Origin of the sequence: Cellulomonas wangsupingiae (assembly GCF_024508275.1) — a bacterium.
Taxonomy (GTDB): Bacteria; Actinomycetota; Actinomycetes; order Actinomycetales; family Cellulomonadaceae; genus Cellulomonas; species Cellulomonas wangsupingiae.
The window spans coordinates 3,901,013-4,013,312 of sequence record NZ_CP101989.1 but is presented as its reverse complement, the minus strand read 5'-3'; the positions used below and the strand labels follow the sequence as shown (position 1 = coordinate 4,013,312).

Here is a 112,300-nt window from a genome sequence, read left to right as displayed (position 1 = left end):
TCGGCGACGGTGTCACGCTCGGCGTCGGTGAGGTGGTTGGTGACGGGGACCCACCGGGCTGCCCGGTGCACGCGACGCCGTTGAGGGTGAACGCGGTCGGCGGAGCGTTGCTGCCGGTCCAGGAGCCGTTGAACCCGAACGAGACCGTCGCGCTCGTCGCCAGGGCGGCGTTGTAGCTCGCGGCCGTCGCGACGACCCGGTCGCCTGACGTGGTGGTCGTCGCGTTCCACGCCTGCGTCACCCGCTGGCCCGACGGGAACGTCCAGGCCACCTGCCAGCCGTTGATCGGGTCGCCGAGGTTGGTGACCTTGACGTCGGCGGTGAAGCCGCCCGGCCACTGCGCCGGCGTCGTGTAGTCGACGCGGCACCCCGCGGCGGCGGCCGCGCCGACTGCGGTCATGGCACCACCGAGCAGGATCGCGGCCAGGAGGCCGACGATCACGGTCACGCGCGTCCGTGCTCGTCCCGGGTGTCGAGCAGTGGTCACGGGGTCCCCCTCGCCGCCTCTGGCGCCCGACCTGTCGTGGCGAACGTTCACAAGCGCCTGACGCCCGAGACTGGCACGCCGTCCGCCGAGCGGCACGGCGCAAAACGATTCGTCGGGCCGGCCCTCTCACGTCGGATGGCACGCCGGAGCCGACGGCCGACGGGTCCTGCCCGAGGACCAGGCGTGCGTGGACCCCTCAGGCGGGTGGCACGTTCTGGTTGAGACGGAAGACGTTGTCCGGGTCCCAGGCCGACTTGACCTGCCGGAGGCGCGCGTACGTGGCGGCGCCGTACGCCCGGCGCACGCCGTCGGCCCCCTCGGCGCCGAGCGCGTTGACGTACACGCCGACGCTCCACGGCTCGATCGTCGCGGCCAGTCGACGGCACGTCGCGACGTTCCGCTCGTCCTCGGCCGGGTCCTGCCACCTGGCGCCCACGTCGTACTCGAACCACGCGTCGCGGTGCGCGAAGGCCGTGGTCCCGGGGTCGACGTCCGCGACGGCGCCGCCGTACGCGACGAGGCTGGCCCGGCCCACGTCGGCCCCGGCGTGGGCGAGGAACGCCTCGAGCCCGGCGTCGGGCAGCTCACGGACGAAGTGGCTCTTGGCGTAGCGCCGGTAGCCGTGCGCCGTCGGGACGTCGGACTGTGCCTGCAGGTCGAGGTAGCTCAGCGGCGTGACGCGTCGGGCCAGCTGGGGGCCGAGCGCGTCGAGCCGCCCGAGCCACGGTGCCGCGTCGGCGGGTGGGCCCACCCAGACGAAGCCGAGCGTGAGCGGGCCGTGGGCGGACACGTCCGCGACGTGGGTGGCGCGGCGTGGGGACTCCTGCGCGAGGGCCAGCCAGGTCCCCAGCGCGTCGAGCCCGTCCGCCGGGTCGAGGTCGATCCCGGCCGTGAGCGCCTGCGTGCCCACGTCGTGCAGCCGGAGGTCGAAGCGCGTGACGATGCCGAAGTTGCCGCCGCCGCCGCGCAGCGCCCAGAAGAGGTCGGGGTGCTCCTCGGCCGTCGCACGGACGAGGTCGCCGTCAGCGGTCACCACCTCGTACCCGAGTGCGTTGTCGCAGGTCAGGCCGATCTGGCGGGAGAGCCAGCCGACTCCGCCCCCGAGCGCCAACCCGCCGATGCCGGTGTGCGACACGATCCCGGCGGGCGTCCCGAGCCCGTACGGCTGCGTCGCCGCGTCGAGCGCCCCGAGCAGCGCCCCGCCCTGCACGTGCGCGGTGCGGGCCCCCGGGTCCACGACGACACCCTGCATCCGGGACAGGTCGACCATGAGCCCGCCCTCCGGCACCCCCCACCCCGCGGCGCTGTGGCCACCGCCCCGCACCCCCAGGGGAAGCCCCAGCTCGCGGGCCGCGCGCACGGCGGCGCGCACGTCGTCGGTGCCGGCGCACCGGACGATGTACGCCGGCCGGCGGTCGACGGCGCCGTTCCACACCGCGCGGGCGGCGTCGTACCCGGGGGAGTCGGGGGTGAGGACCTCGCCCTCGAAGGTGGGCAACTGCCCGATCATGGACATACCACCACTCTGCCGACGGGCCGCAGTCCTGCCAAGGGATTACGGAAGAGTCCCGGCAGCATGACCTCCGGGGGACTTTCCGGCCGCCCGAGGTCGGCCGGCGAGGCGCGACCCGGGGTCACCGCCCAGCGCGCCGGGGCGCCGGCGTCCACGGCCGTGCCGAGACCACGGGAGGATCGATGACGGAGGAGTCCAGGTCAGCAGCGCGCAGGGCGCGAGGCATGCCGCCTCCGGACGGCGTGCCGCCGACCGCCGGCGGGCGCGTCCTGCGGCTCCTGACCGGCGGTCGGCTGCGCCCCCAGAAGCGGCAGCGCGCACGTCGACGCCTGAATCCCACAGAGCTCCGCCTCAGGTCGTTCGTCCTGTGGGGCGTCGCCGGTAGCTTCGGCTTCCCCCTGGCCGCCCTGGCTGTCGGATGGATGGCGTACACGCGGCCTGGCGCGGTCTCGGAACAGAGGTGGGACCTGTTCTGGGACTGGGCCGCGTCGCACCGGTGGGCAGCGGGGCAGATCGACGTCCTGACCCTCCTGGCCACGACCGCCCTCACCCTGTTCCTCGCGACGCAGGTCGGCTCGGCCGTCTCCGGTACCCGGGACGACTCCTCGGCAGCCCAGACCGTGGGGCTGGAGGTCCTGACGAGCCTGGTCTGTGCAGGCGCCGCGATCATGGCGTGGATGGCGTTCCCCGGCCTTGCCGCTGATTCGGGCAGTCACCCGCTGGGCGTGGCGGTGGGCGTGTCCGTGCCTCTCCTCTGCACGTGGTTGTCGGCGTTCATCCGACCGTCGCCAGAGAGCATCGACCTCGTCCGAGCGCGCGCGACCAGCCAGTTCGACGATCTCGATCGTCTGCTGATGGGGTTCCGGTCCGAGCTCCCGGCCCATCCGGACGGGCGCCCGATCGGCAGCGGGGCGCGAGACGGGCGGTGGATCCGGCGCAGCCTCTCGGTCGAGGCTCTGCTCGTCGGGGTCGTGGCGGTGTGCGGGATCCACCTCGTGGCGTTCCTCACCGACGGATGGAACGCCTCGGTCACGAACGTCGCGCTCGCATCGGCCGGCCTCGGAGCGATGAGCGCGCTGGTCTACGTCGGGTGCGCCGTGCAGCTGTCGGAGCTGTACGTGTCACGGCTTCTCGACAGCCGTTGGGTCACGGGGTTGTTCCTCGTCTTCGTCATGGCCGAGCTCATGCTGCTGGCACTCGTCGCCGTCGGCATGTGGCGGGGTGCGGGAGCCGTCGGAGGCGTCCTGTTCGCGATCGTCTTCGCGATGCCCGGGTGCCTCGCGGTGCTCCGTCGGCTGTCGCCCGTGATGCAGGCACGTGCGTACCGCGAGGTGCGTCGACGCGCGGTGAACGTGTGGAGGCTGCGTCGCAGAGGTGGCACTTCCCTGGTCACACTAGGGGGCACGTCTCTCTGACGAGCCGCTGGCCACCTGCGCGGCAAGCGGCAGCTCGCGCACGCTCCGGAACTCCCGCCGGCGCCCGTCGACCGGGTCGGTGAACGCGAGCTCGGCGGCGAGCAGCTGCAGCGGGTCGCGGAAGTCGTCCACCGCGACGTCGCGCACCACCGGGTACAGCGGGTCGCCGACGATCGGGATGCCCAGGCCGGCGAGGTGCAGGCGCAGCTGGTGCGTGCGGCCCGTGCGCGGCGTCAGGCGGTAGACCCCCCGTCCGTCGACCTCGCGCTCGAGCTCGACGCGGGTCTCGGCGTTCGGTGGGGCACCGGGCACGACCTGCGCGCACGGCGTGCCGCGCTCCTTGTGGAGGTGGTTGCGCACCGTCGTCGGCAGCTCGAGGTCCGCACGCAGCGGTGCGAGCGCCCGGTACGTCTTGTCGACGGCCCGACGCTCGAACGCCGTCTGGTACGCGCCCCGCCACCGCTGCTCGGTCGCCAGCAGGAGCAGCCCCGACGTGATCCGGTCGAGGCGGTGCAGCGGCGAGAGCTCCGGCAGGCCGAGCTCGGCGCGCAGCCGCACCACGACGCTCTGCACGACGTGCCGACCCCGGGGGATCGTCGAGAGGAACGGCGGCTTGTCGACCACGACGAGACGCTCGTCGCGGTGCACGACGTGGATCGCGCCCGGCACCACGGGCTCGTCGCGCAGGTCGCGGTGGAACCACACGTGCCGCGCGGGCGTGTACGGGTCGTCGTCCCGCAGCGCGCGGCCGTCCTCGTCGACGAAGCGCCGTTCGGCGAGCATCGCGGTCACGTCGACGTCCGCGCGGAGGCGGTCGCGCAGCCACGCGCCCATGGTCGGCCACGCGTCGGGGACCGTCCGGTCCCGCGGCGGGGTGCACAGGCGGGCCGGCGCCAGGCCGTGGCGTGCCGGGAGCGGGGAGCGGGGTGGCACGCGTCGATGCTACGAGGCGCCACCCCGACCGACGACGACGGCGCCGCACCGGGAAGGTGCGGCGCCGTCGTCATGCCTGGTCGGGACGAGCCCGGCCGGGACCGGTCAGGCGGAGCAGGTCAGCCGCAGCTGAGCGTGGCTGCGCCGGGCGCGCTGCCCTGACCGATGAACCCGAAGGTCGTCGACTGCCCGGCTCCGACGGAGCCGTTGTACGGCGCGTTCGTCACGGTGCTGCCCGAGAGGACGCCGTTCCACAGGTTGTTCGTCGTGACGCCGCTCGGCAGGGTGACCCGCCATCCGTTGAGCGAGGACGAGCCCGCGGACACCGTGACCGTGGCCTGGTAGCCACCGTTCCAGCTGTTCGCGATGGTCAGCGCTGCGGAGCAGGCGCCCGTCGGCGGCGGGGTGGGCGTCGGGCTCGTCGGCGGCGGGGTCGTCGGCGTCGGGCTCGTGGGCGGCGGCGTCGTCGGCGTGGGGCTGGTCGGCGGCGGCGTCGTCGGGTTCGGGGTGGCGGCGTTCAGCGTGTTGAGCACCGAGGTGTAGGCGGCCTTCTTGTTGCCGTTGCCGTCGAACAGCAGCGGGGTGCCCGAGGCGCGCCACGAGTCCGTGTCACGCACGCCCCACACCGTGATGCCGGTGCAGCGGGCGACGTTGAGGCAGGCCTGGGTCACCTTGCGGTAGCTCTCGGCCTGCGCCGAGCCGGAGCCCTCGATGTCGAGCTCGGTGATCTGCACGTCCACGCCGAGCGCGGCGAAGCTCTCGATCGTGGTCTGGTAGTTGCCCGGCACCGGGCTCTGCGGGTTGAAGTGCGACTGCAGGCCGACGCAGTCGATCGGGACGCCGCGCTGCTTGAAGTCGCGGACCATGCGGTAGACGCCCTGGGTCTTCGCGTGCGACCAGTCGTCGATGTTGTAGTCGTTGTAGCAGAGCTTGGCTGCCGGGTCGGCGGCCCGCGCGGTGCGGAAGGCGACCTCGATCCAGTCGCTGCCGCTGCGCTCCAGGTTGGAGTCGCGGCGACCGCCGGAGCTGCCGTCCGCGAACGCCTCGTTCACGACGTCCCAGGCGTAGATCTTGCCCTTGTAGTGCGTCGCGACCTGCGTGACGTGGTTGATCATCGCGCTGCGCAGGGTCGACCCCTCCATGCGCTGCATCCAGCCGGGCTGCTGCGAGTACCACGCGAGGGCGTGGCCGCGCACCTGCTTGCCGTTCTGCAGCGCCCAGTTGAGGATCCGGTCGCCGTTGGTGAAGTTGAACTGGTTCTGGTTCGGCTCCGTCGCGTCCATCTTCATCTCGTTCTCGGCCGTGATCATGTTGAACTCACGGTTGGCGATGGTCGCGTACGTCGAGTCGCTGAGTCGGTTGGCGGCGATCGCGGTACCGAAGTACCGCCCGCTCTGTGCGGCGGCTTCTTGGAGCGTCGAGCCGGCTGCCTGGGCGGGGATCGCCACGGCGGCCGACACCGCCAGCGTCAGGACCGCGACCGCGGCCGCGCACGCGCCGCGCGCGCGGGTGCCGTGTCGGAGCATCGGTGGGGGGGTCATCGTTCCTCCTTGATCAGCCGAGCACCGGGTCACCAGTGAGCCGGTCGGCGGAGGTCCACTGTCCGGCGGGGGGGTAGCTCCGTCAACGGACGTAAACGTTCAATGTTTCGGTCGGAGCTCCGACATCCCGCGCGCGGCGGCCGGTCCGCTCAGAAGGCGTACGGCCCGAAGCGTCCCCAGGCGACGAACGCCGCGAGCAGCAGCAGGACCACGTTGACGCCGATGCTCGAGTACTCCCGGCGGCGCGCGTGGACCACGGCCGCGAGGACCATCGTCACGGCGAGGGCGGTGGCGGCGACGGGGGTGAGGACCGGCGCGATGCCGGTGGCGGCGGGCAGGACGAGACCCAGGCCGCCGAGGACCTCGGCGACCCCGATGAACCGCACGACGGGCGTCGAGAAGTCGGCGACCCACGGCAGGAAGCCCTCCAGCTTCTCGCGCGGTTGGCCGGCCTTCATCGCGCCGGCGCCGACGAACGCGACGGCGAGCAGGATCTGGACGATCCACAGGGCGGTGTTCACGGGGCTCCTCGGGAGGGGGGTGGTCCGGCCGGGCGGGTCCGCCCGGCCGGCGTCGTGCGGCTCAGAAGGTGACGACGACCTTGCCGCGGGTGTGCCCGCCCTGGACGTGGGCGTGCGCGTCGGCGGCCCGGTCGGCCGGGTACGTCGCCTCCACGCGCGGGGTGTAGGCGCCGGCGGTCCCGAGCTCGGCGGCGCGGGGCAGGTCCACCGCGGCGTTCGCACCGCCCTGGACCAGGGCGACGCCGAGCGCCGCGGCGCCGAAGTCGGCGACGGTCGCCACCCGGGACGGGTCGCCCGCGATCGTCACGAGGTCGGCCAGCGACCCGGAGCCGGCGGTGTCGAGCACCGCGTCGACACCCTGCGGGGCCACGGCCGCGACGCGGTCCGCCAGTCCCGGCCCGTACGTGACGGGGACGGCGCCGAGCTCGCGCAGGTACTCGTGGTTGGCCTCGCTCGCGGTGCCGACGACCGTGGCGCCACGGGCGACGGCGATCTCGACGGCGGCCGACCCGACGCCCCCGGCCGCGCCCTCGATCAGGACGGTGCGACCGGACAGGTCCCCGAGCGCGTCCAGTCCGGCCGTCGCGGTCGCGGCGACGAGGCCCGCCGCGGCGGCCTGCGTCATCGACCAGGTGCGCGGCACGGGCGCCCACGCGGTGAGCACCGCGAGCTCGGCGGCGCCACCCTGCGCCAGCCCGAACACCGCGTCGCCGACGGACACGCCCGTCACGCCCTCGCCCACCTCGTCGACCACGCCGGCGGCGTCGCTGCCGGGCGTCGCGGGGAAGGTGACGGGCATCATCTCGTGCAGGTAGCCGGCGCGGACCTTCCAGTCGACGGGGTTGACGCTGGACCCGTGGACGCGGATGCGGACCTGCCCCGGCCCGGCGTGGGGCTCGGGTGCCTCCTCGAGGGTGAGGACCTGCGGGTCGCCGTACCTGTGGAACCGGACCGCGCGCATGACTGCCTCCTGGGCGCCCGGCCGACCCGGGCTATTACTTGACGTGGAAACCAACAGTGGCGGTGATCGCTTGCTGTGTCAAGTAACAGGCGCCGACTGCCTCCGGACCGTCAGAGCCAGCCGTTGCGGCGGAACAGGCGGTGCAGGCCCACGCACGCCGCCGTGATGACGCCGAGCACGAGGAAGTACCCGTACCGCCACCGCAGCTCGGGGATGAACTCGAAGTTCATGCCGTACACACCGGCGATCGCCGTGGGGACCAGCGCGATCGCCGCCCAGGCGGAGATCTTGCGCATGTCGCCGTTCTGGCGCAGCGCGACCTCGCTCTGCGCCACCGTCACGCGGGCGGTGTTGGCCTGCAGCACGTCGCCGAGCTGGCGCTCCACCGCCTCCACCGCGTCCGCGGCCCGCAGCAGGTGGTCCTGCACGTCGCGGAAGTAGGGGGCGGACGTCGGCGGCACGTGCGGGACGTCGCCGTCGACGAGCCGCTGCAGCGGACGGCCGAGCGGCAGCACCGCCCGGCGCACCTCCGCCGCCTCCTGCTTGAGCTTGTAGATGCGCTCCGCGTGGTTGACCTGCCCCGGCCCGAACACCCGCGCCTCGATGTCGTCCACGTCCACGTCGATCTCGCCCAGCGCCGACTCGTAGCCGTCGACGACGAGGTCCGCCGCCCGGTACAGCACCCCGGCCGGCCCGAACCCGGCCGCGGGGCCCTCGCTGCGGTCCAGCTCCTCGCGCACGCGGCGCAGCACGTCGCCCTGGCCGTGCCGCACGGTGACGACGAAGTGCTTGCCCAGGAACAGCGCGATCTCCCCGACGTCCACCACCTCGTCGTGGTCGACGTAGCGCACGGGCTTGAGCACGACGAACACCACGTCGCCGTACACCTCGAGCTTCGGGCGCTGGTGGGCCTTGACCGCGTCCTCGACCGCGAGCGCGGGCAGCCCGAACTCGCCCGCCACCTCGGCGACGTCGGCGACCGTCGGCCCTTCGAGCCCCAGCCAGACGAAGCCGCCGCTCTCGCGCGCCACGTCGCCGGCGCGCCCCAGCGGCAGGCGTCCCGGCGCGCGCCGGCCGTCGACGTAGAGCCCGCAGTCGACGACGACGCGGTCCGCGTGCCGCACGTCGTCGGCGCCTTCCACATCCACGTGCTCTCCCCTCGTCGCCGTGACCGTACCCGCACGGCAGGGCGTCCGCGTGCAGGCCGGCCCTGCCCCGCGTCGCCGACCTCGTGGTGCCAGGGCACGGGAGGCCGAGGGCGAGGTCAGACGAAGAACGCCGATGCGCCCGGTCGATGGAGGAAGAAGTCGGAGGTCAGCGCGAGCTCGGCGGTGCGGCTGCCCGTCCGGGCCCACGTCAGTGCGAGGGAGCCGCCGAGGCGCTCGATGCGCGGACCGCCGGCCAGTGTCGCGACGAGCACTCCCGACACGTCCCGCGGCATCGCCGACCGTGGCAGGACGGCGTGCTCCGCCACCTGGGCGTGGTCCACGAGCTTCTTGCCGTCCTGGCCGCTCGTGACCAGGCGGCAGCCTCCGCCCAGCCGGCGTGCTGCCGCCTGCACGGCTGCGGGGGTCAGACTCGGCGCCTTGGCCCGGCGTGGGCGGGACCGATGGAGCAGATCGAGCACCGCTGCCGTCTCGTCGCGTGCGGTGTCACGGCCGAACCGCAGGGCCGTGTCGCGGAGCGAGTCGCGGTCCGACGTGGCGCCGTGGGCGAGGTCGAGACCGTGCGTGGCCCGGTAGCGGAGGGCCCGGTCGGTGACGTCGACGGTCAGCTGCCGCAGCGTCGCGCGGCCGGCTTTCCGAGCCGGGCCCCATCCGGTGGTGACGCGGTAGGGGGTGCCGGCGCTCGGGATCGAGACGTCGACGACCGTGTCGATCCGGTGGTCCGCGGACGCGGCGAGGCCCGCCGTGACGCCGGCCTCGATGTCCTCCCACATGGTGTCCATGAAGCTCTCGAGCTCGTCAGGCATGCCCGCTCCTCCCTGTCCCCGCGGTGAGGGCCTGCCGGATCCGCACGAAACCGGGCTCGCTGCGCAGGGAGACGAGATCGGGGTCGGCGGCCAGCCAGCCTCCCGCCATCTGCTCGCTGCCGCGCCGGCTGAGCGCGGTCTCGAGGTAGGCGAGGGCCTTGCCGGAGTCGCCGCGCCGGGCGTAGTAGCACGCCAGGTTGTAGCTGGTCTGCCACCAGGACCGGTGGTCGTCCGCCTCGTGGGCGACACGTCGCAGCTCCGGGCCGCTCGGAGCAGACGCAGCCGCTCGGGCCCTCGTCCGTGCCGAGGGCGCGGGTCCGGCGGTGAGCAGACGACCGGCCCGCGTGACCCATCGCGCGCGACGCAGCCGCTCCGTCCGGCTGACCCCGTCGGCACCTCTCGCCCACAGCGTCGGGCGCTCGCTGCGCCGCAGCAGCCGGACACCTGCTGCCCACCAGGCCTGACGTCGGCCCAGCCGGGCGTAGAGGGCCTGCGACAGCGCCCAGAAGCAGCCGTACCACGTGGCAGGGGCGGTGCGGGGTGCCGTGAGGAACGCGCTCGTCCCGTCCGGTACGCCGAGCTGCCGGCAGGCGGCGCGGACCTGGCGGCCGATGCGCAGGCGGTCACGTGGAGCGAGCGTCGACCACGTGGCCTGGTCCTCCCGCTCGAGTGCGAGCATCGTGACGGCGACGGTCAGCCGGTAGACCGCGGCGAGGTAGGTGGGGTGGGCGGCCACCGCCCGCGCGTACAGCTCGAGGGCGTCGGTGCGTCGTCCGGCGAGCTCGTAGGCGTTGGCGAGCTGGACCAGCAGCACCCCGCTGGACGGCGCACGGGCGACCGCCCTCTCGAGGGCCTCGATCGTGTCGCCCGAGCCCTGCATCCACGCGGCCAGCGCCTCGGCTGTGGTCTCGGTGAACCTGTTCCACGACGGGACCCGGCTGCTCTGCCCGATGAGGCTCGCGGCTGCCCAGTAGCCCGCGATGCAGCACGCCGAGACGGCGTCGTCGGCGAAGATGGCCTTGACCCCCAGCTGGGCGCCGTTGGTGGCGTCGACGACGCGCGCCATCGCCGTCCACTGCGGCGGGGTGGGCCCGAGCGGCGCGACGTCGACCAGCGCCCGGTACCCCGTCGGGGCGTTGAGGCTGCGTTGCAGCAGCGTCAGCACGGCCTGGAGCCAGGGGATCCCCGTGGCGACGGTCTCGCTCAGGTCCGCCACCGGCCCCTTGCTGCTGCCGGGGACCGCGCGTGGCTCGCTGATGTTGCGCAGGACGGAGACGCGGAACGCCTCGCGCTGCCGGGCGTGCTCCTCGGAGTCGGACGGCGACGTCGACGTGAGCTCGATCGTCACGGGCCCCAGGTCCTGGCTCGTGCTCACACGCTCGATCCGCGTCCACGCCAGGACGGCAGCCGCCGCGAGGAGGATCCAGGCGGCGGTGCCGAACGCCACCGGAGGCCCGTCCTCGCCGGGCAGCGCGTCGTTGAGGACGGCGTCGGCGCCGGCGGCGACCGCCGTGGCGACCGGCACCTCGTCCGGTGTCGAGAACTCCGCCGCCCGTGCGTCGGCGAGGGCCTCCCGCGCGGCCGTGACCGCAGCGTCGTCGTCGTCGCGGGTCAGGACCGCCTGGCGGTGCTCCGCCAGTCGCAGCTGGACCATCGCCAGCTGGGACGCGAGACCCTCCCCGGTCGGCTCGGCGTCGCACGTCGGTCCTGCGGCGCCCGGAGCGGTCGCGCGGGCGGTCGCACACGCTGCGGCGACGGCGTCCTCCACGAGGTCCGCCGTCGACGGCTCCGGCTCCTGCTCCGGGAGGCTCTTCATCGCGGTCTCGACCTGGGTCAGGGTCGTCAGCGCGTCCGTGGCTTCCTGCAGCCGCAGGGAGGCGCGGCCGACGTCGACCAGCAGGAGGCCGACGGCGAGCAGCCCGACGACCCCGAGCAGCCGCAACGGTCCGCGGCTCCACTCGACGGCGACACCCACGAGCATGAGGGCGAGCAGGCCGACGGCGAGGAGGAACCGGTGCGCGTCGGCCAGTGGGGGCGGTGTGCCGACGGCGAGCCACACGACCAGCGGCACGGTGAGCACGGCCAGCGTCAGCGCCGTGGCCCCGGCCACGGCCTCGACGCCGTGCGCCGCGGCGAGCAGCAGTCCGCAGGCGACCGGGGCGACCAGCAGGACGACGAACGCACCGTCCGTGACCTCGGGCGACGGGGACCACAGGACGAGGACGGCGACGGCCCCGAGCGCGACGACGAGCAGCACGACGAAGAGCACGGTCGCGGTTCTCGGCGTCATCGGCGTGCCCCCTGCCCCCAGGTCTCACGCTAGCGCGCGAGGCCGCGCCCGTCAGCGGCCGCGGACGGGTGACGATGTGGCCGCCCCGAGCAGCTCGTGGACGACGACCGCGGTCCACCACTCCTCGACCTCGTCCGGCGTCCAGCCGCGCGGCCCGGTCAGGTCGGCCCAGGCCTCGAGCGTGCAGATGGCGGCGTAGCGGTCGACCGCGCGCTGCGGGTCCAGGCCGGCGCGCAGGGCACCGGGCGGCCAGGACCCGATGACCGCCAGGCGTGCGCGGTCGCCACGCCGGGCGCCCTCCCCGGCGAGCGCGCCGAGCTCCGGCTCCGCGGCTGCGGCCTCGCGCAGCGCGCGCAGGAGGTCGCCGGACCGCTCGTACAGCCGCCGGTCGAACGCCACGGCGACGGCCAGCTGGCGCGCGTGGTCGCCTTCCGCCGCCGCGAGGTCCGACGCGACCCCGTGGGGGTCGGCGGCCAGGTCCGCCGCGTCCATCAGCGCCGTGGCCAGGCCCTTCTTGTTGCCGTAGACCGCGTACACCGTGGGCACCGAGACGCCCGCGGCGGCCGCGACGTCCCGCACCGTCGTCCCCGCCCAGCCGTGCTCGACGAACGCCCGCCGCGCGGCCTCGGCGATGCGCGCCCTCGTCTCGTCGGCCTGGGCCGTGCGCAGCAGGGAGTCGTAGCGGCGCGGCGGGCGCGAATCGGGCATCTTGTCCTCTTCGGTTGAACGTGCTTCTATTCAATAGAGCCAAGTGTAGGAGGTCGAGATGACAGGGACCGTCCGGGTGAGCGGCGCGGCGGGCATCGGCTTCGTCGCCCTCCTCGTCGTCGCGAACCTGGTCCTGACGTCGGCCGGCGTCCCGCTGCCGACGGACCATCCCACGCTGCGCGAGCTCGGCGACGTGCACGCCGCCCAGGGCGACGCGCTGCGGACGGCCTCGGCCCTCATGCCTGCAGCCTGGTTGCTCGCGACCGTCTTCGCCGCCGGGCTGGCCGTCAGCGCCTGGGAACCCGCGTCGCCGGCGCGCCGCACGTGGGCGCTGGTCGGGTTCGCGGGCGTCGTGATGCAGTGCGTCACCTTCGCCGGTGCCGAGTCGGCACGGCTCGCCCTCGGGGCCGCCGCCGTCGACGGGCCGGCCGCCGTCGCCGGGCTCTGGGGCCTGCACCGCGCGTCCTTCGGGTTCAACCAGGTCTTCCTCGCCACCGCGCTGCTCGGGTTCGCCCTGAGCCGCCCGGTGCCGCGGTGGCACGCGGGCGTCGGCCTGACCGGGGCAGTACTGCTGCTCGTGTCCGCCACCCTCGCGCCGTACGGCGTGGGTGGGGCGCAGCCGCTGGCTCTCGCGGGCCTCGTCGGCTGGTTGCTCTGGCTCGTCTGGATCGCCGTCGCCGGCGTGCGCCTGCTGCGCGACCCCGGCGCGCCGCGACGGCCTGCGCAGCCCCGACCGGCACCGCGGACCGTCTGACCGACCGGGCCGTGGCGCCCGTCGCACCACCGTCGACCGACCGGCCGGCGGCGAGCACCGCACCCCGAGGAGCAGACGATGATCCCCACCCAGCTGTTCGCCTACGAGGTCGGCACCGGCCGGCTCGTCCCCACCGTCGCGGCCGTGCTGGGCGTCGTCTCCGTCGTCGCGGCCGCGACGGCGCTCGCCCGTCTGCGCCGGGGCAGCCCGGGGCGAGCGCGCGCCGCGGTCGCCGTGCTCACCGGTCTGGTCGGTGCGGCGGTCGGCGCCCTCCACGTCTCGCAGGCGGCGGGCGGGCTCGGCACCGGCAACGGCCTGGCCGGCGCCGTCCTCGCCGTGGTGCTCGGGCTGGTCGGCGCCGTCGCCGGCGGGGTCGGGCTGGCGCGCTCGCGGGCACGTCGCGCACCACACGCCGTGCCGGGAGCGGCCGCCGCGCCGCGCTGAGGCGTCGACGCCCGTCCGTGGCGGCCCCGCGCGCCGGCGTGCGTGCGGGGCGCGTCCGCGCGAGGCTCGGTCCGTCCGTCGTCCCACCCCGAGGAGCCCTCCGTTGCTGCGAGCCGAGCAGGTCACCGACGCCGTCACCTACCACGGGGAGGGTCCGTGCTGGTCACCGACGTGGGGTGGCCTGCGCTGGGTCGACATGCTGGCCGGGGACCTGCTGACGCTGCGGGACGACGGCGCGGTCGACCGCCTGCACGTGGGTGACGTCGCCGCGTTCGTGCGGCCGCGCAGCCGTGGCGGGTACGTCGTGGGGCTCGAGCGGGGGATCGGGCTGGCCGACGGCCCCGACGCGCTGCCGACGCCGCTGCCGGAGCTGTGGTCGGACACCGGCGTGCGGATGAACGAGGCCGGGTGCGACCCGTGGGGCGCGCTGTACGCCGGGTCCATGGCGTACGACGCGCACCCGGGCGGCGCGACGCTGTACCGGATCGCGCCGGACGGGCAGGTGGACGTCGTGCTGGACGACGTGACGATCTCCAACGGGATCGACTTCGCCCTGGACGGCACCCGCGCGTACTACGACGACACCGCGACGGGCCGGACGGACGTGTTCGACGTCGTCGACGGGCGCCTGACCGGCCGGCGCCCGTTCGTCGCGGGTGGCGACGAGAGCCCCGACGGGCTCGTGGTGGACTCCGCCGGCAACGTGTGGGTCGCGCTCAACGGTGACGGCCGGGTCCGTTGCCACGCGCCGTCGGGTGAGGTGCTGGCCGAGGTCGAGCTGCCGGTGCGGCTGGTCACCGCGTGCACCCTGGGCGGCCCCGACCTGCGGGACCTGTACATCACGACGTCCCGGGAGCACCTCGACGACCCGGAGCCCGAGGCGGGCGCGCTGTTCCGGGTGCGCGTCGACGTGCCCGGCCGGCCGGTGCTGCCGTACGGGGGCTGACGGCGCGCGACGTCAGCGCGCCGTGCCGCGCCCCGGTCGCGTGCGCAGCAGCGCCCTGGCCGTCAGCGCAACGCCGCGGTCCGGGTCCTCCACGAGGGTGACCAGCACGTCGTCCGCCTCGCGTCCCGGGACCTCGGCGAGCGCGGCGGTGAGCCGCCGCCGTGCCTCGACCGGAGCGTGCGCGAGCGCCGCCGCGACCTCCCGGACGACGTCCCCGGTGCAGCCGTGACGTGCCGCGAGCACACCGAGGGCGTCGGCGGCGTCGACGTCCTCGCGCCCCTCCACCACCAGCGCGACCAGCGCGGGCACGGCGTCGGCGTCGCCGCGGGCGCCGCGGGCGAGCGCGGCGCGGCCGCGCACGAAGGCGTCCGCGTGCCCGGTGGCCTCGGCCAGCGTCCCCAGCGCACGGGGCGAGCCGATCTTCTCGAGCGCGACCACCGCCTGGCGGCGGCGTGCCGCGTCCGGTGAGCCCAGGGCCTCGGCCAGCGCCGGGACTGCCGTGTCGCCGGTGCGGGCGAGCGCCCAGTGCAGCGCACCCGAGACGTTCGGGTCCGGCTCGGCCAGCGCCGCCTCGGTGAGGGGCGCGACGTCGTCGTCCAGCGCGCCGGTGAGGCCGAGCACGAGGCGCTGCCGCGCGGAGGGGTCGCCGGCCCGCAGTCCGCGCACCAGCGCGATGGTGCGCAGCACGTCCGTCCACGCGGCGGGCTCCCCGGCGCGGACCTGCAGCAGGCCGCGCAGCAGCTCCTCCTCCTGCGTGAGGCGGGCGCGCGTGCGCTCGATCATCCGCTCGACCATCGGCCCGGGGTCGAACGCGAGGTCGTCGAGCACGTGCGCGACCTGCTGCAGGCTCAGGCCGAGCGAGCGCAGCCCTTCGACCTGGAAGAGCCGCCGGACGTCCGCGTCCGCGTACTGCCGGTAGCCGCCGTGCGTCCGCCCGGTGGGCGACACCAGGCCGACCTTGTCGTAGTGCCGCAGCATCCGGACGCTGATCCCGGAGCGCGCGGAGACCTCACCGATCAGCACCGGACCGGTCCTCGACGGTGGGTGCCGCGCGGAGCGCGACGGCGCGGCGCGCCTCGGCGAGGGCGGCGTCGAAGCCGGCGTCCGGGTCCTGTGCGAGCTGCGCGGTCGCGACCGCGTGCGCGCTGACGCCCGGGTCCGGGTCGGACGTCGCCCGTGCGACCACGTCGGCGGCCGCGTCGTCCAGCGCGACGAGGGCGCGGCTGAGGCTGCGCTGCACCTCGTGGCCACCCCGGCCGAGCTGCGTCGCCAGCACCTCGGCCAGCGCGGCGTGCGCGTCGTCGGGGGCGAGGGCGACGGCCGCGCGCCACGCCGCGCGCGCGACCTCGTCGTCGCGGTCCCGCAGCAGTGCCCGGGTGATCGCGGGCCAGGTGCCGGGGTGCCGGATCTTCGACAGCGTGTGCAGTGCCTGGGCCCGCGCCTGCGCGACGTCGGACGTGAGCTCCGTCTGCAGCCGTGCGGCCACCGCGGCCGGGTCGTGGCGCACCAGCGCCCAGGTCAGCATGTCCCGGACGAAGAAGTCGGGCTCGACGGCGCAGCGCTCGACCAGCACGTCGACCTGCTCGCCCGTCGGGTCCGTCCCCGCCGCGAGGGCGGCCTGCAGCCGTGTCGAGGTCGTCGGTGCCGTCAGTGCGCCGCGCAGCCACGCGGTAGGTCCGTGCGTCCGGGTCATCGTGACCACCTCCGTCCGCCATCGAAGACCCTCGCACGGTGTCAGGGTCAAGCGTCGTGCACAGCCGGCCCCGGGCCGTCTGCCGTCGGTCGCCGAAAACGATTCACGTGAAACATCGGCGTCGCGCGGTGGCGGCGACCGGTGCCCCGCACTCCTTCCCCGCCCGGCAGGTGAACTTCGTCGCGCTGCGCGTGACCTGCGGCGACACGCCGCGGTCCGCCCGCGAGGCGTTGTTAGGGTGCGCGGCGTGACCCCCGAGCCCCCGCGTACGAGCGCCCTGCGGCAGACCGCGCTGCGGCTCGCCACCTGGTTGGTGACCGTCGTCTACCGCGTCTACCGCCTGCACCCGGCGCTGTGGCGGTTCACCGCGCGCAACTACCACCCGGCCATGGAGCGGTTCGCGCGGCTGAACGCGTGGATGATCTGCCAGCACGCCTACCTCGACGTGCCGGCGTACCGGCACTACGTCGAGGACGCGGGGTTCCGGTTCCGCTGGTGGGACCTGACGACCTACCGGCCGACGTCGAAGCACGACTACGTCGACCGCTACCCGGAGGACGCGCGCTGCTGGGACGGCATCGTCGAGACGGTCGGCACGGTGGTCGACGAGTCCAGCGGGTCGTCGGGCAAGCCGTACAACTGGATGCGGTCGCGGCGTGAGCTGGCGACGGTCCACAAGAACGTCGCGGGGTACGTGACGTCGCTGTTCGGCACGCGGCGGCTGTTCGCGGTCAACGCGTTCTCGATGGGCGCGTGGGCCACGGGCACCAACACCGGCATCGCGATGTCCCGCATCGCGATGGTGAAGAACACCGGCCCCGACATCGACAAGATCGTCGACACGCTGCGGCACTTCGGGCCCGGCTACACCTACCTGGTGTGCGCGTACCCGCCGTTCCTCAAGCACCTGCGCGACCGGCTCGACGCCGAGGGCTTCGACTGGGACGCGTACGACCTCAACGGGTTCGTCGGCGGCGAGGCCCTGACCGAGGGTCTGCGCGACTACCTCGAGGACCGCTTCGGCCGGGTGTACTCCGGGTACGGCGCGTCCGACCTGACGATCGGCATGGCCGGCGAGAGCGACCTGGCGGTGTGGGTGCGGCGCACCCTGGCCGCGGGCGGCCCGCTGCGCGACGCGGTGCTCGGCGCGGACGAGACGCGCACGCCGATGGTCTTCCAGTACAACCCGCTCGAGACGTACATGGAGACGACGCCCGACGGCCGGCTGCTCGTCACGCTGAACTCCGCCGACATCATGAGCCCGAAGCTCCGGTACGACATCGGCGACGAGGCGAAGATCGTCGGCTTCGACGAGCTGAAGGCCGCGATCGCGTCCCTGCCGGAGCCCGCGCGCGACCGCCTCGCGTTCGGCTTCGAGCGGGCGTACACGATCCAGCGCATGCGCCTGCCGTTCCTGCTGATGTACGGACGCAAGGACTCCACCGTCTCCTACATGGGCGCCAACCTGTACCCGCTCGACGTCGAGAACGGCCTGTACCTCGACAACCCGCACGCCGCCGCCATCGAGTCGTTCAAGCTCGCGCTCGTCGACGTCGGCGACCACGAGCAGCGCCCGGTGATCCACCTGCAGCTGCGGCAGGACGCGGCACTCGACGACGCTGCGCGGGCCGAGCTCGCGTCGCGCGCGGCCGCCGGGGTGCTGGACCACCTGGCGTCCGTGTCGCGCGACGTCGCGCAGTCGCTCGCCGAGGACCCGACCGCCGCAGACCTGCGGGTCCACGTGCACGACCACGGCACGGGCCCGTTCACGGGCGGCAGCACCAAGATCAAGAACGTCTACATGGTCGACCCGGGGGACCGGGACGCCTCGACGGCGCACCCGGCGTCCGCCTGATGCGGAGCCGGGACTTCTCCCGCGCGCCGGCGCAGGCGCGCGCCGAGGCGCTCGTCGTCCTGGAGCGCGCGGGCGGCGACGTGGCGTGGGCGCGCCGGGCACGCCGCGCGGCGCGGGCGGCGGACGGTCACGTCTGGAGCGCGGGGGTCCTCGCGCGTGACGGTGACGGGCGCCGTGTGCGCGGCCTCGTCGCGTGCTTCACGACGCCCGCGCAGGCCGACGCCTTCACGGCCGGCGCCGACCCGGTGCGTGACCGCACCCGGACGTTCCGCGCCGCGGCCGACGGCTACACCAACGGCGTGTGGCGGGCCGAGGGCGACGTCATGGCGCACGTCGAGCGGTTCTCGCCGCTGAGCGCCGAGACGTCCCGTGGACGCACGCCGCCGCTCGTGGCACCGGCGCCGCCGCGGCGTCGGCGGGGTGCGCGGGGCGGCGCGGGTGACCCCGAGGCGGGGCGCGCGGACGGCACCCCGACGACCCCGGCGCGCTCCGGTGCGATGTTCCTCGGCGCGACGCGGTACCGCGGCCCGCACTCGTGGGCGGTGCTGTCGCGCGAGTGGTACCCGATGGTCGCGGACATGCGCCGCATGAAGGGCTACGTGTGGCACCGGGTCTACTGGGAGCCGCCGTTCACGCTCGGCACCCTCGCCTTCTTCACGGACCGCGACGCGCTCATGCTGTTCGCGCGGCTGCCCGCGCACCGCCGGCTCATGACGTGGATCACGCGGGACCGGCGCCACGGCACGGGCGGGTACATCCGCGTGCACCTGGCGCAGGGCGCGTCGGGGGACGCGGGGGACGCGGCGGGCGGCACCGCGGGGGTGGCCCCGTGAGCGGGCTCGAGGTCGTCCCCGTCGGCTCGCGCGCCGACCTGCGCGACTTCGTCGACCTGCCGCTGCGCCTGCACCCGCGTGACCTCGCGGTGCCGCTGCTCGCCTCGACGATCACGTCGTGGTGGCGCGGCACGTCGCCGCACGCGGAGCCGGTCGAGCTCCTGCTGGTGCGTGACGCCGCGGGCCGGGCCGTCGGACGCACCACGGTCCACACCGACGCGCGGCTCGACGCGCGCCTGGGCGCGCCGTCGCTGCTGTTCGGCGCGACCGAGTTCGCCGACGCGGACGTCGCGGCCGCGCTGGTGCGCGCCCTGGAGGACCGCGCCGCCGCCGACCCCGGGCGCGCACAGCTCTTCGGGCCCGTGTCGCTGCTGCCCAACCAGTCCGGCGGCGTCATCACGTCGGGCTTCGACGCCCGCGGCTTCGTCGACTCGCCGTGGAACCCGGCGTGGGTGCCGGCGGCGTACGAGGCGCTCGGGTTCGAGCGCTGGGGCGAGTCCGACACGTGGGTCGTCGACGTCGCCGCGGCGTCGGCCGGCGGGCTGCCGTCCGCCGACGAGTGGCGGGCCGCCGGGCTGCGCCTCGAGCGGGGGCGGCGCTCGCAGATGGGGCGCCTGGTCCCCGAGGTGCTCGCGGTGCTCAACCGCGCGTTCGCGGCGCTGCCGTACTACACGACCATCACGGGCGCGGAGATGGCGGCCGCGACCGACGGGCTGGGACACCTCGTCGACGAGGACCTGCTGCTGCTCGCGCGCGACGCCACCACCGACGCACTGGTCGCGTTCGTGCTGGTCGTGCCGGACATCACCGCCTACCTGCAGCGCGTCGGCGGGCGGCTCGGGCCGCTGCAGCAGGTGCGGCTGCTCGCGACGCGGCACCGGTACCGCAGCGAGGCGGTCCTCGTGATCCAGGGCACCGATCCCGACCGGCAGGGGCGCGGCGTGCTGACGCTGCTGTCCCGCACGCTGCAGGCGCACCTCGCCACGGGCGGGTACGCGCGGCTGCGTTCGACGTACGTGGGCCGCGACAACCCCGCCTCGGCACGGCAGTTCGAGCGCTTCGGCGGTCGCCCGCTGCACGGCGTGACCTTCTACCGCAGGCCGGTCCCGACCGGCACGACGACCGCCGCTGCGGCGGCGAAGGAGACCCGATGACCTCGACGTCCGTGACCGACGCCGACCTGCACCGGTGGGTGCGCCTGGCCGGCCGCGCCCCGTCGGCCCACAACACCCAGCCGTGGTCACCGCGCGTCGTCGACGGCACGGTCGAGGTCGCCGTCGTCCCCGACCGCGTCCTGGCGGCGGGTGACCCGTCGTTCCGGGACCTGCTGCTGTCGCTCGGCGCGTGGGTCGAGTGCCTGGCGATCGCGGCGGGCGCCGACGGCCGGGGCGTCGTCGTCGAGCCGACCCCGTGGCTCGACCGCCTGGCGGACCTGCCGGTGCGCGGGCCGGCGGACCCCGCGTCGCCCGTGCTCGTCGTGCGCCCCGACGCCGCGCCGTACGCCACGGCCTTCACCCCGGCGGACGTGCGCGCGCGCCGCACGCACCGTGGCCGCCTCGACACCGCCGCCGACCTGCGGCGCGACGCCCCGGCGCTGCCGCCGTGGCTGGCGCTGCTGCAGGTGGACGACCCCGCCATGCGGCACCTCGTGCGCCTGGGCGGTGCGTGGACGGCGTCGCGCCGCGCGGTCGCCGCCGAGCTCGTGCGCTGGCTGCGGCTGAGCCCCGCGCACCCGCGCTACGCACGCGACGGCATGACCGACCGGATGCTCCTGCTGCCCCCGCTCCTCGCGCGCGTCGCCGCCCCGCTGACCCGCCGCCCCGCGCTGCACGACGCCGCACTGACGGTCGCGGGCCTGGCCGGGCGCGCGGTCGAGGCGCTCGGGCGCTCCCGGCCGCTGCCCGTGCCACCGGCAACGGGTGAGCCGCTGACCGGTCCGCAGCACCTGGTGCTCGTCGCCCGCACGTCCGGCGTGCGCAGCGCCACCGAGGCGCTCGACGCCCGGCTCGGCCTGCCACCCGCGCAGGTGCTGGAGGCGGGGCGCGCGCTGCAGCGCACGTGGCTGCACGCGCACCGCAGCGGCCTGGCCGTCGCGCCGCACTCCGAGGTCGTCGACTCCCCGCACGCCGTGGCGGGGCTGCGGCGCCGGCTCGGGCTGCGGCGGTCGCAGGTCGCGTTGGCGGTGTTCAGCGTGGGCCGGCCGGTGGACCCGGCGCCGCCCTCGCCGCGGCTGACGGACGTCGGAGCACCGCCCGACGCGTCGCACGGTCTGGTCAGGCCTGGTCAGGGTCGGTAGCCTCGTCGGATGGCGACCGTCAACGTGTACGACGCGAAGACCCATCTGTCCCGTCTCCTCGAGCGCGTCGAGGCGGGGGAGCGGATCGTCATCGCGCGTGCCGGTCGTCCCGTGGCCGACCTGGTGCCGCACGTCGCCATCGACCTGGTCTACGGCACCGCGAAGGGCGAGATCGTGGTCGGCGACGACTTCGACGCGCCGGTGCCCGAGATCGTCGAGCTCTTCGAGGGCCGGTGACCGTGCTGCTCGACACCCACGTCGTGCTCTGGCTCCTCGCCGACGACCCGAGGCTCGGGCCGCGGGCACGCGACCGCCTCGCGGCGGCCGGCGAGCGGCTGGTCTCCACGGCCTCGCTGTGGGAGATCGCGATCAAGGTAGAGCTCGGCAAGCTCCACGTGCCCGATGACCTGCCGACGCGGATCACGGCCGCGGGCCTCGGCTGGCTGGAGCCCGGGGCGGTGCACACGTGGGCCGTGCGCGACGTCCGCGGCATGCCGCACCGCGACCCGTTCGACCGGCTGCTGCTCGCGCAGGCGTCGGTCGAGAGGGTCGCCCTGATGACGGCCGACCAGGCCCTCCTGGACGCCCGGCTCGATCCCGACGTCACGCGCGTCGACGCGCGGCGCTGAGGCGCCCGCCGGAGCGTGGGCGCCTCGCGCGCCGTTCTCGCCGCGCCTGACGCACCGCGCCGGCGCGGCCGACGTCGCCCGCGGCTGTGCGCACGAGGATGGCTGTCCGGTCCGTCCCGTGGGTACCGTTTGCCCACATCGACTCGGGCGTGGGGCAGCGACGGAGGGCGAGCATGGGTGAGATCGGGACCGCCGCAGAACCTGAGCGCCGCCGGCCGTGGCTGCCGCCCCGCTGGTTCATCCGCACCGCGTGGGTGGTGCACCGGGGGATCCACCGGGTGTCGGGCGGCCGGCTGGGGCTCTGGCCGCCGCGTGAGAACCGCTTCGGCACGATGGTGCTGCACACCGTGGGCCGTCGTACGGGGAGCCCGCACCGGGCGATCGTCGCCTACGCCCTCGACGGGCCGGACGTCGTCACCGTCGCCATGAACGGCTGGGGCGAGGGCCACCCCGCGTGGTGGCTCAACCTGCAGGCGCACCCCGAGACCACCGTCGACCTGCCCGACGGGTCGCGGGCGGTGCGGGCGCGCGCCGCGACGGGTGACGAGCGCGACCGGCTGTGGCGGACGTGGCTGCGCTTCGACCCGCAGTTCGACGCGTACGCGGCGCACCGGCGGACGGAGACCGTCGTCGTCGTGCTCGAGCCCGCACCTGATCTGGTCAACCCGGGTCAGGATCCGTAGCCGCGTCGGACGGCGACCCTCAAGGCGTACGACGCGTCGACCCAGATCGCCCCCGACGCGCGCCGATCCCCTGTCCTCGGCTGACGAGCGAGGCCGACGGGTAGAGCACCTGCTGCAGTCGTTCCGTGGAGGTCCGACGCGGTGTTCCGCTCCGACCGGGGTCAGCTCGCCGCGGACGTCCTCGACGTCAGGTGACTGCGCAGGCGTCCGCGCGGACGCCTGCGCAGCGCTCACAGCTCCCGGACGTTCACGAGCGACCGGACCCGCAGGTCGCGGCGCGTCGCCGGTTCGGTGAGCGCGTCGACCAGGACGGCCAGGCCGACCCACGACGCGTCCGCGCGCTCCACCAGCGACCTCGCACCGAGGGCCTGGCCGCCGGTGGCCACCCAGTCGTCGACCAGCAGCACCCGGTCCGTCGACCGCAGGAGCTTGCGGCGGAGGCCGAGGTCGAGCTGCTGGTCGTGGTAGTCGGGCGGCGTGCGGGTCTGCAGCCAGGCGTCCGCGTCCGTCGCGGGGTACCGGTCCTTGCGGACCTCGACGAACCCGACGCCGAGGTGCACGGCGACGAGCGGCCCCAGCAGGCAGCCCCGAGAGGCCAGGCCGAGCACCACGGTCGGCTCGTCGTCGGCGAACAGCTCCGCCAGCGCAGGACCGAGTCGCGGCAGGATCGCCGGGCTCCGCCACCACCCGGTGACGTCCGCGTACTGCTCCTCGATGTCCCGCGTGGTCAACCAGCCGAAGGTCGAGCGCAGGTCGGCGCGCAGGTCGCCGTCCGCCCGGAGCAGGGGTCTGTTCACGGTCCGAGTCTTGTGGACGAGCCGTTCCTGCGCGGCTCATTTCCGCGCCCGTCAGCCGACCGCGCGCTCCACGAGCTGCACCAGGTACGACGAGCGCAGCAGCGACTCGGCGGGGTCCAGCGCGGGGTCGGGCTCGACGAAGACCGCGAGCCCGACGGCCCGGGCCGCCGCGTGGGCGGCCGCCAGGCGGCGGTGGACGTCGCCCGGGACCGTCCCGCCGCAGCCGCGCTGCGCCGCCTGCTCGACGACGGCCCGCACCGCCGCGACCGGCGCGGGCACGGCGCCCGGGGCGCCGTCCGCCGTCTCGGGCGAGGTCGGCCGGTCCGCCGTGCCCGCGGCCAGCAGCCCTGCCACCAGCGCCGAGCCCGCCGACGGCTCCGGGTCGGGGTCGAAGTGCAGGGCGTCGAGCGTCCCGTCGGGCAGGACGAGGCTCAGCGGCTCGCCCACGAGCCGGCCACGCACCCGCTGCACCCGGGCGACCACGCACGCGCCGGCCGGCAGGCCCGCCCCGAGCGACTCGATGCGCGCGATCGCGTGCGCGTGCAGCCGCGACCACGGGACCTCCACCACCAGGACGTCGCCGCGGCCGTCGAGCAGCGGCCAGCGCAGCGTCTGCTCCACCGGGTCCCACTGCGCCGGCAGAGCGGCCGCGGGCCGCACGACCGTCCACAGCGACGCCTGGTCGACCACGTCCAGCAGGCCCGTGGACCGGTGCGCGGCCAGGTCGGCCCACACCTCGCGGACCGGCAGCGCGTCGAGCAGGGCGGTCCCCGTCAGGTCATCCAGCGACGCCGACGTCGACTCGACGCCCGACAGCCGCCCGTCGGGGCTGGCCTGCGCCTGGGTGAGGACGACCGCGCGGCCGGCCGCCTGCGCGGGTGCGCCCAGCCCGGTCCACGGCGCGGGCTGCCACCACCTGGCCCGCGGGTCGAACCCGGGCACCCCCTCGGGGCGGGCGTCGGTCCAGGTCAGCACGCGCGAGGCCGTCGTGTCCCAGAAGACGCACGTCAGCCCGTGGTAGCCCGACCCCGTGCGCCACGGGCGCCCGCCCAGGCCGACGAGGTCGAGCCGGCGCACCGCGTCGTACGACGTGCGGGCGCGGCCCAGCAGCCCGGCCGGCTCCCGGCCGGCGGTGGCGTCGAGCGCGGCAACGAGCGCGTGCGCGACCGCGACGTCGTCGAGCAGCGCGAGGTCGTCGGCGCGCGCCGAGCGGACGAGCAGCAGCTCGACCTCGTCGGCGATCCGACGCAGCAGCAGCGCCAGCCGGTGGTACTCGACGCCCTGCGCCCACACCGCGGACGTCACGAGGCGGTCGTGCAGCGCGGGGGACAGGTGCGACACCCCGACGCGGACCGTGTCCCGCAGGACCGCGGCGGCCGTGGCGCGCAGGCGCTCGCGGGACGCGGTGCGCGACACCGACGTCGCGCTCGGCTCCGCGGAGCGCGACCGCGGGGCCGGTGGGGCCGCCAGGACGAGGCCGTGCGCCCGCTGCCACGCGAGCACGGCGGCGACCCGGAAGCGCGCGACGTCCGGCACGGTCTGGTCGAGCACCAGCGCGTCCAGGCCGCCGCCCAGGTACCGGGCGGTCAGGCCGCGGCGCGGGAACGTGATCGTCAGGTAGCGGTCGCGGGTCAGGACGGGCGGTGAGTCGGCGTCGTCGAGCAGCCGGTGCGCCCAGCGGTAGCCGGCAAGGCCTGCGTAGGCGGTCAGGGCCGCGGCGTCGAGCGTCATCAGCTCGGTGTGCAGGGCCTGCGCCTGCTCCTGCGGTGCCCGGTCCTGCGAGGGCTGCTCCGGCGAGGCCTGCCCCGGCGGGGCCTCGTCCGCGTCGCCCTCTCCCGCCGCCTCGCCCGCGAGCCACAGCCCCGCCGTCAGGACGTGCCGGCAGATGACCGGGCTCGGGCACGTGCACGTGGCGCCGGCCGGCCCGGCGGGGCCGAGGCGCACGAGCACGTCGCCGACGGCGACGGTGACGCTCGCGTCGTCCTCGGCCGCGACCCGCACGGCCACCTGCTCGAGGTCCTTGCGGGCGCGCCGCAGCAGGCCGCGGTTCGCCAGGGCCACCCAGGTGTCCTCGTCGTAGCGGGCCAGCAGGGCGGCGACGTCGGTGCGCACGCTCATCGCGCCGTGACCTCCGCCAGCCACTCGGCGAGCCGCCCGGGCGTCAGGGCCGCGACGGGCATGCCGACGTCGGCGAGGTCCTGCGCCATGCGCCTGTCGTAGGACGGGTGCGCGGTGCCGTCGAGCGACGCCAGGCCGATGGTCGTCACCCGTGCCTCGACGAGGCGCCGCACGGCCGCGACCAGCCGCGACGGCGGCCCGCCCTCGCAGAAGTCGCTGACGAGCACGACGACGGACCGCGCGGGGTTCTCGACGACCTGCGCGGCGTACTCGACGGCCTGCGCGATGTCGGTGCCGCCGCCGAGCTGCACGGTCATGAGCAGCTCCACCGGGTCGGTGGCCAGGTCGGTCAGGTCGACGACGCTGGTGTCGAACACCACGAGGCGCAGCCGGTACGCGGGCAGCCCGGCCAGGATCCCGGCCATCACCGCGCTGTGGATGACCGAGCCGACCATCGACCCGCTCTGGTCGACGAGCAGGACGACCTCCCACGGGATCCGGCGCGTGTTCCGCTGGAAGAACAGGGGACGCTCGACCACCAGCCGGCCGCCGGCGGCGTCCCAGTGCCGCAGGTTGGCGCGGATCGTCCCGCGCGGGTCGAAGTTCGCGGCCACCGCGTGGGGGGAGTGCCGGTGCTGGCTGACCCGCCCGGTGAGCGCGGCGCGGACCTCCTTCTCCAGGCGCCGGCGCAGGTCCTCCACCACGGCACGCACCACGCGGCGCACCTCGCCCAGCACCGACGGGTCGAGGTGCCCCTTGAGGGACAGCAGGGTCTTGAGCAGCTCCTCGCTGGGCTCGATGCGCGCGAGCACCTCCGGGTCCGAGACGAGCTCGGTCAGGCCGTACCGGTCCAGGGCGTGGCGCTCGATCGTCTCGACCGTCTCGCGCGGGAACAGCTCGCGCACCTCCCCGAGCCAGTCGACGACCGACGGTGCCGACGGGTCCAGGGAGCCCGGCAGCGGCTCCGGCGGGGGACCCTCCCCGCCGTCGTCGCCGCGCCCCCCACGCCCGGCGTACTCGCGCCCGTACAGGTAGTCGAGCGCCGCCTCGTACCGCGGGCCGCGCGCGTCCGCGGCGGGTGGCAGGCGGTCCTGCGCGTACCGGCCCAGGACGAGGCGCCACCGGTCGGTCGGCCTCACGGCTGCGGGCCCGTCGTCCAGGCGCCCAGCCCGTCGCGGCGCAGGCCGTCCAGCAGGTGCTCGGACAGCTCCGCGTACGCCTGGACCGTGGCGGCGTCGACGTCACGCCGCACCGGCGGGTCGGGTCGCTCGCCGCCGTGCAGCGCGGCGACGGCCTGCGCGACGCGGTCGGTCTCCCGCGGGGTCAGGCCGGTGAAGGCCAGCCGCAGGTCGGGCAGCGTGGACAGGAACGTGGGCTGGTCCCAGTCGGTCAGCCGGGAGTCGAGCGCCTCGACCACCCCGGAGCCCTGCCACACCGTCTCGCGGGCGGTGGAGAGCAGGCCGCGCACGAACCCCACGGCCTCGTGCGCGTCGACCGACCCCGCCAGGTGCCCGGCCACGTCGCGCGCCAGGTGGTCGACGTCGAGCCGGCCCGCCGTGGACGCCAGGCCGGCCGCGGCACCGCGCAGCAGCGCCCGCTCGTGCTCCTGGCGCAGCCGGTCCACGAGGGCCCAGAACGGCGCGGCGTCCAGGTCGCGGCCCGCGGGGGAGCCGAGCAGCTCGCGCAGCCGGGTCAGCGCGTCCGCGGCCGCCTCCGGGGGGTCCTCGTCGCCCCGGAGCTGCGCCCCGAGGTACAGGCAGCGGGCGTAGGCGTGCGTGACCAGCGCGCCCAGCCCGGCGATCCGCCCGGACTCGACCGCCTCGCGCCCGTCCGCGAGCAGCGCGAGGGTGCCGGTGGCCCGCACCGCCGCGACGAACGACGTCTCGGCTCCCAGCGCGTCCCGCACGAGCCGGACCACGGGACCGGACCGGTCGTGCAGCCCGAGGACCGCACCCTGCGCCAGCAGCGCGACGGCCCGCCCGCTCGGGGGCGTCGCGCCGTTGTCCGTCAGCTCGGCGACAAGGGCGCCGAACCGCGCCTCGACGGCCTCGTCGAGCGTCGAGCCGAGCATCGACGCCTCCGCGAGACGGCCCTCGGTCGCCGGCGTCCAGAGGTAGGTCCACCGCTCCTGCAGGCGCGTCAGGCCCGTGCCGCGCACGAAGTCGGGGCCGGCGACGCGCGTGGCGAACGGGACGGCGAGCAGGGCCAGGCCCTGCAGCGCCCGGCTGGTCCGCCGGTGCGCGGCGTTGCGGTACAGGTCCAGCGCCACGTCGCGGGGCTCGGTGCCGTCGGTGTCGAGGCGGAGCTCGGCCATGCGGGCCAGGGTGTCGCGTACGAGGGGCGGGGTGCCGGTGCCGGGCGGGAGCCGGCCCACCTGGTCGCCGGTGAGCACCCGGCGGGTCGCGGCGGCCACGGCCACGCCCTCGACGTCGGCGTCGCCCTGCACCAGGCAGCTCGTGACCGCGTCGACGAGGTCGCTGCGCAGCGGCCCGGGACGGTCCCGCAGGTCGGCCAGCAGCAGCGCCTGCCGGTGCGCATTGACCAGCGTGGGGGTCGCGACGGGGGTCCGCGCGCCGGTGCGCAGCGCGTCGGCGACGTCGAGCAGCGTCGTCAGCGTCGCGTCGGCGCGCGCCGCGGCGGGCGTGCTGCCGCGCAGGTGCTCGTCCCACAGGCGCTGGTGCCACCCGGGCGACGTCATGCCGCTGGCGTACCCGTTGAGCCGGTCCAGCCGGTCGAACCCGTAGCGGACCAGTGCGTGGCCCTCGACGACGGGTCCGACGTCGAGCACCGGCCGGGCGGGCGGGGCGGCGAGCAGGTCCGGCAGCGCGACCGCGTGGAAGCCCCCGACGACGACCAGGACCGGCCCGGCCCCCGGCGCCCGGGCGGCCACGGCCTGCCGCACGTGCCACGCCATCTCCGCCTCGCGGGCGGGCGTCCCCTCGCGCTCGAGCTCCGCGTCGGACGTGTCGTGCCGCGCCAGCAGGCAGTACGCGGTCATCCGCGCCAGGTGCGCGTCCAGCCCGTCGTCGCGGGCCTCGAACAGCAGCTCCCACAGGTCCTCGTGGTCCCGGCACGCCAGGCGCTCGGCGAGCGCGCTCAGCGACCGGCTGTGCGCGTACTCCTCGCGCTGCAGCGAGCCGGCCCCCGGCAGCACCGCACCCGCCGCGGCGGCCGCCTGCTCACCGACCTCCAGGTCGCAGAACTCCACCGGCACGCCCGCCGCGTGCGCGAGCCGGACGGCCACGAGCTCGGGGGAGTAGTCGCAGAACGGGTGGTACCCGCCGTGGCCCTCACCGGGTGCCGTCGCGCGTCCGGCGGGGCGGGACCACGCGTACACCGCGAGCGGGTAGCGCGCGTCGGGGTGGCACAGCAGCTCGACGAGCCCCGTGAAGCTGCGCGGCCCCTCGACGAGCACGTGCGACGGACGGAACCGCTCGAACGCCGCGGTGACGGCGCGTGCGCACGCGGGGCTGTGGTGCCGCACCGGGACGACGACGACCTCGTCGCCGACGAACCGGGCCGCCAGCGCCCGCACGTCGTCGCCGGTGGGCAGCGGGTCCGTCACCGGTCCAGCTCGCCCCGGGTGTCGAGGACGGACCGCCACCGGCGGTCCCGCTTGGCCCGCGGCCGCACCACGACGTCGAAGTAGTGCCGCAGCTTGGCGCCGTCGTCGGGGTTGTCCTTGAGGACCGTGCCGATCAGCTGCCGCGCGACGTGCGCGCCGCCCACCTCGCCGTCGCCGAACCAGTGGGCGTCGAGCGCCGCGGCGTACCCCACCGCGACGGCCTCGGCCGAGCTCATCACGGCCGACGGCCGCTCGACCGCGACCCCGTCGGACGTCACGCCGTCGCGCAGGTCGTGGAACGCCGTGACCAGCAGGTCCACGACGTCCGGGGTCAGGCGCGTGTCGACGGCGGCGTGCGTCAGCAGCTCGGACGTCTGCTCGAGGACGAGGCGCCGCTCCAGGTCGCGGTCCCGGATGGGGCGCACGGTCTCGAAGTTGAAGCGGCGCTTGAGCGCGCTGGACATCTCGTGCACGCCGCGGTCCCGCAGGTTCGCGGTCGCGAGCACGTTGAAGCCGGGGGCGGCGAACACGACGGCCTGGGGGCCGGCGAGCTCGGGGACGTGCAGCACCTTGTCGGACATCACGCCGATGAGGACGTCCTGGATCTCCGGCTGGACGCGCGTGACCTCCTCGAACCGGCACACGGCGCCGTCGGTCATCGCCCGGTGCAGCGGGCCGCGCACCAGCGCGCGGGGTGTGGGTCCCTCGGCCAGCAGCAGCGCGTAGTTCCACGAGTACGTGATCTGGTCGTCGGTGGTGCCGGAGCTGCCCTGGACGGTGCACGTCGAGTCGCCGGAGACCGCCGCGGCGAACAGCTCGGACAGCATCGACTTCGCCGTCCCCGGCTCGCCGACCAGCAGCAGCCCGCGGCTGCTCATCAAGGTGACGACGCACCGGTCGACGAGCGCGTCGTCGCCGTGGAACTTGCGGGTCACGCCGAGCGCCGGGTCGCCCACGACGAAGGCGCGCACCGCGCGGGGCGTCAGACGCCACCCGGCGGGCCGGTCGCCGGTGTCGGCGGCCGCGAGGGCCGCGAGCTCGTCGGCGAACCGCACCTCGGCGGGGGCCCGCAGGACGGGGCCGGTCGGGTCGACGGTCATCGTCAGAGCTCCCTCCGCTTCCAGTCGGGGTCGAACCCGCTGCCCTGCGCCGCGATCTCGCGCATGTCGTGCCAGCACTCGGAGACCAGGACGGCGGGGACGTCACCGAGGGTCAGCCGCTCGGCCTGCGCCCCGGGCTGCTGCTCCCGGCAGAACGACAGCGTCGTCAGCGCGACCTCACGGTCCTCCTCCGGCAGGGTGTTGCCGGTGAACTCGATGCTCGCGAGGATCCCGAGCGTCGGGAAGCGCTTGGCGTACCAGTAGAACCAGCCGCCGTCCTCCGGGGTGCCGCGGGTCCAGCCCAGGCGTGTCGCGCGGCTGCGCAGCGCGAACGCGCCGAGCACGTGGCCCTGCAGATCGTCCAGCTCGAGGAGCGCACGGTCCTGCTCCGTCAGCGCCCGCAGCCCGCGCCCGAGCTGCTGGAACAGCGGTGCGACCTCGTAGTCGGCCAGGTGGCCGGTCCAGGCCGCGACCTGCTCGGGCGTGAGGATGCTGTCGTGCGCGACCCGCACCCGCGCCGACGGCGCGAGCGTCACCGGTGCGTCGTCGACGTCGGTCAGCGTGCCGTCGTCCAGCGGCCGGAAGACGACGGGCTCGGCGCCCTCGTCGGTCGCCACCCACACCAGCCGTCGCACCGCGGGGCCGACGACGGGGTGCGCGCACAGGTACCGCTGCCAGTCCTCGGCCGACCACGACCGCTCGGTGCACATCGCCTCGTAGAGCCGTCGGCCCTGCAGCTCGGCGATGGTCCGGACGTCCTTCTTCGCCGCCGTCAGCGCCTTCCTCGACTCCTTCGCCTGGTCCTGGTCGTCCGACTGCCGCGGCGGCGGCAACGTCTTCAGCACCTTGCCGTCGGGGTCGCGCACCTCGACGGTGAGGTCGGGCAGCAGCCGGGCCACGAAGGTGCGCGGTCCGTAGGGCAGCTCGAGGACGCCGTCGTCGTCGAAGCCGGCGGTGGGGATCGTCCGGTCGGCGAGCTCGTCGACGGTCCAGCCCTTGCGCTCGGCCAGCGCCTGCGCCTGGGCGACCGCCTCCTGCTGGAAGCTCTTGGTGCGGAACCGCGAGCCGATGGACAGCACGAGCTGGGTGGCCGCCGGGTGCTCGACCCACGCGAGCATCGCGATGAGGGCCTTGCCCTGGGCGGCGCGCTGGCCGTACCACTCGCGCAGGTACCGCTCGGCGGGGGCGACGACATCCCGCCCGCCGCAGGCCGCGACGACGGCCAGCACGCCCTTGCTCGCGGTCGCCGAGCCGGCGGGCTGCCGCAGGAACGTCGGCAGGAGGGCGGCGGTGAGCTCCTCGACCGTCATGTCCTCGTACGGGCGCCCGGAGCTGGTGAGCCAGAAGTGGTTGGCCGGCGCGTACGCGCGGAGCTGGTCCTCGGCCACCTCCGGCGGGTGCGGTGCGAGGTCGGCCTGCAGCCACGCGGTGAGCAGGTGGTGCGCGAACCGCTCCCGGTCGGCCGGGTCGAACAGGGCCGCGTACTGCCGCAGCACCGCGTCGGGCTCGGGCGAGCGCGACTTCACGGCCGTCAGGCACAGCCACTGCAGGACCTCGATGGCCACCGGCTCGCCCGACGACGCCCACCTGACCTGCGGCAGCGCGTCCCACGCGCACCAGTCCAGCGCGGCGGGCAGACCCTTGGCGACCGCCTTCGCGGCGGTCCGGCTCGTCGCCTGCGGGTCGAGGTACGTCTCCGCGCGCTCACCGACCGCGACGAGCGCGTCGAGCAGCGCGCCGCGCACCACGTCCTGCCGCTCCGTCGCCCACGCGCGCTGCAGGGCGGGCAGCGCCACCGGGTCCGCCAGGCGCGCCAGCCACTGCGCCGCCGCGAGGCGGCACTGGGTGCGGCCGTCGAGCAGGCCCGCCGCCGCGCGCGCCGCGATGCCCGGCGTGCCCGCGAGCGCCTCCTGGGCGGGCCCGCGCAGGGCCTTGCGGGTCCCCAGCGCGAGCGACAGGAGGTGCTCGACGACCCGCGCGGGCTGCCGGGGCAGCGTCGCGACGGCCGTGATCGCGGACAGCTCGTCCATGTCCCACTCGCCGCCGGACACGTCGTCGAGGATCCGGTCGAGGTTCTCGGCCACGAACGGCCAGACGTCGGCGTCGTCCCACCCGCGCCCGAGGCGCGGCCCCCAGCGGCGCGACCAGGAACGCCAGATCAGCGCGAAGCCGTCGACCCCTGCCGCGTCGAGCATGGCCTGCAGCGTGCGCAGGTCGGGGGCCCCGGTCCGGGCGTACAGGGCACGCAGCACGTGCGCACCGCCGTCGTGGCCGGGCAGGACGGCGTCCAGGCCCAGCGCGACGACCAGCTTCACGGCGCGGACGGTGTCCAGCCCTCCGTCGGTGGCCATGGTCTGCAGCAGCCCGGACGCTCGCCAGTGGTCGAGCCCGAGCGTCGTCACCCGCCACGGCGGGTCGTCGGACGTGAGCAGGGCGACGAGGTCGTCCCGGGCGCCCGGCGCCGGCGACGGCAGGAGGCGGGCCGACTCGCCCGGGTAGCGCCCGGAGTGCTGCTGGACGATCCGGTTGTGCGCCGTGACCCCGTCCGTCACCAGGTCGACGAGGTGCCGTGCTGACGCCTCGGCCGCGTCACGGGGGACGGCCCAGCGGACCGGGGGCAGCGGGTCGGGCAGGAGGTCGTCCTCGGCCCCGGTCGCGGCGGCGGCGGCCGCCGCGTCCCACTGCGCGAGGAGCGCCTGCACGTGCCCGGCGCGGTCCGCGGCCGCGGTGCGGCGCGCCCACTCGACCTCCTCGGGGTACCGCACCAGCAGGTCCAGGGCGTGCGCGCGTGCCGGCGGCGTGCCACGCACCGCGACCGTCCGCAGCGCGGCCGTCGCCCCGGGCGCACGCGCCAGGAGCTGCTCGCCGCGCTCACGCACCTGCGTGCTCGACGCGGTCGCGGCGTGTGCGATCGCGTCGACGACGGCCCCCAGCCGGTCGTCCGGGAGCGTCTCGCCGACGACGCGCAGCGCCGCCACGCGGGCGTCGACGGCGCCCCTGGTCAGGGCGGCGTTGACCACGTCGGGGTGCTCGAGGAGCGCGTCCGCGAACCCGGGCAGGCGCGCGAGCTCGACGCAGTCGTAGCGGTGCGAGTAGCGCCCCTTGACGGAGATCGTCAGCAGGGCGACGACCAGGTCGCGCGGTGTCACGTCGTCGAGCGCGGCGACGCGGACCAGGTCAGCGAAGCTGGCGGGCAATGGGTCGGCACCCGGTGTCGCGGCGACCATCTGGGCGATCATCACGTCGTGCCAGAGCGCGCCGCCGAGGGGCGCCGCGGTGGCGCCCCAGCCCTGCATCGGCGCGTCGGCGGCGTCCAGGACGTGGCCCCACCGGCGCAGCACGGCTGCGTCGACGTCGGCGAACCCCCCGTACAGGGAGCGGACCACCGGGGCCTCGACAGCCCCGGTGTGCCCCCGACCGGACGGGAGCCAGTGGTACGCGGGGCTCGAGGCGCTCGACAGCGCCGCCACGGGCGCGGGGTCGCGTCCCGTGAGCACGTACGCCACGATGGCGGGCGCGTCCGGGAGCGGGGCGACGGCCTGCTCCAGGTCGCGCACCCACGCCCGCGGCGGGCCGTCGTCGGCCGCCGTCCGGCCCCGCACCAGCCCGAAGAACGCCATCGTGATCTCTCCCTGCGTCGACGCCGCCGCGAGCGTAGCGACGGGGGACGACAGGCCGGGCGAGGTTCGCTGCGGCGAACGGGTGGTGCTAGCGCCGGTAGCCGGGCGCGTCGAGCGGGCGCGGGTCGGGGTTGCGCAGCACCCAGGCGACCGCGAGCTCCGCGAGGCGCGCGGTGGCGCCGGACCCGGTGCGGACCAGGTCGTCGACGGCCGTGCGCACCTCGGCCAGGTCGGCGTCGGGCAGCGGCGTGCCCGTCGCGACGTGGTCGGCGAACGCACGCGCCATCGCGCGGAAGTCGTCGTCCCAGTTGGCCCCGCCGTTGCCCTCGAGCTCGTGCGCGAGACGGCCGCTGATGCGCACGACCTCGCCCTGCACGGTCGCGGCGGCGCCCGACCCCGGGACGAGGGAGTCCCAGAGCTCGGCGTGCTGGTCCTGCCAGCGGGTCGACGTCACGACGATCGGCGCGACGCCGTCGTGGCGGGCGCGACGTGCCGCCGGCACGACCCCGAAGAGCCGGTACAGCGCGTCCAGGCCGGCGCTCGCGGGCCCGGCCAGGTCGGCGGGGATCTTCTCGCGGTGCTCCTCGAACCGCTGCCCGATCTCCTCGACGAACGTCGACATGGCCGGCGTCCGGGTCGCGCCCGCGTCGAGCAGCAGCCGGGCGAACGGCGCGGCGCGCTCCAGGTCGATGTTGCTGCAGCTGCGCAGCGCCAGCTCCAGCGGCGTCAGGCCGTCGCGGTTGCGGGCGTCGACGTCGGCGCCGTGCGCGAGCAGCAGGGCCGCGTTCTCGGCGTGCAGCGACGCGGCCGCGGCGTGCAGCGGCGTGCCGACGGTGGCGCCGTCCGCGTGGACGTCGGCACCGAGCTCGAGGAGCACGTCGATGGTCGAGCGCCCGCTGCGGGCGCGCGTGTGCAGGGGCGTGTTGCCCCACCGGTCGGGGGCGTCGACGTCGGCGCCCTGCGCCACGAGCCACCGCGCGAGGTCGTCCGGGCAGGCGTCGAACGCGAGCGCGGTCTGCTCGGCGTAGCCCCCGCGGGCGTCGGGCACGCAGTCGTCGAACACGGCCTGGAGCGTCGGCAGGTCCGCCTCGGCCAGCAGGTCGGCGAAGTCCTGCGGCAGGTGCTCGGTGCGTCCACCCAACGTCGTCCTCCTCCATCCAGCGGCGTGCGGCGGTGCGGCCGCGCCGGCGGTCGTCGGTCTTCTCGGCGTCCGAGACTATCGAGCCCGCGGGCGTGGTCGCACGGACCGCGCGCGAGCGGGCCGACGTAGGCTCGGGGTCGTGGCCACCTTCTCCTCCCTCGCGCGTCAGCACGTCCTCCAGGCGGTCGAGGAGTACGACCGCCGCGGGGAGGACGACTTCCTCGCCGTGTACGGGTTCGCCCGGACGCCCGGGTGGACGCTGCAGCACGAGGGCCGGCAGTACGACCTGCCCGCGGTCGTCGGGGTCGCGCACCGCTACGCGACGGGGCGGCTGGCGACGTCGTCGGACCTGGCCAACAGCCTGCCGGTCGCGGCCGCGATCCTGCGCAAGCGCGGCTTCGACGTCACCCAGCCGAGCGGCACGGCGGCACCGGCCCGGGCGGTCGCGGCTGCGCCCCGCGCGCGCCGGACGACGACGGCCGCCGCACCGGCCAAGCCGCGCCGCGCGACCGAGCCCGAGCGCGTCGCGCCGGTGTGCCCGACGTGCTCGATGACGCTGCCCGCGACGGGGACCTGCGACTACTGCTACTGATGCCGGTCAGGGCGTCGGGTCGAGCGGCAGCACGCCCGCGACGACGGCCCGCACGTCCTCGTCGCCCTCGGTCGTGACGACGATCCCGTAGGCCATGCGCACGGCGAGCAGGACGTCCGCGGTCGTGAGCCCGGCGGCGACCAGGCCCGCGTCCTGCGCCCGCGGGAGCGTCTCCTCGACGAGGACGCGCAGGCGGTGCCCGCCGTCGTAGCCGGGCATCGAGCGGCGTGCGTCGATGAACATCTCGATGAACGCGGACTCCTCGACGACGAGGTCGAGCAGGTGCGACCACAGCCGGACGAACGCGTCGGGGGCGGCGTCCCGGGCGATCGCGGTCAGCTCGGCGAAGTGCGTCTCGAAGACGGCCAGGGCCAGGTCGAGGCGGGTCGGGAAGTGCCGGTACAGCGTGCCCTGGCCGGTCCCCGCCTCCCGGGCGATGGTGTGCAGCGGGACGTTGTACCCATGTTCGGCGAACAGTCGTCGGGCGGCGGCCAGGATCGCGCGCCGGTTGCCGGCGGCTGCCGCGGGTCCCCTGTTGACCCGCCCGGTGGGCGTGGGCATAGTGGCATTCAACCATCCGGACAGTGCTGTCCGGTTAGAGGGGAAGTGAGCCACCGTGGCCGTTCGTGACCAGTCCTTCGACCAGACCTACGACGTCGTCGTCGTCGGGACCGGCTCCGCCGGCTTCGCCACCGCGATGGGCGCGCTCGACGAAGGGCTGAGCGTCCTGATGGTCGAGAGCACCGACAAGTGGGGCGGCAGCAGCGCCATGTCCGGCGGCGGCATGTGGCTGCCCGGCAACCCGCTGATGCGCCGCGACGGCGCCCGCGACACCCGCGAGGAGGCGCTGACCTACCTCGAGGCGTGCGTCGGCGACGCGGGCCGCGCGGCCGACCGGGCGCGCAAGGAGGCGTTCGTCGACGGCGTCGAGGACTTCGTCACCACCGCCGAGAAGCACGGCATGGTGTTCGCCCGCGCCGCCGACTACCCCGACTACTACCCCGAGCTCCCGGGCGGCAAGATCGGCCGCGGCATCGAGGTCGAGCCGCTGGACTCCAAGCGGATCGGCTCGTGGTGGGGCTCGCTGCGCTCGGCGATCCCGCTGCCCGCCAAGACCGACGACGTGTGGCTCCTCGGCCGCGCCTGGTCCACCCCGAGCGGGTTCGTGCGCGGCGCCCAGCTCGTGTTCCGCGCGCTCGGCGGCGTCGTCACCGGCAAGCGCCTCGTCGGCATCGGCAACGCCCTGGCCACCTCGTTCTGCAAGGCGGTCGTCGTCGACGGGCGCGTCCCGATGTGGCTCGAGAGCCCGATGGACGACCTGATCGTCGAGGACGGCAAGGTCGTCGGCGTCACCGTCACCCGCGAGGGCCGCACGCTGCGCCTCGGCGCGACGCGGGGCGTCATGCTCGCGTCCGGCGGCTTCGAGGCCAACGTCGAGTGGCGGCGCAGGTACCAGGGCATCGACGGCGCCCCGTCCGGCAACCCGGGCAACCTCGGGCACCCCATCGAGGTCGCGTCCCGCGCGGGCGCCGCGCTCGAGCTGCTCGACGACGCGTGGTGGGGCGCGTCCATCGCCCAGGTCGACGGTGAGCCGGCCGCGTTCATCGTCGGCGAGCGGTCGATGCCGTTCTCGCTCATGGTCGACGCGCAGGGCGCGCGCTTCGCCAACGAGTCCGAGTCGTACGTCGACCTCGGTCACCACATGCTGGAGCACGACAAGGACGGCGCGTACTGGCTGGTCTTCGACGCGCGCCACGGGCGTCGCTACCTGCGGATGTTCGCCATGGACCCGCGGATGACCAAGGCCCGCGAGCAGGCGGGGATCCTGGTCAAGTCGCCGACGCTCGCCGGCCTGGCCGACGCGATGGGCGTGGACCCCGTGACGTTCCGCGACACGATCGAGCGCTTCAACGGGTACGCACGCTCGGGCGTCGACGGCGAGTTCGGCCGCGGCAACTCCGCGTACGACCGCTACTACGGCGACCCGCTGGTGCACCCCAACCCCAACCTCGGCACCATCGAGAAGGGCCCGTTCGTGGCGTACCGCGTCGTCATCGGCGACCTGGGCACCAAGGGCGGCGTCCTCACCGACGCCGACGCGCGCGCCCTGCGCGAGGACGGCAGCGTCATCGAAGGGCTCTACGCCGCGGGCAACTGCTCCGCGTCGGTCATGGGCCGCACCTACCCCGGGCCCGGCTCGACGATCGGCCCCGCGGTCGTCTTCGGCCTGCGCGGCGCCCGTCACATGGCGACGCGCAGCGCCTGACCGAGCGCGGCACGGCCCGCGCGGCGGGCCGTGCCGCGCCTCAGCGCGTCGAGCCGCGCACCACGAGGCGCACCGGCATCACCAGGTGCTCGACCTCCGCGTCCTCGCCGGACATCCGACGTTCCAGCAGCCGGAGCGACTCGGAGACCACGAGGTCGACGCGGGGGTCGATCGTCGTCAGGCCCGGGCACAGGTGCTCGCTGACGGCCAGGTCGTCGAAGCCCACGACCTGCACGTCCTGCGGGATGCGCAGCCCCGACTCGTGCAGCCCTGCCATGACGCCGATCGCGACCTGGTCGGTGACGGCGAAGACGCCGTCGAGCTCGAGGCCGGCGGCCACGGCGGCCCGGATCGCCGCGCGGGCCTCGGCCATCTCGAAGTGCTCGGGCGGCAGGACGAGCCGCTCGTCGGGCACGAGCCCGGCGGCGGCGTGCGCGGCCCGCCAGCCGGCGGTGCGCATGCCGACCATGCCGGAGTCCGTGGGGTCCACCGTGCCGCCCACGATGGCGATCCGACGCGCCCCGCGCTCGATCAGGTGCGCGGTGGCGAGCCGCGCGCCCTCGAGGTTGCCGAGCATGACCTGGTCGAGGTGGGCGGGCATGGTCTTCTCGCCCAGGAGCACCAGCGGCAGGTCGCTCTGCAGGCGCGCGATCTCGGCGTCCTGCATGCCGACGACGGACAGCAGCACACCGTCGTACATCTGCAGACGCGCCTGTGAGAGCGCGCTCAGCTCGCCCTCGCGGCTCGCGCCCGTCTGCTCGATGACGAGGTGCCTGCCGCGGGGCTGCAGCACGTCGGCCACGGCGGCGGCGAGCTCACCGAAGTACGGGTGGTCGGCGCGGGGGATCGACAGGGCGATGGTGCCGCTGCGGCCGGCCCGCAGGCTGCGCGCCGTGAGGTTGACCTGGTAGCCCAGCTCGTCGACGGCGGCCAGGACGCGCCGACGTGTCGCCTCGCTGACGCGAGGGCGTCCGTTGACGACGTTCGACACCGTCATGACGGAGACGCCGGACGCCTTCGCGACGTCCTTGAGTGTGGGCATGTCGAACACCTTATGGACGTGAGCGATCACGCGGGGCCTTCTTGCTTGACTTTTTCCGACTCGTACCCGAAGGTCAGGTTGCGCGACGTGTAACGATAAATCCTGAGGACTCGACGACGAGGCTTCCCGCCGCCGGCCGGCACCCGGACGGCCTCGTCGTCGCCCCGCGGAACGCACGTCGGTGGCCTGCCTGCCCGACGTCGGCGCTGACGTCGGGACCGACCTCGAAGGGACCTTCGTGTCTTCCCTGACTGCCGTCATCGACCTCGACCTGCCCGGGCCGACGATCAGCCGCCACGTGTACGGGCACTTCGCCGAGCACCTCGGTCGCTGCATCTACGGCGGGTTCTGGGTCGGCGAGGACTCCGACGTCCCGAACGTGCGCGGCATCCGCACCGACGTCGTCGAGGCGCTGCGCGCGCTGCGGATCCCCAACCTGCGCTGGCCGGGCGGCTGCTTCGCGGACGACTACCACTGGCGCGACGGCGTCGGCCCGCGGGACCAGCGACCCCGCATGGTCAACTCCCACTGGGGCGACGTCGTCGAGGACAACTCGTTCGGCACCCACGAGTTCATGGACCTGTGCGAGATGCTCGGCGCGGAGCCGTACGTCAACGGCAACGTCGGCTCCGGCACCGTCCGCGAGATGAGCGAGTGGGTCGAGTACCTCACGCGCGCCGACGACTCCCCGATGGCGGCCCTGCGCCGGGCCAACGGCCGCGACGAGCCGTGGGCGCTGCCGTTCTTCGGCATCGGCAACGAGCCGTGGGGCTGCGGCGGCAACATGACCGCCCAGCACTACGCCGACCTGGCCCGCCAGTACGCCACCTACGTGCGCAACCACGGCGGCAACAGCGTCTACAAGATCGCCGCCGGCGCCAACGCTGACGACTACGCGTGGACCGAGACCCTGATGAAGGTCTCGCAGAAGCTGGGCTGCGGCTGCGACCCGCGCGGGTTCTTCCAGGGCGTCTCGATGCACTACTACACGATGTCCGGCGACTGGAGCGACAAGGGCCACGCGACGGCCTTCGACACCGACGACTGGTACGTCACCCTGCGCCGCGCCCACAAGATCGAGGAGCTCGTCCGCGGGCACGCCAACGTCATGGACGCGTACGACCCGGAGCACCGCATCGGCCTCGTCGTGGACGAGTGGGGCACGTGGTGGAACGTCGAGGAGGGCACCAACCCCGGGTTCCTGTACCAGCAGAACACCCTGCGCGACGCGCTGGTCGCGAGCCTGCACTTCGACACGTTCCACCGCTACGCCCAGCGGATCTCCATGGCGAACATCGCCCAGACCGTCAACGTGCTGCAGGCCATGGTCCTCACGGACCCGGACTCCGGTGCGCTGGTCCTCACCCCGACGTACCACGTGTTCGAGATGAACACCGGCCACCACGACGCGTCCGCGCTCGCGGTCCACGTCAAGGGCGAGGTGCCGACCCGCGAGGTCGAGGGCACGGCGCTGCCGCTGCTGTCGATGTCCGCGTCGACCAAGGACGACGCCGCGCTGGTCTCGCTGTCGAACCTCGACGCCGACGCCCCGACGACGGTCGTGCTGGACCTGCGCGGCCGCGAGGTCGCGGAGTTCTCCGCCCGCGTCCTGACGGCACCCACGATCCAGACGCACAACACTCCCCAGCAGCCGGACGCCGTCGCGCCCGTCGCGCACGACGGTGTCCGGCGCCACCCCCGCGGGCTCGAGGTCGACCTGCCGGCGCGCTCGTACACCACCGTCCGGCTGGAGCTGGGCGCGTGAGCGGGCAGGGGCTGGGCGTGAACGGGACGACGTGGACGAGCTGGGCGCCGCCCGGGACACCGGGCGCGATCACCGAGCTGCCGGCCGAGGCCGTGCCGACCGACGGGCTGACGGACCACCGCTCCGGTGACCCCGACGCCCCGACGGTCGTGCTGCTGCACGGCGTCACCGACTCGGGCACCACGTGGCCGGACCTGCTGACGCACTGGGGCGACCGGTACGACGTCCACGCACCCGACCTGCGCGGGCACGGCACGTCGCCGCGGTTCACGCCCGCGCAGATGGCGTACGCGCCGGAGGTGCTGGTCGCGGACGTCGTCGCGTTGCTCGACGCGCTGCCCGGGCCGGTCGCGCTCGTCGGGCACTCGCTCGGCGGCGTGACGGCCCTGCGGGCGGCGCTCGTGCGCCCCGAGAAGGTCCGCGCGCTCGTCGTCGAGGACCCGGCCCGCCCGACGGGCGCGCGGGCACCGGAGCCGCAGTTCTCGGCGATGCTGCTCGGCCAGACGCAGGTCGTCATCGACGACCGCGGTGCCGAGATCGCCCGCATGCGCCGCGAGACGCCGTGGAGCGACACCGAGATCGAGGCCTGGGCGGCCACCCGCGCGGACGTCGACCAGGAGTACCTGCGTGCCGGGCTGTTCCTGGGCGACGCGGCGTGGGAGGAGGCGTTCGGCGCCCTGCGTGTGCCGACGCTGCTCGTCCTGCCGGAGGAGGCCACGATGGCGCCGCGGCCTGACGGATTCGACAACCCGCTCGTGCGGACCGTCGTCGTCCCCGGCGCCGGCCACTGCGTGCGCCGCGACCAGCCGGACGCGTACCACGCGCTGGTCGACGCGTTCCTCGCGGAGCACCTGCGCTGACGGGGCGGTCGGCCGAACCACGACATGCCCGGATCGTCCGAGGGAGCTCGGACCGGTCGCGAGTGGGTTCAGCGTCCTCGGTGAGCGCGGTCCGACACGGATGGGGACCCGTATCGCCACGTCGCTGAGCGTTCGTCGGTGTGAACTGCGCGCGGCACGCGTCAGGCAGCCGGGTCGCGTGGTGCTCTGTGGCTCGTCTGTCTCGCTCACGGGCTCGTGGTAGCCGCGACCACGCCCAGATCGAGGCTGCTGCAAACGGGTGCACCTCACGCTCCCGGGCTGTGCGGCATGGGCGGGATGGGGAAGTGTCCACCGAGTTCCGACGTGTGGATGCTGGGGGCGACCGTGCAGAGCGACCGACCGACGACATGGCTGTCGCGCAGGACCTCTGGGGCGACCGCGATCGCTGTGCTGCTCGCCATGGGTGGAGCGTCGCACCCCCGGCGGCTGCCCTTCCGACCGAGCAACCTGCAGAGTTCCACGCAGCTGTCCCTGCGCCGTCCCTGGGGTTGAGCGAGGAGGCGTTCACCGACGGCGGTGTGCGGGTCGCCGCCCGGACGGATCCGCCCTTCGAGGTGTACGCGTGCCTCGAGGAGCCGACCGAGCCTCCAGAGGGGTGGCCGTACGACTTCGCCGAGAAGGTAATGATATCGGCGGAGTTGTCTGTCACTTCTTCATGAGAGGCACCACCGGGCAGATGGGGCTTTCCCACGAGGTGCTCGAGGCGCTGAATCGCCACAACATTCCCTTCTACATACATGACCGCATGACGCAGGGGATCGCATGTACGAGGACCTGACCAGGGAACAGGCGTGGGACGTCGTGCGGCACATCGAGGCGCGCGCGCCCTACCGGCTGTGCCTGCTGGCCGAGCGAATGCGGGACACCGACGGCCCTCTGGACCAGATGGACGCGAGCCTGGAGAGCCTGGTCCCGATGTGGGAGTGGTTCACCACGCTCGCCATGGCTGGCTACCCCGACGTCCCTACCGACGTGCCGCCCACGGACGAGCCGCGAATCGTTGCGCACGCACGCCCCGAGTACGTCGATCTCGCGCGCCGTCGCGCCCTCATGTGCGAAGGGCTGACGCACTACATCGAACTGGTGGTCAGGCGGATCGACCCTCGGTCGCGGTGGGACCTGTGGCTGCAGAAGGGCCGCATCCGCATGGCGCAGCACCAGGAGCCGGTCCTCCGGCTCAGCGACGGCACACCGATCCACGTGATCTACCTCCCGGGCGGCATGGCCCGTCGGTACGAGAAGGGCGAGCTCCATGCCGGTCGGGACCCGCTGGCGCTACGCAAGAACATCACCGAGGACCTTCCCTCGTCGTGGCGACGCGACCAGGACCCGCAGCCGTCGGTGCTCGCGCCCTACCTCGCCTACGCCGGCCAGACGCCCCCGGCGCTCGTGACGTCGAGCCCGCTGGCAGTGCTGTTCGACGCACCCACCCCGGCGCCCGCGGAGCCGTTCGACGACGTCGGGGTCGAGCTGCTGCTCGCCGTGGGACCGGCTGCGGGCCTGGACGACCCGCGGCACTTCGCGCCCCTGTCCGTCGACACGGTGGCTGCGGTCCTGACCGAGCTCGATCTCGCGCACGAGGACGGCCGGCCCGTGAGACCCCGCGAGCTCCTGGAGGACGGGACCCAGCTGTTCGCCGCTGACGGGACCGCCATGGTCGAGACCATCGCGACAGACGGTGCGTTGCGCGCACTGTCCGTCGAACCGGCCGGTGGTGGCACGGCCGCGTCCTGGGCGCGTATCGAGGACGGTTTGCGCCGGCTCGCCGAGTCCCTGGGTGGTCACCTGGCCTCGGACTCCGAAGGCTGGCCCGAACCGTAGGGCCGAGCTCCGGTCGCGATGGTCGCCCACCGGCGCACATGGCGACTGATGCTGCTCCCGGTGCGGCCGTGGCGGGCAGAAGTACCAGGCGCCCCGGCCGGTCGCGTCGCTCGTGCGCACGCGGGACCGGCCCCACGCACTACCGTCGGGTGCCGTGGACGTCCACCCCCAGCAGGCCACCGCCGCCGACGCGACGGCGATCCACGCGCTGCGGCGCTCCCTCGAGGACTGGATGGCCACCCGCGGCATCGACCAGTGGCCCGTCGGGTCCGTGCCGGCCGAGCGCATCGCGGCGCAGGTGGCCGACGGGCAGTGGTGGGTGGTCCGCGACGACGACGGGCTGCGGGGCGTCGTGCGCGTCGTCGCCACGGACCCCGAGTACTGGGGCGACGACGACGCGCCCGCCCTCTACGTCCACGGGCTCATGGTCGCCCGGCGGGCGGCGGGGACCGGGCTCGGGCGGGCGCTCGTCGAGTGGGTGGGCGAGCGTGCGCGCGCTGCCGGCGCGACGTGGCTGCGGCTCGACCACCGCGCGTCCAACCCGCACCTGGACGACGTGTACCGGTCCTGGGGGTTCGAGCCGGTCGGCGTCACCGACCGCCCGGGGTTCGAGGTGGTGCTCATGCAGCGCCCCGCGGCGCCGTGAGGCCGTGACCCGGCGTCGCGTTGAACGGATCGACCCGCTGCCTCGTCTACAGGTGGAGGGCCCCCGTCGGGGCGGCCGGCGGCGAGAGGGCAGGGCACGATGAACAAGCGGACGAAGGTGTGGGCAGGGGTCGGTGCGGGCGTGGTCGTGCTCGGGGTGGTGGCCGTGGCCGTCGGCCCCGGCCTGTACGCGGACTGGGCCAACAGCAACGCGCAGGCCGCGCCGACGCTCGAGGCGAGCGCCGCGGGCGGACCCGTGGCGGCGACGGACGGCACGTGGACCGTCGCGGACGGGTCGTTCGCCGGGTACCGCGTCGAGGAGGTGCTGCGCGGCGAGGACGTGACGGTCACCGGCCGCACCGAGGACGTGACGGGCTCCGTCACGGTCGAGGGCGGCAGCCTCACCGCGGCCGAGATCGAGGTCGACATGGCGAGCATCGCGACCGACGAGCCGCCGCGCGACAACTACTTCCGGGACCAGGCCGTGCAGGTCGGGACGTTCCCCACGGCGACGTTCACGCTCACCGAGCCCGTCGAGCTGGGTGACGGCGTCACCAGCGCGCAGCTCACGGGCGACCTGACGATCCGCGACGTCACGCAGGAGGTGACGGTCGACGCGCAGGTCGCCGGCAGCGGCGACGCGGTCCAGGTGGTGGGGTCGGTGCCGGTGACGTTCGCGGACTTCGGCGTCCAGGCGCCGTCGCTCGGGTTCGTGACGGTGGAGGACACCGGGGCCGTCGAGTTCGACCTGCGGCTGACGGCGTCCTGACGGCCGCGACGGTGCGACGGTGCGGGTGACCGGGGAGGTGCGGGCATGACGGCCGACCCCGACGCGCTGCTGCGTGCCACGCACGCGGCGCACGCCGACGCGCTGCACCGGTACGTCGCGCGCCTCACCGACGCGGCCCGCGCGCAGGACGTCGTGCAGGAGACCCTGCTGCGGGCGTGGCGTCACCCCGACGTGCTGACCCGCCCCGAGCCGTCCGTGCGGGCGTGGCTGTTCACCGTCGCCCGGAACCTCGTCGTCGACGACGCGCGCAGCGCCCAGCGCCGCCACGAGATGCCGTCCGACGCACCGCCGGACGCCGCCACCGGCGACGGCACCCAGGCCGTGCTCGACCGCTGGCTCGTCGCCGACGCGCTGGCGTCGCTCTCGGCGGACCACCGGGCGGTCGTCGTCGGCGCCTACTACGGCGGGCGCTCGGTCGCCGAGCTCGCGGCCGAGCAGGGCGTGCCGCCCGGCACCGTGAGGTCGCGGCTGCACTACGCGCTGCGCGCCCTGCGCCTCGCGCTGCAGGAGAGGGGAGTGACGTCATGACCGCCGACCCGTACCGCGAGTGGGACGCCGCGTACGTGCTGGGCGCGCTCGCACCCGCGGAACGCCGCGAGTTCGAGACGCACCTCGCCGGGTGCGACGCCTGCCGGGCGGCGGTCGGTGAGCTCGCCGGCATGCCTGCGCTGCTGGGCATGGTGCCGGCACAGGACGCCGCGGCCGTGCCCGCCGCGCCCGACCCCGCCGGAGACGTCGTCCCCCTCACCCGCCTCGCAGAGGCGGCGCGGCGGCGTCGGACGCGGGGTCGTGCAGCGCTCGCGGGTGCGGCCGCGGTGCTCGTCGTCCTCACGGGCGTCACGGCGTCCGCGGTCACCGCCGCCAGGGCGCCCGACCCGGTCGTGGTCGCGGCCGACGCGCGGACCGTCGCGCTGACGCCCGTGGGCGGCTCGGGGGTGACGGCCGACCTGACGCTCGCCGAGACGGGCTGGGGCACGCGCCTGGACTGGTCCTGCGCGTACGAGGCGGCCGAGCTCCCCGAGGGGGTCTACGAGCTCGTCCTCGTGGGCGGCGACGGGCAGCGGTCCGTCGTCGCGACGTGGACGAGCACGGGCGAGCGCACGGCCTCGGGCCTGGGCGCGTCGTCCGCGCTGCCGCTGGACGGGATCGAGCGCGTCGAGCTGGGGGTCGTAGGGCTGGACCGGCCGCTGGCGGCCGGCGACGTGTGACGCCGGGCCGTCCGGGCGACGTACCTGCCGGGACGCCGGAACCGGATCTGGACGACGCCCGAAGCGTCCGATAAGTTCCGCGCGTCACCGCGCGCCGGCACCGCCGCCCGCGTCGAGCGACCCGACCCAGCAGGGGGCACCCGTGCACGACCGTTCGTCCTCCCGTCGCCTCGCCACCGTGGTCCGCGCGCTCGCGGTCGGTGCGCTCACCGGCGCGCTCGCCCTCGTCCCGGGGGTCGCGCTGGCGCACGGCGGCGGCCCGTCGGGGCACGCGCCGCGTGCCGTGAACCACGCGCCCGACCGCCCCGCCGACGTGGGCACGTCGGGGCCCGAGTCGTCGTGCTCGTCGTCGACGGCCGCGGCCCTGCGGTCCGCGACGCCCACGCTGCGGGCGACGCTGTCGGACCCTGACGGCGACGCCCTGCGCGGCACGTTCCAGGTGCGCGACGGGCGGACGGGGCGTCTGCTGTGGTCGTCGCGCGCGACCGCCGCGCAGGCGTCGGGGTCGGCCCACGCGGTCCAGGTGCCCGAGGGGCTGCTGCGCGACGGTCGCGCGCACGAGTGGCGGGTGCAGGCGCGCGACGCCAAGGGCCGCACGAGCCCGGTCGTGCGGTGCCGCATCGCCGTCGACGTCACCGCTCCCGGGCTGCCGACGGTGGCACCGGTCGAGGGTGCGGGCGCCGTCTACGCCGAGGACGCCGTGGCCGGGGGCATCGGCGTCGCCGGGGACTTCCGGTTCGAGGCCCCGGGCACGGACGACGTGGCGGCCTTCCTCTACGCGTTCGACGGCGCACCCGCGCAGGTCGACGTCGTGCCGGGGGACGCCGGGGCGACGGTGACGTGGGTACCGACCTCCGCGGGACCGCACCAGCTCACGGTGCAGGCCGTGGACGTGGCCGGCAACGTGGGACCCGAGCGTCTCTACCGGTTCACGGTGACGGCTGCGCCGACGGCGCCGGCGGGCGCCCGCTGGCTCCTCGACGAGGGGCAGGGCCTGACGGCGACCGACACCCGCGCCGGCACGACCCTGACCCTGACGCCCTCGACCACGTGGGCCGACGGCATGGCCGCCGAGCTCTGGGGCACGACGACGGACCGCGCGCTGCTCCTGGACGAGGCGGACGACGGCGCGTCGACGGCAGGACCGGTCGTCGACACCACGGGCAGCTTCTCGGTCGCGACCGTCGTGCGGGTCGACGCGGACGGTGCGCCCGCGACGGTCGTCAGCCAGGACGGCGCCGCCGGTAGCGCGTTCACGCTCGGCACCAGCACCACCGCGTGCGACGAGGAGCTCACCACGTGCTGGGCGTTCGCGGTCGCGGGCACCGGCGGCGACACCGTCGTGGCGACGTCGACCGTCCCGGTGAGCGTCGGGTCCTGGTACGGCGTCTTCGGGGTGCGGGACGCGACGTCCGGTGTGCTGCGGGTCGACGTCTGCCACCTCGGCACCGTCGACGAGCCCGGGTCGCCCAGCTCCCTGACGGGTGCCGACGTGAGCCTGGACGTCGCGGCCGGGAGCGACGGGCCGTTCCGCGTCGGCACGGCGCAGGAGGGCTCGACGCCGTGGGTCGGCGCCGTCAGCGGCGTGCAGACCTGGGGCAGCGTCATCGACGTCACCCGCGAGCGGCTGATCTGCAGCGGCCGCATGTGAGTCGCGGCGCCGGCCGTCCCCGAGGGCCGGTTCGCCCCGGTGCCGTCAGGCCCCGTCGACCCGGGGGAGCGTGACGCCGCAGGCCTCGACGACCTGCCTCGCAACGGCCGCGAGGTGCCCGACCTGCGCGTCGTCGAGGCGGTCGAACACGCGGCGGCGCGCCTCGGCGACGTGCCCGGGCGCCGTCGCGACGACCTTGTCCCAGCCGGCGTCGGTGAGCGTGGCGAGCGTGGTGCGGCCGTCGGTGGGATCGGGGTGCCGGCGGATCCAGCCGCGCGCCTCGAGGCGCGCGACGATGCGTGACAGGTGGGACAGGCTGACGTCGGCGCGCGCGGCGAGGTCGCGCATCCGGTGGGTGCGGTCCGGTGCCATCGAGAGCCACGAGAGCACGTGGTACTCGGCCAGCGAGATGCCGGCGTCGCGCTGCAGCTGCGTGTCCAGGGCGTGGGGCAGGTGGGTGGTGAGCGCGCTGAGCGCGATCCAGGCGTTGGTCTCGTCGGTGCTCAGCCAGCGCGGCTCGTCGTCCACCATGCGGTCAGGTTACGTGCCACGGGAAGTGATCCCGGCGCCAGACTCAGTACCGCCAGTGCGCCATGTCGCCCTGGTAGGTGGTGTGGACGCGGGGTGACAGCAGCGTCGACGGCACCGCGTCACGCTCCGGCAGGTCGCCGGGCAGGCGCGTCGTCGCGCCCAGCGAGGACGCGTCGTGGAACCGCAGCCCGTCGGGCAGGGGTGCGGCCGTCAGCAGCGACGACGCCCCGCCTGGCAGGCTCAGCGCGAACCCCCACTCGCCGAACGACGGGACGTTCACGCTCAGCGGCACGACCGTGCGGCCGGGGGCGCCCGCCTCCATCGTGGCGACCACCTGCCAGAACGCGTGCGGCGTGAAGTACGTCGACGTGGCCTGCGTGGCCATCACGCCCCCGGGCCGCAGGCGGGCGGCCACGGCCGCGTAGAACTCCGCCGAGTACAGCTTGGCCACCCGCTCGTTCGACGGGTCGACCAGGTCGACCAGCACGGCGTCGAACGTCGCGTCCGTGCCGCGCACCCAGCCGAACGCGTCGGCGTTGACCACCGTGACGCGCGGGTCGTCCAGGGAGCCCTCGTTCAGGTCGCGGACCAGGCGGTTGGTCCGTGCCAGCTCCGTCACCGCGGGGTCCAGGTCGACCACCACGACCTCGCGCACCGACGGGTACCGCAGCACCTCGCGTGCCAGCAGCCCGTCCCCGCCGCCCAGGATCGCGACGGACGCCGGCGCCGCCACCGACGTGAGCGTCGCGTGCGCGAGGGTCTCGTGGTACCGCGCCTCGTCGGCCGACGAGAACTGCAGCTGGTCGTCCAGGTACAGCCGCACGTCGCCCTGGTAGTCCGTCACGACGAGCTTCTGGTACCTCGACGTCGTCGCCGCGACCACGGGGTCCTCGTACAGACGCGTGCTCAGCGCGGCCTCCACACCCGACGAGACGGCGAACACCGCGACGAGCGCCACCAGTGCCGACGCCGTCGACCACGTCCACCGCGGCTGGTGCCCCATGCGGGCCAGCATGAACAGCGCGACGCCGACGTTGAGGATCGCCACCGCCAGGGCCGTGCGGACCAGCCCGAGGCCCGGCAGCAGGACGAACGGGAACAGCAGGGACGCGAGCAGCGCCCCCAGGTAGTCCACCGCCAGCACCTTCGACAGCAGCGCGACCGACTCGTCACGCCCGTGCTCCTTGAGCAGCGCGACCAGCAGCGGGATCTCGACGCCGATGCCCACGCCGATCGCGAGCGACAGCAGCACGAACACCGGCCAGTACAGCGACGTCGCCCCGTACGCCCAGAACAGCACGAGCACCGACGCGCCGCCGACGAGGCCCAGCGCGAGCTCGTTGCGCGCGAACGCGATGCCCGACGGGCCGGGCAGGTGCGGGGCGAGCAGCGACCCCAGCCCCATGCCGAACAGCGTGACCCCGGTCGCCACCGAGAACGCGACGACCGAGTCGCCGACCAGGTACGAGGCGGCGGTGCCGAGGATCAGCTCGTAGACGATGCCGCCGACGGCGACGAGCAGTGCCGCCGCGAACACCGTGGGTCGGTCCATCGTCCGGCCGGCCGCCCGTCCGCGGAGGGCGGCCACGGGCTGCTCGTCGACGTCCACGGCGCCCCTCAGGAGCTGATGGTGCCCGCGATGATGATGCCGATCGCGACCGCGACGCCGGCGATGAGGATGCCGAAGGCGGTGTTGTGCTCGTCGACCAGCTCGCGGTGCAGGTTCAGCTTGAACAGCTTGTTCACGACCACGATCGTGAGCAGCAGCAGGACGATGCCGAGCACCGAGTAGACGATGGTCGACAGCAGGTCGGTGATCACGCGTGGTTCTCCTTGGTCGTCGTGCCGGTCCGGTGTGCGGTGGTGCTCACTTGCCGAGGCCCCCGCTTCCGAAGACGGACCGCCGCACGCAGTCCTGCTCGGTGGTGACCGTGCCGTCCGCGGCGACGACGGTGCGGGGCGTGCAGGTCTCGGTGCCGGAGCCGCAGGACGTCGTCATCCACCCGAGGCCGAGCACGAGGGCGAGACCCACCAGGACGCCCTTGAACGTCAGGCCGCCGGGCGCGACGCGCTTGCCGAAGTGCTCCTTCTGGCCGGCGGTGTCCAGCACGGTGCCGTGGTAGACGTCGAGCACGCGCTCGTCGAAGCGCTCGACCGACAGGACGAACCCGTCACCCTGCAGCTCGGCGTACGCGACCGGCTGCCCCATCTGCAGGTCGTACGTGAACGCGCCCGCGAGGTGCTGGATCGTCCCGACGCCGACCTCGCCGACCGTGACCGGGTGCTGGTGCCCGCCGAACGTCACGACCAGCTGCTGGCCCTCGCTCAGGTGCGCGGGCTCGAGGTGCTCGGTGACGTGCACCGGCCGGTAGAGCGTGACCTTGCGGGTGTAGTGGTCGTACTCCACCCAGAAGTCGAGGTTCTCGTAGCCGAGGACCTCCCACTCCTCCCAGTAGTACGTCGTGCGGTCCTCGGGGTCCCACTCGCCGTACACGACCACGCCGTGCGGCAGCGACCGCCACGGCGGCGTGCCGATCAGGTGCGTGCCCAGCCGCATCCGGGCCCGGGGGCGCGTCACGCGTCGGCCATCGTGCGGGCGAGGACGGTGCCGTGCCACGCGTCGGCGAGGGCCGTGCGCGTGCGCTCGACGAACCCGGCCGGCGGGCGGCGGCACGTCGTCAGGGTCACGTAGGCGGTGCCGTGCTCGGGCCAGGTGTGCACGGCCACGTGCGACTCCGCGAGCAGGATCGCCACGCTCAGGCCCTGGGGTGCGAAGCGGTGGACCGCGTCGGAGCCGACGGGGTGCAGGCCGGCGTCCGCGACGAGGCCGGTCAGCGCCGTGCGCACGACGTCCAGGTCGTCGAGCAGCGCGGGGCGGGCCGACGCGACGTCGAACACGTACACGTGGTTGCGGTGCACGGGGCGGCGCGCCTCCTGCTGCTCGGGCGCCGGGGCGCGGGGGACGCTGCAACGTACCCGAGCCCACCAGGTGCGGCGCCGCGTGTCGCGGGTCGCACGCCCGGGTTCACCCGGGCGGTCCCCCGCGCAGGTCAGCCAGCGAGCAGCCGCGTCGGCACGGGCGTCTCCACGGCGCCGTCGACGCCCTGGTGGACCCGGTACGCGCTCGCCCCGCGCGCCTCGCCGACCGCCTCCACGAGCTCACCGCCGCGCCACAGCAGGGCGACGCCGTCGTCGGCGGCGTAGCCGTCGGGCAGCGCGCCCGTGCCGACCCACCGCAGGTACGTCTCGCGCCTGCCGGGCTCACCGCGGTAGTGCGGGCACGCCGACCCGCGCAGCAGGCCGAGGCCGTCGCGCAGCGGCGCGTACGGTCCGAAGGAGTCGGTGCTGGACGCCTCGAACCAGCAGTTCATGCCGGCCGAGATCCCGGCGAGCACGGTCCCACGGCGCGCCGCCTCGGCGAGCAGCTCGGGCAGGCCGTGCAGCCGCCACACCGCCAGCAGGTTCGCCGTCGACCCGCCGCCGACGTACACGACGTCCTGCTCGAGGACGTCGTCGAGCCGGTCCAGCGGGATCGCGCCGTCCGGCCCGTTGCCGAACAGCGCGAGCACGGACGTGCGGGCACGACCGTCGAACGCGGCCACGAAGCGTTCGACGTACGACGCCGCGTCGCCGCTCGCGGTGCCGACGAAGCAGACCCGCGGGGTGTCGCGGCCGGTCAGGCCCAGCAGGAAGTCGTCGATCGAGCCGGCGTCCGCGACCTCCGGCATGGAGAAGCCGCCGCCGCCGATGGTCAGGACGGTCCCGTCGAGTCGCGTCATGCGTCACGACCGTAGAGCAGGCGGACCGACCGGTCGTCCGCATTCCGTCCGGCATCCGGGACGCCACCGGGTACCGTGTTGCGGTCGCGAGGCCGTCCGGCCCCGCAACCACCGGCCGCACGGCGCGACACCCCGTCCCGGCCGCCCCGAGCACCGCCCACGCCGGTGGGCGCCGCCGCACCACGGAGGATTGATGACCTACGAGCTCGTGCTCTTCGACCTGGACGACACTCTCGCGCCCTCGAAGAGCAAGGTGCACCCGCAGATCGTCGACATGATCGTCGCGCTCACCCGCGTCGCGCAGGTCGGCATCATCTCCGGCGGCCGGTTCGAGCAGTTCGACGCCCAGCTGCTGTCGTCGGTCGACGACACCGCGGCCCTCTCCCGCCTGCACGTGCTGCCGACGTGCGGGACGCGCTACCTGGTGCACGACGGCGCCGCATGGGCCGAGGTGTACAGCGAGCCGCTCACCGAGGACGAGTCCGCCCGCGCCGCCGCCGCCGTCGAGAAGTCGGCGCGCGAGCTGGGGCTGTGGGAGGAGAACACCTGGGGGGACCGCATCGAGCTGCGCGGCAGCCAGGTGACGTTCTCCGCCCTCGGTCAGGAGGCCCCCGTCGACGCGAAGGCCGCCTGGGACCCGGACGGCGCGAAGAAGGAGAAGCTGCGTGCGGCCGTCGCCGAGCAGCTGCCCGACCTCGAGGTCCGCTCCGGCGGCTCGACGTCCGTCGACATCACCCGCAAGGGCATCGACAAGGCGTACGGCGTCAACCGGCTGCTCGCGCGCCTGGGCCTGGAGCCGACGCAGGCCGTGTTCTTCGGCGACCGCCTCGACGAGGGCGGCAACGACTACCCGGTGATCTCGACGGGCGTGCCGTGCGTCGCGGTCGAGGGCTGGGAGGACACGCCCGCCAAGGTGCGCGCGGCCGTGCCGGAGGCGTTCGCCTGACGTACCCCAGGATGCGACCGTGCGGGGTCGTCGTCGCTCTGCGACGGCGACCCCGCACGTCCGTCGGGTGTCAGGCGGGGCCGGTGGTCGCCGGCTCGACCCACCGGGGGGTCCCGCAGCGGCGCACGGCGTAGCGGTCCACGACGTGCTCGAGCAGCGCCGCGCGCAGGCGGACGCCGGCGGTGGTGACGCGGTGCGCGACGTCCGCGGGGACGTCGCGGTACTCGTACTCGGCCCAGCTGCCCCCCGAGACGGACGTGAGACGGACCGTCAGGGTGCCGGACGCGGCGTCGTGGCGGGCGGCGCGGGGCCGCAGGGCGGAGGACGTACGGAACACTCCTCCACCTTGGGCCGTCCGACGGCACCGTCCGTGGTCAGGAGGTCCTAGGGCCGGCGGACTGTGCAGCGTCCGGGACGCCAGTCGTCCCGAACGCTGCACGGTGTCACCGCCGCGGACGCACCACCCCCGCGCTGCCGCCGCCGCGGCGCTCAGGCTCGGCGACGGCCAGGAACCTGCCCCGGTCCAGCACCTCGATCGCCGCCGCCGCCCCGATCTCCGGGGTGTCGGCGAAGACGTGCCCGAGGGCCTCGAGGCCGGCGCGCGGGAAGCCCGGCTCCGCCTGGATCGACGTGCCGTTGCGGGGCGTCGCACGCGGGGCCGCGACCGCCTGGTCGAGCGGCATGCCGAGGTCCAGGCGGTTCACCAGCGTCTGCAGCACCGTGGTGATGATCGTCGCGCCACCCGGCGACCCCAGGGCGAGCAGCGGGCGGCCGTCCTGCAGGACGATCGTCGGGGCCATCGAGCTGCGCGGGCGCTTGCCCGGCCCGGGCAGGTTCGGGTCCGCGCCGCCCTGCGTGTCGGTGAAGCTGAAGTCCGTCAGCTCGTTGTTGAGCAGGAACCCACGCCCGGGCACGACGATCCCGTTGCCTCCGGTGGACTCGATCGTCAGCGTGTACGCCACGACGTTGCCCCACCGGTCGGCCGTCGTCAGGTGCGTCGTCGACGTGCCCTCGGGGGTCTCGGTGGCCGCGTCGCCGCCCGGGGCGCACGGCTCGTACGGCCCGTACGTCCCGTCGGGGACTCCGGGCGCGACCGGCTTGGGCAGCGCCGCCGCCGGGTCGATGAGGCACGCGCGCTCGGCCGCGAAGCCGTCGGACAGCAGCTCGTCGAGCGGCACGTCGACGAAGGCGGGGTCGCCGACCCAGCGGTTGCGGTCGGCGAACGCGAGGGCCGCCGCCTCGACGTAGTGGTGCAGCGCCTGCGTCTCGTCGAGGGCGCCCAGGTCCACGGTCTCGAGGATGTTCAGCGCCTCGCCCACCGTCGACCCGCCGGACGACGGCGGGGCCATGCCGTACACGTCGAGGCCCCGGTAGGTGACGAGCGTGGGGTCGCGCGGCACGACCTCGTACGCGGCGAGGTCGGCCGGCTGGAGCAGCCCGGGCCGCACGACGCGTGTGCTGCCGGGAGCGACGGGCGGCGCCTGCACCGTGTCGACGATCTCCCGCGCGAGCGGGCCCGTGTAGAGCGCGTCGACGCCGTGGCGCGCGAGGAGCCGGTACGTGCGCGCGAGGTCCGGGTTGCGCAGCACCGACCCGACGCGGGGCACGGACCCGCCCGGCAGGTACAGCGCGGCCGTCGACGTGAAGTCGGCGAACCGGTCCGCGTTCGCCTCCGTCTGCTCGGCGAACGTCCGGTCCACGACGAACCCGCGCTCCGCGACCCGCGTCGCGCCGGCCAGCGCGTCGCGCAGGCTGAGCGTGCCCCAGGTGTCGAGGGCGGCCTGCCACGTCGCCGGGGTCCCCGGCACGCCGACCGACAGGCCGGACGTCACCGCCTCCTCGGGCGGGATCGCGACGCCGTCCTCGACGAACGCGTCGCTGCCCATCGCGGCCGGTGCGGTCTCGCGCCCGTCGAGCGTCTGCACGCTCCCCGTCGCGGCGTCGTAGACGACGAGGAACCCGCCGCCCCCGATGCCGGCCGAGTACGGCTCGGCGACACCCAGGGTCGCGGCGGCGGCCACCGCGGCGTCGACGGCGTTGCCGCCGCGGCGCAGCACGTCCAGCCCGACGCGCGTGGCGTCCGGGTCGACCGTCGCCACGGCACCGCCGGTGCCGACCGCGACGGGCACCTTGGCGGGTGGCCGCCCGTGGTGCCCGCCGCGTCCGTCCGGCCCGGACCCGTCGAGGCCCGCACCGTCGATCTCGTCACCCACCCCGGGCGGTGCGGCATCACCGGGCAGCGCGCCCGCACTGAGCGCGAACGCGGCGGCGACGACGACGAGCGGACGGGCGAGCGTGGACGTGCGCATGGCGGCCCCCTGGTGGTGCGGACGTCAGGAGTCCGTCCTACCACCGGGCGCACTGCCGGGCACAGGGTGCGCCCGTCAGACACCTTGCCCCGGGGTGCGTGACTGGATTGCACTCTCACGCCAGTCAGGGGGTGAGAGTGCAATCCGGTGCACTCCCACGCCAGTCAGGGGGTGAGAGTGCAATCCAGTGCACTCCCACGCCAGTCAGGGGGTGAGAGTGCAATCCGGTGCACTCCCACGCCAGTCAGGGGGTGAGAGTGCAATCCAGTTCGCGGGGTGGGTGACTGGATTGCTCTCTCACGTCGGCTTGGGGCGGGTGGCTGGATTGCACTCCCACGCCAGTCAGGGGGTGAGAGTGCAATCCAGTCGGGTCAGGCGCAGGTGGCCGTCAGGCCCTGGCCCTGGCCCGTGCCCTGGAAGCCGAACTCGGTGGTCTGGCCGGCGCCCACCGACCCGTTCCACGGTGCGTTGGTGAAGCGGACGGTCCCGCTCGTGCCGCTGCTCACCGAGTTCCACGCGTTGCTGACGCCCGCGCCCGCGGGCAGCGTCACGGTGGTCGTCCAGCCGTTGAGCGACGACGAGCCTGCGGTCAGCCTCACCGTGGCGACGAACCCGCCGTTCCACTGGTTGAGCGACACCGTTGCCGTGCAGCCGCCGGGAGGCGGCGTCGGGGTCGGGCTGGCGGTCGGGGTGGGGCTGACGGTCGGGGTCGGGCTGACGCTCGGGGTCGGGCTGACGCTCGGCGTGGGGCTGGTGCTCGGCGTCGGGCTGGCGGTCGGGGTCGGGCCGTCGCTCAGCGTCGGGGTGGTCCAGTCGGCCCACTGCGACAGGCTGCCCGCGGCACGGCTCGAGATGCGCATCTGCCCCGTCGAGGACCCGGTGCCCAGCAGGAACTTCTGGATGTTCTGCTGCAGCGGCGTGCGCCACTCCGAGCGGTTCGCGCAGTGCGAGCCGTCGGCCACGTCGGACCAGTAGGTGATGTTGCCGCCCGCGCCGAGCGCCTTGTAGATCTCGGCACCGCCCAGCGCCGCGACGCTCGCGGAGCGCGGACCGAGGTTGGCGATGTGCGGGTTGTCCATGATGAACAGCCCGCGCGGTGCGACCAGCCCGACGAGCTGGTGGGTGTCGACCGGCAGGTTGTTCGGGTTGCCGGTGTACGACCCGAACGCGTCGCCGAACCACGGCTGCTCGCCGTACGCGCTGCTCAGCGACTGGGCGCCCTCACCGGCGATGCCGCGGAAGATCGGCACGCCCGCCGTCCCGGACTCGATCGGCATGGTCAGCGCGATGCGCTGGTCGAACGCCCCGGCGACGATCGCGCCCTTGCCGAAGCGCGAGCACCCCGTGACGCCCGTCGCGTCGCCCTTGAGGATCGACGCGCCCGACGCCTCGATGACGTCGATGATGCGGCTGACGCCCCACGCCCAGGCCATGAGCAGGCCGGTCTGGCTGTTCGAGCCGTAGATGTCGTAGAACGCGCCCTGCTTGTTGGCGCGGCCGGTGCCCTCCTTGCCGACGACGTAGGGATCGAAGCTGATGACCGCTGCCCCGGCGCTGCGGATGGTCGCGGTGTCCGCACCGAAGCCCCCGTACACGACGACGGCCGGGTGGGGCCCGTTGCCGCTGGGCAGCGACACGTTCGCGGAGAAGCTGGTGGAGCGGCCGTTCTGGGAGACGTTGACCGTGATCCGGGAGCTGGTGACGCTGCCGGTCACGGTCGCCGGCTTGGCGGGCTTCTGGCCGTAGACGTGCTGCTCCATCAGGCGCCTGGTCTGCTCGCGCTGGCAGCGCCAGTCGGCCTTGCTGGTGATGCGGGTGCCGTCCGCGCGCCGGAACGGGTCGGGCAGTCGCGAGCTCGACGCCGCGGCGGGCAGCGACGGGAGGACGCAGTCGGCCCCGACGTTCTCGACGGGCTCGACGAACGGGGCGGCCTGGGCGGGTGCGGCGTGCGGGACGACGACGGCGGCGGCCGCGAGTGCGAGCGACGCGACGACGACGACGGCGGGGCGGGACTTCGAGCGGCCCGTGGTTCTCACCGGGTCTCTCCCTCCGTGCGAGTGGGGGGAGCCGGGTGCTCGACGTCGACGTCGACGGGTCCGAGCGGCGCTGCTCCCAGGGTCGATCGCCACTGTGCAAAGGTTTTCCATGACCGGTCAACGCGCCTAAACCCTTAGCGGAAGACGGCAACGCCGTTGCCGTTCCCAGCGGGCGCCGCAGGGGGTCCGGAGCGACCTGCGCGGGCTCGGTGGGTGCGTCCTCAGCCGGCCGGCTGGCCGGCCAGCAGCCACCGGACGGCGCGCGTCGCGCCGTGGCCGGCGGCCCGCGCGGCCGCCCTGGCGACCCGCCCTCGGCGGGGCAGCCCCAGCGCGTCGGTGGCCCAGACGGGCAGGGACTCGACCGCGGCGGCGGCCAGCGCGTCGTAGCCGGGGCGCAGCGTCCGCGGCATCGGTGGCTCGTGCAGCAGGAACTGCGCGGCGTCGAGCGCGGCCGGCGTCGCGCGCAGCACCGGTCGGTACCCCTCGACGGCGGCCGTCAGGCCGGCCGCCGTCTCCGGCACGTCGACGGCCCCCAGCGCGCGCCCGATGCGGGCGGCCTGTGCCGCGTACTCGTCGGCCCGCGCCGGGCTCAGCGGGTGCGCACCGTACCGGGTGTGCGCGACCAGGAAGCTCTCGATCTCAGCCACGTGCACCCAGCGCAGCAGGTCGGGGTCGTCGGCCGCGTACGCGATCCCCTCGGGGGTCACGCCGCGCACCCGCCCGTGGATCGTGCGGATCGCGTCGACGGCCGCCTGCGCGTCGTCGGCCGTGCCGAACACCGTCGTGGCGAGGAACGTGCTGGTGCCCGCCAGCCGGCCCCACGGGTCCTCGCGGAAGTCCGAGTGGCTCGCGACCCCCGCCATCGCCGCCGGGTGCAGCGACTGCAGCAGCAGGGAGCGCAGCCCACCGACGAACATCGAGGCGTCGGCGTGCACGACCCGCACCGCCGCGTCGGGTCCGAACCACCGCGGGCCCGGACGCCCGTGGATGCGCTCGCGGCTGCGGTGCCCGTGCGGTCCGGCGACGCGCAGGAAGAGCGCGTCGCCCGAGCGGGCGCGCCAGCGTCGGACCGGTTCGGCGAGCGTCACGGACCCACGGTACGTACCCGGGCGCGGTCCGCCACCGGAGCCCCGGCGCCCCGCGGCCGCCCGGTGCGGACGCGCCCGGACCCGTGCCCGCCCGATGAGTCCGGCGGTCCGGGACGGTCGGTGAAGCCAGGGCCGCGCCCGCGGCCGAGACCAGGAGGACGACATGGAGACGACCCGCACCGACCTGCCCACGGTCCGCATCGCGGCGGTCCGCGCGACCGTGCCGACGTCCGGGCTGACGGCGTTCTACGACACCGCCTACACGCGGGTCGCACAGGCGGCCGAGCGCGAGGGGTGGACCATCGCGGGTCCGGCGCTCGGCTGGTACAACGGCATGCCGACCGACACGGCCGACCTCACGGCCGGGTTCGCGGTCGAGGGCGCGGACACCGGTGCGGCGTCGGACGGCGTCCAGGTCGTCGAGCTGCCCGGCGGCGACGCCCTCGTCGTCACGTACACCGGGCCCTACGACGGTCTGCCGGACGCGTGGGCCGGCGTCGAGCAGGAGCGCGCGGCGCTCGGCGTCGACGGCCGCGGTGACTTCTGGGAGGAGTACGTCACCGACCCGTCGCCCGACGGCGACCCGAACGCGAACGTCACCCGCCTCGTCCTGCCGCTGCGGGTGGGGGCCTGAGGGACGTCGACGGCGTGGTGAAGCTCCTGCTGAGGAGGTGGGCCGACGAGATCGGCATCCCGGCCGACGCCATCGACGACCGGACCGCCCTCATGGTCGTCGACGGCACGACCGAGGTGGTCTCCGAAGGGCGGTGGCACCGGTTCGACGGGTGATCGCCCGGGCGGCGGGGCGTCGCAGCCTCAGCCCGCGCCGCCGGTCGTCCCCTCGGTGAGGCCGATCTCGTTGCCGTCCGGGTCGACGAACGCGGCGTACCAGCTGGTGGCGTCGATCGCGGTCCGCGGCAGGCGCACCTGCCCGCCGAGCTGCGTGACCTGAGCCAGCACGTCGTCGATCGAGTCCACCTCGACGTAGCTGCGGGGTGCGGTGAACCCCTCGCCGCGGGGGGCGAGCCCGCCCCCGCCGACCTGGTTCGGCGCGGACCACATCGGGTAGCCCTCGAAGCCGGCGACCTCCTTGATGTCCCACCCGAACAACGTCGCGTAGAACCGGGACGCCGCCTCCATGTCGCCGACGGGGATGTCGATGTGCGTGATGTCGCCGTGGGCCATGGCGTCCTCCTCGGTCCCGGGGCGGCCGGTCGGCCACCCGGTCCGTCCACCCTAGAAGTGACCTGTGACACACGTCCGGCACGCTCGCGCGGGACTCCGGGGCGCCCGGCCGGTGTACGTTCACGACCGGTCGACGCTCCTGGAGGGTGTCGGCACCCGACGACGCGAGGGCGGAAGGACGGCGATGACGATGCTGCTGCTGCCGGCGCCCCACGAGGCGTGTGACGGGTCGTCCGCGGCGCCGTCCGCACCGTCGGCGCTCGCGGGCGCGACGACCTGGGTCCCCTGCGCGGCGCACCCCGGCGCCCAGCTGCGCCACCTCGACGGGCCGTGCCGGTGCTTCTTCGGCGGCCCGCCGCCGGAGTTCCCGCCGTCGGGCGGCACCCCGGCCTGACCGTCGGTCCGCGCGCCCCGCGCAGGACCCGAGCGACATCAGGTGGGGAACGACTCCGCGAACGCCACGACGGCCGACGCGATCCCGGTGCCGATCGCTCCGACGAGGGCGATCGCGGCGAGGATCAGCGTGACCGTCGCCCAGGTCGTGCGGCCCTGGCGCCGGGGCGTGACGTCCGTCGGGTCGGCCGGGTCCACCCACACGGTCCCGTCGAACGTGTACGGCACCCCGGGCGCGTTGACGAGCCACATGTAGATCGTCGCGCGCAGCGGGGTGCCGTCGGGCGCCGGGTACTCGACGTGCAGCACGTCGCCCGCCCCCGCGTAGGTCTGGGAGACCAGGGTCGCGGGCACCCGGACGCGGCGCACGCCGCGCGCGCGGCGCAGCCGTCGGAACCCCACGACGGCCAGCAGCACGGCGATCACGAGGAGCACGACGCACGCCAGCGCGAGGACGACGGAGACGGACACGCGCACACGGTAGCGGTGCGGTCGCCCCGCCCCCGGACCGGCGGCGCCGTCCGGCGGGGTGAGGTGTCAGGGCTGCGGCGGGTCCTCGCCGACGAGACCGTCGACCGCCTCCCGGAAGAGGTCGGCGTGGCCGAGATGGCGGGCGTACTCGGCGTTGAGGTCGACCAGCACGCGGCGGCGGTTCGGGCGTCCGTCCGTCCACTCGATCCCCGCCGGCTCGTCGAGGCCGCCGTCCGCGGACACACGCGACCAGACCTCACGGGCCCGCTCCACCGCGGCCTGCCACCCGGCGTACAGCTGCGCCGGGGTGTCGTCGGCGGCGGAGCGCCAGTCCCAGTCCGGCCAGTCGTCGGGCGTCGTGCGGTTCCACGGATCGCCGTACCCGCCGATCCCGAGCCAGCGGACGACCATGTCGTCCTCGACGAGCGTCATGTGCTTGACCAGGCCGCCGAGCGTCATCGCCGACGGCGGGAACGCGCGGTTCAGGGCCGCGGCGTCGAGCCCGCCGACCTTCCACGCGAAGGTGGCGCGCGAGCGCTCGAGCATGAACAGCAGCAGGTCCACCTCGCCCGCGTCGAGCGCGGGCTCGTCGATGGTCGTGCTCAGGGCCGGCGGGGCCGGCGGGGTGGTGTCGGTCATGGCAGCGACCGTAGGGTCGGTACCGGACGATCCGCTGCCGGTTCCTTCTCCGGCTTTCGTGTGCCGAGACCTCCGGGCGGCGACATGACGACCGACACGAGCCCGACGTCGCGCGCGCTGCTCGCGCTGGCCGAGCTGCAGGCGAACCCGGGCCTCACCGCCGCGGGGCTCGCCGCGTCGCTCGGCGTGTCCGAGCGTGCGGCCAGGCGGTACGTCGCCCTCCTGCGCGAGGCCGGCGTCCCGGTGACGTCGGTGCGCGGGCCGTACGGCGGGTACCGCGTCGGCCGTGGCGTGCGGCTGCCGCCGCTGGTGTTCGGTACCGACGAGGCGTTGGGCCTGGTCATGGCCGTGCTCGACGGGCACCACGACGTGCGCGACCGCGCCGACCCCGTCGCCTCCGCGCTCGACAAGCTGCTGCGCGCGCTGCCGGAGCCGGTCGCCGCCCGGGCGGCGGCGGTGCGCCGGGCCACGGCCGCGGCACCGGACCGGTCGGCGGCACGCCCCGACCCTGCCGTCACCGCGACCCTCGTGCAGGCGTGCGCCGACCACCGGCCGGTACGGGTGCGGTACCGCTCGGAGTCCGGCCGCGAGTGGGACGCCGACGTCGACGCCTGGGCGGTCGTCGTACGGCACGGGCGCTGGTACCTCGTGTGCCGCCGCCGCGACGACGAGGGCGTGCGGACGTACCGGGTGGACCGCGTGCTCGCCGTCCTGCCGCTGCCGGGCACGTCGGCGCCCGCACCGGACGTCGACCCCGTCGCGCTCCTGGAGGAGCACCTCGCGCAGGGGTGGGAGTACGGGGTCGACGTGCTGGTGGAGGCGTCGCTCGACGCCGTCGCGCGCGAGCTGCCGGGCGGCCTGGGGCACCTGGAGGCGGTCGACGCGACGACGACGCGGCTCGTCGGGTCGACCAGCAGCCCGGTCTGGTACGCCCAGCAGCTCGCGGCCGTCCCGGTGCCGTTCCGCGTGGTCGGGGGGCCCGAGCTGCGGGCGTGCGTGCGCGACGTCGCGGCGCGGCTCGCCGCGGCGGTCGGCGTGGGGCGGGAGCCGGCCCCGCCGGCCGACCGCTGACCCGGCCGACGTCAGCGCCACCCGATCGTGGTGTATCAGCGACCGCCGGCCCGGCTCCTGGGTGACGGGTGCGAGGGCCGCGCCCGGTGAGGAGAGCGCCCGTGGACCTGCCGCACCCGGCCCGCGAGGTGACGTCGACGTCCGTGCCGACGCGCGTGGACGGCCTCGCCGACGCCCTGGACGGCCTGGTCCCCGTGCACCGGCCGGGGACGCCGGAGCACGCCGCGCTGTCCGCGGCCGTCAACCCGGCCCGGCCCCGCCGGCCCGCGCTCGTCGCGGCGCCCCGCACGCCCCAGGAGGTCGCGCACGTCGTCCGCCTCGCCGGTGAGCACGGCGTGCGCGTCGGGGTGCAGGGCACGGGGCACGGCAGGTCGGCGCCGCTCGACGACGCCGTGCTCGTCTCGACGGTCGAGCTCGACCACCTGACGGTGCTGCCCGCGCTGGGCCGCGCCCACGTCGGCGCGGGCGTGCGGTGGGCGCAGGTGGTGGCGGACGCCGCGCGGTACGGGCTGGCGCCGGTGTGCGGGTCGGCGCCGTCCGTCGGCGTCGTCGGCTACCTGACGGGCGGCGGGCACGGCCCGCTCGCGCGGACGCTGGGGGTGTCGTCGGACCGGGTGCTGGCCCTCGACGTGGTCACGGGCGACGGCGTCCTGCGGCGGGCCACGCCGGTCGAGGAGCCCGACCTGTTCTGGGGCCTGCGCGGGGGGCGCGGCGCGCTGGGTGTCGTCGTCGCGGTCGAGCTGGAGCTGGTCGACCAGCCGACGCTGTACGGCGGTGCCCTGTGGTCCGCAGACGTCGAGCGCGTCGTCCACGCGTGGGCCGCCTGGGCGCCGGGGCTGCCGGCGCAGGCCTCGACGTCGCTGGCCGTGATGCGGTTGCCCGCTCTGCCCGGGGTCCCCGAGGCGCTCGCGGGCCGCACGACGGTCGCCGTCAGGTTCGCGTGGACCGGCGATCCCGAAGCGGGGGCGTCCGTGCTCGCCCCGCTGCGCGCGGTGGCGCCGCTGCTCGAGGACACCGTCGCCGTCATGCCGTACGCGGCGATCGGGTCGATCCACGGGGACCCGGACGCCCCGGTGCCCGTCCACGAGTCGCACCTGCTGCTGGAGGACCTGGGGCCGGAGGCGTCCGAGCGGCTGGTGGAGCTGGTCGGTCCGGGGTCACCGTGCGCGCAGGTCGTCGTCGAGGTGCGGCACCTGGGGGGCGCGGCGTCCCGGCAGCCGACCGTCCCGGACGCCGTGCCGTCGCGCGCGGCGGCGTGGTCGCTGTTCACCGTCGGGATGGCGCTGCCCGCGACGGTGGACGCGGTCGCCGCCGACGCCGCTCGCATCGCTGCGGCCCTCGCGCCGTGGACGCGGCCCGGAGGGCTGCCCAACTTCACGCCCGGCGACGGCCCGGGCTGGGCGGAGCGGGTCTACCCGCCGCCGACGCGCCACCGGCTGGCCGAGGTGTCCCGCCGCTACGACCCCGACGGCGTCCTGCTCGCGGCCCACGCGTTCCGCACCCCCTGACGCCCGACCGGCCCACGTCAGAGCGGTGGCCGGAGCGTCGCCGCGGCCGCGGTGCGCAGTGCGGCCGCGACGGCGTCCAGCGCCTCGGTGCGCAGCGACCACTGCTGCCAGTGCAGGGGCACGTCGACCGCGTCGTCGGTCAGCCGGACCAGTCGTCCGGCCCGTTCGTCGTCGTCGGCCTGCCCGCCCGGCAGCATGCCCCACCCGAAGCCCAGGCGGACGGCCGCGGCGAAGTCCGCCGACGCCGGCACGAGGTGGCGCGGGGGGCGGGCCGGGTCGACGCGGCGGCGGCGCAGCCAGCGGTCCTGCAGCCGGTCGGCGGCGTCGAACACGACGACGGGCGCGACGGCGAGCGCCGCCGGCCGGATCGCGTCGCCCCGTGCACCGGCGAACCACCGGTCGGCGAACTCCGGCGTCGCCATCGGCCGGTAACGCATGACGCCCAGCGGCTCGACGGTGCACCCCTGGACGGCGACGGCCTGCGACGTGACGGCGCCCATGACGGACCCGTCGCGCAGCAGGTCGGCGGAGCGGTCCTGGTCCTCGCGGACCATCCGCAGCGCGACGCTCCCGGCGAGCGGCGCCAGGGCCGGCAGCACCCACGTGGTCAGCGAGTCGCCGTTGACGGCCAGGGTGACGTGCGGGACGGCCGTCTCGCCGGTGAGGTGGCGGGTCGCGTCGGCGGTGAGCGTGTCGAGCTGGCGGGCGAGGCGGACGAGCGGCTCGCCGGCGGCGGTCGGGCGCACCGGGCGGTCCCGGCGCAGCAGCACGGCCCCGGCCGTCTGCTCGAGCGCCTTGATCCGCTGGCTCACGGCCGACGGCGTCACGTGCAGGGCGCGGGCGGCGGCGTCGAAGGTGCCGAGGTCGGCGGCCGCCGCGAGGGCCCGGAGCTGGCCGAGGTCCCAGTCAGTCATGAAGCCAGGCTAATGGTCCGTGCAGAACATTCGCTGGCGTGACAGGGCCGGGCGCGCCTAGCGTCGACGGCATGTGGACGTCTGCCGTCGCCGGCCTCGGGTTCGGGCTCGCGCTCATCGTCGCCATCGGGGCGCAGAACGCGCACGTCCTGCGGTACGGGCTGCGGCGCGAGCACGTGGGGCTCGTCGTCGCGATCTGCGCGGTGTCCGACCTGGTGCTCATCGCCGTCGGCGCCGCCGGGGTGGGGACGCTCATCGCGTCGAGCCGCACGCTCGTCGTGGTCACGACGGTGCTCGGGGCGGGGGTGCTGCTCGCCTACGGCGCGCTCGCGGCCCGTCGTGCGCTGCGCGGCGCGGACGCCCTCGTCGTGAGCGCGGCGGAGGTCCCGGTCGGGGCTGGATCGACCTCTCACGGGGTGGGGGCGAGGGCTGGATCCCCGTCTCGGGAGGTGGGGGGTGGTGCTGGATCGCACTCTCGCGGGGTGGGGGGTGCCGTGGGTGGGGTGGCGCTGACCACGCTCGCGCTGACCTGGCTGAACCCGCACGTGTACCTCGACACCGTGGTGCTCCTGGGATCGGTGGCCGCCGGGCAGGGGGACGCGCGGTGGTGGTTCGCGGCCGGGGCCGGGCTGGGCAGCGTGCTGTGGTTCACGGCCCTGGGGTACGGGGCGGCGCTGCTGCGGCCCGTGTTCGCCCGCCCGGTGGCGTGGCGGGTGCTCGACGCCGTCATCGCCGTGGTGATGGTGGTCATCGCCACCGGGCTGGTGGTCGACCTGGCAGGGGCCTGACGGGGGGTGTGAGGAACAGACCCGCACCCGGTGACGGTTGCGTCCGGTATGCGTGCCATCACCTACGACCGCTTCGGCGGCAGCGACGTCCTGCAGCTCACCGACCAGCCGGAGCCCAAGGTCAGCTCCGACAGCGTCCTGGTGCGGGTACGTGCCGCGTCCGTGAACCCGGTGGACTGGAAGATCCGCGCCGGGTACCTCGACCAGATCATCGACACCGAGTTCCCCGCGATCCCGGGGTGGGACGTGGCGGGCGTCGTCGAGCGGCCGGGCCTCGACACCCCGGAGCTGGCGGCCGGCGACGAGGTCTACGGGTACGTCCGCAAGGACTGGCTGCACGGTGGGACGTTCGCCGAGCTGGTCTCCGCGCCCGTGCGGACGCTGGCCCGCAAGCCCGCGTCGCTGAGCTTCGAGGAGGCCGCGGCGGTGCCGCTCGCGGGCCTCACGGCGTACCAGACCATCGAGCGCGTCGGGGTGCGCGACGGGCAGACGGTGCTCGTGCACGCCGCGGCCGGGGGCGTCGGGCAGTTCGCCGTGCAGATCCTGCGTGCGCGCGGCGCGCGCGTCATCGGGACCGCGTCGGCGCGCAACCACGAGCACCTGCGCGGCCTGGGTGCCGAGCCGGTCGAGTACGGCGACGGCCTGGTCGAGCGCGTGCGCGCGCTGGCGCCGCAGGGCGTCGACGTCGTCCTGGACTACGGCTCGGACGACCTGGTGCCGACGACGCGCGCGGTCCTGGCCGACGGCGGCACTGTCGCGTCGATCGTCGACACCGCCGCGCGCGACGAGCTGGGCGGGCACTACGTGTGGGTGCGGCCCAGCACGACGGACCTCGACGCGCTCACGCGGCTGATCGACGACGGCGCGGTGAAGGTCGACGTGGCGCAGGTCTTCGGCCTCGCGGACGCGGCCGCCGCGCACGACCTCGTCGCCGAGGGGCACGTGCGCGGGAAGGTCGTCGTGCGGGTCTGACGACGACGGGGCTTCTCGATCGAATGTCTTGAAGAATCGATCGTTACTCGATAGATTTTGGCTTGCCGTCGATCGAGGAGCCTGTCATGCGCCACCTCACCGTCCTCGCGCTGCGCGTCGTCATCGTGCTCGCGCTCGCCGGGTCGCTGTTCGTCCAGTGCTTCATGGCGCCGCTGCTGTGGATCGACCTCGTGGAGGCCGACGCCCCGCTGGGCGTCCGGGTGCCGTTCGTCGCGATCTTCGTCCTGGGGCTGGTGACGCTGCAGGTGTGCGCGGTGTGCGTGTGGCGCCTGCTGACGATGGTGAGGCGTGAGGAGGTCTTCACGCCCGCGGCGTTCCGCTGGGTCGACGTCATCATCGCCGCGATCGCCGCGGCCGCCGTCCTGGTGTTCGCGCTGGCCGTCGTGCTCGCGCCGGGGGAGGCCGTCGCACCCGGGATCGTGCTGCTGATCTGCGGTGCGGCGCTCGTCCTCGGCGGCATCGCGCTGATCGTCCTGCTGCTGCGGCTGCTGCTCGCCCAGGCCGTCGACCGCGACCGCGAGGCCCGGCGCCTGCGCGACGAGCTCGACGAGGTGATCTGATGCCCATCGTCGTCGACGTCGACGTCATGCTGGCGCGCCGCAAGATGTCCGTCGGGACGCTCGCCGAGCGGGTCGGGATCACGCCCGCCAACCTCGCGGTGCTGAAGAACGGCCGCGCCAAGGCCGTGCGCTTCACGACGCTCGCCGCGCTGTGCGAGGTGCTGGAGTGCCAGCCGGGGGACCTGCTGCGGTGGGAGCCGGACGCGCCGGTTCAGCCCTCCGACGAGGAGCCCGCCGACCTCACGTCGTGAAGAGCACCTGGCCGTCGTCGTCGCGCACGACGGCCCGCGGCGCGTCGGTCACGTCCAGCTCGACGTGCAGGCGGTGCGCGCCGTCCGCCGACGTCGACGTGTACCGGTAGCGGGTGTTCGTCAGCTCGTCGGCGGCCGTGCGCGCCGCGTGCAGCCACGGGTGCTGCCGTCGCAGCGCGACCAGCGCCTGGTGGACGTGCAGCACGCGGCGCTCGTCGTCGCCCAGGTCGTCGGGGGAGGCGGGCAGCGCGGGACGCACGGCGTCGTCGCCGCCCTCGCGCTCCTCCTTCAGGGCGGTCCACCCGAGCTCGTCGCCGTAGTACACGGACGGGACGCCGCCGACGGTCATGAGCACGACGGTCGCGAGCGCGGCGGCCTGCGGCCCCACCTGCGTGGCGATGCGCGTGACGTCGTGGTTGCCGACGAAGGTCTGCGGGACGAACGTGGCCAGCAGGTCGTCGTGGCGGCGCAGCGCGTGGTCGAGCTCCCAGAAGTTGCGGTCCCGCAGGCTGCTCCAGATGGCCTTCCACAGCTCGTACTGCGTGACGCTGTCCATGCCGGAGTCGGCCACGACCTGCGCGTAGTCGCCGTGGATGACCTCGCCGACCACCCACGCGTCGGGGTGGCGCTCCCGGACGGCCGGCAGCACGCGCGCCCAGAACGCCGACGGCACCGCGTAGGCCGCGTCCAGGCGCCAGCCGTCCGCGCCGCGGTCCAGCCAGTGCGTCATGACGTCCGTGACGAGGGCCGCGACCGCCGGGTCGTCGTGGTTCAGCGCGACGAGCGAGCGGTGCCCCTCGAAGTCGGCGGTCCGCGGGCCGTCGGGGTGGTCCCAGTCGACGCGCAGCATGCCTGCCCGCGGCCCGTCGCGACCCTCGGCGAGCACCTGCGTGACCAGCGGGTGCTCGGCGCCGACGTGGTTGAACACACCGTCCAGCAGCACCCGGATGCCGCGCTCGTGCGCCGCGGCGACCAGGGCGTCGACGTCCTCGTCGGTGCCCAGACGGGGGTCGACGCGGAAGTGGTCGGTGGTGTCGTAGCCGTGCGTCGACGACGCGAACACCGGGCCCAGCAGCAGCCCGTTGGTGCCCAGGCGCTGCACGTGGTCCAGCCAGGGCAGCAGCCGCCGCAGCCGATGGGGCTCCGGGGCGTCGTCGGGCGTGCGGATCGGCGCGCCGACGGCGCCCAGCGGGTACACGTGCCACCAGATCGCGTGCTCGGACCAGCTCACGGCACCTCCTGGGTCGACGGCCGACCTCCGAGGTTAGGCGACGCGCGCGCGGGTCGCCGTCCCCGGCACGGTGCGGGCGCCGCGGATCAGGTCGTCGCCGGCGCCGGCTCGAACGGGCGCAGCTCCTCGTCCGCGCCGTCGACGGCCAGGCACGTGCCCTCCGGGACCTCGAGCCACGCCCCGCGCAGCTCGCCCAGCGGCTCGGACACGATGATCCGCGCGTCGTCCGACAGCTCGTGCAACGCGGGGTGGTCCGGGTAGTGCTGCCGCAGCACCGAGACGTCGGCGTTGCGGAACAGCGAGCGCGAGCGGCCCTCGGAGGAGTACCGGACCGCCCACATGCGGTGACCGTCCGTCGCGGCGAGCGTGCCCTGGAACGGGAAGTCGACGCCGTGGCGGCGCCCCGCCTCCTCGACCTGGCCGACGGCGACGGCCATCGCGGCCGGCGGGTCGTCGGTCAGCCCCGCGGTGAGGGCCAGGTGGAACACCGTCTCGGAGTCGGTCGTGCCCTCGATGGTGGGGAAGAGTGCCGGGTCGACCGCGAGCTGCAGGTCACGCTTGTAGGTGGGGAAGCGGTCCAGGGAGCCGTTGTGCATGAACAGCCACCGGTCGTGCCGGAACGGGTGGCAGTTGGTCTGCTGCACCGCGGTGCCGGTGGTCGCCCGGACGTGCGCGAAGACCGTGCCGGAGCGGACGTGGCGCGCCAGCTCCCGCAGGTTCCGGTCGTTCCACGCGGGCTCGGTGCTGCGGAACAGGCCGGGCTCCGGTGCGTGGCCGTCGTACCAGCCGACGCCGAACCCGTCGCCGTTGGTCGGCTCCACGCCCAGGTGGCTGTGCCTGCTCTGCAGGACGAGCGAGTTGGCAGGCTTGTACAGCAGGTCGTCGAGCGTCACCGGTGCACCGGAGTACGCCAGCCATCGGCACATGTCGGCCCCCTCGCCGCGGCCCGCGCGGCGCGGACCCCTGCGTTCACCTTGGCCCGCGCACCCCCGCAGCGCCAGGGCTGCGGGGGCGCGGGGAGGGGGTGCGCTCAGTCGCCCAGCCCGGTGCCCACCTGACGTGCGGCGCGCACCCACGCGTGGTCCGGCGGGACGAGCTTGACCTTGCCGGCCACGTCCGCCAGCGGCACCGGGACGGCGTCGTCACCACGCGCGGCGACCATGACGCCGAACTCGCCGCGGTCCACGAGGTCCGCCGCCGCCGCGCCGAGGCGCGTCGCGAGCAGGCGGTCCGCCGCGCACGGCGTCCCGCCGCGCTGCACGTACCCGAGGATCGTCACGCGCGTCTCCAGGCCCGTGGCGGCCTCGAGCTCGCGCGCCAGCTTGAACGTGTGCTCGCGCTGCCCGTCCTCGACGTGGGCCAGGTGCTTCTTCGCCGCGCGCCGCGACTCGGGGGTCTTCGCGGACTTCACGAGCAGCTGCGCCGCCTCGTAGTCGGCGGTGTCCTCGACGTCCCGGGCGCCCTCGGCGACGGCGACCACCGAGAACGACGAGCCGTGGGCCGTCCGGCGCCGGATCGTCTGGGCGACCGAGTCGATCGTGTAGGGGATCTCGGGGATGAGGATGATGTCCGCCCCGCCCGCGACCCCGGCCGCCAGCGTCAGCCAGCCCGCCCGGTGGCCCATGATCTCGGTGAGGATGATGCGGTGGTGGCTGTGCGCCGTGGAGTGCACGCGGTCCACGGCCTCGGTGGCGATCTCGGTGGCGGTGGCGAACCCGAACGTCGTGTCCGTCTCCGCGATGTCGTTGTCGATCGTCTTGGGCAGGTGGACGACGTTCAGCCCGGCCTCGACCAGGCGCATCGCGTTCTTCGCGGTCCCGCCACCGCCCAGCATGATGAGCGCGTCCAGGCCCAGCTCGCGGTAGTTCTCGGCGACCGTGGGCACCATGTCCTGCGGCTCGCCGCCGTCCACCGAGTAGCGGTGCACCTTGTCGCGGCTGGTCCCCAGGATCGTCCCGCCGATGGTGAGGATGCCGGACAGGGCCTTGCCGTCGAGCTCGACGTACCGGTTCTCCACCAGGCCCGTGACGCCGTCGCGGAAGCCGATCAGCTCCATGCCGTAGTGGGCGATCGCGGTCTTGCCGAACCCGCGGATCGCGGCGTTCAGGCCAGGGCTGTCGCCGCCCGCCGTGAGGATCCCGACCCGCTTCGCCTTCGTCCGCGTCATGCCGCCTCCGGTGCCGGGCCGGCGGGGGCCGGCCGTGTGCCGACAGTGTCGTGGGCGAGGGGCCGGGGCACAACGCGGGGCGTGCGTGACACCGCAGGTCGGGGCGGTGGTGCGTCAGGCGGGACGCGGCGCGTACATGATCAGCCCGACGCCGACGAGGCACACCAGGGCGCCGGTGATGTCCCACCGGTCCGGTCGGAACCCGTCGACGACCGTGCCCCACAGCAGCGACCCCGCGACGAACACGCCGCCGTACGCGGCGAGGATCCGCCCGAAGCTCGCGTCCGGCTGCAGCGTCGCCACCGCGCCGTACAGGCCCAGCGCGATGACGCCGAACCCGACCCAGACCCAGCCGCGGTGCTCGCGGATGCCCTGCCAGACCAGCCACGCACCGCCGATCTCCAGGCCCGCGGCCGCGACGAACAGCAGGATCGAGCGCAGGACGGTCATGGGTGGGCCTCTCGTCGGGTCGGACGAGTGTCCCCGTCGCCCGGCGACCACCGCAGCGGGTGACCACTGGTCGGTTGGGGAGCCCTCCCGGTGACCACTGGTCAGTTGGGAGGGTGTGCGGGCCCTGTGGGATGCCCAGGTGACCAGTGGTCACTCGGCGGCAGGGCCTGGTGACCACTGGTCGGTTGGGGAGCCCTCTCGGTGACCACTGGTCAGTTGGGAGGGTGTGCGGGCGCTGTGGGATGCCCCAAGTGACCAGTGGTCACCGGGAGGGTGGCCCCGGTGACCAGTGGTCGCTCGGTGGGTCAGTGGCGGTCGGTGCGTGACACGTACACCTCGCCGCGCGGGCTCAGCGCGTAGCCGACGTCGAAGCTCTGCGTCAGGCCCAGGCCCTTGAGCTTGCGGACGTCGAGCTTGAACGGGTCGCGCTCGCGGCCCAGCTCGGCGGCGAGGTCGGGGGCACGCACGTGCGGGCGCCGGCGGATGACGTCGAGCGTCGCGGCCGTCCACGGGCCGTGGCTGGACGCGCGGTCGAGCCGGTCGAGGCGCGCGTCGATCGTGGCGACGTCGGCGTCGGTCAGGTCGGCGTCGTCGCGCAGCGCCTCGCGGGGGTCGGGCCCGGACCAGGCGAGCCCGACGCGGTACACCGGCCAGCCCGTCGTGTCCGGCGCCGTCGTGCCGGCCACCGCGGCGTCGGCGACGGGTGTGCGGCCGTACCGCGCGGTGCGGCGGCGCCGCGCGACGGCCTGCGGGTCGAGCAGGCGCAGCAGTGCCGCGGCGTCCGGGAGCCCGGCGGCGTGCGCGTCGGCGTCGGTGAGCGCGCCCGGGTCGACGACGTCGACGGACGTGACCTCGACGACGCCCGCGGGCGTGCGGAACCGGCTGCCGGGGCGCACGTCGGCGCGCTGCCAGCGGCGGAACGCGAGCGTCACCGAGCCGTCGGCGACACCCGTGGCGACCTTCGGCGGCAGGAGCACCCACCCAGCGTGCCGGGTGCGGCCCGGCTGGTCGAGGGGCAGCGGGCGAGTCGCGCGGGCCCGGTGCCGGACCCGGTGCCAGGTCCGTCCCCGTGCCGGACGCCGTCCCCCTGCCGGACGCCGTGTCAGTCCGTCGGCACGCCCCGGCGCCGGTCGGCCACCGCCCACGCGAGGGCCAGCGCACCCGCGGCGAGCACCAGCCAGGGCCCGGCGGCGCGGGCCAGACCACCGGTCTGGGCCATCGGACCGGTCACGTCGGCCCGCCCCGAGGCGTCGGTCAGGTCGGCACGCAGCCAGAAGCTGAACGTCTCCTCGCCGACCTCGGCCGCGTTCCCGCTCGTGCTCGCCTCGGCGAACGCCAGCCGGACGGGGACCACGGCGGACTCACCCGGTGCGAGCAGCTCGGTGTGGATCACCGTGTCCTGCCCCGCGAGGTCGGAGGCGGTGACGCCGTTGACCGTCAGGTCGTCGAAGAAGTCGTCCCGAGGCTCCTGGTGCAGCCGGGCCTGGACGACCGACAGGACGAGCTCTCCGGGCACGGAGCCGTCGTTGCGCACGACGACGTCGCGGGTCTCGTCGAACCCCGGGGCGATCGTCCGGATGCCGAAGAGCGACCCGGACCCCACCCGGTCCTGCGCACCGACCGTCAGGCCGAACGTCGGCTCGGGTCGGGGGTCGGCGGGCGCACTCCCTCCCGGGCTCGCGCCCGCTGCGGGTGTCCCGGTCGGCACCGGCGTCGGCACCGGCGTCATGACCGTCGTCGGCAACGCCGTCGGCACCGCGGTCGGCGTGGTGCCGGCCGCCGTGGCCGTCACCGGCACGGCGAGCGCCAGCGCCGTCACGGCCGCCGCGACCAGCACTCGACGCCTGTTCATGCTCGCGCCTCCTCGGACTCCTGCGGGCGCGCCCGCGGACGTGTCCTCCCACGGTCGCGCGTCCGGGGCGCCCCGCCGGACGCGACCTAGGGAAAACCCGACCGCCGGGTCAGGGCTCCGGACGGACGGACTGCTGCAGGAAGGCCAGCACCGCCGCCACGCGGTTGTTCGCACCGGGCGGCAGGTCGAGCAGCCGGTAGATGTTGCTCAGGTGCGCCTCCACGGCCTTGGGTGAGATGTCGAGCGCCTGCGCGACGGCGTCGTTGCTCTGCCCCTGGGCCACGAGCTGCAGCACCCGGAACTGCGCGGCGGACAGCCGTGCCAGCGGCGTGTCCGACATCGCGACGGACCTGTCGACCAGCGCGGGGTCGATCACGACCTGCCCGTGCGCGACGGCCGCGACAGCCCGCACCAGCTCTCCCGGTTGGGCGGACGAGCGCTTCGACAGGTAGCTCCACGGCGTCGGCGCGTCCGCGCTCACCGAGCGGACCAGCGCGAGCATGTTGTAGTTGGAGATGAGCAGGATCCGCAGGCGCGGGTCCCGCTGCTGCAGCGACCAGCCCAGGGCGATCCCGTTGCCGTCGCCGAGGTCGATGTCGACGACCGCGACGTCCACCTCGCCCGGACGCACCTCCCGCAGCGCCTGCTCGTGCCCGGCCACGGTGACCACGACGTCGATGCCCGGCTGCCCGGCCAGGAGCGCCTCGAGGAGGCCGCGCAGCATCGCCTCGTCCTCCACGACGGCCACGCGCAGCGGGCGGCCGCCGTTGCTCACGGCCTCCTCCCGTCGTCGACCCGGACCGCGAGCGGCAGCCTCGCCGTCAGCCGCGCACCCCCGCGGGGTCCAGGGAGCAGCGTGAGGTCACCGTCACGCGCGAGCACCCGGGTGCGGAGCGCGGCCAGGCCCGAGAGGCGGGGCGGGTCGTCGGTCAGGCCGGACCCGTCGTCGTCGACGCGGACCCGGGCGGCGTCGGGCTCGTGCGGCCCGTCGCCGCCGTCCGTGCCCAGGGTGACCCAGATGTTCTCGGCGTCCCCGTGGCGCACGGCGTTGGACGTGCCCTCCTCGACGATCAGGTACAGCAGCATGCGGTCCGCTGCCGGCAGGCGCCGCCCGACGTACAGCGACTCCGCACCGGGCTCGTACGTCACGTGCATGCGGACCGACGGCGGCAGGCGGTCGGCGGCGAGCAGGAGCGCCGACGGCAGGTCGACGTCGGCCGCCAGCGGGTAGAGCTGGTGCGCGACGGCACGCACCTCGGACTCGCGGATGTCGTCCAGGGTCGCCGACAGCTCCGTCAGGGACCGGGCCAGGTCCGTCTCGCCGGCGCGCGCGAGGTCGTCGCGGATCTCCTCGATCTCGCGGTTGACCAGGACCATGCGCTGCTGCAGGCCGCCGTGCAGCCGGTGCGAGACCTCGCGGCGGACCCGCAGCTCCTCCTGCTCGAGCTGCCGGCGGGCGCGCTCGGCGCGCAGCGTCTCGCGGATGCGCAGACGTTCCTCGGCGCGGATCCGTCGCCGGGTGCCGACGAAGTACATCGCGGCGCCGATCACGACGGCGGCCTGGCTCGCCCCGACCACGGTCTCGACGACCCCGAACACCGGGGGCATGCGGGCGGGCAGGCCGAGGGCCACGGCGCCGATGCGCGCCACTCCGATCATCGCGCCCAGCGCCACGACCAGCACGACCCGCTGCCACAGCGGCCGGCGCAGCACCGGCACCCGCTGCAGGACGGCCGCGGCGACCGCCCCGGCGACCGTCATGCCCCCGAAGGCCAGGGCCAGGAGGCGCAGGGTGGTCGTCTCCTCGGGCGGCTCGGCGACGCCGCGTCCGAGGGACACGATGTCGTCGATCGTCCAGGGCAGCACGTCCACGGCGGAGCTCACCGCGAGCATCGTGATCCCCAGCACGACGAGGCGGACGAGCAGGTCCTGCTCGTCCGTGTCGGTGGCACCACGATCGACCCGCGGCGGGTGGCCGGTCACGCCTCATCGTGGCACCGGGGCCGTACGGGGGCGCGGCGTGCGCCGGGGCGGTGCTGTGCGCCTACGCCCGGACGGCGTGCAGCACGAGGTTCTCGGCGGCGTGCCCGGTCGCGTCGCTGCGCTGCAGGCACGTGAGGACGACGAGCCGGTCGCCGCCGTCGGGCAGGGCTCCCCAGATGTCCTGCGACCGCGCGGCCTGCGCCTTGCCGAGCACCTCGGTGCGCTCGACGACGTACGTCACGCCGTCGACCACGAGCTCGGCCCCCGGCTGCACGAGCACCGCCGGGTCGGGCGAGCCCGGCTCGAAGAACGCGTTGCCGGGTGCCCGCCCGGCGCGCACGGCGTGCAGGGCCACGACCAGCGGCCGGGTGCCCTGCGGCGTCACGCGGTCCGGGTCGCGCAGCACGAACGCGTCGGTGAACGTGGGCGGGTTGAGCGTCCCGCCGGTGACCGTCATCTCGACGAGCGGCACGTCGACGCCGTGCGCGGGCACGACGAAGCGGCCGCCGGTGCGGCGCAGGTCGGCGCCCTCGACGTCCGGGGCCTCCTCGACGACGACCGGGCGCCCGTCGAGGTCGGGCAGCGTCGCCGTGCCGGCGCCGGTCGTGAGGCCCATGACGAGCAGGACGGCGGCCGCCACGAGGGCCGCCGTCGCGACCGTCGTCCGCACCGCGTGCCACGCCCGCCTACGGGCGGGCGCCATCGCGTACCTCCTCGCGGTCGCGGCGCGGGAGGGCGACCATGACGACGCCGTACACGACGAGCCCGACGCCCACGGCGGCGGCGACGTACGGGCCCCACGTCCCGTGCGTGACGTGGCCGACGAGCGGCACGGTGTACACGACCCGGCCCATCACCTGCTCGGGGACGACCGGCTCGTCGGCGTGCTCGTTGGCGTCGCCCTGGGTGACGAAGCCTGCGATCCCGTCGCTGCCGTGCGTGACACCGACGATGCGGTGGGTGACCAGCGTGGGGTCGTCCGACACGGGCTGCACGGTGACGACGTCCCCGATGCGCAGGTCGGCAGGGTCGGTGGGACGCACGACCACGAGGTCACCGGCGGAGATGGTCGGCTCCATCGATCCGGAGAGCACCGTCAGCGGAACCGCGCCGATCAGGCGCGGGACCACCGTGACGACGGCCGCGACGAGGAGGAGCACGACCATGACCGCGGTGAGGAGGGCCGAGCCGACGCGCCCCGCACGGCGAGGCGCGCCGGCCGCGTCCCCGGTGGTGGGGACGACCGACGCGTCCGTGGTCGTCGTCATGGGCTCGCCCCGAGGTCCTCGTCGGACGTCGGTTCCGCGCCCGCAGCGCTCGGGGTCGAGGGCTGGGCGGCCGGCTGCTCCGCGGCGATGCTCAGCGCACCGCCAGCCGCCGCACCGTTCCAGTAGAGGTCGGGCAGCGTGTACGGCACCTGGAAGAGCGGCTCGGCGCTGGGCGCCCCGGTGGCGTCGGGCGAGTAGAAGGAAGCGGCACCGCTGCCGCCGGAGAGCAGGAAGCTGGCGGTGGGGGCGTAGTCGTAGTGCACGGCGTGGACCCTGAAGCGGATGGTGATCGAGGTCGTCCCCGCCGGCACCGGCGTCTCCGCGTAGCCGGCCGGCCGGGTGTTGTCGCCCTCGCGGTAGAACAGGTGCCACGTCTGCGCCTTGCCCGTGGCCGTGAACGACTGGTTCTGGAACAGGACCGACGTCGGGGACCCGTCGACCCAGTACTCGTTGAGGGTGCTCTGGAACTGCGTGGCGCTGCCGCTCACCGTCGACCACCCGTGCTCCAGCCCGAGGAAGATCGGCAGCTCGTACTTGCTCAGGTCGAGCGTGACGGCGTAGTAGAACGCCAGCGCGTGCCCCGGTGGCAGCTCGATGGGGTCGAGCGGCTCCTCGGGCTCGACGACGATCGGCGGCTCGTCGGCCGTCGGCGCGGCGACGACGGTCACGCCGGGGAGCTGGACCTGGTCCTGCCACAGGGCGGTGGTCGCGCCGACCGGCGTGGTCACCACGCCGACGCCCAGGACGGCGGCCAGTGCGGCGGCCGCTGCGGTCGTCATCCTGCGCGTGCGGGACATGTCGCCTCCTGCGAGGTCGAGGTCAGGTCATGCGGTCTCGCCTCCGGACCGCTGGGTCGCAGCGGTCCGGAGGCGAGCGTGCGGCACAGGGGGTCGGCCCTGGTCGCGCGTGGTCAGCTCTGGGACGGCGGGAGCTGCGTGAGGGTCACGGTGAAGTCACCGGAGTCCCACGTGTACGCCGCCGGGTCCGTGAGGTCGATGCCGTCGGCGTCCGTCTGCAGGTCGTCCGCCAGGCGGATGCTCACCGCCAGGTCGAGCGCCGCGGAGCTGTTGCTGAAGTCGGCAGGCGTGAGCTTGATCGACGCGTCGCCGTCCCCGACGACCTCGCCGCCGAGCGTCCAGGTCACCGTGAGCCACTCCGGGACCGCGTTCTCGGGCGCGGGGGTGGCGAGCTCGGCGACCAGGTACTCACCCGCGAGCTCCGGGGTGATCGTCGTGGTGCCGGTGAGCTCGACGCCGGCGACGAGCTGGACGTCGTTGCCGGTGCCCGGCAGCGGAACCGGGGTCTGACCGCTGATGTCGGTGGCCGTCCACGTCGTGTCGCCCGCCGTCAGCTCGAGCTGGCCGCCGGTCACGACGGCGCCGGGCGCGGTGTCCGAGTCGCTCCACAGCGCGAAGGTGCCCGCCGTGCCGAGCAGGATCACCGCACCGGCGCCACCCGCGACGAGGCCCTTGGTCCTCTTGTTCATGGGTCGTTCCCTCCTCTACCGGCGGGACCGTCCCCGCCCGGGTCGGCGGGAGACGGTCCCGCCCGCCGCGCCCTGGTCAGGGCGTCACCACCGAGCGTGCGACGCGGGGTGGGTGCGCGGGTGGGCGGGCTAGGGAAAACCCGAGCGGTGGTGCCGCGCGGTGGCCGCGATCGGGGACGGGGAGGGCTGGACGTCGCCGCCCGGGCACGGCTACCGTATAAGCACAAACTTATGCCCTCGCATCCGCGAGGCGGACGGAGGAACGATGACCGGCATCGACGCACTGGAGCAGGCGGGCCTGGTCGCGCGGGAGCTGCACCGCGGTGAGCGCGGGGACGCCCCGACGAAGATCGCGGTCGCCCGCCGCCTCTACCGCGCGGCCCCCGACGACGTGTGGGACGCGCTCACCGACCCCGAGCGGCTGCCGCGCTGGTTCGCGCCCGTCACCGGCGACCTGCGCGAGGGCGGCCGCTACCAGGTCGAGGGCAACGCGGGCGGCGTCGTCGAGGAGTGCCGGCAGCCCGAGCGGTTCTCACTGACCTGGGAGATGGGCGACCAGGTCAGCTGGGTCGAGGTCCTGCTGGCGCCGGCCGACGGCGGCACCGAGCTGACGCTGCGGCACGAGGCGCACGTCGACCCGCAGTTCTGGGAGCAGTTCGGCCCCGGGGCGGTCGGCGTCGGGTGGGACCTCGCGCTGTGGGGGCTCGCCGCGCACCTGGCGACCGGCGAGGCGATCGCGCAGGGCGTGGGCGAGGAGTGGCCGACGACGCCCGAGGGTCAGGCGTTCGTCCGGCGCGCCGCCGACGGCTGGGCGCAGGCTGACGCCGCCGACGGACGTGAGCCCGCCTCCGCCGAGGCAGCCGGGCAGCGGACCTTCGCGTTCTACACGGGAACGGCGGCCCCCGAGGCGTGAGCCGCGTCGACCTCGTCCTCGCGGCGCTCGCGGAACCCGTGCGCCGGCGGCTGCTCGAGCACCTCGCCGGTGCCGAGCGCGCGGCCGGGGAGCTGGTCGCGGTCGCCCGCGAGGAGTTCGGCATCTCCCAGCCGGCGACGTCCCAGCACCTGCGCGTCCTGCGGGAGGCGGGCGTCGTCGTGGTGCGCGCCGACGGGCCGCGGCGGCTCTACCGCGTCGAGCCGCAGGCGCTGAGCGTCGTCGAGGACTGGCTCGCCGGGTTCCTCGACCCGTTCGCGCAGCCGCTCGACGCGCTGGAGACGGAGCTGGTGCGCGGACGGCGGGAGCGGCGTGCCGGCAGTGAGGCGCAGGGCGACCCGCCGACGACCTCTGCCGCGGGCCTGCCAGCGTGACGCGCCGGGATCCGGCAGCAACGCTTCGCACGAGAACGACCCGGACGCTCAGCCCGCCAGCGCCTCCCGCAGCGCCCGCACCACCGGCCACGCCGCGTCGGCCGTCGTGCCCGCGACCGTCCACGTCAGCCCCGTCGCCGGCTCGTGCGCCGACCAGAACGACACCCCCGAGTCCTCGCCCTGCAGCACCAGCGCGCCCCCGTCGCGCAGCCACAGCCCCAGGCCGTACGCGTAGCCCTCACCCGGCCCGCCCGGCCCCTGCGGTGCCCGGCGCAGGCGCGCCACCAGGTCGTCCGGCACGATCCGCCCGCCCAGCAGCGCGTCCCAGAACTGCTCCATGTCGAGGGTCGTGGTGTACGCGCCGCCGTCCCCGCCGCCCACGACCGGCAGGTGGTGCACGTTGCTGCGCCACTGCCCGTCGACGCGCACGTACCCGACGGCGGCGTCGCCCGGCAGCGCGTCCGAGCGGGGGTAGCCGCTGGACGTCATGCCCGCCGGCTCCAGCACGCGCGTGCGCACGAGCTCGTGGAACGGCACGCCCGCCGCCCGCTGCGCCAGCACCGACAGCACGACGAACCCGCCGTTGCAGTACGCGAAGCCGGTGCCCGGCGCGAACGCCTGCGGGAACCCGTCGAGGATCGGCAGGTAGTCCTCGGGATCCACCAGCGCGTGCACCGGCACGGGCATGAGGTAGTCGCTGACGTCGGCGTCGTCGTCGAGGTACTCCCCGATGCCGGAGCGGTGGCTCAGCAGGTGCTCGACGGTCACGTCGTCGCTGATCAGGGGCAGGTCGGCGCCCAGCAGGGAGCGGGCCGTGGTGGCGAGGCCGAGGGTGCCGTCGGCGACGAGCGACAGGACCGCCAGGGCCGTGAACCCCTTGCAGCCGCTGGCCGTGGCGAACCGGTGGCGCGGCGTCATCCCCAGCCCGTGGCGGCGGTCGGCGAGCCCCCAGGCGGCGTCGAGCAGGACGTCGGGGGACGACGGGGGCGCCGCCGGGCCACCGCGCACCACGCGGGCCACCAGACCCACGTGCTCGTCCGCGTCCGCGGTCACCGCCGCGACCGCGTCGTCAGCCGCCTGCCGGAGCCCCGCGTCGTCACCCATGCCGCGACGCTACCCACGCCGCGGGCTGCGGCGGCAGCGCAATTCCTCGCGCGCCGTGCCCGCCGACCGCGCTCGCGGACGAGTACGTGATGACGTGCGACCTCGCCCGCCGGCGGTCGCCGTACCCCAGCGGCGGAGCACGCGGGGTCGTCCCGGCAGACGGCACGGGAAGCCGCAGCTCGTCAGCCCGACGGGGGCGTCGTGCCTCCCGGACCCAGCGGCCGCTGCACCCGGGTGACGTCGTGCCACGCACCGTGCTTGAAGCCGATCGCGCGGTGCGTCCCCACGACCTCGAACCCGAGGGCGGCGTGCAGGCCCGCGCTGGCGGGGTTCGGCTCGGCGTACACCCCGACGGCCTGCCGGTACCCCATCGCCGTGAGCCGGTCGAGCAGCGCCGTGTACAGCGCCCGGCCGGTGCCCCGCCCGAGCGTGCCCGGCTCGAGGTACACGCTCGTCTCGCACGCCCACCGGTACGCGGGCCGCGCGGCCAGCGGCCCGGCGTACGCGTAGCCCACCACCCGGCCGGCGTCCGGTGCGCCGGCGGGGACCTGCGCGACGAGCCACGTGTGCGCCACGAGCGCCGCGGCGATGCGCTCGGCCATCTGCGCGGGGGTCGGCGGCTCGGCCTCGAAGCTCACCACCGTGTCGCGCACGTAGGGCGCGTAGACCGCCGCGCACGCGGCGGCGTCGGCCACGCCTCCGACGCGCACGTCGACCGGCGCGCGGGTGGGATCGCGGCCGGCGGCGGGCATGTCAGGACCCTAGCGCGGGCCGGCGCCCCTAGGGTGTGCCCGACAGCACGCCCGATGCCATCGCCCTGCGGAGGACACGCACGTGACGACCGAAGCCACACCCGCCCCCGGCAGGGACAGGACGGCCGGTCCGGCCGGGAGCACGTACGCCACGCAGCCGGTGTTCGGCGCGCCCGTCGCTCCCGGCGACGAGGGCACGATGCCCCTGCAGCACGACGCGCGCCGCCCGCCGCGCTGGTGGGGCAAGGCGCTGGCGATGGTGGTCGTCGCCGTGTTCGTCGGGATCTTCGCGTGGAACGCGCTGGGCGCCCTGCAGAGCCTGCTGGTCAACCTGCTCATCGCGTTCTTCGTGGCCCTCGCGCTCGAGCCGATCGTGGTGTGGCTGGTGCGGCACGGCTGGAAGCGCGGTGGCGCGGCGGCGTTCGCGCTGCTCGGCGGCCTGCTGCTGGTGATCGTGGTGCTCGCGCTGTTCGGCAACCTGTTCGTGCAGCAGCTGGTCCAGCTCGTCGGCAACGTGCCGGACCTGTACGTCTCGGCGCAGACGATGGTGCAGGAGCGCTTCGACGTCGCGGTGCCCGACGTCGAGGACCTGCTGCGCCAGGGTGCCGAGGAGTGGGGCGGCGAGGTCGCGTCCGGTGCGCTGCTCGTGGGCACGACGATCCTCGGCGGCGTCTTCGCGGCGCTGACGATCCTGCTGGTGACGTACTACCTGCTCGCCGCGGGCCCACGGTTCCGCGCGTCGATCTGCCGGTGGCTGACGCCCCACCGCCAGAACGAGGTGCTGCGGCTGTGGGAGGTCACGCAGGTCAAGGTCTCGGACTTCATCAACACGCGCATCGTGCTGGCGGCCATCGCGACGGCCGCCACCTTCGCGTTCCTCGCGATCCTCAAGACGCCGTACTCGCTGCCGCTCGCGCTGTTCACCGGCGTGGTCTCGCAGTTCGTCCCGACGATCGGCACGTACATCGGCGGGGCGCTGCCCGTGGCCGTCGCGCTCACGTCGCAGGGCGTGCCGCAGGCGCTCGGGGTGCTCGCGTTCATCCTCGGCTACCAGCAGGTCGAGAACCTGTGGCTGGCACCGAAGGTCTCGGCGCGGGCGCTGGAGATGAACGCGGCCGTGTCGTTCGTCGTCGTCCTGGCGTTCGGGGCGGTGTTCGGTGCGCTCGGGGCGTTCCTGGCGCTGCCGATCGCCGCGACGATCCAGGCCGTGGCGACGACGTACGTGCAACGGCACGAGCTCGTGCAGTCGCACATGCTGCACGACCCCGGCGAGGTCGGGGCCGACCACCGACGGGGGCCGAAGACGGACGGCACGGCGGACGAGGCCGGCACGGCGGACGACGCGGCGCGCCCGTCGGACGACCGCCCGGCCGAGGCCGACGCCTGACCTGCGGCCCCGACGGCGGCGGGTCGTCGCCCGCCGCCGTCAGCCCGCGTCGTGCAGCAGGTCCAGCACGTCGCGCAGCCGCGCGGCGTCCAGCTGCCCCGGTGCGCTGACGGCACCCACGCTGCCGAACGTCATCGCCGAGCCGAACACCCCGCCGGCGAGACGCGTGACCAGCCCCAGCGCGCCCATCGCGACCGTCACGACCGGCCGGTCGGCGTCGCGCGCGAACCGGCGGGTGGCGGACAGCAGCGCCAGCACGTCGTCGGCGTCGTGCGGCATGACCGCGATCTTGCAGACGTCCGCACCGGCGTCGCGCTGCCGGCGCAGCACCGCGACGATCTCGTCGGCGGGCGGCGTGGCCGCGAAGTCGTGGTGCGACACCACCACCGCGAGCCCTGCGGCCTGCGCGTGCGCGACGAGGTCCGCGACGTCCGGGGCCGCGAGCTCGACGTCCACGGCGTCGGCGCCGTCGGCCCCGGGCGAGCCCGCGACGACCGTCCGCACGACGCGCGCACAGGCCGCGTCGTCGGCGGGCTGGGCGCCGCCCTCACGTGCCGACCGGAACGTCGCGAGCAGCGGCACGTCGGCGGGCAGCGCCGCGCGCACGGCCGCGACGGCGGCCCGCACGAGGCCGGGGTCGCCGGCCGACCCCGTGACGTGGTCGAGCCGCAGCTCGACGACGTCGGCCACGCCCGGCGGGAGCGCCCGGGCAGCCGCGGCCGCCGCGTCGGGCGTGGTGGCCACGACGGGGACGCAGACCCGCGGGGAGCCCGCACCCAGGCGCGTCCCGCGCAGCCGGACCACACCGTCGCTCGTCGTCATGCCCTGATCCTGCCCGCATCGCGGCGCCCGCGTGGCGTCGTCCCGCGGCGCGGTGCGCCCGGCGGGGTGCTCAGGCGAGGTGGTCGTCCTCGAACGTCGCCCACACGTGCTTGCCGGCCACGTCCGTCCACCAGCCCACGTCGGACGACAGCCGGCGCGCGATCTGCAGGCCGAACCCGCCCTCGCCCGGCTCGCGGCCCTCGGCCAGGAACGGCGCGTGCGCGGCGTCGCCGTCCGACACGACGACCAGCACCGCGTGCCCGTCGACCAGCAGGTGCACCTGCGCCGGCGGGCGCCCGTGCGCGAGGGCGTTCGTCGCCAGCTCCGAGGTCACCAGCACCACGCTGTCCGGCACGCTGCCCTCGCCGCTGCCGGGCGCGGGGGCCGACGCGGCGAGCTGCTCGCGCAGGTCCGCACGCATGGCGCGCAGCTGCTCCGGGCTCTCCAGGACCCAGCGCCGCAGGGGGACGTAGACGTCGGGGGGGTGCGACGCGGGCAGGCTGTGCCCGTGCCGGGGCTGGGCCAGCGCGTCGTCGGGGGGCAGCACCGGGGGCGGCATCGGGGCGTGCCCGGGGGCTGCGTGGGTGTCGGGGGGCGCGGCTGCGGGAGCCGTGAGCTGCGGCTCGTCGCTCATCTCACACCCCCGATCCCTTGCCCTGCGGCCGGTCTCAGCGCCTCGGATGCTCGCGGCCCGCCCTCCCTGTGCCCAGGGTTCCCGGCCACGGTAGGCGCCCGCGGGCGATCCCACCACTGAGGGCGCGCCGCGACGGGTGGCGATGATGGACCAGCGTCCAGCGGTCCGCCACCTTACCGGCCCCACGGGCACGGCGATGTCGGAGGGTGTGCGTAGCGTCGGCAGGCAGGGGCACGGGCGACGCTCGGGCGCGTGCCGACCGCCCTGCAGAGGGCCGCAGCCAGGAGGAGACCGGGATGAGGTACGGGTTCGTCGGCAGCTTCGGGACGGTGCACCAGGTGGTCGACCTGGCGGTGGCCGCCGAGGACCACGGCTGGGACGGGTTCTTCACGTGGGACGGCGTGGACCTCGAGGGGATGGACGCGTGGGACCCGTGGGCGGTCCTCGCGGCCGCGGCCGTGCGGACCTCGCGCGTGGCGCTCGGTGCGCTCGTCTTCGCGCTGCCGCGCCGGCGCCCGTGGGTGTTCGCCAAGCAGGCGGTCACCGTCGACCACCTGTCGGGCGGGCGGGTGGTGCTCCCCGTCGGGCTGGGCGTGCCCATGGACGGTGCCGTCGCCGCCGTCAGCGGGGAGGCGGCGACCCTCCGGGAGCGCGCCGAGCGCCTCGACGACGCGCTGACGGTGCTCGACAGGTCCTTCTCCGGGGAGCGTCTCGAGCTCCGGGGCGCGCACGTGACGGTCGAGGGGCTCACGCTGCGTCCCACGCCGGTGGCGCGCCCGGACGGGCGCACCCGCATCCCGCTGTGGGTCGTCGGCAGCTTCCCCTCGGAGCGGTCCATGGGCCGCGCGGCACGGTTCGACGGCGTGGTGCCGCAGCTGCGGGGCGAGCGCGCCATGGACCAGCTCTCCCCGCAGGACGTGGCCGAGGTCGTGGCGTGGGTGCGCGAGCACCGCCCCGCCGACGCCGGACCGTTCGACGTCGTCCTGCACGGCGCGCTGCCCGCGGACCGCGGGGCCGCGCGCGAGCACGTCGTCGCCCTCGAGGAGGCGGGGGCGACGTGGTTCGTCGACGCCCTCTGGGACCCGGCCACCGCGACGCCCGAGGCGCTCCTCGAGCGCGTGCGCCAGGGTCCGCCCGCGCCGTGATCGGGCGGGAGCCCGTCGGGCGGGTCGTGCGGTGCTCAGGCCGCGGGCCGCGTCATCGGGTAGAGCAGGGGGCCGCCGCCCGCGAGGGGGACCGGCGGGCGGGCGTCCGTGTAGCCGCGCGCGGCGTAGTACGCCAGGTTCGTCTCGTTCGTCGTCTCGAGGTACGAGGGCGCGCCCGCCGCGTCGGTGGCGTCGAGGAACCGGCGCAGGAGGGCGCTGCCGCGTCCGGCCCGCTGCAGGTCCGGGCGCACCCCGAACGCCTCGACGTACCAGGAGTCGGCCGGCACCCCGCCCGACGTCAGCGCGCCGAACCGGATGATCCCGGGGCTGTGCTCCCTGGTCAGCGCGGCGGTGCGGACCAGGCGCCCGGCCTGGCGCACCCAGCGGCGCAGCGGCATCGGGTACGTGGCCGGCGGGTACAGCGCCAGGACGCCCGTCACCTCGTCGCCGCGCTTGGTGGCGAGGACCTGCCCGTGGCGCAGGCCGTCGGCGAGCGTCAGCCGGTAGACCGCACGCAGCTCGCCCTCGCGCCGTGCGGCCACCGGGAACAGATGGGTGTAGCCCGGGTCGGCGGCGAGCGCCGCGGCGAGGACCGCCGCGGCCTGACCGCGGTCGCGCGGGTGGAGCGGCCCGACCGTGTCGGACGGTGCGGCGCGCTGCTCCCCCGGAAGGGGCCCCCCTGCGTCCATGAGGGCATCGTGTCCCGGACGTGCGTCCAGGTGCAACCGGAAGGTGCCCGTCCGTCCCGTTCCGTCCCGAATGTCACGTCCGGGAGGGCACGGCGGCACCCTGGACGGCGCCCGCGAGTGGAGGACGGGTGAAGATCGACGGCAAAGCGCCCCCTCGCGCCCGGCGGAGGTGCCAGGCTCGGTCCCGTCTCCCTCGTCCGGACCACGACGTCGTGCGCGGGCGTGCGCGCCCGCAGCGGCCGCGACCCGGGAGCCAGGACGAGGAGGTCGACACGGTGGGAACGGCACGGAGCGCGGGGCGGGCACGTCTGCGGCGGTGGGCGGCGGGGGGAGCGCTCGTCGCCCTCACCGCGACGACGACGGTGGCGTGCTCGGAGGGCACGCCCGACGCGCGTCCTGCAGCCGAGGCGCTCGCCGCGGCGCTCGCCTCCGGGGAGTTCACGGACGTGCCGTTCACGGCCGACGCGCCCCCGCCCGCCGAGGTCGCAGCCGTCCGCACGGCCGTCGTCGAAGGGCTGGGCGGGTCGACCGCCACGGTGGAGGTCGGCGACGTCACGCTCGCCGAGGACGAGAAGACCGCCACGGCCGGGCTCGACGTCACGTGGGACCTGCCGGGGACCGACGCGGACTGGACGTACTCCGCGACCGCGAAGCTCGTCCGCGACGACGAGGACGAGGAGCAGCCGTGGCGGGCGCGCTGGGAGGTGCGCCTGCTCGCGCCCGACCTCGTGGCCGGTGAGCGCCTCACCCTGACCCGCGCGGTCGCCGAGCGCGGCGACGTGCTCGGCCAGGGCGACGCCGTCCTCGTCGAGAAGCGGCCCGTCTCCCGCATCGGCATCGACAAGACCCGCGTCGCCGAGGCCGAGCTCGACGGCGCGGCACGCGGCCTCGCGGTGGCGCTCGGCATGGACGGCGACGCCTACGCGACCCGCGTGCTGGGCGCCGGCCCACGGGCCTTCGTCGAGGCGATCGTCGTGCGCGGCGGGGACGCGGCGTACGACGTGGCGGCCCTGGGCGGGCTGCCGGGCGTCGGCGTGGTCCCCGACGAGCTGCCCCTGGCGCCGACCCGCGCGTTCGCCCGACCGATCCTGGGCGGCGTCGGCGCCGCGACGGCCGAGATCATCGAGGCGTCCGAGGGTGCGGTCGCCGCCGGTGACCTGGTGGGGCTGTCGGGCCTGCAGCGGCAGTACGACGCGCAGCTGCGCGGCACCCCGGGCACGGGCGTCATGGCGGTCGCCGAGTCGGGCTCGGAGCGCGTCCTGCACACCAGCGAGCCCGTCCCCGGCGAGCCGCTGCGCACGACGCTCGACCCGACGCTGCAGCAGCGGGCCGAGGACGTCGTCGGCGCCGTCGTGCCGGCGGCGGCGGTCGTCGCCCTGCGCCCGTCGACGGGCGAGGTGCTGGCCGCCGCGAGCGGGCCCGGCGGCGAAGGGCTCTCGACCGCGACGGTCGGGCAGTACGCGCCGGGGTCGACGTTCAAGGTCGTCAGCGCGCTGGCGTACCTGCGCGGGGGCCTCACGCCGGACTCGACGGTGACCTGCCCGCCGACCGTCGACGTCGACGGTCGCACGTTCCGGAACTTCCCGGGGTACCCGTCGTCGGCCCAGGGCGACGTGCCCCTGCGCACGGCGTTCGCCCACTCCTGCAACACGGCGTTCATCGGTGCGCGCGACCTGGCCGACCAGGGCGACCTGCTCGCCGCGGCCCGGTCGCTGGGTCTCGAGCCGGAGGCGGACCTCGGCTTCCCGGCCTTCCTCGGCACGGTCCCGGACGAGGCGTCGGCGACCGCCCACGCGGCGTCCGTCATCGGCCAGGGGCAGGTGCTCGCGTCGCCGCTGGGCATGGCCACCGTCGCCGCGTCCGTCGCGGCCGGGCGCACCGTCGTCCCGCGCCTCGTCGCGGACGCGGCCGGCGACGTGCCCGAGGACTCCGAGGGCGCGGACCTGCCGGACGCGACACCGCTCACGGCCGAGGAGGCCGCCGCGCTGCAGGGCATGATGCGGGCCGTCGTCACCGAGGGCGGGGCGAAGGTGCTGGCGGACGTGCCCGGCGAGCCGGTGCTCGCGAAGACGGGGACGGCGCAGTTCGGCGGGGACGACGACCTGCGGAACCACGCGTGGATGATCGCCGTCCAGGGTGACCTCGCCGTCGCGGTGTTCGTCGGGGAGGGGGACTACGGTTCGACGACGGCCGGTCCGCTGATGCGCGCGTTCCTGGCCGGATGAGCCGCACGGGGCCGCGCCCCGGGACGCCGACGTTCGGAGGGACGATGACCGCACGCCACGTGCCGGGGCACGAGGGGTGGTTGCGCCCGCTCCCGGGGACCGGTCTGACCGTGAGCGCCCTCGCCCTCGGCGGGGGCCCGCTCGGCAGCATGCCGGAGCTCTTCGGGCAGGACGTGACGCCGGAACGTGGCATCGACACCGTGCGCGCCGCGCTGCACAGCGACATCCGCCTCCTCGACACGTCCAACGGCTACTCGGGCGGCGAGAGCGAGCGGCGCATCGGCGCGGCGCTGACCGCCGCGGGCGGCGTGCCCGAGGGGTACGTCGTCGCCACGAAGGTCGACCCGGACGGCGCGGACTACTCCGGCGAGCGCGTGCGCCGCTCGGTCGAGGAGTCCCGGGTCCGCCTGGGGCTGGACCACCTGCCGCTGGTCCACCTGCACGACCCGGAGTTCCACGAGTTCGACGACCTGACGGGCCCGGACGGTGCCGTCGAGGCGCTGGTCGAGCTGCGGGAGTCGGGCGTCGTCGGTGCCATCGGCCTCGCGGGCGGTCGCGTGCAGGAGATGGCCCGCTACCTCGCGCTCGGGGTCTTCGACGTGCTGCTGGTGCACAACCGCTGGACGCTCGTCGACCGGTCCGCGGGCCCCCTCGTCGCCGAGGCGCGCGCGCAGGGCATGGGGGTGCTCAACGCCGCGGTCTACGGCGGCGGGATCCTCGCGCACCAGCACGGAGGGCCCACGACGTACGGCTACCGGCCCGCCCCGCCGCAGGTCCTGGCCGCGGTCGACGCGATGCGTGCCGTGTGCACGGCGCACGGCACGGACCTGGGGACCGCGGCGCTGCAGTTCTCGCTGCGCGACGAACGGTTCGCCACCACGATCGTCGGCATGTCGAGGCCCGAGCGCGTCGAGCGGACCCTCGCCGCCGCCGCCGCACCGCTGCCGGACGCGCTCTTCGACGAGCTCGAGACCCACGTCCCGCCGCCGGATTCCTGGCTCGACGCCCCCTTCGACACCTGAGCGGACGAGGAGTCGCCCGCGGCGACCGCGGCCGGGCGGGCATCGATTAGCGTTCACGGCAAGGGCGGCGCGCGTCGGGTGCGTCGGGACGGAGCGAGATGAGCGAGCAGGCCGCCGGGCAGGGTGCGGCGGCGTCGGGGCCGCCCGCCGACCTCGACACCTGCGCGCAGGAGCCGATCCGCGTCCCGGGGTCCGTGCAGCCGCACGGCGTGCTGCTCGCGCTGTCCGAGCCCGACCTGGTCGTGCGGCACGCCTCGACGAACGTCGTCGACCTCACGGGGCTGGCGGTCGAGGACGTGGTGGGCGCACCGTTCGGCGCGGTCGTCGGGGCCGGCGCCGCGCAGGCCGTGCGCGCGCACGTCCGGACGTTCGGCGACCTGCGGGCGCGCAACCCGGTGGCGGTCGAGGTCGAGGGCCCCGGCGGTGCTGTCGTGGCCGACGCGGTGCTGCACCGCGTCGCCGTCGGTGGCCGGACGCTGCTGGTCGTCGAGCTGGAGACGGCGACCGGCCCGCGGCCGTTCTCGTTCCCCAACACCTACCAGGCGGTGCGCGGCGCGCTCGAGCGGCTCAACCACGCCGGCTCGCTCGAGGACCTGTTCGACGTGGCCGCGCAGGAGGTCCGGGAGCTGACGGGGTTCGACCGCGTGATGGTCTACCGCTTCGACGCGGACCACCACGGCGAGGTCGTCGCGGAGGCCCGGCGTGCGGACCTCAACTCGTTCCTCGGCCTGCACTACCCCGCCTCCGACATCCCGCCGCAGGCCAGGGCGCTGTACGAGACCAGCTGGATCCGCATCATCCCCGACGTCGGGTACACCCCGGCGCCCCTCGTGCCCGGGGTGGACGCGGCGTCCGGCGAGCCGCTCGACCTGACGCACGCCGTGCTGCGCAGCGTGTCGCCCGTGCACGTCGAGTACCTGGGGAACATGGGCGTGCGGGCGTCCATGTCGATCTCGCTGCTGCGCGACGGCCGGCTGTGGGGGCTCATCGCGTGCCACCACTACGCGGGGCCGCACGTGGTCCCGATCGGGGTGCGTGCCGCGGCGGAGTTCCTCGGCTCGGCGCTGTCGCTGCGGCTCGTGGCGCGGGCGCAGGACCGTGAGCTGGAGCGCCAGCTCGCCGCCCAGGCGGACATCGCGCGCGTCCTGACCGCGGCGCGCAACCCGGACCGCGGCCTCGCGGAGGCGCTCGCGGGCGAGGACCCCGGTCTGCTGTCGGTCGTCCCCGCGCACGGGCTCGTCGTCGTCGCCGACGGTCGGACGGTCACGGTGGGCGACGCGACCGTCGACGTCCGTGCGCTGCGCGCGTGGGTGCAGGCGCAGCCGGACCGGGTGACGACCCGCACCGCGCTGGCCGAGAGCGACCCGGAGCTGGCGGCCGCGCTGCCGGGCGTCGCGGGTGTCCTGGCGGTCCGGCTGCCCGGTGAGCAGATGGTCGTGTGGCTGCGTGACGAGCACCTGCGCGACATCTACTGGGGCGGGGACCCGCAGAACAAGGCCATCGCGCGTCGCGAGGGCGCGGACGTGCGGCTCAGCCCGCGCAAGTCCTTCGACCGGTGGCGCGAGACCGTGCGCGGCCGCTGCGAGCCGTGGGCGCCCGAGCACGTGCGGGCCGTCGAGGACCTGCGCAGCCGGCTGCTGGAGGTGCTGCTGGAGCGCAACCGCTGGCAGCTGGCGGCGGCGCACGCGGTGCAGCTCTCGTTGCTGCCGGGACGCCTGCCGGAGCCGACCGGCTGGGCGCTGCAGGCCCGGTACGTGCCGGCGGCGGGCGGGCGCGTCGGCGGCGACTGGTACGACGCGCTGGAGCTGCCCGACGGCAGGTTCGCGGTGATCGTCGGCGACGTCGCGGGCCACGGGATCGGTGCCGCGGCCGCGATGGGCCAGCTGCGCAACGCCTTGCGCGCGTACCTGATGCGCGGCGCGGACCTGCGCGAGGCGCTCGTCGACCTCGACGAGCTCGCGCGGCGCACGATGCCGGACGACATGGCGACGGTCGTCGCGGTCGTCGTCGACACGTCCAGCGGTGACGCATGGATCGCCGCCGCGGGCCACCCCCGGCCGCTCGCGCTCACCGCGGACGGCGGTGCGGACCTGGTGACGATGCGGGTCGACCGGCCGGTGGGCGTCGGCTCGGGCGACCCGCAGGTGGTGCGTCTGCACATCGAGCCGGGTGGTGGGCTGGTGCTGTACAGCGACGGCATGGTCGACTCCCGGTCGACCGCTCTGGCGGCGGGTCTCCGGCGGCTCATCGAGCACTTCGACCGCTCCGACCCGACCGTGCCCGTGGACATCGACGAGGTCGTGGCGGACTGCCACGACCTGGACTCGAAGGACGACATGACGCTGCTGCTGCTCTGCCGGGACGCCGACCTGCCCGCGGGGGCCCGCCCGTGAGCGCCCGCCGGGCGGTCGCCCGCGCGTACTGGCGCGTGAGCCGGTGGACGCTGCGGACGGAGCGCGTGCCGCGCGACGGTGCCGGTGTGATCCTCGGGGCGCCGCACACGTCCAACTGGGACTTCGTCCTGATGCTCGCGATCGCGTGGGAGGCGGAGCTGCCGTTCCGGTGGCTCGGCAAGCACACGCTCTTCCGCGGACCGGCCGGCCCGCTCATGCGCGCGCTCGGGGGCATCCCGGTGGACCGGCGCGACCCCGCGGGCCTCGTGGAGGACCTCGTCGCGCGCCTGGGGGACGGCGAGCACTTCTACCTCGTGGTGACCCCCGAGGGCTCGCGGTCCGGCTCCGGCTGGAAGTCGGGGTTCTACCGCATCGCCCGCGCCACGGGCCTCCCGGTGACGCTGGGCTACGTGGACCGCACGACGATGACGGCGGGCCTGGGGCCGACGCTGACGGTCACGGGCGACGTCCGGGCGGACATGGATGTCGTCCGGGCGTTCTACGCCGACAAGGCCGGTCACACGCCGTCGCGTCGCACGGAGCCCCGCCTGCGGGACGAGGGCGCTGCGGATGCGGGGACGCCCGACCCGTCCTAGCGTCTGGGTGTTCACCGACGAAGGGAAGCTCCCATGGGTCTCGACGACAAGATCAAGCACGGCGCCGAGGAGGCGCAGGGCAAGGCGAACGAGGCGCTGGGCAAGGCGACGGGCGACGAGGAGCGCGAGGCCGACGGCAAGGCGCAGCAGTCGACGGCGAACCTCAAGCAGGCCGGCGACGACGTCAAGGACGCCTTCCGCTGACGCGTGCGCGGCCGACGACAGGTCGCACCGCCTTCCCGCCCGCCCCCGTGCCGACGTCGGCACGGGGGCGTCGCGCTGTCTCCGCGAGGGGTCCGACGGCTGCGCCCGACCGGGTGAATTGGGCCCGCGTCCAGGACAAGTGATGAACACCACTTCCGTTGACGGTGAGAGCGGTCTAATGTCGGAGTTGTCAGCGAAACGGCAAACCCTCCGCAAGGGGGGGACGCAAAGCCACGGGACCCACGAGGTCAGCCGGGCCACCGAACGAAGGATCCGTCCATGGACCAGCGCAACTCCGCCGCAGAGCCGCACGAAGTTCGCCCCCAGATCATCCCCCTCGGCCGCTGGGCGGCCATCGCAGCGCGTCTCGAGGCCTCGGTGACGGTGCCGTCGCAGCGCGACGCACTCGCGGCCTGACGCACCTCTCTCCGCACTCGGCCCTCGGCCACCGGCTCCACCGGTGACGGGGGCCGCGGTCTGCGTGCGGCCGGGCCGCTCCCTCAGAGCTCGCCGACCCGCGTGAGGTAGCGCATCGCGAGCCAGCCGAGCGGCAGCCGGATCCAGAACGTCAGGAGCCGGAACAGCAGGGCGACCGTGCCCGCGACACCGAGGTTGATGCCCGCGACGGTCGACAGGCCGAGCGCCAGGGCCGTCTCCACCGTCCCGATACCCCCGGGGGTGGGGATCACCGAGCCGGCCGTGTTGCCCGTGAGGTAAACGAGCGCGACCTGCACGAGGGACGCCTCCTGGCCGAGGGCCGCGAGCGCGGCGTCGAAGGCGAGCACGTAGCCCATCGTCATGAGGACGTTGCCGCCGAGCGCCAGCGCGAGGCGCCACGGCTGCCCGAGCACCTCGATGAGCCGGGGGAGCGTCTGGCGCATGGTCGGCCCGACCGTGCGCTGCACCCACGTCCGCACGCCGGGGAAGAGCATCGCGATCCCGACGAGACCCGCCACGACCGCCAGCGCGACCAGCATGGCGGGCGACACGGAGAACGACGTCGGCGAGTGCACGCCCGACGTCACGGTCAGCACGAGCAGCAGCAGCAGGGTCGTGACGAACTGGCTGACCTGCACCAGCGCGACGGTGGCGCCCGCGAGGGTGCCGCTGACGCCGCGGCGCGTGAGCATCCGCAGGTTGAGCGCGGCCGGTCCGATGCCGGCGGGCGCCGCGAGCGCGACGAACGTCGCGGCCGTCTGCACGAGCGTCGCGCGCCACACGGGCAGGCGCACGGGGGAGAACGCGACGAAGGCGAGCGCCGCGCCCAGCAGCGTGACGAGACCCAGCGCCGCCGCCAGGGCCGAGTAGCGCCAGTCGCTCTCGGCGAGGACCGTGCCGATCTGGGCGACGTTGACGTACGTGAGCACGACGAACACCGCGACGGTCGTCAGCAGGATCGTCAGGATCGTGCGGGCCCCGAAGCGCACGAGCTGCTGCGGCTGGACGTCGGCCTCCGGCAGGCGGGCGACCAGGGCGGACCGCAGCTCGGCGAGGACCTCCTTGTGCGCGCGCATCTCGTCGCGCGTCCGGCGGGGCAGCGCGACCGTCTGCAGCAGCGGGCCGATGGACCGGATGTCGGCGGCCGGCAGCACCCCCGCCGCGGACTCGACGGCGCGCGCGGCGCCGACGCGCAGCGCGAGCAGCGCGATGAGCTGCATCGTGTCCATGCGGCGGGCCAGCTCGGACGACGCCACGTCGCCCAGCTCCCACGCGGTGATCCACACGCGCGGGCCCTGGGGACCTCGCTCGACGAGGATGACGTCCGAGGTCAGCGAGCGGTGCGCGATGCCGGCGGCGTGGGCCAGGCTCAGCTGGTCCCAGATCGCGTGCAGCACGTCGTCGTCGACGTCCTGCGTGGCGAGGTCGGACAGGGGCACCGCGTCGCCCGTGGTCTCCTGCAGCAGCAGCATCGAGTCCTCGGCCTCGGCGATGCTCAGCAGCTGGGGCGTGCAGACACCCGCGGCGCGGGCGGCGTACGACAGCAGGGCGGCGCGTTCGGTGGCCTGCCGCAGCGACAGGGCGGACCGGCCCTCCAGCCCGCGCAGCCGCAGGCTGCGCCACAGGCGGGTCAGCATGCCGACCACCTGGCGGTCGCCGTCGAAGACCAGCAGGTCGAGGTGGCGGCCGTCGTCGGTGGTGACGTCGTAGAGCCGGTCGCCCGACGCGCGCACGAGCGCCCGCTGCGCGCGTGTGCCCTCGGGCAGCGCGGCGACGGCCTCGGCGGTCGCGGCGGTGCGGTCGGCCTCGAGGACGGGGTCGGGGACGCGGACGACGGTGGCGGGCTCGACGCCGGTGCGCCGGATCCCGGCGAGCAGTGCGGCGTCGTACGCGCGCTCGGGGTCCACGCCGCCCACGTAGCGCGCCGTGAGCCCGGCGACCCGGCCGACGAGGAGAGCGAGGCCCAGCCCCGGCAGCGACACGGCCGCGGTGATGAGGGTGACGCCGACCGCCACCCACAGCAGGTTCCACGACCACGCGACGGAGCGTCGGCGGTTGCGCGGGCCGGCCACCGTCAGCAGGGCCGTCAGCATCGCCGTGTACTCGGGGATCAGCAGCGTCCACTCGCCGCCGAGCCGCACCGACAGGCCGCGCACCAGGTCGTCGGAACCGAACGTGAGGAAGGTCCAGTACAGCGCGGCGACGACGAGCATCGCGGCGATCGCGGCGACGACCGCCTGCAGCAGCTGGCGTCCGAGGCGCCGGAGCGCGAGCTCGGTGAGCACGGCGATGGGCACCACGACCGTGGTGAACCCGACCAGGACGTTGACGGGGACGAACAGGATGCGCCGCAGCAGCGTCGCGAACCCCTGGACGTCCTCCGCGACGCCCGTCGTCGTGTTCTGGGCGTACGTCGCGAGGATGACCACGAGCACGGCGGCGACGGTCGTCAGGGTCGCGCCGAGCAGGTCGCTGGGGCGGTGCACGCGTCGCGGGCGCACGTCCCACACGTCGACGGGCGAGCGGACGGCGCGTACGGCGGCGGTGGGGGCGGTGCCGTCGCCCGGTGGCGCGTCCCGGTCCGGGTTCCCGGGGGCGGGGTCGCCGACGGCACCGTCCGGTGCAGGCGGCGACGACATGGGCATGATGGCGAGTGTAGGCAGCGGGCTGCGCGCGGCTCGTCCATCTGACGGCGGGTCTTTCGCGTCGTGGTCTCCGTCCCGGGAGTCAACACGTGTTGACATCGGGCACCCAGCGGCGTCAACATGTGTTGACGCATGGATCGACGAGGAGCACCGATGACGCAGGAGGCCGACATGTCCGCACTGGTCGCCCGGTCCGAGGACGACGACCCGCTGGGTGCCCTGCTCGCGCTGTCGCAGCTGCGACGGGAGGTCGAGCGGCGCGAGGCCGTCGCCGTCCGTCGGGCGCGCGCCGCAGGCGTCCCGTGGGCGGCGATCGCGACGATGCTCGGGGTCAGCAAGCAGGCCGTCCACCGCCGGTACGGGGGCCGCCGCCGCGAGGTCTGACGTGCCACCGGCCGCGGTGTCCGCCGGCCGCGAGCAGGCGTCGACGGCTGGGCGCGCCGCGACCGGCGCCGCGCGCTACCTTCGGCCCAGGGGTGCCGTCGCGCGGTACGCACCGCGCCACCGCCCTGGGGTCCCGCGGGGCCCGTGAGGAGGTCGCACGATGGTCGACGACGTCACGGCGCACGTCACGCGGACGCTGCGCAAGGTGTGGTGGCTGCCCGTGCTGCGCGGCGTGCTGCTGCTGGTGCTCGGACTGCTGCTGATGGCGCAGCCGGCGGCGTCGGTCGAGGCGATCGTGTGGCTGTTCGGCATCTTCGCGATCGTCGACGGCGTCGTCGCGATCATCCAGGGATTGTCGAACCGGGGCGTCCCCGGGGGGACGTGGTGGGTGGTCGAGGGCGTCGCCGGGCTCGCCGTGGGCGCCGTCGTCGTGCTGTGGCCCGGGCCCACCGTGCGGGTGCTGTTCTTCCTGCTGGCCGCGTGGCTCCTCGTGCTCGGCGTCGTGTCGATCCTCGCCGCGGTCGCGCTGTCGCGGTCGCGCGACGCGGGCTGGCACTGGCCGCTCGCGTTCGGCCTGGTCTGCACGCTGTTCGCGCTCCTGCTGATCGCCCGTCCGCAGGGCAGCCTCGCGGTGTTCGGCGTGCTCCTGGGGCTGTTCGCGTTCGTCGGGGGCGTGCTCAACGTCGTCAGCGGGTTCGCGGTGCGGGAGGCCGTCAAGGGCCTGGGACGCGACTCCGCGGTCGTCTGACTCAGGTGACGCCGATGGCCTCCAGCCAGGCGTCGGGCAGCAGCGCGTAGCCGACGAACGCGACCACGTCGATCGTCGTGTGCGCGACGACGAGCGGCATGACGCGTCGCCGTCGCCGGTAGTACTCCGCGAACACGACGCCCATGACGACGTTGCCGACGAACGCGCCCCACCCCTGGTACAGGTGGTACGACCCGCGCAGCAGGGCGCTCGCCGCGATGATCGCAGGCGTGCCCCAGCGCAGCTCGCGCAGCCGCTCCATGAGGTAGCCGACGGCGATCACCTCCTCCAGCAGCGCGTTCTGCAGCGCCGCCAGGATCAGCACCGGCACGGTCCACCATGCCGCGTTGAGCGCCGCCGCCTGGACCTCGACCGTGATGCCGATCGCCCGTCCCACGACGTAGAGCCCGAGGCCGGGGATGCCGATGAGCGCCGCGAGGCCGACCCCGACGCCCAGGTCGCGCCACGGCCGGGCGCCGTCGAGGCCGATGCGGCGCACGGCCGACCGGCCGTGGGCGGACAGCAGGTACAGCGCGAGCGCGACGGGCAGCAGCGCGAACCCGATGGACAGCAGCTGGTACGTGAGGTCGAGGTAGGGCCGCGGTGACCGGCTGGGGTTGAGCGTCGTCGTCTGCTCTGCCAGCGGCGGGCCGGCCGTGAGCTTGGCGACCAGGGAGACGACGGCGTACACCGCCGACTTGCCCAGCGACAGGCCGAGGACGATCCAGATCTCCGCCGTCAGGCGCCGGGCCACCGCCCGGTCGCCGGGCGCGGGCGTGCCGGTGGGCCGCTCGCGACCGCCTGCGCCGTCGGCGCGCGCGCCGTCATCTGGCCCGCCCCCCGCGGCGGTCGCCGACCTGTCCATCCCGGCAGCGTAGAGCCCTCTGCCGACCCCCACCGGGTGGAAGCGGGCGCGGGCCGTTGACACAGAGGTGTCGATCGAGCAAAGTACTTTGCATCGCAAAGTACGAGGAGGACGACATGGAACGACACGAACCACCGCACGGTGGGTCCGGGGCCGCGCCGCGCCCCGACACCGACGACGCGCCGCCCGACCCGCGCGAAGGGCTCGCCATCGTCGCCGCCCAGCGGCGCCGTGTGCGCGACACCGACGTGGACAACCGGCTCATGTTCGGCGTCTGGGGCGTCGCCTGGCTCGTCGGGTACGCCGCGCAGTGGTGGACGGCCACCACGTCACCCACCCACACGTCCACCGGTCGTGGCGGGCTCGTGTTCGCCGCCGTCGCCGCCGTGGCGATGGTGATCACGATCGTGCACGTGGCGCGCGCGACGCACGGCATCGCCGGCACCAGCCAGCAGGTCGGGATCATGTACGGCTGGGCGTGGGCCATCGGGTTCACCGGTCAGGGCCTCATCGTCGCCGGCGTCGTCGGCGCGGGTGCGAACCCCGTCGTGATCGCGGTCGTCGCCAACGGCATCGCCTGCGTCGTCGTCGGGCTGCTCTACATGGCCGGCGGTGCGCTGTGGCGCGAGGTGTCGATGTACCTCATCGGCGCGTGGATGATCGTCACCGCCGGGGCCGCGAGCCTCGTCCCGATGCCCGACGGCTACCTCGTCATGGCGTTCGCCGGTGGTGGCGGGATGCTCGTCGCCGCCGTCCTGGCCGCACTGCGCCGGCGGCGCGCATGAGCGAGGTCGACCTCGACCCGGTGATCCACTCGGCGTCCCGGCTGCGGGTCGTCGCCACGCTGGCCGCGCTCGAGCGGGGGGACCGCATCTCGTTCCCACGGCTGGGCAAGCTGCTCGACATGACCGCCGGCAACCTGTCCACGCACCTGCGTCGCCTCGAGGACGCCGGGTACGTCACCCAGACCAAGACGCACGTGGGCCGCACCCCGGCGACGTACGTCGAGCTCACCCCCGCCGGGCGCCTCGCGTTCGAGCGGTACACCCAGACCCTCACGGAGCTGCTCAAGGGAGCACGGCCATGACCACCGACACCGCGCCACCGGTCCTCGTCGAGCACGTCACCCGGCGCTTCGGTGCCGTCACCGCGCTCGACGACGTCAGCCTGCACGTCGACGCGGGCGAGATCGTCGGGCTGCTGGGGCCCAACGGCGCCGGCAAGACGACCCTGCTGTCGCTGCTCGCCGGACTGCGGACCCCCGACGAGGGGACCGTCCGGCTGTTCGGCCGCAACCCCCGGGACCCCGCAGCCCGCACCTCGCTGGGCACCACGCCGCAGGAGACGGGCCTGCCCGAGACGCTCAAGGTGCGCGAGGTCGTCGACTTCGTCGCCGGGCACTTCACGGACCCGATGCCGCGCGGCGAGGTCATGGCCCGCTTCGGGCTCACCGACCTCGCCGAGCGGCAGACCGGCGCCCTGTCCGGCGGGCAGAAGCGGCGGCTCGCGGTCGGGCTGTCCCTCGTCGGACGCCCACGGCTGGTCCTGCTCGACGAGCCGACCACCGGCCTGGACGTCGAGGCGCGGCACGTGCTGTGGCAGGCGCTGCGCGACTACCACGCCGACGGCGCCACGGTCATCGTGACCAGCCACTACCTCGAGGAGATCGAGGCCCTCGCCGAGCGTGTCGTCGTCGTCGGCGACGGACGCGTCCTGGCCGACGACACGCTGGCGCGCGTCCTGGACCTCGTCGCCGTGCGCCGCGTCGCGCTCACCGTCGGCGCCGGTGCGGCCGACGCCCTGTCCGCCCTGCCGGGTGTGCAGGACGTCGCCGACGTCTCGGCCACCGCCCGCGGCACCCGCGTCACGCTCGTCGCGTCGGACGCCGACGCCGCCGTGCGCGCGCTCGTCGAGCGGGCCGTGCCGTTCACCGACCTCGAGGTGCGCGGCGCGTCCCTCGAGGAGGCGTTCCTCTCCCTCACGTCGCACGACGCGCCCGCGGCACCGGCCGAGGCGTCGACCCTCCCGGAGGTGTCCCGATGACCACGACCGCCGCCGCGCGGCCCGCACCGTCCGTCCCGCGTCCCGCCCTGCGGCCCTGGGGGTCGCTGGCGTGGCTGCACACGCGCTACCAGTTCCTCGAGACCGTCCGCGTGCCCATCGCCGTCATCGGCAACCTGCTGTTCCCCGGGCTCGCGCTGCTGTTCTTCGTCGTCCCGCAGAGCGCGATCACGTCGGACCCCGTCGCGTCGACCGCCGCGATCGCGCAGCTCGGCACGTTCGCCATCATGTCCGCCTGCCTCTTCACGCACGGGGCGGGCGTCGCGGAGGACCGCGCGCTGCCGTTCGACACGTTCGTCCGCACGCTGCCCGCGCGTCCCGGGCCGCGGCTCGCCGGGCGGGTCGTCAACGGGCTGCTGTGGGCGTACCTCGCGCTGGTCCCGCCCGTCGTCATCGGGATCGTCCTGACCGCCGCGACGCTCACGCCCGCGCGTGCCCTGGGCGCCGTCGTGATGGTCGCGGCGATCGCCGTGCCCTTCACCCTGCTCGGCATGGCCATCGGGTACGCGATGTCGACCAAGGCCGCGCTCGCGGTCGTGCAGTGCGTGCTGTTCCCGCTCGCGTTCGCCGGAGGGCTGTTCATGCCGCCCGAGGTCTTCCCCGACTGGCTCGACGCGATCTCCCAGGCGCTGCCGTCGCGGGCGGCCCGCGACCTCGTCGTGCAGGTCACCACGGGCGTCGAGGCGAGCGCGTTCGCCCTGCCCGTGCTGCTCGCGTGGACGGCCGTCTTCGCCGCCCTCGCGGTCGGGGCAGTCCGCAGGGACGAGGGCCGCCGCTTCCGCTGACCCCACCCCCACCCCCACCCCCACCCGCCGAGCGCGGTACTCGACCCTCGAGCGCGGTACCTACGAGTACCGCGCTCGGTGGTCGAGTACCGCGCTCGGGGCACGGCGCACGGGGCGGGTCAGGTGGCGCGAGGGCGGCCGCGACGCGGTGGGCCGCCTGCGGCGTCGGGCATCCGGCCGGCGTCCGTCAGCGCGCGGCGCAGCAGCAGGTCGATCTGGGCGTTGACGCTCCGCAGGTCATCCGCCGCCCACTTCGCGAGCGCGTCGTGCACGGCCGGGTCCAGGCGCAGCAGCACCTGACGCCGCTCCCGGCGCACCGGCCGCGCAGCCGCACCGCCACCCCCCACCCCGTGAGAGGACGATCCAGCACGCTCGCCGCCACCCCCCTCCCCGTGAGAGGACGATCCAGCACGCTCGCCGCCACCCCCCTCCCCGTGAGAGGACGATCCAGCACGCCCACCGCCGCCCCCGACCCCGCGAGGGGACGACCCGGCGCCGTCACCTCCCGGCGACGGGCTGTCCCCCTGCGCGGGCTCCTCGATGGTCACGCGTAGAGCGACCCGGTGTTGATGACGGGCGTCGCGCGGGACTCGCCGCACAGGACGACGAGCAGGTTCGACACCATCGCGGCGCGGCGGTCGTTGTCGAGCTCGACGACGCCGTCGTCCTCGAGCCGGCTCAGGGCGCCCTCGACCATCGAGACCGCACCCTCGACGATCCGCTCGCGGGCCGCGATGATCGCGCCGGCCTGCTGGCGCTGCAGCATCGCCTGCGCGATCTCGGGGGCGTACGCGAGGTTGGAGATGCGGGCCTCGATGACCTCGAGGCCGGCGATGACGACGCGGGCCGCGACCTCGGCCGCGATCTCCGCGGAGACGACGTCGGTGGCGCCCCGCAGCGAGTTCTCGCCGTTGTCCGCGTGGTCGTACGGGTGCGACATCGCGACGTGCCGCAGCGCGGACTCGGACTGCACGCGCACGAAGTCGGCGTAGTCCTCGACCGCGAACGTGGCCTTGGCGGTGTCGGCGACCTGCCACACGACGATCGCCGCGATGTTGATCGGGTTGCCGTCCTCGTCGTTGACCTTGAGCTCGTTCGTCTCGAAGTTGCGCACGCGCACCGACACGTTCTTGCGGAACGTCAGCGGCACGGTGAGGACGAGGCCGGTGCGCCGGATGGTGCCGATGTAGCGGCCGAAGAACTGCACGACGCGCGTCTGCCCGGGGCTGACGACGGCGACGGACGTGAGCAGCACCACCCCGAGGACGAGGGTGGCGAGGCCCAGGACGCCGTACCAGTTCTGCTCGGTGACGTCGGCGACGATGAACAGCGGGATCGAGGCGCCGAGCCCGGCCAGTGCCAGCAGGGCCACGACCACCGCCGGGCCGGCGCCGAGCGCCCAGGCGTCGCGCTCGACGACGTCCACCCGGGCGCCGCCGTGCCCGACCGGGCGACCGCTCGGGTCCCCCCCTACGGACTCCTGCGGCGGGACGGACTCGGGCATGGTGACCTCCACGGGAAAGGCGCCGGAGCGCTATCAATGTGATAGCACTTTAGCAGGGCCCGGGTGATCCGCGGGCCGGATCACCCGACCGGCGCCGCCCCGTCAGGCGAAGGTGCGCAGTCGCAGCGAGTTGGTCACCACCAGCACCGACGAGAACGCCATCGCGGCGCCCGCGATCATCGGATTCAGCAGCCCGAACGCCGCCAGCGGGATCGCCGCCACGTTGTACGCGAACGCCCAGAACAGGTTCTGCCGGATGATCCGCAGCGTGCGCCGCGACAGCCGGATCGCCTGCGGGGCGGACGCGAGGTCGCCACGGACGAGGGTGAGGTCCGCCGCCTCGATCGCCACGTCGGTGCCCGTCCCCATCGCGAGGCCCAGGTCCGCCGTCGCGAGGGCGGCCGCGTCGTTGACGCCGTCGCCGACCATCGCGACGCGTGCGCCACCGGCCTGCAGCCGCTCGACGGCCGCGACCTTCTCGTCCGGCATGACCTGCGCGACGACGTCGGCGTCGGCGATGCCGACCGCGCGAGCCGTCGCCAGCGCGGCGCCCCGGTTGTCGCCCGTGAGCAGCACGGGCCGCAGCCCCAGCGCCCGCAGCTCGCGGACGGCCGCGGCCGACGTCGGCTTGACCGGGTCCCGCAGGACGAGGACGCCGCGCGCCCGTCCGTCCCACGCGGCGACGACGGCCGTCGCCCCGTCCGCCTCCGCCGTCGCGACGACGTCCGCGACGTCGTCCGTGCGCACGCCCTGCTCCTCGAGCCAGCCGAGCCGGCCCACGAGCACCCGCCGTGCGAGGCCGACGCCGCTGTGCGCGGTGCGGACCACGCCGCTGACGCCGCGGCCCGCGTCGGCCCGGAACTCCCGGACCTCGTCCGCACCGATCCCGACGCCGTCCGCGCCGACCGGGACGTCGACGCGCGCGCCGCCCGCCGGTGCCGCGGGCACGGGGTGATCGGGCCCGTGACTGGATTGCTCTCTCGCGGCGGGGGTGGGGGTGGGGGTGACCGGGGTGGCGGTGGCGATGGCGCGGGCGATGGGGTGCTCGGCGAGCGCCTCCACGGCGGCGGCGAGGCGGTGGACCTCGGCGGCGTCCTCGCCCGTCGCCGGGACGACGTCGACGAGCGCCATGCGGCCGGCCGTGACCGTGCCGGTCTTGTCGAGCACGACCGTGTCGACGCGCCGGGTCTCCTCGAGGATCTCGGGACCCTTGATGAGGATGCCGAGCTGCGCACCGCGTCCCGTGCCCACGAGCAGCGCGGTGGGTGTGGCCAGGCCGAGCGCGCAGGGGCACGCGATGATCAGCACGGCCACGGCGGCCGTGAACGCGGCCTGGAGGCCGCCCCCGGTGGCCAGCCAGGTGACCAGGGTGCCGACCGCGACGACCAGCACGACGGGCACGAAGACCGCGGAGATCCGGTCGGCGAGCCGCTGCACGGGTGCCTTGCCCGTCTGCGCGCGCGCGACCAGGCGGCCGATCTGCGCCAGGCGCGTCTCCTCGCCCACGCGCGTCGCGCGGACCACGAGGTGCCCGGACGTGTTGACGGTCGCGCCGGTGAGCTCGTCGCCCGGCCCGACGTCGAGGGGCACGGGCTCGCCGGTCAGCAGCGAGGTGTCCACGGCGCTCGTCCCGGACACCACGACACCGTCGGTCGCGACCTTCTCACCGGGGCGCACGGCGAACTCGTCGCCCACCGCGAGCCGGTCGACCGGCACCCGCTGCTCGACGCGCCGGCCGTCGGGCCCGGTCACGAGCAGCGCGACGTCCTTCGCGCCCAGGTCCAGCAGCGCGCGCAGGGCGTCGCCCGCGCGGCGGCGGGAGCGGTGCTCGGCGTACCGGCCGGCCAGGAGGAACGTGGTGACGACGGCCGCGACCTCGAAGTACAGCTCCGGCATCGGGTCGCCGTGGCCGGAGGCGGCGGCGGGGAACAGCGCCGGCGTCATGCGGATGCCGAGCTCTCCGGTGCCGCCCAGCAGCAGCGCCCACAGCGACCAGGCGGTCGCGGCGACGACGCCGATCGACACGAGCGTGTCCATCGTCGACGCACCGTGCCGGGCCGCGCGGACGGCCGCCCGGTGGAACGGCCAGGCCGCCCACGTGGCGACGGGCAGCGCGAGCGCCGCCACCAGCCACTGCCATCCGCGGAACTGCGTGGCCGGCACCATGCTCAGGACGAGCACGGGGACGGTCAGCACGGCGGCGACGCGCAGGCGGCGCAGCAGGTCGGCGCCGCGGGTGTCGTCGGGGGCCGACGTGTCGTCCGACGCGTCGTGCTCCATGCCGGCGTGCTGCATGCCGGACAGCGCGTGCTCGAGGGCGTCGTGCTGCGCGCCGTCGTGCTGCCCGCCGTCGTGCTCGTGCCCGCCGGCCCGGTCGGCACCGTGGCCGTCGTGGGTGCCCGGGCGCCGGACGGGGTGCGCGTCGTAGCCGGCCGCCCGCACGGCGGCGACGAGGTCGTCGACGCTCGGTGCGGGGGCGTCGTCCGTCGCGGTGACGTCCACGTGCGCCGTCTCGAGCGCGAGGTTGACCGTGGCGCTCGCGCCGGGGACGCGGTTGAGGCGCTTCTCGACGCGCGCGACGCACGACGCGCACGTCATGCCCTCGATCGCGAGGTCGATCCCCGCGGCCGTCACGCCGTCGCGGGCGCCGGGCCTGCCGGGCGCGTCGGTGCTCACAGCAGCGACCGGGTGGGTGTCACGGCGTAGCCCGCCTCGGCCACGGCGGCGTCGACGGCCGACGGGTCCAGCGGGGCCTCGGAGGTGACCGTGACGGGGGAGGACCCGCCCGTGACGAGCTCGACGTCGACGCCGGTGACGCCCGGCAGCGCGGTGAGCTCCTCGGTGACGGCGTTCACGCAGTGGCCGCAGGTCATGCCGTCGACACGGAAGGTGGTGGTGCTCATGGTGGTGCTCCTTCGACTCGGTGGGTCCGGTGCGGCGGGGGCCCGCGCGGTGGGCGGTGGGCGGCCGGTGCGACCGGGGGTGGGGCCGCCCGCCTGGTGGGGGTGGGGGCGGCCGGGTCAGCTGCGGACGAGCCGCGCGATGGCGGCGGACGCCTCGCGCACCTTGGCGGCGCCGGCCTCGGGGGACTCGCGGGCCGCGTCGACGACGCAGTGGCCGAGGTGGTCCTCCACGAGCCCGATGCCCACGGCCTGCAGGGCCTTGGTGACGGCGGCGATCTGGGTGAGGACGTCGATGCAGTACACGTCCTCGTCGACCATGCGGGCGATGCCCCGGACCTGGCCCTCGACGCGGCGCAGGCGGCGCAGGTACTCGGCCTTGGCGGGCGTGTAGCCGTGCACCGGGGTCTCGTCGCTGCCGTCGTCGTGCGCGGCGGCGATCGCGACGGCGTCGTGCGTGGGTGTCGGGGTCACGCTCATCGCAACAGGGTACCCCCCTGGGGTATTCCGCCTCTCACCCGACCGCCGGCGACGGGTGCGCGCCGTGCACGTCGCGGCAGGGGAGAATCAGCCCATGCGGGTCTCGGCGAAGGCGGACTATGCGGTGCGGGCGTGTGCCGAGCTGGCGAGCCGGCCCGGGGGTGAGTCCGTCCCGAGCGACGTGCTCGCCGCGGGCCAGGGCATCCCGACCAGCTTCCTCGAGCGGATCATGGGCGACCTGCGACGCGGCGGCGTCGTGACCAGCGTGCGCGGGCGCTCGGGCGGGTACCTGCTGGCGCGTGCGGCCGACGAGATCACGGTCGCGGACATCATCCGCGCCGTCGACGGCCCGCTCGTCACGGTGCGGGACGTGCGCCCGCCGGGGCTCACGTACGAGGGGTCGGCGACCGCGCTGCTCGAGGTGTGGGTGGCCCTGCGCGCGGCCGTGCGGGACGTTCTCGACGTCGTCACGCTGGCCGACGTCGTGCAGCGGGAACTGCCGGAGTCGGTGCACCGGCTCGCCGCGCGGGAGGACGCCTGGCAGAACCCCTGATCCGGCGTCCGGGCCCCGAGACGCCGTCTCAGGATGCGAGCCAGGTCTTGTAAGCGGAGCATGCCGGTCGGAATTATCTGCGGAGTGCGGACACCTGTCCGTGCGCCGACCCTCCGACCCGGTCCCGCCGTCCGGGTCGGCCCTCCCCGAGGTGGTCCCCGTGCCCACGATCGTCCTACTCGCCCTCGTCGGGCTCGCCGCGCAGCTCGTCGACGGAAGCCTGGGCATGGCCTACGGCGTGACCTCCACGACGCTGCTGCTCGCGATCGGGACCAACCCCGCGGCGGCGTCCGCCACGGTCCACCTCGCGGAGATCGGGACGACGCTCGCGTCGGGCGTCTCGCACTGGAAGTTCGGCAACGTCGACTGGAAGGTCGTCCTGCGGGTCGGCGTCCCCGGCGCGATCGGCGCGTTCGCCGGCGCGACGGTCCTGTCGAACCTCTCGACCGACGCCGCCAAGCCCGTGATGTCGCTGATCCTGCTCGCCCTCGGCGTCTACCTGCTCGTCCGCTTCACGCTCAAGGGGCTGCGCACCGACCGCCTGCACCTGCCGCTGCGCTCGCGCTTCCTCGCGCCGCTGGGTCTGGTCGCGGGCTTCGTCGACGCGACGGGCGGCGGCGGCTGGGGCCCGGTCGGGACGCCCGCGCTGCTCGCCAGCGGCCGTCTCGAGCCGCGCAAGGTCGTCGGGTCCATCGACACCTCGGAGTTCCTCGTCGCGATCGCCGCGAGCCTGGGCTTCCTGTTCGCGATCGGCTCGCAGGGCATCGACTTCACGTGGGTGGCGGCGCTGCTGATCGGCGGCCTCATCGCCGCGCCGATCGCCGCGTGGCTGGTCCGCAAGGTGCCGGGCCGCGTCCTCGGGTCCGCGGTCGGCGGAGTCATCGTGCTGACGAACGCCCGCACGCTGCTGCGCTCGGACTGGATCGGTCAGGGTGACACCCCGACCGAGGGCATCGTGCTCGGCGTGATCGCGCTCGTGTGGATCGCCGCGATCACGTGGTCGGTCCGGGCGTACCGCAACGACCTGGCCGCCGGTCGCGGTGACGTCGCCGCGGTGGGCCACGGGGCCGCCGACCCGGCCGTCCCGAGCGCAGACGCACCGGCTCTCGTCGCGGCCGACGCGGACCCGGCACCGCCGACTCGCTGACCTCGTCCTGCCGAGCCGGTCCACACTCCGGGACAGGCTCGCCACGAGACCGGGCTCAGGTCGCTCATCGACTGCGGTCAGCGACCTGAGCCCGGTCTCGCGCGTCCCGGGTCTCAGGACGTGGACGCCTCAGCCCGGGCGGGTCACTCCGGGCGCTCGGCTGCGGCCGCTGCCCGGGCCGCCGTCGGCAGCGCCTCCAGGACGCGGTCCAGCACGCCCTCGTCGTGCGCGGCCGAGACGAACCACGCCTCGAACGCCGACGGGGGCGCCAGCACGCCGGCGTCGAGCAGGGCGTGGAAGAACGGCGCGTACCGCCAGTGCTCCGAGGCCTGCACCGCGGCGTAGTCGCGCGCGCCCTCGGCCGCGGCCTGCTCGCCGAACACGATGCTGAACAGGCTGCCCGCCCACTGCAGAGCGTGCGGCACACCGACCTCGGCCAGGGCGGCCGTCACGGCGCGACGCAGGTGCGCCGACGCGGCGTCGACGCGCGCGTACACCTCGGCGTCGGCCAGCCGCAGCGTCGCCAGGCCCGCGGCCGTCGCGACGGGGTTCCCGGACAGGGTGCCCGCCTGGTAGACCGGCCCGACCGGCGCGAGCTGCTCCATGATGTCCGCGCGCCCGGCCACCGCGGCGACGGGCAGCCCGCCGCCGATGACCTTGCCGAACGTCAGCAGGTCCGGCGCCCACTGCTCGGAGGCACCCTCCAGGCCCCACCAGCCGGCGCGGCCGACGCGGAAGCCCGTGAGCACCTCGTCCTGGATCAGCACCGCGTCGTGGTGCTGGGTGATGCGACGCAGCTCGCGGTTGAACCCCGGCATCGGCGGGACGACGCCCATGTTGGCGGGCGCGGCCTCGGTGATGACCGCGGCGATCGACGACCCGTGCTCGTCGAACGCGGCCTGCACGGCGTCGAGGTCGTTGTACGGCACGACGATGGTCTCGGCGGCGACGGCCGCCGTCACGCCCGCGGACCCCGGCAGGGCGAGCGTGGCGACACCCGAGCCGGCCTGCGCCAGCAGGGAGTCGACGTGGCCGTGGTAGCAGCCGGCGAACTTCACGATCTTGTCGCGACCGGTCCACGCGCGGGCCAGCCGCAGCGCGGTCATCACGGCCTCGGTACCCGTCGAGACCAGGCGCACGCGCTCCGCCACCGGCACGCGCTCGCGGATCTCGTCGACGAGCTCCACCTCGGTCGTCGTCGGCGCACCGAACCCCAGACCGCGCGCGGCCGCCTCCTGCACCGCCTCGACGACCTGCGGGTGCGCGTGCCCGACCAGCGCCGGACCCCACGACCCGACGAGGTCCACGTAGTCGCGGCCCTCGACGTCCGTGACGTACGCGCCGCGCGCCGACGCGAGGAACCGCGGGGTGCCACCCACGGACCCGAACGCGCGCACGGGCGAGTTCACGCCGCCGGGGATCACGGCCGTGGCGTGCGCGAACGCCTCCGCGCTGCTGCCGGCCCAGGCCGGGCCGTACCCGGGAGCAACCGTGGCGTCGTCCTCCACCTGCGTCATCACAGCTCCTCCGCCAGCCACCCGGCCAGCTCCGTCGCCCAGTAGGTCAGGATGGCATCGGCACCGGCTCGACGGATGCTGAGCACGGACTCCGTGACAGCACTCCGACGGTCGATCCACCCCTGCGCGGACGCCGCCTCGATCATGGCGTACTCACCGGACACCTGATACGCCCAGACGGGCACGGCTGAGGTCGCCGCGACGTCCGCGAGCACGTCGAGGTACGACATGGCGGGCTTCACCATGACGACGTCCGCGCCCTCGGCCACGTCGATCGCGACCTCGCGTGCCGCCTCGCGGCGGTTGGCGGGGTCCATCTGGTAGCTGCGGCGGTCGCCGTGCAGCTGCGACTCCACGGCCTCGCGGAACGGCCCGTAGAACGCCGACGCGTACTTGGCGGCGTAGGCGAGCACGGCGACGTCCTGGTGCCCGGCGGCGTCCAGCGCGTCGCGGACGACGCCCGTCTGGCCGTCCATCATGCCGCTCAGCCCGACGAGGTGGGCGCCCGCCGCGGCCTGCGCGCGGGCCATCGCGGCGTACCGCTCGAGGGTCGCGTCGTTGTCCACCGCCCCGGAGGAGGTCAGGACACCGCAGTGCCCGTGGTCCGTGAACTCGTCCAGGCACAGGTCGGCCTGCACGACGAGCGCGTCACCGACCTCCGCGACCACGTCCGCGATCGCGAGGTTGAGGATGCCGTCGGGGTCGGTGGCGCCCGACCCGGTCGCGTCGCGGTGCGCGGGCACGCCGAAGAGCATGATCCCGCCGATGCCCGCCTCGGCGGCTCGCGCCGCCTCCTGGCGCAGCGACGCGCGGGTGTGCTGCAGGACGCCGGGCATCGACGTCAGCGGGCGCGGGGCGTCCAGGCCCTCGCGGACGAACACGGGCAGGACGAGGTCCGCCGCGTGCAGACGTGTCTGGGCGGCGAGGCGACGCAGCGCCGGGGTGCGGCGCAGGCGGCGCGGGCGCAGCCGGCCGGGACCGGGAGTGGTCACGGGAGGTCCTCCGTGGGGGTCGGTGGCGGGGGTGAGCCGGGGGTGGCGCCGGTGCGGGCGACGAGGTCGGTGAGCGCGTCGACGAGGCCGGCGAGGGTCTGGCGGGCGGCGACGGCGTCGACGCGGACGCCCAGGCGCCGCGCCTCGGCCGCGGTGCTGGGGCCGATGACGACGACGCGGGTGGCGGCCGGCGGGGGGCCGAGGTGGTCGAGCAGCGCGCGCACGCTGCTCGCGGACGTCAGCAGCGCCGCGTGGACGTCGCCCGCCGCCCACGCGCGCGTGACCTGCGGCTCCGGCGGTCCGGCGGGGACCGTGCGGTAGACGACGACGTCGTCCACGTCCCACCCGGCGGACGTGAGCCCGTCGGCGAGGGTGCGGGCCGCCAGGTCGCCGCGCGGGAACAGCGCGCGGGGAGCGGCGGGGGTCGGGGCGTCGGGTGCGGTGCCGGCCCCTCGTGCGTCGGCCGCGGTCAGGGCGGCGACGAGGTCGACGGCCGTCGAGCGCACCGGCGGCACGACGTCGACGCGCACGCCCAGCGCCTCCAGCGCGCGCGCCGTGCCGGGCCCGACGGCGCCGACGCGGACGCCGCCGCGCGCGAGCAGCGCCGCGAGCCCGTCGTCGTGCGCCGCGGCGCGTTCCGCCAGCACGGCCACGGCGGCCTGGCTCGTGACGGCGAGCCAGGTGTACCAGCGGGCTCCGAGCGCGAGGAGCGCGTCGTCGAGCGGCGTGAGGTCGTCGAGGGGGACCGTCCGGACGAGCGGCACGACGAGTGGCTCCGCGCCGACGGCCGCGAGGGCGACCGCGGCAGGGCTGACCGCCGCGGGACCGGCGGCTGCGCGACTGGATCGCTCTCTCGCGGGGGGGTGGGGCGGGGGGAGGGCGGGGTCGAGCGGGGGGCGGGGGACCAGGACGCGCCAGCCGCTCAGCGGGCCCGGGACGGTGCCGGTGGGCGGCGGGTCGGGGGTGGGGCTGCCGTCCGTGGCGGTCACCGGGTCGTCCCGAGGGGGGCGAGGTCGGCGGCGCCGGCGGCCAGCAGGTCCTCGGCGAGGCGACGGCCGAGTGCGTCGGCGGCGGCGTCGTCGGGGGCGGGGCCGTGCGTGCCGAGCCGCACCACGCGGGACCCGTCCACGGCGGCGACGACGGCGTCGAGCGTGAGGGCGCCGGTCGCGTCGAGCCGTCCCCAGGCGCCGATCGGCGCCGCGCAGCCCGCCTCCAACCGGGCCAGGACCGCGCGCTCGGCGACGACCGCGCGACGGGTGGGCGCGTGGTCGAGCGCGCGCAGGGCGGCCGCGAGGGGTGTGTCGTCGGCGGCGTCGGCCGCGCGGACCTCGACGGCCAGCGCGCCCTGGCCGGGTGCGGGGGCCAGCACGTCGGCCTCGAAGAGCTCGGTGACCGCGTCCAGGCGGCCGAGCCGGGCCAGACCGGCCGCGGCCAGCACCACGGCGTCGAGGTCGCCGCGGGGGGCGTCGGTCGCGACGCCCGGGTGCGGGGCCTGGGGCCCGACGTGCCGGCCGGTCGCGACGGTCGTGCCGTCGAGCCCGCGCACGCGCCCCAGGCGGGTGCCGACGTTGCCGCGGATGTCGACGACGTCGAGGTCCGGGCGTGCCGCCCGCAGCTGCGCCGCGCGGCGGGGCGAGCCGGTGCCGACGCGGGCTCCCGCGGGCAGGGTCGCCAGGGTGAGGCCGTCGCGGGCGCACAGGGCGTCCCGCGGGTCGGCCCGGGGCGGGACGGCGGCGACGACGAGCCCGTCGGCGGGGCCCGTCGGCAGGTCCTTGAGGGAGTGCACCGCCACGTCGCACCGGCCGTCCAGTAGCGCGTCGCGCAGCGCGGTGACGAAGACGCCCGTGCCACCCAGGGTCGCGAGCGACGCGCGCACGCGGTCGCCCTCGGTGCGGACGCGGACCGTCTCGACCGCCAGGCCGCCGGCGGCCGCGAGCGCGTCGGCCACGTGGCCCGTCTGGGTGAGGGCCAGGGCGCTCGCGCGCGTGCCGACCAGAACCTGCTGAGACATGCGTCCAGTGTCGTCGCCGGGCGGGCGGATGTCGAAACCGCAGGGCGGCTCCGGGGTCCCCGCAAATGCGCCGGCGGACATCGTTCTGACAATTCGTCAGAATGCCACGGCGAGCCCGTCCCGAACGTGACCGACGTCATTCTGGCAACAATTGCGGGACGCTGTCACGCTCCCGGCGGACCGACGACCGAGCGTGCCGCCGCCACGGCGTCGGGGACCACCGACGCCAGCCCGTTGCCCGCCGCCCAGGCACCGCACACGGCGACCCCCGGCATCCCGCCGGCCGCCGCGCGCACGGCCGCGACCGCGGCCCGGTGCGCGGCGCTCGGCCGCGGCAGCGACTGCGTCCAGCGCACCACGGCGGACCCGGCCAGCGCGTCACGCCGCAGCGGGGCGCCCAGCAGCGTCGACGCGTCGCGCAGCGCGAGGTCGACCAGCGCATCGCCGGCCGGCAGCGCGGGGTCCACCGCCGCGCCGGTCATCCGCCCGTACGACAGCCGCACCACGTGCCGGCCCGGGCCCGCGGCGGCGGCCGTCCAGGCCCACTTGGCCGTCGCGTGCGTCAGGGCCTTGGCGCGCACGTCGCCCACGCCCGGGCCGACCAGGACGCCGGTGCCGCGCGGCGCGGCGTCGAGCGCCGGGGCGTCCAGCACCAGGGTGACGAGTGTGACCGGAGCCCCGTCGTCGAGCCGCACGTCGCCCAGGTCGGCGTCGTCGAGCCCGTCGAGCAGCGTCGCGGCACCCGGCGTGGCGACGATGAGCCGCGCCGTCCGCAGGTCGCGCGACGCCCGCGGGGGCAGGTGACGGTCCTGCGTGCCGACCACGAGGGCACCGTCCGGCTCCCGGGTGACGGACACCGCGCTCGTGCGGGTCAGCAGGACGCCGCCGTGGGCCGTCACGTCGGCGACCAGCGCGTCGACCAGGCGGTGCACGCCACCCGCGACGCCCTCGACGGCGGTGCCCGCGGGCGCCGACGCGCGCATCCGGCGCACCGCACGGGCGAGGGAGCCGCCGGCCGCGTCGCGCGCGTCGCGCAGACCGGGTGCGGCGGCGTCGACGGCCACGTCGTCCGGGTCGGCCGCGTGCACCCCGCCGACCACGGGGTGCACCAGGCGTGCCACCACCGCGTCGCCCATGCGGGCCCGCACCAGCGCACCCAGCGTCGTCGCGCCCGCGCCCGCACGGGCGGGCAGGACCAGGTCGAGCGCCGCCCGCAGCGCCCCGCGCGTGCCCAGCGTCCGCCGCACGTCGGGGGCCAGCGGGTACGCGGGCACGCCGAGCAGGCCGGTGCGCGGCAGAGGACCGTCGCCGCTGGTCAGGTGCGCCCACGCGCCGCGCGGCTCGGGGGTGACCACGTCGTCGGCCAGCCCCAGGTCGGCCAGCAGCGCGGCGACCGAGCCGTTGCGGGTCGCGTACGACTCGGCACCCGCGTCGAGGCGCAGGCCCGCCACGTCATGCCCGCGGACCGCGCCGCCGGGCGCGTCGCGCTCGTCGACCACGAGGGTGCGCAGGCCCGCCCGGGCAAGCTCGCGCGCCGCGACCAGGCCTGCGACGCCGGCCCCGACGACCACGGCCTCCCAGGCGGGCGAGCCGGCGTCCGGCCCGGTCGCGGCCTCG

General features: G+C 75.3%; 114 protein-coding genes and 1 riboswitch (2 of these 115 cut by a window edge). Of the genes, 50 read left to right on the top strand and 64 right to left on the bottom strand.

Annotated features, from left to right (window positions below; all coding sequences use genetic code 11):
* Together NP075_RS18480 and NP075_RS18475 are read right to left on the bottom strand one after the other, a co-directional pair.
* Window positions 1-448 carry the 5' end (the start) of a cellulase family glycosylhydrolase gene (locus tag NP075_RS18480; protein WP_227563564.1) on the bottom strand. 1,640 nt of this gene lie to the left of the window's left edge, so only the first 448 of its 2,088 coding nucleotides appear in the window; the start codon lies at window positions 446-448; its stop codon lies off the left edge, out of view.
* A 235-nt stretch (window positions 449-683) separates the two neighbouring features.
* A complete protein-coding gene (locus tag NP075_RS18475) occupies window positions 684-1,997 on the bottom strand; it encodes an FAD-binding oxidoreductase (RefSeq protein ID WP_227563563.1) in 1,314 nt (437 codons plus the stop codon).
* A gap of 227 nt (window positions 1,998-2,224) precedes the next feature.
* Between NP075_RS18475 and NP075_RS18470 the strand changes: the two genes are divergently transcribed.
* Complete coding sequence (locus tag NP075_RS18470; RefSeq protein ID WP_227563562.1) at window positions 2,225-3,415, top strand: hypothetical protein; 1,191 nt, start codon at window positions 2,225-2,227, stop codon at window positions 3,413-3,415.
* Here the strand turns inward: NP075_RS18470 and NP075_RS18465 are convergent.
* From NP075_RS18465 to NP075_RS18430, 8 genes are all read right to left on the bottom strand, one after another.
* Window positions 3,395-4,348: a pseudouridine synthase gene (locus NP075_RS18465; RefSeq protein ID WP_227563561.1), complete on the bottom strand. Its 954-nt coding sequence runs from the start codon at window positions 4,346-4,348 to the stop codon at window positions 3,395-3,397. The two genes, NP075_RS18470 and NP075_RS18465, sit on opposite strands and share 21 nt — an antisense overlap.
* 119 nt (window positions 4,349-4,467) lie before the next feature.
* A complete protein-coding gene (locus NP075_RS18460) occupies window positions 4,468-5,889 on the bottom strand; it encodes a glycoside hydrolase family 10 protein (RefSeq protein ID WP_227563560.1) in 1,422 nt (473 codons plus the stop codon).
* A 149-nt stretch (window positions 5,890-6,038) separates the two neighbouring features.
* A complete protein-coding gene (locus NP075_RS18455; protein WP_227563559.1) occupies window positions 6,039-6,410 on the bottom strand; it encodes a DoxX family protein in 372 nt (123 codons plus the stop codon).
* Between the two features lie 61 nt (window positions 6,411-6,471).
* Window positions 6,472-7,371 carry an NADP-dependent oxidoreductase gene (locus NP075_RS18450; RefSeq protein ID WP_227563558.1) on the bottom strand — a complete coding sequence of 300 codons (900 nt, stop codon included), beginning with the start codon at window positions 7,369-7,371 and terminating at the stop codon, window positions 6,472-6,474.
* Between the two features lie 110 nt (window positions 7,372-7,481).
* On the bottom strand, window positions 7,482-8,519 hold the full coding sequence (locus tag NP075_RS18445) for a magnesium and cobalt transport protein CorA (RefSeq protein WP_227563557.1): 1,038 nt from the start codon (window positions 8,517-8,519) through the stop codon (window positions 7,482-7,484).
* A gap of 116 nt (window positions 8,520-8,635) precedes the next feature.
* Window positions 8,636-9,343: a hypothetical protein gene (locus NP075_RS18440; RefSeq protein ID WP_227563556.1), complete on the bottom strand. Its 708-nt coding sequence runs from the start codon at window positions 9,341-9,343 to the stop codon at window positions 8,636-8,638.
* A complete protein-coding gene (locus tag NP075_RS18435) occupies window positions 9,336-11,633 on the bottom strand; it encodes a TPR end-of-group domain-containing protein (protein ID WP_227563555.1) in 2,298 nt (765 codons plus the stop codon). Before NP075_RS18435 ends, NP075_RS18440 begins: the two co-directional genes overlap by 8 nt.
* A 51-nt stretch (window positions 11,634-11,684) precedes the next feature.
* The gene (locus NP075_RS18430; RefSeq protein WP_227563554.1) at window positions 11,685-12,341 is read right to left on the bottom strand and encodes a helix-turn-helix domain-containing protein; all 657 of its coding nucleotides are present in this window, start codon (window positions 12,339-12,341) and stop codon (window positions 11,685-11,687) included.
* 58 nt (window positions 12,342-12,399) lie between these two features.
* On the opposite strand from NP075_RS18430, the gene NP075_RS18425 reads away from it, so the two are divergent.
* From NP075_RS18425 to NP075_RS18415, 3 genes are all read left to right on the top strand, one after another.
* Window positions 12,400-13,095: a hypothetical protein gene (locus tag NP075_RS18425; protein ID WP_227563553.1), complete on the top strand. Its 696-nt coding sequence runs from the start codon at window positions 12,400-12,402 to the stop codon at window positions 13,093-13,095.
* 78 nt (window positions 13,096-13,173) lie between these two features.
* On the top strand, window positions 13,174-13,539 hold the full coding sequence (locus NP075_RS18420) for a DUF6223 family protein (RefSeq protein WP_227563552.1): 366 nt from the start codon (window positions 13,174-13,176) through the stop codon (window positions 13,537-13,539).
* A 103-nt stretch (window positions 13,540-13,642) separates the two neighbouring features.
* Complete coding sequence (locus NP075_RS18415) at window positions 13,643-14,485, top strand: SMP-30/gluconolactonase/LRE family protein (protein WP_227563551.1); 843 nt, start codon at window positions 13,643-13,645, stop codon at window positions 14,483-14,485.
* Window positions 14,486-14,497: 12 nt separating this feature from the next.
* Here the strand turns inward: NP075_RS18415 and NP075_RS18410 are convergent, their stop codons facing one another.
* Window positions 14,498-15,508 (bottom strand): HEAT repeat domain-containing protein, encoded by a 1,011-nt coding sequence (locus NP075_RS18410; RefSeq protein ID WP_227563550.1) that lies wholly within the window; start codon window positions 15,506-15,508, stop codon window positions 14,498-14,500.
* Window positions 15,495-16,178 (bottom strand): HEAT repeat domain-containing protein, encoded by a 684-nt coding sequence (locus NP075_RS18405; RefSeq protein WP_227563549.1) that lies wholly within the window; start codon window positions 16,176-16,178, stop codon window positions 15,495-15,497. The genes NP075_RS18410 and NP075_RS18405 overlap by 14 nt, the downstream gene beginning before the upstream one ends.
* A gap of 247 nt (window positions 16,179-16,425) precedes the next feature.
* Between NP075_RS18405 and NP075_RS18400 the strand changes: the two genes are divergently transcribed.
* From NP075_RS18400 to NP075_RS18370, 7 genes are all read left to right on the top strand, one after another.
* Window positions 16,426-18,033: a phenylacetate--CoA ligase family protein gene (locus NP075_RS18400; protein WP_227563548.1), complete on the top strand. Its 1,608-nt coding sequence runs from the start codon at window positions 16,426-16,428 to the stop codon at window positions 18,031-18,033.
* Complete coding sequence (locus tag NP075_RS18395) at window positions 18,033-18,866, top strand: hypothetical protein (RefSeq protein WP_227563547.1); 834 nt, start codon at window positions 18,033-18,035, stop codon at window positions 18,864-18,866. Before NP075_RS18400 ends, NP075_RS18395 begins: the two co-directional genes overlap by 1 nt.
* Window positions 18,863-20,020, top strand: coding sequence for a GNAT family N-acetyltransferase (locus NP075_RS18390; protein WP_227563546.1), 1,158 nt, complete (start codon window positions 18,863-18,865; stop codon window positions 20,018-20,020). The genes NP075_RS18395 and NP075_RS18390 overlap by 4 nt, the downstream gene beginning before the upstream one ends.
* The gene (locus tag NP075_RS18385) at window positions 20,017-21,162 is read left to right on the top strand and encodes a hypothetical protein (protein WP_227563545.1); all 1,146 of its coding nucleotides are present in this window, start codon (window positions 20,017-20,019) and stop codon (window positions 21,160-21,162) included. Before NP075_RS18390 ends, NP075_RS18385 begins: the two co-directional genes overlap by 4 nt.
* A gap of 9 nt (window positions 21,163-21,171) precedes the next feature.
* The gene (locus tag NP075_RS18380) at window positions 21,172-21,399 is read left to right on the top strand and encodes a type II toxin-antitoxin system Phd/YefM family antitoxin (RefSeq protein WP_227563544.1); all 228 of its coding nucleotides are present in this window, start codon (window positions 21,172-21,174) and stop codon (window positions 21,397-21,399) included.
* A complete protein-coding gene (locus tag NP075_RS18375) occupies window positions 21,396-21,791 on the top strand; it encodes a type II toxin-antitoxin system VapC family toxin (protein ID WP_227563543.1) in 396 nt (131 codons plus the stop codon). The genes NP075_RS18380 and NP075_RS18375 overlap by 4 nt, the downstream gene beginning before the upstream one ends.
* Window positions 21,792-21,964: 173 nt before the next feature.
* A complete protein-coding gene (locus NP075_RS18370) occupies window positions 21,965-22,474 on the top strand; it encodes a nitroreductase/quinone reductase family protein (RefSeq protein ID WP_227563542.1) in 510 nt (169 codons plus the stop codon).
* Between the two features lie 230 nt (window positions 22,475-22,704).
* Here NP075_RS18370 and NP075_RS18365 read toward each other — a convergent pair whose 3' ends face one another.
* The 7 genes from NP075_RS18365 to NP075_RS18335 all read right to left on the bottom strand — a co-directional run bounded on the left by NP075_RS18365 (window position 22,705) and on the right by NP075_RS18335 (window position 34,815).
* Window positions 22,705-23,271, bottom strand: coding sequence for a phosphoribosyltransferase family protein (locus NP075_RS18365; RefSeq protein ID WP_227563541.1), 567 nt, complete (start codon window positions 23,269-23,271; stop codon window positions 22,705-22,707).
* A gap of 51 nt (window positions 23,272-23,322) precedes the next feature.
* Entirely contained in the window at window positions 23,323-25,389 is a 2,067-nt protein-coding gene (locus NP075_RS18360; protein WP_227563540.1) for an SWIM zinc finger family protein, read from the bottom strand.
* The gene (locus NP075_RS18355; RefSeq protein ID WP_227563539.1) at window positions 25,386-26,528 is read right to left on the bottom strand and encodes a VWA domain-containing protein; all 1,143 of its coding nucleotides are present in this window, start codon (window positions 26,526-26,528) and stop codon (window positions 25,386-25,388) included. The genes NP075_RS18360 and NP075_RS18355 overlap by 4 nt, the downstream gene beginning before the upstream one ends.
* Window positions 26,525-28,954, bottom strand: coding sequence for a DUF5682 family protein (locus NP075_RS18350; protein WP_227563538.1), 2,430 nt, complete (start codon window positions 28,952-28,954; stop codon window positions 26,525-26,527). The genes NP075_RS18355 and NP075_RS18350 overlap by 4 nt, the downstream gene beginning before the upstream one ends.
* On the bottom strand, window positions 28,951-30,054 hold the full coding sequence (locus NP075_RS18345; protein ID WP_227563537.1) for an ATP-binding protein: 1,104 nt from the start codon (window positions 30,052-30,054) through the stop codon (window positions 28,951-28,953). Before NP075_RS18345 ends, NP075_RS18350 begins: the two co-directional genes overlap by 4 nt.
* Before the next feature lie 2 nt (window positions 30,055-30,056).
* Window positions 30,057-33,674 carry a DUF4132 domain-containing protein gene (locus tag NP075_RS18340; RefSeq protein ID WP_227563536.1) on the bottom strand — a complete coding sequence of 1,206 codons (3,618 nt, stop codon included), beginning with the start codon at window positions 33,672-33,674 and terminating at the stop codon, window positions 30,057-30,059.
* An 88-nt stretch (window positions 33,675-33,762) separates the two neighbouring features.
* A complete protein-coding gene (locus tag NP075_RS18335) occupies window positions 33,763-34,815 on the bottom strand; it encodes an ankyrin repeat domain-containing protein (protein WP_227563535.1) in 1,053 nt (350 codons plus the stop codon).
* A gap of 139 nt (window positions 34,816-34,954) precedes the next feature.
* On the opposite strand from NP075_RS18335, the gene NP075_RS18330 reads away from it, so the two are divergent.
* A complete protein-coding gene (locus tag NP075_RS18330; protein WP_227563534.1) occupies window positions 34,955-35,407 on the top strand; it encodes a ScoMcrA-related endonuclease in 453 nt (150 codons plus the stop codon).
* 6 nt (window positions 35,408-35,413) lie between these two features.
* Here the strand turns inward: NP075_RS18330 and NP075_RS18325 are convergent, their stop codons facing one another.
* Window positions 35,414-35,968, bottom strand: a complete 555-nt coding sequence (locus NP075_RS18325) for a TetR/AcrR family transcriptional regulator (protein WP_227563533.1) — start codon at window positions 35,966-35,968, stop codon at window positions 35,414-35,416.
* 55 nt (window positions 35,969-36,023) lie between these two features.
* On the opposite strand from NP075_RS18325, the gene NP075_RS18320 reads away from it, so the two are divergent.
* A complete protein-coding gene (locus tag NP075_RS18320; protein ID WP_250788368.1) occupies window positions 36,024-37,673 on the top strand; it encodes an FAD-binding protein in 1,650 nt (549 codons plus the stop codon).
* Between the two features lie 40 nt (window positions 37,674-37,713).
* Here NP075_RS18320 and NP075_RS18315 read toward each other — a convergent pair whose 3' ends face one another.
* Window positions 37,714-38,715, bottom strand: a complete 1,002-nt coding sequence (locus tag NP075_RS18315) for a LacI family DNA-binding transcriptional regulator (protein WP_227563532.1) — start codon at window positions 38,713-38,715, stop codon at window positions 37,714-37,716.
* A 238-nt stretch (window positions 38,716-38,953) separates the two neighbouring features.
* Here NP075_RS18315 and NP075_RS18310 point away from each other — a divergent pair, with 238 nt between their 5' ends.
* From NP075_RS18310 to NP075_RS18270, 9 genes are all read left to right on the top strand, one after another.
* Complete coding sequence (locus NP075_RS18310; RefSeq protein ID WP_227563531.1) at window positions 38,954-40,480, top strand: alpha-N-arabinofuranosidase; 1,527 nt, start codon at window positions 38,954-38,956, stop codon at window positions 40,478-40,480.
* Window positions 40,477-41,340, top strand: coding sequence for an alpha/beta fold hydrolase (locus NP075_RS18305; protein WP_207369772.1), 864 nt, complete (start codon window positions 40,477-40,479; stop codon window positions 41,338-41,340). The genes NP075_RS18310 and NP075_RS18305 overlap by 4 nt, the downstream gene beginning before the upstream one ends.
* 305 nt (window positions 41,341-41,645) lie before the next feature.
* On the top strand, window positions 41,646-42,020 hold the full coding sequence (locus tag NP075_RS18300; protein WP_227563530.1) for a hypothetical protein: 375 nt from the start codon (window positions 41,646-41,648) through the stop codon (window positions 42,018-42,020).
* A 103-nt stretch (window positions 42,021-42,123) separates the two neighbouring features.
* Window positions 42,124-43,182 carry a hypothetical protein gene (locus tag NP075_RS18295; RefSeq protein WP_227563529.1) on the top strand — a complete coding sequence of 353 codons (1,059 nt, stop codon included), beginning with the start codon at window positions 42,124-42,126 and terminating at the stop codon, window positions 43,180-43,182.
* A gap of 154 nt (window positions 43,183-43,336) precedes the next feature.
* Window positions 43,337-43,828, top strand: a complete 492-nt coding sequence (locus tag NP075_RS18290; protein WP_227563528.1) for a GNAT family N-acetyltransferase — start codon at window positions 43,337-43,339, stop codon at window positions 43,826-43,828.
* 99 nt (window positions 43,829-43,927) lie between these two features.
* A complete protein-coding gene (locus NP075_RS18285; protein ID WP_227563527.1) occupies window positions 43,928-44,596 on the top strand; it encodes a YceI family protein in 669 nt (222 codons plus the stop codon).
* 45 nt (window positions 44,597-44,641) lie between these two features.
* Window positions 44,642-45,145 (top strand): sigma-70 family RNA polymerase sigma factor, encoded by a 504-nt coding sequence (locus tag NP075_RS18280; protein WP_227563526.1) that lies wholly within the window; start codon window positions 44,642-44,644, stop codon window positions 45,143-45,145.
* Entirely contained in the window at window positions 45,142-45,825 is a 684-nt protein-coding gene (locus NP075_RS18275) for an anti-sigma factor family protein (RefSeq protein ID WP_227563525.1), read from the top strand. Before NP075_RS18280 ends, NP075_RS18275 begins: the two co-directional genes overlap by 4 nt.
* A 142-nt stretch (window positions 45,826-45,967) precedes the next feature.
* The gene (locus tag NP075_RS18270; RefSeq protein WP_227563524.1) at window positions 45,968-47,476 is read left to right on the top strand and encodes a LamG domain-containing protein; all 1,509 of its coding nucleotides are present in this window, start codon (window positions 45,968-45,970) and stop codon (window positions 47,474-47,476) included.
* Window positions 47,477-47,521: 45 nt separating this feature from the next.
* Here the strand turns inward: NP075_RS18270 and NP075_RS18265 are convergent, their stop codons facing one another.
* From NP075_RS18265 to NP075_RS18240, 6 genes are all read right to left on the bottom strand, one after another.
* Window positions 47,522-48,007 (bottom strand): MarR family winged helix-turn-helix transcriptional regulator, encoded by a 486-nt coding sequence (locus NP075_RS18265; RefSeq protein WP_227563523.1) that lies wholly within the window; start codon window positions 48,005-48,007, stop codon window positions 47,522-47,524.
* A 43-nt stretch (window positions 48,008-48,050) separates the two neighbouring features.
* Window positions 48,051-49,616, bottom strand: a complete 1,566-nt coding sequence (locus NP075_RS18260) for a polyamine aminopropyltransferase (protein ID WP_227563522.1) — start codon at window positions 49,614-49,616, stop codon at window positions 48,051-48,053.
* 8 nt (window positions 49,617-49,624) lie between these two features.
* Entirely contained in the window at window positions 49,625-49,828 is a 204-nt protein-coding gene (locus tag NP075_RS18255) for a DUF350 domain-containing protein (protein ID WP_227563521.1), read from the bottom strand.
* 46 nt (window positions 49,829-49,874) lie between these two features.
* Complete coding sequence (locus tag NP075_RS18250) at window positions 49,875-50,585, bottom strand: hypothetical protein (protein ID WP_227563520.1); 711 nt, start codon at window positions 50,583-50,585, stop codon at window positions 49,875-49,877.
* Window positions 50,582-50,926 carry an S-adenosylmethionine decarboxylase family protein gene (locus NP075_RS18245; protein ID WP_227563519.1) on the bottom strand — a complete coding sequence of 115 codons (345 nt, stop codon included), beginning with the start codon at window positions 50,924-50,926 and terminating at the stop codon, window positions 50,582-50,584. Before NP075_RS18245 ends, NP075_RS18250 begins: the two co-directional genes overlap by 4 nt.
* 131 nt (window positions 50,927-51,057) lie before the next feature.
* The gene (locus tag NP075_RS18240) at window positions 51,058-51,786 is read right to left on the bottom strand and encodes a Type 1 glutamine amidotransferase-like domain-containing protein (RefSeq protein WP_227563518.1); all 729 of its coding nucleotides are present in this window, start codon (window positions 51,784-51,786) and stop codon (window positions 51,058-51,060) included.
* Between the two features lie 193 nt (window positions 51,787-51,979).
* Between NP075_RS18240 and NP075_RS18235 the strand changes: the two genes are divergently transcribed.
* A complete protein-coding gene (locus NP075_RS18235; RefSeq protein WP_227563517.1) occupies window positions 51,980-52,732 on the top strand; it encodes an HAD-IIB family hydrolase in 753 nt (250 codons plus the stop codon).
* Window positions 52,733-52,802: 70 nt separating this feature from the next.
* Here the strand turns inward: NP075_RS18235 and NP075_RS18230 are convergent, their stop codons facing one another.
* From NP075_RS18230 to NP075_RS18215, 4 genes are all read right to left on the bottom strand, one after another.
* Window positions 52,803-53,069, bottom strand: a complete 267-nt coding sequence (locus tag NP075_RS18230) for a KTSC domain-containing protein (RefSeq protein WP_227563512.1) — start codon at window positions 53,067-53,069, stop codon at window positions 52,803-52,805.
* Between the two features lie 106 nt (window positions 53,070-53,175).
* Window positions 53,176-55,041 carry a gamma-glutamyltransferase gene (ggt, locus tag NP075_RS18225; protein WP_227563511.1) on the bottom strand — a complete coding sequence of 622 codons (1,866 nt, stop codon included), beginning with the start codon at window positions 55,039-55,041 and terminating at the stop codon, window positions 53,176-53,178.
* Between the two features lie 371 nt (window positions 55,042-55,412).
* Entirely contained in the window at window positions 55,413-57,077 is a 1,665-nt protein-coding gene (locus NP075_RS19055; protein WP_284439903.1) for a glucuronyl esterase domain-containing protein, read from the bottom strand.
* A gap of 221 nt (window positions 57,078-57,298) precedes the next feature.
* Window positions 57,299-58,165, bottom strand: coding sequence for an oxygenase MpaB family protein (locus NP075_RS18215; RefSeq protein WP_227563510.1), 867 nt, complete (start codon window positions 58,163-58,165; stop codon window positions 57,299-57,301).
* Window positions 58,166-58,328: 163 nt separating this feature from the next.
* On the opposite strand from NP075_RS18215, the gene NP075_RS18210 reads away from it, so the two are divergent.
* Together NP075_RS18210 and NP075_RS18205 are read left to right on the top strand one after the other, a co-directional pair.
* Window positions 58,329-58,799 (top strand): GyrI-like domain-containing protein, encoded by a 471-nt coding sequence (locus NP075_RS18210; RefSeq protein WP_227563509.1) that lies wholly within the window; start codon window positions 58,329-58,331, stop codon window positions 58,797-58,799.
* A 14-nt stretch (window positions 58,800-58,813) separates the two neighbouring features.
* The gene (locus NP075_RS18205; protein WP_308054131.1) at window positions 58,814-58,954 is read left to right on the top strand and encodes a hypothetical protein; all 141 of its coding nucleotides are present in this window, start codon (window positions 58,814-58,816) and stop codon (window positions 58,952-58,954) included.
* A gap of 27 nt (window positions 58,955-58,981) precedes the next feature.
* On the opposite strand, the gene NP075_RS18200 is transcribed toward NP075_RS18205, so the two are convergent.
* The gene (locus tag NP075_RS18200) at window positions 58,982-59,350 is read right to left on the bottom strand and encodes a VOC family protein (RefSeq protein ID WP_227563508.1); all 369 of its coding nucleotides are present in this window, start codon (window positions 59,348-59,350) and stop codon (window positions 58,982-58,984) included.
* 184 nt (window positions 59,351-59,534) lie between these two features.
* On the opposite strand from NP075_RS18200, the gene NP075_RS18195 reads away from it, so the two are divergent.
* Window positions 59,535-59,744: a hypothetical protein gene (locus tag NP075_RS18195; protein WP_227563507.1), complete on the top strand. Its 210-nt coding sequence runs from the start codon at window positions 59,535-59,537 to the stop codon at window positions 59,742-59,744.
* Between the two features lie 38 nt (window positions 59,745-59,782).
* Here the strand turns inward: NP075_RS18195 and NP075_RS18190 are convergent, their stop codons facing one another.
* Window positions 59,783-60,214 carry a hypothetical protein gene (locus NP075_RS18190; protein WP_227563506.1) on the bottom strand — a complete coding sequence of 144 codons (432 nt, stop codon included), beginning with the start codon at window positions 60,212-60,214 and terminating at the stop codon, window positions 59,783-59,785.
* A gap of 66 nt (window positions 60,215-60,280) precedes the next feature.
* Window positions 60,281-60,853, bottom strand: coding sequence for a mycothiol transferase (locus NP075_RS18185; RefSeq protein WP_227563505.1), 573 nt, complete (start codon window positions 60,851-60,853; stop codon window positions 60,281-60,283).
* Between the two features lie 84 nt (window positions 60,854-60,937).
* Between NP075_RS18185 and NP075_RS18180 the strand changes: the two genes are divergently transcribed.
* Entirely contained in the window at window positions 60,938-61,924 is a 987-nt protein-coding gene (locus NP075_RS18180; RefSeq protein ID WP_227563504.1) for a helix-turn-helix transcriptional regulator, read from the top strand.
* A 101-nt stretch (window positions 61,925-62,025) separates the two neighbouring features.
* Window positions 62,026-63,432, top strand: coding sequence for an FAD-binding oxidoreductase (locus NP075_RS18175; RefSeq protein WP_227563503.1), 1,407 nt, complete (start codon window positions 62,026-62,028; stop codon window positions 63,430-63,432).
* 17 nt (window positions 63,433-63,449) lie between these two features.
* Here NP075_RS18175 and NP075_RS18170 read toward each other — a convergent pair whose 3' ends face one another.
* A complete protein-coding gene (locus NP075_RS18170) occupies window positions 63,450-64,346 on the bottom strand; it encodes an ArgP/LysG family DNA-binding transcriptional regulator (protein WP_227563502.1) in 897 nt (298 codons plus the stop codon).
* Between the two features lie 71 nt (window positions 64,347-64,417).
* On the opposite strand from NP075_RS18170, the gene NP075_RS18165 reads away from it, so the two are divergent.
* The 4 genes from NP075_RS18165 to NP075_RS18150 all read left to right on the top strand — a co-directional run bounded on the left by NP075_RS18165 (window position 64,418) and on the right by NP075_RS18150 (window position 66,938).
* Window positions 64,418-65,134, top strand: a complete 717-nt coding sequence (locus NP075_RS18165; protein ID WP_227563501.1) for a LysE/ArgO family amino acid transporter — start codon at window positions 64,418-64,420, stop codon at window positions 65,132-65,134.
* A 48-nt stretch (window positions 65,135-65,182) separates the two neighbouring features.
* Window positions 65,183-66,106: an NADP-dependent oxidoreductase gene (locus tag NP075_RS18160; RefSeq protein ID WP_227563500.1), complete on the top strand. Its 924-nt coding sequence runs from the start codon at window positions 65,183-65,185 to the stop codon at window positions 66,104-66,106.
* An 86-nt stretch (window positions 66,107-66,192) separates the two neighbouring features.
* A complete protein-coding gene (locus NP075_RS18155) occupies window positions 66,193-66,687 on the top strand; it encodes a DUF2975 domain-containing protein (RefSeq protein ID WP_227563499.1) in 495 nt (164 codons plus the stop codon).
* Window positions 66,687-66,938, top strand: a complete 252-nt coding sequence (locus NP075_RS18150; RefSeq protein ID WP_227563498.1) for a helix-turn-helix domain-containing protein — start codon at window positions 66,687-66,689, stop codon at window positions 66,936-66,938. Before NP075_RS18155 ends, NP075_RS18150 begins: the two co-directional genes overlap by 1 nt.
* On the opposite strand, the gene NP075_RS18145 is transcribed toward NP075_RS18150, so the two are convergent.
* From NP075_RS18145 to NP075_RS18090, 12 genes are all read right to left on the bottom strand, one after another.
* Window positions 66,928-68,169, bottom strand: coding sequence for an alpha-amylase family protein (locus tag NP075_RS18145; RefSeq protein ID WP_227563497.1), 1,242 nt, complete (start codon window positions 68,167-68,169; stop codon window positions 66,928-66,930). The genes NP075_RS18150 and NP075_RS18145 overlap by 11 nt on opposite strands.
* 86 nt (window positions 68,170-68,255) lie before the next feature.
* A complete protein-coding gene (locus NP075_RS18140) occupies window positions 68,256-69,095 on the bottom strand; it encodes a class II glutamine amidotransferase (protein WP_227563496.1) in 840 nt (279 codons plus the stop codon).
* Window positions 69,096-69,199: 104 nt separating this feature from the next.
* Window positions 69,200-70,336, bottom strand: coding sequence for a 6-phosphofructokinase (locus NP075_RS18135; protein WP_227563495.1), 1,137 nt, complete (start codon window positions 70,334-70,336; stop codon window positions 69,200-69,202).
* Window positions 70,337-70,450: 114 nt separating this feature from the next.
* Window positions 70,451-70,786: a YnfA family protein gene (locus NP075_RS18130; protein ID WP_227563494.1), complete on the bottom strand. Its 336-nt coding sequence runs from the start codon at window positions 70,784-70,786 to the stop codon at window positions 70,451-70,453.
* 305 nt (window positions 70,787-71,091) lie between these two features.
* Window positions 71,092-71,763 (bottom strand): hypothetical protein, encoded by a 672-nt coding sequence (locus tag NP075_RS18125; protein WP_227563493.1) that lies wholly within the window; start codon window positions 71,761-71,763, stop codon window positions 71,092-71,094.
* Window positions 71,764-71,888: 125 nt separating this feature from the next.
* Window positions 71,889-72,638: a hypothetical protein gene (locus NP075_RS18120; RefSeq protein WP_227563492.1), complete on the bottom strand. Its 750-nt coding sequence runs from the start codon at window positions 72,636-72,638 to the stop codon at window positions 71,889-71,891.
* 109 nt (window positions 72,639-72,747) lie between these two features.
* Window positions 72,748-73,413 carry a response regulator transcription factor gene (locus NP075_RS18115; protein ID WP_227563491.1) on the bottom strand — a complete coding sequence of 222 codons (666 nt, stop codon included), beginning with the start codon at window positions 73,411-73,413 and terminating at the stop codon, window positions 72,748-72,750.
* Entirely contained in the window at window positions 73,410-74,621 is a 1,212-nt protein-coding gene (locus tag NP075_RS18110; RefSeq protein WP_227563490.1) for a sensor histidine kinase, read from the bottom strand. Before NP075_RS18110 ends, NP075_RS18115 begins: the two co-directional genes overlap by 4 nt.
* Before the next feature lie 61 nt (window positions 74,622-74,682).
* Window positions 74,683-75,324, bottom strand: a complete 642-nt coding sequence (locus tag NP075_RS18105; RefSeq protein WP_227563489.1) for a sortase family protein — start codon at window positions 75,322-75,324, stop codon at window positions 74,683-74,685.
* Entirely contained in the window at window positions 75,308-75,889 is a 582-nt protein-coding gene (locus NP075_RS18100; protein ID WP_227563488.1) for a signal peptidase I, read from the bottom strand. Before NP075_RS18100 ends, NP075_RS18105 begins: the two co-directional genes overlap by 17 nt.
* Window positions 75,886-76,686 (bottom strand): hypothetical protein, encoded by an 801-nt coding sequence (locus tag NP075_RS18095; protein WP_227563487.1) that lies wholly within the window; start codon window positions 76,684-76,686, stop codon window positions 75,886-75,888. Before NP075_RS18095 ends, NP075_RS18100 begins: the two co-directional genes overlap by 4 nt.
* A gap of 113 nt (window positions 76,687-76,799) precedes the next feature.
* Window positions 76,800-77,375, bottom strand: a complete 576-nt coding sequence (locus NP075_RS18090; protein WP_227563486.1) for an alternate-type signal peptide domain-containing protein — start codon at window positions 77,373-77,375, stop codon at window positions 76,800-76,802.
* Between the two features lie 265 nt (window positions 77,376-77,640).
* Between NP075_RS18090 and NP075_RS18085 the strand changes: the two genes are divergently transcribed.
* Window positions 77,641-78,288 carry an SRPBCC family protein gene (locus tag NP075_RS18085; protein ID WP_227563485.1) on the top strand — a complete coding sequence of 216 codons (648 nt, stop codon included), beginning with the start codon at window positions 77,641-77,643 and terminating at the stop codon, window positions 78,286-78,288.
* Window positions 78,285-78,680, top strand: coding sequence for an ArsR/SmtB family transcription factor (locus NP075_RS18080; RefSeq protein ID WP_227563484.1), 396 nt, complete (start codon window positions 78,285-78,287; stop codon window positions 78,678-78,680). Before NP075_RS18085 ends, NP075_RS18080 begins: the two co-directional genes overlap by 4 nt.
* A 48-nt stretch (window positions 78,681-78,728) precedes the next feature.
* On the opposite strand, the gene NP075_RS18075 is transcribed toward NP075_RS18080, so the two are convergent.
* Both NP075_RS18075 and NP075_RS18070 read right to left on the bottom strand, forming a co-directional pair.
* Window positions 78,729-79,784, bottom strand: coding sequence for a serine hydrolase domain-containing protein (locus tag NP075_RS18075; RefSeq protein WP_227563483.1), 1,056 nt, complete (start codon window positions 79,782-79,784; stop codon window positions 78,729-78,731).
* Window positions 79,785-79,966: 182 nt separating this feature from the next.
* A complete protein-coding gene (locus NP075_RS18070; RefSeq protein ID WP_227563482.1) occupies window positions 79,967-80,536 on the bottom strand; it encodes a GNAT family N-acetyltransferase in 570 nt (189 codons plus the stop codon).
* 82 nt (window positions 80,537-80,618) lie between these two features.
* Here NP075_RS18070 and NP075_RS18065 point away from each other — a divergent pair, with 82 nt between their 5' ends.
* Entirely contained in the window at window positions 80,619-81,923 is a 1,305-nt protein-coding gene (locus NP075_RS18065; protein ID WP_227563481.1) for an AI-2E family transporter, read from the top strand.
* Window positions 81,924-81,962: 39 nt separating this feature from the next.
* Here NP075_RS18065 and aroD read toward each other — a convergent pair whose 3' ends face one another.
* Both aroD and NP075_RS18055 read right to left on the bottom strand, forming a co-directional pair.
* Window positions 81,963-82,745: a type I 3-dehydroquinate dehydratase gene (gene aroD, locus NP075_RS18060; protein ID WP_227563480.1), complete on the bottom strand. Its 783-nt coding sequence runs from the start codon at window positions 82,743-82,745 to the stop codon at window positions 81,963-81,965.
* Window positions 82,746-82,815: 70 nt separating this feature from the next.
* Window positions 82,816-83,379, bottom strand: coding sequence for an ATP-binding protein (locus tag NP075_RS18055; RefSeq protein WP_227563479.1), 564 nt, complete (start codon window positions 83,377-83,379; stop codon window positions 82,816-82,818).
* 296 nt (window positions 83,380-83,675) lie between these two features.
* On the opposite strand from NP075_RS18055, the gene NP075_RS18050 reads away from it, so the two are divergent.
* Complete coding sequence (locus tag NP075_RS18050; protein WP_227563478.1) at window positions 83,676-84,524, top strand: LLM class flavin-dependent oxidoreductase; 849 nt, start codon at window positions 83,676-83,678, stop codon at window positions 84,522-84,524.
* A 35-nt stretch (window positions 84,525-84,559) separates the two neighbouring features.
* On the opposite strand, the gene NP075_RS18045 is transcribed toward NP075_RS18050, so the two are convergent.
* Window positions 84,560-85,213: a GNAT family N-acetyltransferase gene (locus NP075_RS18045; RefSeq protein ID WP_227563477.1), complete on the bottom strand. Its 654-nt coding sequence runs from the start codon at window positions 85,211-85,213 to the stop codon at window positions 84,560-84,562.
* 275 nt (window positions 85,214-85,488) lie between these two features.
* Between NP075_RS18045 and NP075_RS18040 the strand changes: the two genes are divergently transcribed.
* From NP075_RS18040 to NP075_RS18015, 6 genes are all read left to right on the top strand, one after another.
* Window positions 85,489-87,438, top strand: a complete 1,950-nt coding sequence (locus NP075_RS18040) for a penicillin-binding transpeptidase domain-containing protein (RefSeq protein WP_227563476.1) — start codon at window positions 85,489-85,491, stop codon at window positions 87,436-87,438.
* 44 nt (window positions 87,439-87,482) lie between these two features.
* Window positions 87,483-88,460: an aldo/keto reductase gene (locus NP075_RS18035; RefSeq protein ID WP_227563475.1), complete on the top strand. Its 978-nt coding sequence runs from the start codon at window positions 87,483-87,485 to the stop codon at window positions 88,458-88,460.
* A gap of 98 nt (window positions 88,461-88,558) precedes the next feature.
* Window positions 88,559-90,853, top strand: a complete 2,295-nt coding sequence (locus NP075_RS18030; RefSeq protein WP_227563474.1) for a SpoIIE family protein phosphatase — start codon at window positions 88,559-88,561, stop codon at window positions 90,851-90,853.
* Window positions 90,850-91,449, top strand: a complete 600-nt coding sequence (locus tag NP075_RS18025; RefSeq protein ID WP_227563473.1) for a 1-acyl-sn-glycerol-3-phosphate acyltransferase — start codon at window positions 90,850-90,852, stop codon at window positions 91,447-91,449. Before NP075_RS18030 ends, NP075_RS18025 begins: the two co-directional genes overlap by 4 nt.
* Window positions 91,450-91,482: 33 nt before the next feature.
* Window positions 91,483-91,653: a CsbD family protein gene (locus NP075_RS18020; RefSeq protein ID WP_227563472.1), complete on the top strand. Its 171-nt coding sequence runs from the start codon at window positions 91,483-91,485 to the stop codon at window positions 91,651-91,653.
* Between the two features lie 190 nt (window positions 91,654-91,843).
* Window positions 91,844-91,918: riboswitch (cyclic di-GMP riboswitch) on the top strand.
* 14 nt (window positions 91,919-91,932) lie between these two features.
* Window positions 91,933-92,070 (top strand): hypothetical protein, encoded by a 138-nt coding sequence (locus NP075_RS18015; RefSeq protein ID WP_227563471.1) that lies wholly within the window; start codon window positions 91,933-91,935, stop codon window positions 92,068-92,070.
* Between the two features lie 83 nt (window positions 92,071-92,153).
* On the opposite strand, the gene NP075_RS18010 is transcribed toward NP075_RS18015, so the two are convergent.
* Complete coding sequence (locus NP075_RS18010) at window positions 92,154-94,736, bottom strand: lysylphosphatidylglycerol synthase domain-containing protein (RefSeq protein ID WP_227563470.1); 2,583 nt, start codon at window positions 94,734-94,736, stop codon at window positions 92,154-92,156.
* Between the two features lie 153 nt (window positions 94,737-94,889).
* Here NP075_RS18010 and NP075_RS18005 point away from each other — a divergent pair, with 153 nt between their 5' ends.
* Complete coding sequence (locus NP075_RS18005; RefSeq protein ID WP_227563469.1) at window positions 94,890-95,120, top strand: helix-turn-helix domain-containing protein; 231 nt, start codon at window positions 94,890-94,892, stop codon at window positions 95,118-95,120.
* A gap of 160 nt (window positions 95,121-95,280) precedes the next feature.
* Window positions 95,281-95,868, top strand: coding sequence for an HdeD family acid-resistance protein (locus NP075_RS18000; protein ID WP_227563468.1), 588 nt, complete (start codon window positions 95,281-95,283; stop codon window positions 95,866-95,868).
* 1 nt (window position 95,869) lies between these two features.
* Here NP075_RS18000 and NP075_RS17995 read toward each other — a convergent pair whose 3' ends face one another.
* The gene (locus NP075_RS17995) at window positions 95,870-96,733 is read right to left on the bottom strand and encodes a CPBP family intramembrane glutamic endopeptidase (protein ID WP_227563467.1); all 864 of its coding nucleotides are present in this window, start codon (window positions 96,731-96,733) and stop codon (window positions 95,870-95,872) included.
* Window positions 96,734-96,849: 116 nt separating this feature from the next.
* On the opposite strand from NP075_RS17995, the gene NP075_RS17990 reads away from it, so the two are divergent.
* Genes NP075_RS17990 through NP075_RS17975 form a run of 4 tightly spaced genes read left to right on the top strand, consistent with a single transcriptional unit; the run spans window position 96,850 to window position 99,579 of the window.
* Window positions 96,850-97,518, top strand: coding sequence for a hypothetical protein (locus NP075_RS17990; protein WP_227563466.1), 669 nt, complete (start codon window positions 96,850-96,852; stop codon window positions 97,516-97,518).
* Window positions 97,515-97,820, top strand: coding sequence for a transcriptional regulator (locus NP075_RS17985; RefSeq protein ID WP_227563465.1), 306 nt, complete (start codon window positions 97,515-97,517; stop codon window positions 97,818-97,820). Before NP075_RS17990 ends, NP075_RS17985 begins: the two co-directional genes overlap by 4 nt.
* On the top strand, window positions 97,817-98,776 hold the full coding sequence (locus NP075_RS17980) for an ABC transporter ATP-binding protein (RefSeq protein ID WP_227563464.1): 960 nt from the start codon (window positions 97,817-97,819) through the stop codon (window positions 98,774-98,776). The genes NP075_RS17985 and NP075_RS17980 overlap by 4 nt, the downstream gene beginning before the upstream one ends.
* Window positions 98,773-99,579: an ABC transporter permease gene (locus tag NP075_RS17975; RefSeq protein WP_227563463.1), complete on the top strand. Its 807-nt coding sequence runs from the start codon at window positions 98,773-98,775 to the stop codon at window positions 99,577-99,579. The genes NP075_RS17980 and NP075_RS17975 overlap by 4 nt, the downstream gene beginning before the upstream one ends.
* 119 nt (window positions 99,580-99,698) lie before the next feature.
* Here the strand turns inward: NP075_RS17975 and NP075_RS17970 are convergent, their stop codons facing one another.
* The 5 genes from NP075_RS17970 to NP075_RS17950 all read right to left on the bottom strand — a co-directional run bounded on the left by NP075_RS17970 (window position 99,699) and on the right by NP075_RS17950 (window position 104,463).
* The gene (locus NP075_RS17970) at window positions 99,699-99,875 is read right to left on the bottom strand and encodes a type II toxin-antitoxin system antitoxin (protein ID WP_227563462.1); all 177 of its coding nucleotides are present in this window, start codon (window positions 99,873-99,875) and stop codon (window positions 99,699-99,701) included.
* A 248-nt stretch (window positions 99,876-100,123) separates the two neighbouring features.
* Window positions 100,124-101,083, bottom strand: a complete 960-nt coding sequence (locus tag NP075_RS17965) for an SPFH domain-containing protein (protein ID WP_227563461.1) — start codon at window positions 101,081-101,083, stop codon at window positions 100,124-100,126.
* A 102-nt stretch (window positions 101,084-101,185) separates the two neighbouring features.
* Window positions 101,186-103,681, bottom strand: coding sequence for a heavy metal translocating P-type ATPase (locus NP075_RS17960; protein WP_227563516.1), 2,496 nt, complete (start codon window positions 103,679-103,681; stop codon window positions 101,186-101,188).
* Window positions 103,682-103,755: 74 nt separating this feature from the next.
* Window positions 103,756-103,986 (bottom strand): heavy-metal-associated domain-containing protein, encoded by a 231-nt coding sequence (locus NP075_RS17955; protein WP_227563460.1) that lies wholly within the window; start codon window positions 103,984-103,986, stop codon window positions 103,756-103,758.
* 117 nt (window positions 103,987-104,103) lie between these two features.
* Entirely contained in the window at window positions 104,104-104,463 is a 360-nt protein-coding gene (locus NP075_RS17950; protein WP_227563459.1) for a metal-sensitive transcriptional regulator, read from the bottom strand.
* Window positions 104,464-104,557: 94 nt separating this feature from the next.
* Between NP075_RS17950 and NP075_RS17945 the strand changes: the two genes are divergently transcribed.
* Window positions 104,558-105,016: an RrF2 family transcriptional regulator gene (locus NP075_RS17945; RefSeq protein WP_227563458.1), complete on the top strand. Its 459-nt coding sequence runs from the start codon at window positions 104,558-104,560 to the stop codon at window positions 105,014-105,016.
* A 160-nt stretch (window positions 105,017-105,176) separates the two neighbouring features.
* A complete protein-coding gene (locus NP075_RS17940; RefSeq protein ID WP_227563457.1) occupies window positions 105,177-106,163 on the top strand; it encodes a sulfite exporter TauE/SafE family protein in 987 nt (328 codons plus the stop codon).
* Between the two features lie 143 nt (window positions 106,164-106,306).
* On the opposite strand, the gene hemL is transcribed toward NP075_RS17940, so the two are convergent.
* The 5 genes from hemL to NP075_RS17915 all read right to left on the bottom strand — a co-directional run.
* On the bottom strand, window positions 106,307-107,680 hold the full coding sequence (hemL, locus tag NP075_RS17935) for a glutamate-1-semialdehyde 2,1-aminomutase (RefSeq protein ID WP_227563456.1): 1,374 nt from the start codon (window positions 107,678-107,680) through the stop codon (window positions 106,307-106,309).
* Complete coding sequence (gene hemB, locus NP075_RS17930; RefSeq protein ID WP_227563455.1) at window positions 107,680-108,672, bottom strand: porphobilinogen synthase; 993 nt, start codon at window positions 108,670-108,672, stop codon at window positions 107,680-107,682. Before hemB ends, hemL begins: the two co-directional genes overlap by 1 nt.
* Entirely contained in the window at window positions 108,669-109,661 is a 993-nt protein-coding gene (locus NP075_RS17925) for a uroporphyrinogen-III synthase (protein ID WP_227563454.1), read from the bottom strand. Before NP075_RS17925 ends, hemB begins: the two co-directional genes overlap by 4 nt.
* Window positions 109,658-110,683: a hydroxymethylbilane synthase gene (gene hemC / locus NP075_RS17920; protein ID WP_227563453.1), complete on the bottom strand. Its 1,026-nt coding sequence runs from the start codon at window positions 110,681-110,683 to the stop codon at window positions 109,658-109,660. The genes NP075_RS17925 and hemC overlap by 4 nt, the downstream gene beginning before the upstream one ends.
* A 164-nt stretch (window positions 110,684-110,847) precedes the next feature.
* Window positions 110,848-112,300: the 3' portion of a protoporphyrinogen/coproporphyrinogen oxidase gene (locus NP075_RS17915; protein WP_227563452.1), read on the bottom strand. 5 nt of this gene lie beyond the right edge of the window; only the last 1,453 of its 1,458 coding nucleotides appear in the window; its start codon lies off the right edge, out of view — the gene reads right to left on this strand; the stop codon is at window positions 110,848-110,850.

Coding starts and splice junctions, on each gene's coding strand:
- NP075_RS18155 (WP_227563499.1), top strand. CDS start 66,193: ATGCGCCACCTCACCGTCCTCGCGCTGCGCGTCGTCATCGTGCTCGCG.
- ggt (WP_227563511.1), bottom strand. CDS start 55,041: ATGCGCACGTCCACGCTCGCCCGTCCGCTCGTCGTCGTCGCCGCCGCG.
- NP075_RS18005 (WP_227563469.1), top strand. CDS start 94,890: ATGACGCAGGAGGCCGACATGTCCGCACTGGTCGCCCGGTCCGAGGAC.
- NP075_RS17965 (WP_227563461.1), bottom strand. CDS start 101,083: ATGCCCGAGTCCGTCCCGCCGCAGGAGTCCGTAGGGGGGGACCCGAGC.
- NP075_RS18085 (WP_227563485.1), top strand. CDS start 77,641: ATGACCGGCATCGACGCACTGGAGCAGGCGGGCCTGGTCGCGCGGGAG.
- NP075_RS18325 (WP_227563533.1), bottom strand. CDS start 35,968: ATGCCCACGCCCACCGGGCGGGTCAACAGGGGACCCGCGGCAGCCGCC.
- NP075_RS18340 (WP_227563536.1), bottom strand. CDS start 33,674: ATGGCGTTCTTCGGGCTGGTGCGGGGCCGGACGGCGGCCGACGACGGC.
- NP075_RS18070 (WP_227563482.1), bottom strand. CDS start 80,536: ATGCCCGCCGCCGGCCGCGATCCCACCCGCGCGCCGGTCGACGTGCGC.
- NP075_RS18090 (WP_227563486.1), bottom strand. CDS start 77,375: ATGAACAAGAGGACCAAGGGCCTCGTCGCGGGTGGCGCCGGTGCGGTG.
- NP075_RS18345 (WP_227563537.1), bottom strand. CDS start 30,054: ATGACCGTCGACCCGACCGGCCCCGTCCTGCGGGCCCCCGCCGAGGTG.
- NP075_RS18000 (WP_227563468.1), top strand. CDS start 95,281: ATGGTCGACGACGTCACGGCGCACGTCACGCGGACGCTGCGCAAGGTG.
- NP075_RS18180 (WP_227563504.1), top strand. CDS start 60,938: ATGACGACCGACACGAGCCCGACGTCGCGCGCGCTGCTCGCGCTGGCC.
- NP075_RS18200 (WP_227563508.1), bottom strand. CDS start 59,350: ATGGCCCACGGCGACATCACGCACATCGACATCCCCGTCGGCGACATG.
- NP075_RS18470 (WP_227563562.1), top strand. CDS start 2,225: ATGCCGCCTCCGGACGGCGTGCCGCCGACCGCCGGCGGGCGCGTCCTG.
- NP075_RS18020 (WP_227563472.1), top strand. CDS start 91,483: ATGGGTCTCGACGACAAGATCAAGCACGGCGCCGAGGAGGCGCAGGGC.
- NP075_RS18140 (WP_227563496.1), bottom strand. CDS start 69,095: ATGTGCCGATGGCTGGCGTACTCCGGTGCACCGGTGACGCTCGACGAC.
- NP075_RS18195 (WP_227563507.1), top strand. CDS start 59,535: ATGACGATGCTGCTGCTGCCGGCGCCCCACGAGGCGTGTGACGGGTCG.
- NP075_RS18395 (WP_227563547.1), top strand. CDS start 18,033: ATGCGGAGCCGGGACTTCTCCCGCGCGCCGGCGCAGGCGCGCGCCGAG.
- NP075_RS18100 (WP_227563488.1), bottom strand. CDS start 75,889: ATGACGACGACCACGGACGCGTCGGTCGTCCCCACCACCGGGGACGCG.
- NP075_RS17945 (WP_227563458.1), top strand. CDS start 104,558: ATGCGGGTCTCGGCGAAGGCGGACTATGCGGTGCGGGCGTGTGCCGAG.
- NP075_RS18280 (WP_227563526.1), top strand. CDS start 44,642: ATGACGGCCGACCCCGACGCGCTGCTGCGTGCCACGCACGCGGCGCAC.
- NP075_RS18035 (WP_227563475.1), top strand. CDS start 87,483: ATGACCGCACGCCACGTGCCGGGGCACGAGGGGTGGTTGCGCCCGCTC.
- NP075_RS18045 (WP_227563477.1), bottom strand. CDS start 85,213: ATGGACGCAGGGGGGCCCCTTCCGGGGGAGCAGCGCGCCGCACCGTCC.
- hemL (WP_227563456.1), bottom strand. CDS start 107,680: ATGACGCAGGTGGAGGACGACGCCACGGTTGCTCCCGGGTACGGCCCG.
- NP075_RS18405 (WP_227563549.1), bottom strand. CDS start 16,178: ATGACCCGGACGCACGGACCTACCGCGTGGCTGCGCGGCGCACTGACG.
- NP075_RS17950 (WP_227563459.1), bottom strand. CDS start 104,463: ATGAGCGTGACCCCGACACCCACGCACGACGCCGTCGCGATCGCCGCC.
- NP075_RS17975 (WP_227563463.1), top strand. CDS start 98,773: ATGACCACGACCGCCGCCGCGCGGCCCGCACCGTCCGTCCCGCGTCCC.
- NP075_RS18050 (WP_227563478.1), top strand. CDS start 83,676: ATGAGGTACGGGTTCGTCGGCAGCTTCGGGACGGTGCACCAGGTGGTC.
- NP075_RS18420 (WP_227563552.1), top strand. CDS start 13,174: ATGATCCCCACCCAGCTGTTCGCCTACGAGGTCGGCACCGGCCGGCTC.
- NP075_RS18265 (WP_227563523.1), bottom strand. CDS start 48,007: ATGGTGGACGACGAGCCGCGCTGGCTGAGCACCGACGAGACCAACGCC.
- NP075_RS18210 (WP_227563509.1), top strand. CDS start 58,329: ATGGAGACGACCCGCACCGACCTGCCCACGGTCCGCATCGCGGCGGTC.
- NP075_RS18075 (WP_227563483.1), bottom strand. CDS start 79,784: ATGGGTGACGACGCGGGGCTCCGGCAGGCGGCTGACGACGCGGTCGCG.
- NP075_RS17990 (WP_227563466.1), top strand. CDS start 96,850: ATGGAACGACACGAACCACCGCACGGTGGGTCCGGGGCCGCGCCGCGC.
- aroD (WP_227563480.1), bottom strand. CDS start 82,745: ATGACGACGAGCGACGGTGTGGTCCGGCTGCGCGGGACGCGCCTGGGT.
- hemC (WP_227563453.1), bottom strand. CDS start 110,683: ATGTCTCAGCAGGTTCTGGTCGGCACGCGCGCGAGCGCCCTGGCCCTC.
- NP075_RS18315 (WP_227563532.1), bottom strand. CDS start 38,715: ATGCCCACACTCAAGGACGTCGCGAAGGCGTCCGGCGTCTCCGTCATG.
- NP075_RS18165 (WP_227563501.1), top strand. CDS start 64,418: ATGTGGACGTCTGCCGTCGCCGGCCTCGGGTTCGGGCTCGCGCTCATC.
- NP075_RS18055 (WP_227563479.1), bottom strand. CDS start 83,379: ATGAGCGACGAGCCGCAGCTCACGGCTCCCGCAGCCGCGCCCCCCGAC.
- NP075_RS18370 (WP_227563542.1), top strand. CDS start 21,965: ATGGGTGAGATCGGGACCGCCGCAGAACCTGAGCGCCGCCGGCCGTGG.
- NP075_RS18135 (WP_227563495.1), bottom strand. CDS start 70,336: ATGACGCGGACGAAGGCGAAGCGGGTCGGGATCCTCACGGCGGGCGGC.
- NP075_RS18460 (WP_227563560.1), bottom strand. CDS start 5,889: ATGACCCCCCCACCGATGCTCCGACACGGCACCCGCGCGCGCGGCGCG.
- NP075_RS18425 (WP_227563553.1), top strand. CDS start 12,400: ATGACAGGGACCGTCCGGGTGAGCGGCGCGGCGGGCATCGGCTTCGTC.
- NP075_RS18475 (WP_227563563.1), bottom strand. CDS start 1,997: ATGATCGGGCAGTTGCCCACCTTCGAGGGCGAGGTCCTCACCCCCGAC.
- NP075_RS18170 (WP_227563502.1), bottom strand. CDS start 64,346: ATGACTGACTGGGACCTCGGCCAGCTCCGGGCCCTCGCGGCGGCCGCC.
- NP075_RS18275 (WP_227563525.1), top strand. CDS start 45,142: ATGACCGCCGACCCGTACCGCGAGTGGGACGCCGCGTACGTGCTGGGC.
- NP075_RS18240 (WP_227563518.1), bottom strand. CDS start 51,786: ATGACGCGACTCGACGGGACCGTCCTGACCATCGGCGGCGGCGGCTTC.
- NP075_RS18030 (WP_227563474.1), top strand. CDS start 88,559: ATGAGCGAGCAGGCCGCCGGGCAGGGTGCGGCGGCGTCGGGGCCGCCC.
- NP075_RS18285 (WP_227563527.1), top strand. CDS start 43,928: ATGAACAAGCGGACGAAGGTGTGGGCAGGGGTCGGTGCGGGCGTGGTC.
- NP075_RS17955 (WP_227563460.1), bottom strand. CDS start 103,986: ATGAGCACCACCACCTTCCGTGTCGACGGCATGACCTGCGGCCACTGC.
- NP075_RS18150 (WP_227563498.1), top strand. CDS start 66,687: ATGCCCATCGTCGTCGACGTCGACGTCATGCTGGCGCGCCGCAAGATG.
- NP075_RS18380 (WP_227563544.1), top strand. CDS start 21,172: ATGGCGACCGTCAACGTGTACGACGCGAAGACCCATCTGTCCCGTCTC.
- NP075_RS18235 (WP_227563517.1), top strand. CDS start 51,980: ATGACCTACGAGCTCGTGCTCTTCGACCTGGACGACACTCTCGCGCCC.
- NP075_RS17980 (WP_227563464.1), top strand. CDS start 97,817: ATGACCACCGACACCGCGCCACCGGTCCTCGTCGAGCACGTCACCCGG.
- NP075_RS18120 (WP_227563492.1), bottom strand. CDS start 72,638: ATGAACAGGCGTCGAGTGCTGGTCGCGGCGGCCGTGACGGCGCTGGCG.
- NP075_RS18185 (WP_227563505.1), bottom strand. CDS start 60,853: ATGACCGACACCACCCCGCCGGCCCCGCCGGCCCTGAGCACGACCATC.
- NP075_RS18295 (WP_227563529.1), top strand. CDS start 42,124: ATGTACGAGGACCTGACCAGGGAACAGGCGTGGGACGTCGTGCGGCAC.
- NP075_RS18430 (WP_227563554.1), bottom strand. CDS start 12,341: ATGCCCGATTCGCGCCCGCCGCGCCGCTACGACTCCCTGCTGCGCACG.
- NP075_RS18010 (WP_227563470.1), bottom strand. CDS start 94,736: ATGCCCATGTCGTCGCCGCCTGCACCGGACGGTGCCGTCGGCGACCCC.
- NP075_RS18095 (WP_227563487.1), bottom strand. CDS start 76,686: ATGTCCCGCACGCGCAGGATGACGACCGCAGCGGCCGCCGCACTGGCC.
- NP075_RS18105 (WP_227563489.1), bottom strand. CDS start 75,324: ATGGCGCCCGCCCGTAGGCGGGCGTGGCACGCGGTGCGGACGACGGTC.
- NP075_RS18385 (WP_227563545.1), top strand. CDS start 20,017: ATGACCTCGACGTCCGTGACCGACGCCGACCTGCACCGGTGGGTGCGC.
- NP075_RS17985 (WP_227563465.1), top strand. CDS start 97,515: ATGAGCGAGGTCGACCTCGACCCGGTGATCCACTCGGCGTCCCGGCTG.
- NP075_RS18160 (WP_227563500.1), top strand. CDS start 65,183: ATGCGTGCCATCACCTACGACCGCTTCGGCGGCAGCGACGTCCTGCAG.
- NP075_RS17995 (WP_227563467.1), bottom strand. CDS start 96,733: ATGGACAGGTCGGCGACCGCCGCGGGGGGCGGGCCAGATGACGGCGCG.
- NP075_RS17960 (WP_227563516.1), bottom strand. CDS start 103,681: ATGACGTGCGCGTCGTGCGTCGCGCGCGTCGAGAAGCGCCTCAACCGC.
- NP075_RS18130 (WP_227563494.1), bottom strand. CDS start 70,786: ATGACCGTCCTGCGCTCGATCCTGCTGTTCGTCGCGGCCGCGGGCCTG.
- NP075_RS18450 (WP_227563558.1), bottom strand. CDS start 7,371: ATGCGCGCGGTCCGGTTCCACAGGTACGGCGACCCGCAGGTCCTCACC.
- NP075_RS18440 (WP_227563556.1), bottom strand. CDS start 9,343: ATGCCTGACGAGCTCGAGAGCTTCATGGACACCATGTGGGAGGACATC.
- NP075_RS18435 (WP_227563555.1), bottom strand. CDS start 11,633: ATGACGCCGAGAACCGCGACCGTGCTCTTCGTCGTGCTGCTCGTCGTC.
- NP075_RS18015 (WP_227563471.1), top strand. CDS start 91,933: ATGGACCAGCGCAACTCCGCCGCAGAGCCGCACGAAGTTCGCCCCCAG.
- NP075_RS18360 (WP_227563540.1), bottom strand. CDS start 25,389: ATGAGCGTGCGCACCGACGTCGCCGCCCTGCTGGCCCGCTACGACGAG.